At 73.0% G+C, this 109,039-nt stretch carries 81 protein-coding genes and 2 pseudogenes; 46 read left to right on the forward strand and 37 right to left on the reverse strand.

The genetic code is table 11. The features are described from left to right. Nucleotides 1–205: 205 nt before the first annotated feature. From AB0M11_RS14575 to AB0M11_RS14585, 3 genes are all read right to left on the reverse strand, one after another. A complete protein-coding gene (locus tag AB0M11_RS14575) occupies nt 206–982 on the reverse strand; it encodes a GNAT family N-acetyltransferase (protein ID WP_365705098.1) in 777 nt (258 codons plus the stop codon). Nucleotides 983–1,055: 73 nt separating this feature from the next. After that, nucleotides 1,056–1,913 carry a GNAT family N-acetyltransferase gene (locus AB0M11_RS14580; protein WP_365705100.1) on the reverse strand — a complete coding sequence of 286 codons (858 nt, stop codon included), beginning with the start codon at nt 1,911–1,913 and terminating at the stop codon, nt 1,056–1,058. A gap of 248 nt (nt 1,914–2,161) precedes the next feature. Further along, nucleotides 2,162–2,848, reverse strand: a complete 687-nt coding sequence (locus AB0M11_RS14585; protein ID WP_365705102.1) for a chaplin — start codon at nt 2,846–2,848, stop codon at nt 2,162–2,164. A 332-nt stretch (nt 2,849–3,180) separates the two neighbouring features. On the opposite strand from AB0M11_RS14585, the gene AB0M11_RS14590 reads away from it, so the two are divergent. Further along, nucleotides 3,181–4,791 carry an alpha/beta hydrolase gene (locus AB0M11_RS14590; protein WP_365705104.1) on the forward strand — a complete coding sequence of 537 codons (1,611 nt, stop codon included), beginning with the start codon at nt 3,181–3,183 and terminating at the stop codon, nt 4,789–4,791. A 3-nt stretch (nt 4,792–4,794) separates the two neighbouring features. Here the strand turns inward: AB0M11_RS14590 and asnB are convergent, their stop codons facing one another. Continuing rightward, on the reverse strand, nt 4,795–6,633 hold the full coding sequence (asnB, locus tag AB0M11_RS14595) for an asparagine synthase (glutamine-hydrolyzing) (RefSeq protein WP_365705106.1): 1,839 nt from the start codon (nt 6,631–6,633) through the stop codon (nt 4,795–4,797). Between the two features lie 322 nt (nt 6,634–6,955). Next, the gene (locus AB0M11_RS14600; protein WP_365705108.1) at nt 6,956–7,735 is read right to left on the reverse strand and encodes an alpha/beta fold hydrolase; all 780 of its coding nucleotides are present in this window, start codon (nt 7,733–7,735) and stop codon (nt 6,956–6,958) included. Between the two features lie 167 nt (nt 7,736–7,902). Between AB0M11_RS14600 and AB0M11_RS14605 the strand changes: the two genes are divergently transcribed. Both AB0M11_RS14605 and AB0M11_RS14610 read left to right on the forward strand, forming a co-directional pair. Then, nucleotides 7,903–8,997, forward strand: coding sequence for a chemotaxis protein (locus tag AB0M11_RS14605; RefSeq protein ID WP_365705110.1), 1,095 nt, complete (start codon nt 7,903–7,905; stop codon nt 8,995–8,997). Nucleotides 8,998–9,066: 69 nt separating this feature from the next. After that, the gene (locus AB0M11_RS14610) at nt 9,067–10,092 is read left to right on the forward strand and encodes a Gfo/Idh/MocA family oxidoreductase (RefSeq protein ID WP_365705112.1); all 1,026 of its coding nucleotides are present in this window, start codon (nt 9,067–9,069) and stop codon (nt 10,090–10,092) included. Between the two features lie 547 nt (nt 10,093–10,639). Here AB0M11_RS14610 and AB0M11_RS14615 read toward each other — a convergent pair. After that, on the reverse strand, nt 10,640–11,053 hold the full coding sequence (locus AB0M11_RS14615; RefSeq protein ID WP_365705114.1) for an SsgA family sporulation/cell division regulator: 414 nt from the start codon (nt 11,051–11,053) through the stop codon (nt 10,640–10,642). Nucleotides 11,054–11,400: 347 nt separating this feature from the next. Here AB0M11_RS14615 and AB0M11_RS14620 point away from each other — a divergent pair, with 347 nt between their 5' ends. After that, the gene (locus AB0M11_RS14620) at nt 11,401–12,828 is read left to right on the forward strand and encodes a SpoIIE family protein phosphatase (protein ID WP_365705116.1); all 1,428 of its coding nucleotides are present in this window, start codon (nt 11,401–11,403) and stop codon (nt 12,826–12,828) included. Nucleotides 12,829–12,887: 59 nt separating this feature from the next. Here AB0M11_RS14620 and AB0M11_RS14625 read toward each other — a convergent pair whose 3' ends face one another. Further along, a complete protein-coding gene (locus AB0M11_RS14625; RefSeq protein ID WP_365705118.1) occupies nt 12,888–14,384 on the reverse strand; it encodes a hypothetical protein in 1,497 nt (498 codons plus the stop codon). A gap of 266 nt (nt 14,385–14,650) precedes the next feature. Here AB0M11_RS14625 and AB0M11_RS14630 point away from each other — a divergent pair, with 266 nt between their 5' ends. Together AB0M11_RS14630 and AB0M11_RS14635 are read left to right on the forward strand one after the other, a co-directional pair. After that, nucleotides 14,651–15,790, forward strand: a complete 1,140-nt coding sequence (locus tag AB0M11_RS14630) for an aminoglycoside phosphotransferase family protein (RefSeq protein WP_365705120.1) — start codon at nt 14,651–14,653, stop codon at nt 15,788–15,790. 265 nt (nt 15,791–16,055) lie between these two features. Beyond that, complete coding sequence (locus AB0M11_RS14635) at nt 16,056–18,068, forward strand: N-acetylmuramoyl-L-alanine amidase (protein ID WP_365705122.1); 2,013 nt, start codon at nt 16,056–16,058, stop codon at nt 18,066–18,068. Between the two features lie 19 nt (nt 18,069–18,087). Here the strand turns inward: AB0M11_RS14635 and AB0M11_RS14640 are convergent, their stop codons facing one another. The 8 genes from AB0M11_RS14640 to AB0M11_RS14675 form a co-directional block, all read right to left on the reverse strand. Beyond that, the gene (locus AB0M11_RS14640; RefSeq protein ID WP_365705124.1) at nt 18,088–18,585 is read right to left on the reverse strand and encodes a hypothetical protein; all 498 of its coding nucleotides are present in this window, start codon (nt 18,583–18,585) and stop codon (nt 18,088–18,090) included. 391 nt (nt 18,586–18,976) lie between these two features. Beyond that, nucleotides 18,977–21,640, reverse strand: a complete 2,664-nt coding sequence (locus AB0M11_RS14645; protein WP_365705126.1) for an AAA family ATPase — start codon at nt 21,638–21,640, stop codon at nt 18,977–18,979. Nucleotides 21,641–21,769: 129 nt separating this feature from the next. Continuing rightward, nucleotides 21,770–22,672, reverse strand: coding sequence for a universal stress protein (locus AB0M11_RS14650; protein WP_365705128.1), 903 nt, complete (start codon nt 22,670–22,672; stop codon nt 21,770–21,772). A 186-nt stretch (nt 22,673–22,858) separates the two neighbouring features. After that, entirely contained in the window at nt 22,859–23,101 is a 243-nt protein-coding gene (locus AB0M11_RS14655; protein WP_093507816.1) for a DUF397 domain-containing protein, read from the reverse strand. Nucleotides 23,102–23,184: 83 nt separating this feature from the next. Next, a complete protein-coding gene (locus tag AB0M11_RS14660; protein WP_365705131.1) occupies nt 23,185–24,351 on the reverse strand; it encodes a thiolase domain-containing protein in 1,167 nt (388 codons plus the stop codon). After that, nucleotides 24,348–25,394 carry a thiolase domain-containing protein gene (locus AB0M11_RS14665; RefSeq protein WP_365705133.1) on the reverse strand — a complete coding sequence of 349 codons (1,047 nt, stop codon included), beginning with the start codon at nt 25,392–25,394 and terminating at the stop codon, nt 24,348–24,350. The genes AB0M11_RS14660 and AB0M11_RS14665 overlap by 4 nt, the downstream gene beginning before the upstream one ends. Further along, nucleotides 25,394–26,335: an OB-fold domain-containing protein gene (locus AB0M11_RS14670; RefSeq protein WP_365705135.1), complete on the reverse strand. Its 942-nt coding sequence runs from the start codon at nt 26,333–26,335 to the stop codon at nt 25,394–25,396. The genes AB0M11_RS14665 and AB0M11_RS14670 overlap by 1 nt, the downstream gene beginning before the upstream one ends. Before the next feature lie 114 nt (nt 26,336–26,449). Further along, on the reverse strand, nt 26,450–27,250 hold the full coding sequence (locus tag AB0M11_RS14675; protein WP_365705137.1) for a crotonase/enoyl-CoA hydratase family protein: 801 nt from the start codon (nt 27,248–27,250) through the stop codon (nt 26,450–26,452). Nucleotides 27,251–27,457: 207 nt separating this feature from the next. Between AB0M11_RS14675 and AB0M11_RS14680 the strand changes: the two genes are divergently transcribed. Continuing rightward, nucleotides 27,458–29,071: an acyl-CoA synthetase gene (locus AB0M11_RS14680; protein ID WP_365705139.1), complete on the forward strand. Its 1,614-nt coding sequence runs from the start codon at nt 27,458–27,460 to the stop codon at nt 29,069–29,071. Nucleotides 29,072–29,236: 165 nt separating this feature from the next. Next, complete coding sequence (locus AB0M11_RS14685; protein WP_365705141.1) at nt 29,237–31,444, forward strand: sulfatase; 2,208 nt, start codon at nt 29,237–29,239, stop codon at nt 31,442–31,444. On the opposite strand, the gene AB0M11_RS14690 is transcribed toward AB0M11_RS14685, so the two are convergent. The 4 genes from AB0M11_RS14690 to AB0M11_RS14705 form a co-directional block, all read right to left on the reverse strand. Then, entirely contained in the window at nt 31,381–32,217 is an 837-nt protein-coding gene (locus AB0M11_RS14690) for an alpha/beta hydrolase (RefSeq protein ID WP_365705143.1), read from the reverse strand. The two genes, AB0M11_RS14685 and AB0M11_RS14690, sit on opposite strands and share 64 nt — an antisense overlap. A gap of 59 nt (nt 32,218–32,276) precedes the next feature. Beyond that, complete coding sequence (locus AB0M11_RS14695) at nt 32,277–32,993, reverse strand: class I SAM-dependent methyltransferase (RefSeq protein ID WP_365705145.1); 717 nt, start codon at nt 32,991–32,993, stop codon at nt 32,277–32,279. A gap of 9 nt (nt 32,994–33,002) precedes the next feature. Continuing rightward, nucleotides 33,003–33,470 carry a hypothetical protein gene (locus AB0M11_RS14700; RefSeq protein ID WP_365705147.1) on the reverse strand — a complete coding sequence of 156 codons (468 nt, stop codon included), beginning with the start codon at nt 33,468–33,470 and terminating at the stop codon, nt 33,003–33,005. 401 nt (nt 33,471–33,871) lie between these two features. After that, the gene (locus AB0M11_RS14705) at nt 33,872–35,374 is read right to left on the reverse strand and encodes an acyl-CoA synthetase (protein WP_365705148.1); all 1,503 of its coding nucleotides are present in this window, start codon (nt 35,372–35,374) and stop codon (nt 33,872–33,874) included. A 255-nt stretch (nt 35,375–35,629) separates the two neighbouring features. Between AB0M11_RS14705 and AB0M11_RS14710 the strand changes: the two genes are divergently transcribed. From AB0M11_RS14710 to AB0M11_RS14720, 3 genes are all read left to right on the forward strand, one after another. Beyond that, entirely contained in the window at nt 35,630–37,099 is a 1,470-nt protein-coding gene (locus AB0M11_RS14710; RefSeq protein WP_365705150.1) for a cytochrome P450, read from the forward strand. Further along, nucleotides 37,074–38,090 carry a (-)-alpha-amorphene synthase gene (locus tag AB0M11_RS14715; RefSeq protein ID WP_365705152.1) on the forward strand — a complete coding sequence of 339 codons (1,017 nt, stop codon included), beginning with the start codon at nt 37,074–37,076 and terminating at the stop codon, nt 38,088–38,090. Before AB0M11_RS14710 ends, AB0M11_RS14715 begins: the two co-directional genes overlap by 26 nt. A gap of 202 nt (nt 38,091–38,292) precedes the next feature. After that, nucleotides 38,293–41,205, forward strand: a complete 2,913-nt coding sequence (locus tag AB0M11_RS14720) for an AAA family ATPase (protein ID WP_365705155.1) — start codon at nt 38,293–38,295, stop codon at nt 41,203–41,205. 15 nt (nt 41,206–41,220) lie between these two features. Here AB0M11_RS14720 and AB0M11_RS14725 read toward each other — a convergent pair whose 3' ends face one another. The 8 genes from AB0M11_RS14725 to AB0M11_RS14760 form a co-directional block, all read right to left on the reverse strand. Then, on the reverse strand, nt 41,221–42,774 hold the full coding sequence (locus tag AB0M11_RS14725; RefSeq protein WP_365705157.1) for an acyl-CoA synthetase: 1,554 nt from the start codon (nt 42,772–42,774) through the stop codon (nt 41,221–41,223). Beyond that, complete coding sequence (locus AB0M11_RS14730; protein WP_365705159.1) at nt 42,771–43,880, reverse strand: nitronate monooxygenase family protein; 1,110 nt, start codon at nt 43,878–43,880, stop codon at nt 42,771–42,773. Before AB0M11_RS14730 ends, AB0M11_RS14725 begins: the two co-directional genes overlap by 4 nt. 128 nt (nt 43,881–44,008) lie before the next feature. Next, nucleotides 44,009–45,574, reverse strand: coding sequence for an NAD(P)/FAD-dependent oxidoreductase (locus tag AB0M11_RS14735; RefSeq protein ID WP_365705161.1), 1,566 nt, complete (start codon nt 45,572–45,574; stop codon nt 44,009–44,011). 157 nt (nt 45,575–45,731) lie between these two features. After that, nucleotides 45,732–47,966: a serine/threonine-protein kinase gene (locus tag AB0M11_RS14740; RefSeq protein ID WP_365705163.1), complete on the reverse strand. Its 2,235-nt coding sequence runs from the start codon at nt 47,964–47,966 to the stop codon at nt 45,732–45,734. A gap of 104 nt (nt 47,967–48,070) precedes the next feature. Further along, nucleotides 48,071–48,916, reverse strand: a complete 846-nt coding sequence (locus tag AB0M11_RS14745) for an oxygenase MpaB family protein (RefSeq protein ID WP_365705165.1) — start codon at nt 48,914–48,916, stop codon at nt 48,071–48,073. 9 nt (nt 48,917–48,925) lie between these two features. Next, nucleotides 48,926–50,104 (reverse strand): acyl-CoA dehydrogenase family protein, encoded by a 1,179-nt coding sequence (locus tag AB0M11_RS14750; protein ID WP_365705167.1) that lies wholly within the window; start codon nt 50,102–50,104, stop codon nt 48,926–48,928. Between the two features lie 248 nt (nt 50,105–50,352). After that, nucleotides 50,353–50,727: a ferredoxin gene (locus AB0M11_RS14755; RefSeq protein ID WP_365705169.1), complete on the reverse strand. Its 375-nt coding sequence runs from the start codon at nt 50,725–50,727 to the stop codon at nt 50,353–50,355. A 60-nt stretch (nt 50,728–50,787) separates the two neighbouring features. After that, nucleotides 50,788–51,231 carry a universal stress protein gene (locus AB0M11_RS14760; protein ID WP_365705171.1) on the reverse strand — a complete coding sequence of 148 codons (444 nt, stop codon included), beginning with the start codon at nt 51,229–51,231 and terminating at the stop codon, nt 50,788–50,790. A gap of 316 nt (nt 51,232–51,547) precedes the next feature. Between AB0M11_RS14760 and AB0M11_RS14765 the strand changes: the two genes are divergently transcribed. Together AB0M11_RS14765 and AB0M11_RS14770 are read left to right on the forward strand one after the other, a co-directional pair. After that, entirely contained in the window at nt 51,548–52,162 is a 615-nt protein-coding gene (locus AB0M11_RS14765) for a CBS domain-containing protein (RefSeq protein ID WP_365705173.1), read from the forward strand. 77 nt (nt 52,163–52,239) lie between these two features. Further along, entirely contained in the window at nt 52,240–52,605 is a 366-nt protein-coding gene (locus AB0M11_RS14770; RefSeq protein ID WP_365705175.1) for a DUF6479 family protein, read from the forward strand. 33 nt (nt 52,606–52,638) lie between these two features. Here the strand turns inward: AB0M11_RS14770 and AB0M11_RS14775 are convergent, their stop codons facing one another. Then, the gene (locus AB0M11_RS14775) at nt 52,639–53,094 is read right to left on the reverse strand and encodes an RpiB/LacA/LacB family sugar-phosphate isomerase (protein WP_365705177.1); all 456 of its coding nucleotides are present in this window, start codon (nt 53,092–53,094) and stop codon (nt 52,639–52,641) included. Between the two features lie 10 nt (nt 53,095–53,104). Then, nucleotides 53,105–54,028 carry an NAD(P)-dependent oxidoreductase gene (locus tag AB0M11_RS14780; RefSeq protein WP_365705179.1) on the reverse strand — a complete coding sequence of 308 codons (924 nt, stop codon included), beginning with the start codon at nt 54,026–54,028 and terminating at the stop codon, nt 53,105–53,107. Nucleotides 54,029–54,369: 341 nt separating this feature from the next. On the opposite strand from AB0M11_RS14780, the gene AB0M11_RS14785 reads away from it, so the two are divergent. Next, the gene (locus tag AB0M11_RS14785) at nt 54,370–55,191 is read left to right on the forward strand and encodes a methyltransferase domain-containing protein (protein ID WP_365705181.1); all 822 of its coding nucleotides are present in this window, start codon (nt 54,370–54,372) and stop codon (nt 55,189–55,191) included. A gap of 15 nt (nt 55,192–55,206) precedes the next feature. Here the strand turns inward: AB0M11_RS14785 and AB0M11_RS14790 are convergent, their stop codons facing one another. Beyond that, nucleotides 55,207–56,625 (reverse strand): cell filamentation protein Fic, encoded by a 1,419-nt coding sequence (locus AB0M11_RS14790; protein ID WP_365705183.1) that lies wholly within the window; start codon nt 56,623–56,625, stop codon nt 55,207–55,209. 254 nt (nt 56,626–56,879) lie between these two features. Between AB0M11_RS14790 and AB0M11_RS14795 the strand changes: the two genes are divergently transcribed. The 3 genes from AB0M11_RS14795 (at nt 56,880) to AB0M11_RS14805 (ending at nt 61,406) form a co-directional block, all read left to right on the forward strand. Beyond that, the gene (locus tag AB0M11_RS14795; protein WP_365705185.1) at nt 56,880–58,031 is read left to right on the forward strand and encodes a LacI family DNA-binding transcriptional regulator; all 1,152 of its coding nucleotides are present in this window, start codon (nt 56,880–56,882) and stop codon (nt 58,029–58,031) included. A 198-nt stretch (nt 58,032–58,229) separates the two neighbouring features. Further along, nucleotides 58,230–60,368: a beta-galactosidase gene (locus AB0M11_RS14800; protein ID WP_365705187.1), complete on the forward strand. Its 2,139-nt coding sequence runs from the start codon at nt 58,230–58,232 to the stop codon at nt 60,366–60,368. A gap of 234 nt (nt 60,369–60,602) precedes the next feature. Continuing rightward, the gene (locus AB0M11_RS14805) at nt 60,603–61,406 is read left to right on the forward strand and encodes a hypothetical protein (RefSeq protein WP_365705189.1); all 804 of its coding nucleotides are present in this window, start codon (nt 60,603–60,605) and stop codon (nt 61,404–61,406) included. Nucleotides 61,407–61,775: 369 nt separating this feature from the next. Here AB0M11_RS14805 and AB0M11_RS14810 read toward each other — a convergent pair whose 3' ends face one another. Then, nucleotides 61,776–62,483, reverse strand: coding sequence for an SDR family oxidoreductase (locus AB0M11_RS14810; protein ID WP_365705191.1), 708 nt, complete (start codon nt 62,481–62,483; stop codon nt 61,776–61,778). A 101-nt stretch (nt 62,484–62,584) separates the two neighbouring features. On the opposite strand from AB0M11_RS14810, the gene AB0M11_RS14815 reads away from it, so the two are divergent. Further along, nucleotides 62,585–63,430: a helix-turn-helix transcriptional regulator gene (locus tag AB0M11_RS14815; protein WP_365705193.1), complete on the forward strand. Its 846-nt coding sequence runs from the start codon at nt 62,585–62,587 to the stop codon at nt 63,428–63,430. Between the two features lie 256 nt (nt 63,431–63,686). Beyond that, entirely contained in the window at nt 63,687–63,890 is a 204-nt protein-coding gene (locus AB0M11_RS14820) for a cold-shock protein (RefSeq protein ID WP_294009986.1), read from the forward strand. An 84-nt stretch (nt 63,891–63,974) separates the two neighbouring features. On the opposite strand, the gene AB0M11_RS14825 is transcribed toward AB0M11_RS14820, so the two are convergent. Next, nucleotides 63,975–64,283: a hypothetical protein gene (locus AB0M11_RS14825; protein ID WP_365705196.1), complete on the reverse strand. Its 309-nt coding sequence runs from the start codon at nt 64,281–64,283 to the stop codon at nt 63,975–63,977. A 50-nt stretch (nt 64,284–64,333) separates the two neighbouring features. Continuing rightward, entirely contained in the window at nt 64,334–64,702 is a 369-nt protein-coding gene (locus AB0M11_RS14830; RefSeq protein ID WP_365705198.1) for a TetR family transcriptional regulator, read from the reverse strand. 589 nt (nt 64,703–65,291) lie between these two features. Between AB0M11_RS14830 and AB0M11_RS14835 the strand changes: the two genes are divergently transcribed. The 7 genes from AB0M11_RS14835 to AB0M11_RS14865 all read left to right on the forward strand — a co-directional run bounded on the left by AB0M11_RS14835 (nt 65,292) and on the right by AB0M11_RS14865 (nt 85,743). Further along, nucleotides 65,292–69,380, forward strand: coding sequence for an amino acid adenylation domain-containing protein (locus AB0M11_RS14835; RefSeq protein ID WP_365705200.1), 4,089 nt, complete (start codon nt 65,292–65,294; stop codon nt 69,378–69,380). Next, the gene (locus tag AB0M11_RS14840; protein WP_365705202.1) at nt 69,377–79,069 is read left to right on the forward strand and encodes an amino acid adenylation domain-containing protein; all 9,693 of its coding nucleotides are present in this window, start codon (nt 69,377–69,379) and stop codon (nt 79,067–79,069) included. The genes AB0M11_RS14835 and AB0M11_RS14840 overlap by 4 nt, the downstream gene beginning before the upstream one ends. An 11-nt stretch (nt 79,070–79,080) precedes the next feature. Then, the gene (locus AB0M11_RS14845; RefSeq protein WP_365705204.1) at nt 79,081–80,157 is read left to right on the forward strand and encodes a GSCFA domain-containing protein; all 1,077 of its coding nucleotides are present in this window, start codon (nt 79,081–79,083) and stop codon (nt 80,155–80,157) included. Continuing rightward, nucleotides 80,096–80,797, forward strand: a complete 702-nt coding sequence (locus AB0M11_RS14850) for a hypothetical protein (protein ID WP_365705206.1) — start codon at nt 80,096–80,098, stop codon at nt 80,795–80,797. The genes AB0M11_RS14845 and AB0M11_RS14850 overlap by 62 nt, the downstream gene beginning before the upstream one ends. 63 nt (nt 80,798–80,860) lie before the next feature. Further along, nucleotides 80,861–81,739, forward strand: coding sequence for a TauD/TfdA family dioxygenase (locus tag AB0M11_RS14855; protein WP_365705208.1), 879 nt, complete (start codon nt 80,861–80,863; stop codon nt 81,737–81,739). Nucleotides 81,740–81,760: 21 nt separating this feature from the next. After that, the gene (locus tag AB0M11_RS14860) at nt 81,761–82,465 is read left to right on the forward strand and encodes a hypothetical protein (RefSeq protein WP_365705210.1); all 705 of its coding nucleotides are present in this window, start codon (nt 81,761–81,763) and stop codon (nt 82,463–82,465) included. A gap of 350 nt (nt 82,466–82,815) precedes the next feature. Continuing rightward, nucleotides 82,816–85,743, forward strand: a complete 2,928-nt coding sequence (locus AB0M11_RS14865; protein WP_365705213.1) for a BTAD domain-containing putative transcriptional regulator — start codon at nt 82,816–82,818, stop codon at nt 85,741–85,743. Nucleotides 85,744–85,856: 113 nt separating this feature from the next. On the opposite strand, the gene AB0M11_RS14870 is transcribed toward AB0M11_RS14865, so the two are convergent. Next, entirely contained in the window at nt 85,857–86,426 is a 570-nt protein-coding gene (locus AB0M11_RS14870) for a TetR family transcriptional regulator (RefSeq protein WP_365705215.1), read from the reverse strand. 284 nt (nt 86,427–86,710) lie between these two features. On the opposite strand from AB0M11_RS14870, the gene AB0M11_RS14875 reads away from it, so the two are divergent. The 9 genes and pseudogenes from AB0M11_RS14875 (at nt 86,711) to AB0M11_RS14915 (ending at nt 96,351) form a co-directional block, all read left to right on the forward strand. After that, complete coding sequence (locus AB0M11_RS14875; RefSeq protein WP_365705217.1) at nt 86,711–88,090, forward strand: carboxypeptidase regulatory-like domain-containing protein; 1,380 nt, start codon at nt 86,711–86,713, stop codon at nt 88,088–88,090. 104 nt (nt 88,091–88,194) lie between these two features. Next, nucleotides 88,195–89,229, forward strand: coding sequence for an NAD(P)H-binding protein (locus tag AB0M11_RS14880; protein ID WP_365705219.1), 1,035 nt, complete (start codon nt 88,195–88,197; stop codon nt 89,227–89,229). A 374-nt stretch (nt 89,230–89,603) separates the two neighbouring features. Then, nucleotides 89,604–89,797 (forward strand): annotated as a pseudogene (locus AB0M11_RS14885) (3-oxoadipyl-CoA thiolase); the annotation flags it as partial. A gap of 101 nt (nt 89,798–89,898) precedes the next feature. Beyond that, nucleotides 89,899–92,076: a SpoIIE family protein phosphatase gene (locus AB0M11_RS14890; protein ID WP_365705221.1), complete on the forward strand. Its 2,178-nt coding sequence runs from the start codon at nt 89,899–89,901 to the stop codon at nt 92,074–92,076. Between the two features lie 139 nt (nt 92,077–92,215). Further along, complete coding sequence (locus AB0M11_RS14895) at nt 92,216–92,842, forward strand: TetR/AcrR family transcriptional regulator (protein ID WP_365705223.1); 627 nt, start codon at nt 92,216–92,218, stop codon at nt 92,840–92,842. Beyond that, the gene (locus AB0M11_RS14900) at nt 92,839–93,594 is read left to right on the forward strand and encodes an SDR family oxidoreductase (RefSeq protein WP_365705225.1); all 756 of its coding nucleotides are present in this window, start codon (nt 92,839–92,841) and stop codon (nt 93,592–93,594) included. Before AB0M11_RS14895 ends, AB0M11_RS14900 begins: the two co-directional genes overlap by 4 nt. A gap of 57 nt (nt 93,595–93,651) precedes the next feature. Next, the gene (locus AB0M11_RS14905; protein ID WP_365705227.1) at nt 93,652–94,569 is read left to right on the forward strand and encodes an ABC transporter substrate-binding protein; all 918 of its coding nucleotides are present in this window, start codon (nt 93,652–93,654) and stop codon (nt 94,567–94,569) included. 164 nt (nt 94,570–94,733) lie between these two features. Next, a complete protein-coding gene (locus AB0M11_RS14910; RefSeq protein ID WP_365705229.1) occupies nt 94,734–95,036 on the forward strand; it encodes a muconolactone Delta-isomerase family protein in 303 nt (100 codons plus the stop codon). A gap of 196 nt (nt 95,037–95,232) precedes the next feature. Then, complete coding sequence (locus tag AB0M11_RS14915) at nt 95,233–96,351, forward strand: YbfB/YjiJ family MFS transporter (protein ID WP_365705259.1); 1,119 nt, start codon at nt 95,233–95,235, stop codon at nt 96,349–96,351. A 385-nt stretch (nt 96,352–96,736) separates the two neighbouring features. On the opposite strand, the gene AB0M11_RS14920 is transcribed toward AB0M11_RS14915, so the two are convergent. Continuing rightward, entirely contained in the window at nt 96,737–97,150 is a 414-nt protein-coding gene (locus AB0M11_RS14920) for a MarR family winged helix-turn-helix transcriptional regulator (protein ID WP_365705231.1), read from the reverse strand. Nucleotides 97,151–97,779: 629 nt separating this feature from the next. Here AB0M11_RS14920 and AB0M11_RS14925 point away from each other — a divergent pair. From AB0M11_RS14925 to AB0M11_RS14965, 9 genes and pseudogenes are all read left to right on the forward strand, one after another. Further along, a complete protein-coding gene (locus AB0M11_RS14925; RefSeq protein WP_365705233.1) occupies nt 97,780–98,778 on the forward strand; it encodes a GlxA family transcriptional regulator in 999 nt (332 codons plus the stop codon). Nucleotides 98,779–99,920: 1,142 nt separating this feature from the next. Further along, entirely contained in the window at nt 99,921–101,312 is a 1,392-nt protein-coding gene (locus tag AB0M11_RS14930) for an MFS transporter (protein WP_365705235.1), read from the forward strand. Nucleotides 101,313–101,661: 349 nt separating this feature from the next. Continuing rightward, nucleotides 101,662–102,117: a DUF6884 domain-containing protein gene (locus AB0M11_RS14935; RefSeq protein WP_365705237.1), complete on the forward strand. Its 456-nt coding sequence runs from the start codon at nt 101,662–101,664 to the stop codon at nt 102,115–102,117. Between the two features lie 271 nt (nt 102,118–102,388). Further along, nucleotides 102,389–102,622, forward strand: a pseudogene (locus tag AB0M11_RS14940) (alpha/beta hydrolase); the annotation flags it as partial. 151 nt (nt 102,623–102,773) lie between these two features. After that, nucleotides 102,774–103,190: an ester cyclase gene (locus AB0M11_RS14945; RefSeq protein WP_365705239.1), complete on the forward strand. Its 417-nt coding sequence runs from the start codon at nt 102,774–102,776 to the stop codon at nt 103,188–103,190. Between the two features lie 67 nt (nt 103,191–103,257). Continuing rightward, nucleotides 103,258–103,413: a hypothetical protein gene (locus tag AB0M11_RS14950; protein ID WP_365705241.1), complete on the forward strand. Its 156-nt coding sequence runs from the start codon at nt 103,258–103,260 to the stop codon at nt 103,411–103,413. 384 nt (nt 103,414–103,797) lie between these two features. Next, complete coding sequence (gene dhaK / locus AB0M11_RS14955; RefSeq protein ID WP_365705243.1) at nt 103,798–104,790, forward strand: dihydroxyacetone kinase subunit DhaK; 993 nt, start codon at nt 103,798–103,800, stop codon at nt 104,788–104,790. Between the two features lie 59 nt (nt 104,791–104,849). After that, on the forward strand, nt 104,850–105,449 hold the full coding sequence (dhaL, locus tag AB0M11_RS14960; protein ID WP_365705245.1) for a dihydroxyacetone kinase subunit DhaL: 600 nt from the start codon (nt 104,850–104,852) through the stop codon (nt 105,447–105,449). After that, a complete protein-coding gene (locus AB0M11_RS14965) occupies nt 105,442–105,852 on the forward strand; it encodes a PTS fructose transporter subunit IIA (protein ID WP_365705247.1) in 411 nt (136 codons plus the stop codon). The genes dhaL and AB0M11_RS14965 overlap by 8 nt, the downstream gene beginning before the upstream one ends. Before the next feature lie 77 nt (nt 105,853–105,929). Here the strand turns inward: AB0M11_RS14965 and AB0M11_RS14970 are convergent, their stop codons facing one another. Next, nucleotides 105,930–106,565, reverse strand: coding sequence for a TetR family transcriptional regulator (locus AB0M11_RS14970; RefSeq protein WP_365705249.1), 636 nt, complete (start codon nt 106,563–106,565; stop codon nt 105,930–105,932). A gap of 162 nt (nt 106,566–106,727) precedes the next feature. On the opposite strand from AB0M11_RS14970, the gene AB0M11_RS14975 reads away from it, so the two are divergent. Next, entirely contained in the window at nt 106,728–107,489 is a 762-nt protein-coding gene (locus AB0M11_RS14975) for an SDR family NAD(P)-dependent oxidoreductase (RefSeq protein WP_365705251.1), read from the forward strand. Between the two features lie 31 nt (nt 107,490–107,520). Here AB0M11_RS14975 and AB0M11_RS14980 read toward each other — a convergent pair whose 3' ends face one another. Continuing rightward, a complete protein-coding gene (locus tag AB0M11_RS14980) occupies nt 107,521–108,207 on the reverse strand; it encodes a glycoside hydrolase family 75 protein (protein ID WP_365705254.1) in 687 nt (228 codons plus the stop codon). A gap of 395 nt (nt 108,208–108,602) precedes the next feature. Here AB0M11_RS14980 and AB0M11_RS14985 point away from each other — a divergent pair. Continuing rightward, nucleotides 108,603–109,039, forward strand: a 437-nt coding sequence (locus AB0M11_RS14985; protein WP_365705257.1) for a fibronectin type III domain-containing protein, incomplete at its 3' end; no start/stop codon positions are given.

The raw sequence follows: 109,039 nt of genomic DNA on the forward strand, positions 1-109,039 counted from the left end.
GGGGGCCCCCCGCCCTGCCCCCCCGCCGGCCCGGCGGGTGCCGGGCGCGCCCCCCCCCCGCGGGGGCCCCCCCCCGCGGGGGGCGCCCCCGCCGCACGCGCACGCCATGCGGCGCTCGGGCCGCCGACCACCGGCCCGCGCCATCGGCCGACGCGGCCGGCCGGCCCCCGGCAGACCTCACTGATCGCCGCTCCCGGCTCGCCGCTCACCGGGGAGAGAGGTACGGCGTGGTCGTGGTCAGGGCGTGGAAGCCCAGGCGCTCCAGGATCGGCCTGCTCATCGGCGACGCGTCCACCTGGAGGTACCGGCAGCCGTGGGCGGCGGCTATCCGGGCCCGGTGGGCGACGAGGGCCCGGTACACCCCCCGCCCGCGCCACCCTTCCACCGTGCCGCCGCCCCACAGTCCGGCGAACGGGGCCCCGGGCACCAGCTCGATCCGGGCGGCGCTGACCGGTTCGTCCCCGGCGAGCGCGACCATCGTGACCACGCCGGCCGACTGTTCGGCAAGCCCTGCCAGCAGCCGGTGCCGCAGCTGCGAACCGTCCGTACCGAAAGCCTTCTCGTGCACGTCGACGACGAGTTCGACGCCCGCCCGGTCGGTGGCGGACACCACGCGCACGCCGTCCGGCAGCCCTGCGTCGAGGCTCAGCCGGGCCACCTCCCCGACCATCAGCGTCTCCTCCGGCTCCGGCTCGAACCCGGCCGCGACGAGCCGGTCACCGAGGTCCGACGGCAGGTCGTGACCGTAGAGCTTCCACTCGAACTCCCGCCCGCGCGCGGCGAAGAAGTCGACCTGCGCGGCGATCGCGCGGTCCGCGCTCGTCTCGTCCAGCCCCGACCAGAGGACACCGTTCCATCCCGCGCCGTCCGCCACCTGGCGCACCACCGCGCCCACGCGTTCGATCCGGGTGCCGGGCCCGTCGGGGCGGGCGCCCTCGCGCATGTCCCGGTCGTACCGGGCGAGCACTTCCTGAAGATCCATCCGAGCAGTCCAGCAGCCGCCTGCGACGGCGGCAACACCGTTTTCGGTGGCCGGCCGGGACCAGGCCCTGAGGTCAGCCCAGTTCGAGCGTCGTGACCCCGAAGACCCGTTCCTGGGCGTGGGCGCGCACCGGGCCCGTGTACATGCGGGCGGTCTCGAACGACGGGGAGAAACCGGCCGCCTCGACCAGGGCGACGCCCGCCGTGCTGGTCTCGGGCACGTCGATGGCGACCCGCTCGCCCGCCGCCCCGGCGGTGAGTCCGGTGAACAGGGCACGGGCGTCGTCGGCGGTGTCGGCGAAGAGGGGGCCGATGCGCAGGCCGTCGCGGGCGGGGCGGATCACGCCGTACCCGGTGAGGCGGTCGCCGTCGTGGCGCACCAGCGTCCGGTGGCCGGCCTCGCTCAGCCACGCGGCCACGAAGTCCGGCCGGTCGGCCGGGCAGCAGGCGCCGTCGTAGGCCGTGATCGCCGCGAGGTCGCCGGCGCGGGCGGCCCGGACCCCGGCCGGAAGCTCGGCGGCAGCGGGAGCCTCGCCGCCGAACCGGGCGGTCCGGTAGGCGAGTTCGAAGCCGGACTGGCGGTAGTTGTCCTGCTGGGCCACGACGCCGTCGAGGCCGACGGTGCGGTCGCCGGCGTGCGCGAGCGCGGTCTTCCAGGTGGTGAGGCCGTGCCCCCGGCCGCGCAGGTCGGGGCGGACCAGATACCAGCCCAGGAAGGCGTAGTCGGCGCCGTAGGTGACGACGGAGACGGCCGACACCGGTTCGCCGTCGATCCGGCCGACGAAGAACCCCTCGGAATCCTGGGCGAAGAAGGCGGTGATGTCCGACAGGCCGGGATTCCAGCCCTCGTCCGCCGCCCAGTCGACGATCACGGGCCAGTCGTCCGGCATGGCCCGGGTGACGACGAGGTCCTGGGGGGCCGGAGAGGTCATCGATGTGCTCCGTTCCGTGGCGGGGTCCGACCGCGCGACGACCGGCGCCGCGCGCCCGCAGCATCCTTCCCGATCGGCCGGTGCCGCGCCACGACCGGATCAAGCCGTCGATGTGCGCCACCGGGGCCGCGGGCCACCGGCGGCCGGTCCGGCCGCCGCCGTGCGCACGGCGCAGGCCCCACCGGTCGGGTCCGGTGGGGCCTGCCGATGCGCGGTGCGTCAGCCCGCCCTGGTATCACGCCGGCCGGTCAGCGCGTCCGGCCCGGACGGAAGCGCCGGTGCAGGGCGGTCCCGGTGAGCAGCAGCGCCGCGCTGCCCGCCACGGCGGCGCCGGTGAGGTCGGTGCCGGTGTGCGCGAGGCTGGCCCCGGCCGGCGGCTCGGCGGGCTGGTGCGCCTTGGGCACGATGTGCGTCTTCGGCGGGGCGGACGGCTGGGGAGCGGTCGGCGGCTTGGTCGGCGGCTCGACGGTGCGGGGCGGCGGCGTGGGGGTCGTCGGCGGGCTCGGGTGGTCGCCGGAGGCGTTGACCGAGGTGTTGCCGAAGGCCGGATTGAGGACGCCGACCGCGTTCACGCTGTTGCCGCTGACGTTCACCGGGAGGTCGACCGGCAGCTGGACGCCGTTGCCGGAGATCACCCCGGGCGAGCCCACCTCGGCACCCCGCGCGGACGCGCCACCGGAGGCGGCCGAGCCGCCGGGAGCGTCGTGCCCGGTGCCGCCGCCCTGGTTCACGCAGGTGTTGCCGGCCGCCGGGTTCAAGAGCCCCACCACGTTCACGGTGTTCCCGCACACGCTCACCGGGACGTGCACCGGCAACTGGATGCCGTTGCCGGAGATCACCCCGGGCGAACCGGCCGCGATACCGTCCGCGCCCGAGTCGGCCCAGGCCGGGACCGCCACGGCCATCGCACCCGAGGCGGCGGCGACGGCGATCATTCCGTTTCGGGTAACCCGTTTCATAGGTTCCCTGCCTTCCAGACATGATTGCGGGCGCTCGCCCGCAACGGTTAAAACGCAGACGAACCATCCGAGTTATGGCTAATACCCCTTTCACCCCATCGAGTGACACTCGACTCGAACCGGCAGTAAAACCGTGCAAGGCCCCCGGAGCCGTGTGACCAAGGCCCTCGCAACCCGCGTGAGCGGGCGGCCGGTACGGGCCGCCGGGCCGCCCCGCTCGCCGGGAGGCGGCCGTCAGGGAGCCCGCTTATCGTGAGCGTGAGCCCCTTCGTACCCGGTCCGCCACGGAGCGTCCCTGGAGGCCCCAGATGCCCGCCGTGCCCCGTACCCGGACCACCCTGCGGCGCTGCGCGGGCGTCGGAGCCGTCGCGCTGGCGCTGCTCGGCGCCGGACTGCCCGCGACCGCCGCGCGGACCGGCGGCGAGCAGCCCGACCTGACCCGGTTCTACCGGCAGAAGGTCAGGTGGGCGGCGTGCGCGGAGGCGGAGCTGCCCAAGGACATGCAGTGTGCCAGCGTCACCGTCCCCCTCGACTACGCGCGTCCGGCCGCGGGCACCCTCGATCTGGCGCTGTCCCGCTACCGGGCGACCGGCAGCTCGCGGGGCTCGGTGCTGCTGGACTTCGGCGGTCCGGGCGGCTCGGGTGTCAGCGGGCTCGCACAGCAGGGCAAGGACTTCATGGGCCTGACCAACGGCTACGACGTGGTGGGCTTCGACCCACGGGGTGTCGGCCGCTCCTCCCCCGTCAGCTGCGGTGACGGTGCCCAGGGAACCTCGGACGGCGCGAGTGCGGAGGAGCCGCCCGACGTCGGGCATCCGCTGGCCCTGATGAAGGCGCTGAAGCAGCTGACGCAGCGCTGCACCAGGAACTCCGGGCCCGTGCTGTCCCACATAGGCACCGTGAACGCCTCCCGGGACCTGGACGTCATCCGCCAGGCGCTCGGCGACAGGAAGCTGAACTACCTGGGCTTCTCCTACGGCACCCGGCTCGGCGCGGTGTACGCGGCGCAGTTCCCGCACAACGTGGGCCGGATGGTGCTGGACGGCGTGGACACGCTGACCGAGTCGCTGGCCGAGCAGGGGGTGGCCGGTGCCCGGGGGCAGCAGACGGCGCTGGACGACTTCCTGGACTGGTGCGTCACCGACCCCGGGTGCCCGTTCGGGCAGGACCGGCGCAAGGCCGGCGAGGCGGTCGTGAAGCTGGTGCGCTCCCTCGACCAGGACCCGGTCCCCTCCGACTTCGGCGGCCCGTTCTCCGGACAGGACCTGGTGGCCGCCATCGGGCAGGGACTGTACGGCAGGGAGCTGTGGCCGCGGCTGGAGCGGGCGCTGGCCTCGCTGACCGAGGACGGGGACACCCGCGGGGCGCAGAACCTGATGTCCGGCGGCTACGCGCTGCCGAAGGGGCACGGGCGGGGCGGCGGGCTCGTGGACGGCCCGGAGATCCCCGGGGACAACCTGTCGGCCGCGCTGATGGCGATCGACTGCGCCGACGATCCGGACCGGCCGAGCGCCGAGCGGCTCACCCGGGACATCGCCCGGCTGGAGCCGGAGTACCAGCGTGCGTCCCCGGTCTTCGGCCGGTTCCGGCTCACCCAGATCCTGCTGTGCTACGGGCGTCCGCGTGGCACGGACTTCATCCGTGACCAGGTGAAGGACGTGCCCTCCGCGCGGATGCTCCTGGTGGGCACCCGCGGCGACCCGGCGACGCCGTACAGCTGGACGGTCGAGACGGCGAAGCGGCTCGGCCCGTCGGCCGTGGTGCTGGACAACCGGGCCGACGGCCACACCGGTTACACGTCCTCCACGTGTGTGCACGGCAAGGTCGACGACTTCCTGCTGTACGGCATGCTGCCGGCCGACGGCAGTTCCTGCCCGGCGGACGGTGACGGGAGCGCCGTCACGGGCTCGTCGGACTGAGGCTCAGGAGAGGACGAGCTCCGGGTCGTAGAGGTCGATCCAGTGGGCCAGGTCGAGGGTGCGTTCCAGGCCGCGCCGGTCGGCCTGGGTGGCCAGTTCGGTCCGGCGGGCCGCGCGGTCGGCCTTCTCCCGGTCGACGAGGTCGAAGACCCGGTGGCCGGGGCGGGTCAGCAGGTCCTTGACCTGGTCCTGGAGGGCGCGGCCGTACTCCGGGTCCTGGGTGGACGGGTAGGGGCTCTTGACCCGGTCGTACACGGACTGCGGGAGGACGTCCCGGGTGGCCTCGCGGAGCAGTGTCTTCTCGCGGCCGTCGAAGGACTTCAGGGCCCAGGGCGCGTTGTAGACGTACTCGACGAGCCGGTGGTCGCAGAACGGGACCCGGACCTCCAGGCCGACGGCCATGCTCAGCCGGTCCTTGCGGTCGAGCAGGGCGCGCACGAAGCGGGTGAGGTGCAGGTGGCTCATGCGGCGCATCCGGTACTCGAAGTCGCTCTCGCCGTCCAGGCGCTGGATGCCGGTGACGGCCGAGTGGTAGGCGTCGGCGACGTAGCTCTCCAGGTCGAGGGACTTGGCGAGGTCCGTGCGCAGGACGTCGGAGTCGTCACCGAAGTGCCGGGTGAACTGCAGGAGCCAGGGGAAGGTGTCGGCGGTGCGGGCTTCCTCGTCGAAGAACTGCCGGTAGCCGCCGAAGACCTCGTCGGCGGACTCCCCGGACAGGGCGACGGTGGACTGGTCGCGGACCGCCCGGAACAGCAGCAGGAGCGAGGTGTCCATGTCGCCGAACCCGGCCGGCAGGTCCCGGGCCCGGATCACCCGCTCGCGGACGGCGGGGTCGGCGAGGCTGGCCACGTCGAGGACGATGTCCTGGTGGTCGGTGCGGGCCAGGCGGGCCACGTCGTGGACGAAGGGCGTGTCGGGCGTGGAGCGCAGTTCGTCCGCGACGAAGTTGTCGGTCCGGCCGACGAAGTCGACGGCGAAGCTGCGGACCTTCTCGCCGTGCACGGCGAGCTGCCGGGCGGCGAGGGCGGTCATGGCGGAGGAGTCGAGGCCGCCCGAGAGCAGCGTGCAGCGGGGCACGTCGGCGACCAACTGGCGGCGCACGATGTCGTCGAGGAGTTCGCGGACGGTGGCGACGGTGGTGGCCCGGTCGTCGGGGTGCGGGCGGGTCTCCAGGCGCCAGTAGACCCGGGTGCGCAGGCCGCCGCGGTCGACGGTGACGACGGTGCCGGGTTCCACCTCGCGCATGCCCTCCCACACGGCGTGCCCGGGGGTCTTGACCATGGTGAACAGCTCGCGGAGCCCCTCCAGGCCGACCCGTGGGCGGACCAGCGGGTTGGCCAGGATCGCCTTGGGTTCGGAGCCGAACAGGACGCCGTCCGACGTCGGAAAGAAGTAGAAGGGCTTGATGCCCATGCGGTCGCGGATCATCACGAGCTTGTCGTGGCGGCCGTCCCAGACGGCGAAGGCGTACATGCCGTTCAGCCGCTCGGCGACGGCATCGCCCCACTCGACATAGCCGCGGAGCACGACCTCGGTGTCGGAGTCGGTGGTGAACCGGTGGCCGCGGGCGGCGAGTTCGCGGCGCAGCTCGGTGAAGTTGTAGGCCTCGCCGGAGTAGACCATCGCGACCGTCCCGTCGGGGGTGCGGACGGTCATCGGCTGGCGGCCTCCGGGCAGGTCGATGATCGCGAGCCGGCGGTGCCCCAGGGCGGCGGGGCCCTCGCTCCAGGTGCCCCGGTCGTCCGGGCCGCGGCAGGCCATGGTCTCCGTCATTGCATCCAATGCGCGCTGCTCGGTGGTGAGGTCACGGTCGAAGGAGACCCAGCCGGTGATGCCACACATGCGTTACCTCCTGCTGCCGGTCAGCCGGGCCACGCGCGCCACCTGCGGTTCCGTGACGCAGGCGATTGCCCGAGCGAACCACTTGTATTCAGCACCTATACGACGAGCCTGCGCCCGCGACCTGGGTCGGTCAACCTGGCCGTAACACGGACGGAGTACCCCACCGCCTCTTTCGGACGCGTTTTGCCCGGACGAGGCGAGCCGGCCCGCAGCGGGCCGGGCCCGACCCGCCCGGAACCGGCCAAGCGCAAAAAGTTCGCCAAACAGACCGGCGCCGCGGCTTTCGCCGGGCGCCGGTCACCTGGGGAACGGCCGGGGGCCGCTACGCGGCGGGCGTCAGGAACCGGTCCAGGACCGCGGTCAGTTCGGCCGGCCGCTCCAGCGGGAGCTCATGGCCGGCGTCGATGATCCGGACCTCCGCGTCCGGGTAGGCCTTGGCCATGCGCAGCATCTGCCGCACCGGCAACTGGATGTCGTGGTAGCCGTGCACCATCAGGGTGGGCGCGGTGATCTCGCCGACCCGGTCCAGGACGTCGAAGGCCCGCATGGCGCCGTACAGCGTCATGACCACCTCGCGCGGGGTGCCGGCGGACGCGCGGACGTGCTCCCGGATCTGCTCGCGCGGGTAGCCGGGGGCGAAGGCGCGCTGGATGTTGGCGGCGACGAACACCTTGAACGGCACCAGGGTCGAGGCCGCCATCAGCAGCCCCCGGCCGCGGCTGTACGTCATCCGGCCGATGGAGCAGACCAGGACCATCCGCTCCACCCGCTCCGGATGGGCCAGCGCGAGGGTCTGGGAGATCATGCCGCCCATCGAGTGACCGACAGGGATGAAACGGTCAACCTCCAGGTGGTCGAGGAGGGCCGTGACGTCCTGCGCCAGCTCGGCGACGGTCCGCACCCCGGCCCCGGTGCTCTCGCCGTGGCCGCGCAGGTCGAGCCGGATCACCCGGCGATCCCTGGCGAAGTGCGCCATCTGGTGGTCCCAGCGGTGCCGGTTCGCGGTCCAGCCGTGGATGAACACCAGGGGCGAAGCGCCGCCGTCCCGGGGACCCTCGTCGTCGTACGTCAGCGCCGCTCCGTCGACGTCGAACTGCGGCATGGCGGCCTCCTGGGGCGTGATCCGGTTACTGCCGGGTACGGTAACCGGCCGCCCCGCCCGTCGTCACCGGGCCGCCGGCCTCAACACGGTCACGGCACGCACCCGGTCCGGGGCGACGGGGAATTACCCCAAATGCCGTAGTCGCGAATCGGCCCTATGGTGCTGGTATGGAGCACGCACTCAGTTCTTCGACCCTTGCCGAACTGCGCCGCCCGCGCCCCTATCCCGCCGTCTCGGTGCTGACGCCGACGCATCGCCGCGAGCCGGACAACGCCCAGGACTCCGTCCGGCTGCGCAATGTCGTGGCCGAGGCGAAGAAGCAGCTGGAGGCCGATCCCGCGGTCACCCGGGACCGGCGCTCCGACGTCGTCAGGCAGCTCGACCAGGCGCTCGCCGAGGTCGACCTGACGTACACCGAGGACGGCCTGGTGATCTTCGCCGCCCCGGGAGAGCACCAGGTGTGGTCGCTGGCCCGCAGCGTGCCCGAGCGTGTGGTGCTCTCGGACACCTTCCTGACCCGCAACCTGGTGTCGGCGCACGCGGCCGAACGGCCGTTCTGGGTGCTGACCCTCTCGGCCGACCGCATCGCGCTCTGGGACGGCGGTGTCGACCGGGTCACCGAGCGCCGGTCCGGCGGATTCCCGCTCCACCGCAGCCAGGAGAACTTCGACGCCGAACGGCTGCAACGCGTCGGCGACCAGCCCAGCACCTTCCGGGACGAGGACACCAAGCACTTCCTGCGGGACGCCAACACCGCGATGGCCGCGCTGCTGCGCGACGACCCGCGGCCGCTCTACGTGACGGGCGAGCAGGCCGCCCTCTCGCTGTGGGAGGAACTGGGCAACGTCGCCCGGCACAGCATCCCCGTGCAGCACGGCGGTCTCGCGCACGCCGGACCGGAGGCCGTGTGGCAGGCGATCAGTCCGCTTCTCCAGGCGGAGTCCCGGCGCAGCATCGCGTCGGTGACCCGGGAGCTCGAATCCGCGCGCGGCCACAGGACGTTCGCGGCCGGTGTCGACGAGGTCTGGCAGAACGCCCGGGAGGGCCGGGTCCGGCTGCTCGCCGTCGAGGAGAACTACCGCACCACGGTCCGCGACGACGGCGACCATCTGGTCCCGGCCGTGAGCGGTGACCTCGACGCCCGCGACGACATCGTGGACGAGATCGTCGAGCAGTGCCTGGAGACGGGTGCCGAGGTGCGCTTCGTCCCGGACGGCACCCTGGGCGACGAGAACGGCATCGCCGGCGTGCTGCGCTACTGACACGAGGCCCTGTCTGCGGCCGACGTAGGGTCATGACCGTGGTCGTCGGCCGAGAGGGAGGGTGTGGGCGTGGCTGAGCTGCTGGGCGTCGCAGTACTGGGTGCCGGACACATGGGGGCCGACCACATACGACGGCTGGACCAGGTGGTGAGCGGCGCGAGGGTGGCCGCGGTCGCCGACCCCGACCCGGACCGCGCCAAGGAGGCGACGGCGGGGCTCGACGGCGTCACCGTCCACGCGGACCCGCTGGCCGCGCTGGCCGCACCGGGTGTGGACGCGGTACTGATCGCCTCCCCCGGCCCGGCGCACGAGGAGCCGCTGCTCGCGAGCCTCGCACGGGGTCTCCCGGTGCTGTGCGAGAAGCCCATGGTGCCGGACTCCACCGGTGCGCTGCGGGTGGTGGAGGCCGAAGCGGGGCTGGGGCACCGGCTGGCGCAGATCGGGTTCATGCGCCGTTACGACACCGAGTACCGGCGGCTGAAGTCGCTGCTCGACGGCGGCGGTCTGGGCCGGCCGCTGATGCTGCACTGCGTCCACCGCAACGTCTCCTCGCCGCCCGGCTTCACCAGCGCCATGCTGATCAACAGCTCGGTGTCGCACGAGATCGACGCGGCCCGCTGGCTGCTCGGCCAGGAGCTGACCGCGGTCACCGTGCTCCGGCCGCGGCCCTCCTCCCACGCCCCCGCGGGACTGCTCGACCCGCAGCTGGTCCTCTTCGAGACCGACGGGGGCGCCCTGGTCGATGTCGAGGTGTTCGTCAACTGCGGGTTCGGCTACCAGGTGCGCTGCGAGGCCGTGTGCGAGAAGGGCAGCGCCCGGATCGGCGAGGACCGCACCATGCTCGTCACCTCGGCCGGCGGCGCCCGCGAGGACGTGGCCCAGGACTATCTGGTGCGGTTCGCCGACGCCTACGACCGTGAGGTGCAGGCCTGGGTGGACGCCGCCCGGCAGGGCCGGGTCACCGGACCGAGCGCCTGGGACGGCTACGCCTCCGCCGTGGTCGCCGAGGCCGGGGTCCGGGCGCTGGAGACCGGCGGCCGCTCGGCCGTCCGGCTCGCCCCGCGCCCGGACCTGTACGCGGACCCCAGCCGCTGACGCTCGACGCGCCCGTCTCCAGGTGACCGGGGAACCGGCACGACCAGGTCGCGTCGGAGTCGACCGTGAGCGTGAAGTCCGTGAGCGTGAAGTCGTACCAGCCGCCCCGGTTCGCGACGGCGTCGGCGGGTGCCGGGCTCCTGGGCGGGCAGGGCGTTGGTGGTGGGCAGCGAGTCGGGCAGCGGGCCCGGCGGGCTTGCCGAGGGCAGCCAGGCGAGGCCGGACTGGTCGCCGCCGTCGTGGCCGGCGGAGTCGACCTTGCCGCTCCTCGGACGGGTGCGGTCCGGGCCGGTCGCGCCGAGGGTGGAGCAGAAGCAGGCGTCGCAGATCGTGCAGGTGTCGGTGAGCGCGTGACGTCCGAGATCGTGCCGGTCGCCCTGGTCCCGGCCGCGCTCGGGGTCGCGTCCGCGGTCACCCTCGTCGTCACCGGTGCGCCCGTGCGGCACACGGCGCGCAAGGGTGCGCCGGGCGGCCGGCAGGCTCCGGCCCGGAACGGTGGGGTGGGAGTGAACAGAAGTCACAATACGGGCCGGTAGCCCCGGACGCCTCACACGCCCCCGAACAGCGTGCTCAGACCCCGCTCCACGACCGCGTCGAGATCCTCCTGCCCGGGGGCGACCACCTCGTGGGTGCGCTGCACGAACCGGAACAGCGCCTGGGTCTCGAACTGGAGCAGGGCCAGGCCGTGCGGCGAGTGGAACTCCACAGCGGTACGCCCCGGCCCGCAGGGCCAGATGTGGACGTCCCCGCGCCCGGCCGGCGAGCTGAGCCCCTGGTCGAGGAGCGAGCGGGCGAACGTCCATGTGACCTCCTCGCCGCCGAGGGTGACCTCGGCCGGGAAGTCGACAAAGACGGCGAGCGGGTCACCGGAGGTGTAGCGGAGCGTGGCGGGCACCGGGACCTCTTCGTCCTCGGCGGTGATCAGCCGGGCGCGGGCGGGTTGCTCGAAAGTGATGTCCATGCCTGTAGGACTCCGGGAAGGCCCCTTGCATGACGCGAAATCCGGTCAGAGTTGCCGTGCGTGGCCGAGACCCCGACACTGTGAACACAGAGGCGTCGAACAACCGCCCGAGCGCGACACCAGGGCCCTGAGAAGTCGGCCGAGTCGCGTAGTCCGCCTACGACTTGGACACCCGGTCGCGTACAGCTTTCAGGGCGGTCGACCAGCCCTTGAAGACTCTGGCATATGTCAGAAGCACCACCGTATCGTGTGTTGCCAAATCCCTTACAGGGCGTCGCAGGCTGTGCAACAGTCGTAACCGGTCCCACCGTCCACCGTGGCCGTACAGTCCCGCATCGGAGTGCGTCATGCCGTCCCATGTCTCCGCGGACCGCCCCGCGGCCCAGCCGCCCGGGCGCGGCTCGGTCGAGGCGTTGATATCGCAGACGCGGCGGCTCAAGGGTGACGTGGACGCGGTACGGCGGGACACCCAGAGCTCCGGTTCCGAGCCAGAGGAACGCTGGCAGCGAGCCCTGTACGACCTGGCACTGCATCAGCTCAACGACCTGGACGCGCACTTGGCGCAACTGCGGGACGGCCCCGCGCGGCTGTCGGCCGGGCGGGAGACCGCGTCCGGCCGCCTCCCCGCGCCCGCTCCCGCGTCGGGCTCGCTGCTCAGCCGGGTCGGCAGCGCCGAGTGGAACCTCCTCACGGACGAGGTGAGTTGGTCCGGTGAGCTGTACCGGATCCTCGGCCGCGACCCGGCCGCGCCCGCGCTCACCCTGGACGAACTGCCCTCCCTCGTGCTGGACGAGGACCGGCCCCGGCTGACCGCGATGGTCACCGCCTGCCTGGTCGACGCCAGGCCGATCGACGGTGAGTTCCGCGTCCTGCGGCCCGACGGGAACGTGCGGACCGTCCACATGATGGGCGAGCCCGTGCTCGACGGCGACGGCGGCACCGCCTCGATGTGGGCCGTGCTGCGTGACGTCAGCGAACTGCGGCGCAGCCAGCGGGCGGTGCGCGAGACCCAGGACACGCTGCAGCGGCACCACCGGCGGGCCGAGACCGAACAACGGCTCGCCGTCGAGTTCCAGGAGGCCGTGCTGCCGCCGGGGCGCGGTGCCCTGCGGCTGCCGCGCCAGGGTCCGGGCGCGCTCGACGTCGCCGCCCGCTGCCTGCCCTCCGGGGCCGGCGGCCTGCTGGGCGGCGACTGGTACGACGCGCTGGAGCTCACCGACGGCGACACCCTGCTGAGCGTCGGCGACCTGACCGGTCACGGCGTCACGGTGGCCTCGGGCATGACGATGCTGCTGGGCGCCGTACGCGGCATGGCGATGGCGGGCACCCAGCCGGGCCCGCTCCTGTCGCTGCTCAACCAGTTACTCGACGCCACCGTGCAACCCGCCCTGGGCAGCGCCGTCTGCTGCCGCTACCACCCCGCCACCCGCACCCTGACCTGGGCACAGGCAGGACACCCCGCCCCGCTGCTGTTCCGCGGCGGGACGGGGTGCGCGCTCAGCGCGCCCGAGGGCGTGCTGCTCGGTGTCACCTCGGGAGCCGGTTACGGGCAGGCCGAAGTGGCCCTGGAACCGGGCGATCTGCTGCTGCTGCACACTGACGGGGTGGTTCCCGGGCACAGCGGAGCGGACTCTCTGGGCGCTCTCCTCGGCCTGGCCACCCGGTTCGGGGCGGCGCGCACCGCCCAGGACTGTGTCCGGGCCGTGGTCGAGGAGTTCGGCGAGAGCGAGCGCGAGGACGAGGCCTGTGTGCTCGTCGCCAAGGTGGGTGAGTAGCGGGGCCGGGGTGGGCGTGCAGCAGCAAGCCGGCCGGCTCGTGCGGAGCGCTCCGGCGCCTATGCCTGTGCGCTGTTGTTGCTCCCCTTGCCCCTGGGCTTGGGCAGGGCCAGCTTGATCTCCTCCCGCAGCTCCTGGATCCTCGGGTAACTGGAGTACTCGGCGGTGAGCCGGTACATCTGGCGCAACCGGTCCCAGGTGCGGTGGGAGGAGTTCGACCCCATCGACACCAGGGCCAGCCGGGCGTAGCGGTCCGCCTGCTCGGGGTCGTCCGCGATGAAGCAGGCGGAGGCCATGGACAGGAAGTCGAAGATCTTCGACCGCTGACGGCCGTCGACCCTCAGGGCCAGAGCCTTCTCCGCGTAGTACTGGGCGTGCACGGCCGCGGCCGGGTCGTGCTCGGCCAGCGTGCGGTAGGCGAGCGCCTGCATGCCGTACAGATCCTCTTCCTTGAACATCTGCATCCAGCTCGGCGGCGGCACGTCGCCCCGGTCGGAGACGAACAGGTCCTCCGCCTGGCCGAGCGTGCGGCGCATCGCCTGGCCCTTGCCCATCGACGCCTGCGCCCAGGCCTCGATGGTGTGGAGCATCGCCCGGGTGCGCGGCAGCACCTCGTCACCCGAGCCGGACTTGGCGAGCTTCATCAGGTCGAGCGCGTCGTCGGGCCGGCCCAGGTGCACCATCTGGCGAGCCGCTCTGGAGAGCGCCTCCCCGGCACGCGGCCGGTCGCCGCCCTCACGGGCTGCATGGGCGGCGATGACGAAGTACTTCTGGGCCGTGGGCTCCAGGCCGACGTCGTGCGACATCCAGCCCGCGAGGACGGCGAGGTTGGCGGCGACGCCCCACAGGCGCCGCTGCAGATGCTCGGGGTGGCGGTAGGCGAGCATGCCGCCCACCTCGTTGAGCTGTCCCACCACGGCCTTGCGCTGCAGCCCGCCGCCGCGGGCCGCGTCCCAGGCGCGGAAGACCTCGACGGAGCGCTCCAGTTCCTCGATCTCCTCGGATCCGATGGGGGCGGCCTCGTAGCGGTCGAACCCAGCGGGGTCGGCGTGCAGAGGATCGTCGAGGACGGGAGCGTCCGCCTTGAGTGTGGGGTCGGTGTGGAGCCACTCGTACATGGCGCTGCTGAGTACGGATCCCGCGGTGAGCGCGGCACCCGCGCCCACCAAGCCGCGTCGGTTGAGCATGAGGTCCATTCCCGTGAATTCGGTGAGGACCGCGGCGGTTCGTTCGGGCGCCCACGGCATGCCGTCGGGATGTTCCGCACTCCCGCCGTCCGGCCGTTTTCCCGTACGCCCGTGCCGTACCAGACCGAGGTCCTCCATGGTCACGACACGGCCGAGACGCTCGGTGAACAGAGCCGCCAGCACCCGCGGCACGGGATCGCGCGGGATCTCTCCCATGTCGATCCACCGCCGCACCCGGGAGGTGTCGGTCGCCAGCTGGGGGTGGCCCATGGCCGCCGCCTGCCGGTTGACCAGCCTCGCGAGTTCGCCCTTGGACCAGCCGGCCAGGCCGAACAGGTCCGAGAGACGGGTGTTGGGTTCTCCGGTCACGTCAAGCCCCCAGGTTCTCGGCTGAGTTGACAGTAGCCCCGTGCCGGTTGCCGGGCGACTATTCGCCACGGTTCGCCAGGGTGCGCCAGATGGTGTGCCACTGGGCGACGGGTGTCAGGTAGGAACGCGCCACCCCGACCCGGTCGCCACTGGACGGGCACACTCCCCAGGGTGTGTCCGGGCGGCCGGGACGGGTTGGGCGCGAGAAACCCTCACAGGACTTCTCAGGCAGGCACCGCAGGTACACGAAGGGATCTGTATCGCCCATGTACGCAGCATCGTCCTCCGTGTCCGCTCCGCCCCGGTCGCTGCGTCCCCGTCCGGCGGGGAGCGGACCCTACCTCGACCCGGCGCGTCCAGGGGCCGCCGTACCGGTGGTGGGCCGGCAACGGCGCGCCGCGGGTCCCGGCACCCAGCCCCTCAGCGGGAGACTCGACCTCTCCGGCCCGCAGGGTGCGCAGCTGCGCACCGCCATCGCGTCGGTGCACCGGATCTGCCCGGAGTTCGCTCCGGTCCAGGTGCTGCGCCGCTCCGGGCGGTCGGTGATCCTCGTCGGGACGACGGGGCGCAGCACCGCCGTGGCGAAGTGTCTACTGGACCACTCCCCCGCCTGGGCGGAGCGGGCCCGCCACGAGATAGCCGCATACCGCTCGTTCGTCCGGCACCGGCCACCGATCCGGGTGCCGAGGCTGATCGCGGCGGATCCGGACAACTGCACCCTGGTGATCGAGCGGATGCCCGGCCGGGTGGCGGCGGTCCAGCGCCACCCGGCGGAGGCTCCGCCCCGGGCGGACATCCGGGCGGCGCTGGGCGCGATCTGCCGGCTGAACGCGTGGCGGCCCCCGGCGGGCACCTTCGACGCCCCGGTGGACTACCCGGCCCGTATCGCCCGCTACCACGAGCTGGGGCTGCTCACCGACCGGGACATGGGTGACCTGCAGAAGCTGCTGCACGGCATCGCGGTCGCGGCGGGCCGCCAGGGAATGGGCCAGTTCTGCCACGGTGACGCCCTGCTCTCGAACATCCTGCTGTCCCCGGCCGGTCCAGTGCTGGTGGACTGGGAGCACGCGGGCTGGTATCTGCCGGGGTACGACCTGGCCACACTCTGGTCGGTCCTCGGCGACGCCCCGGTGGCGCGCCGTCAGATCAGCCAGATCGCCCAGTCGGGGGGGCCCGCGTCCCGGGACGCCTTCCTGGTGAACCTGATGCTGGTCCTCACCCGGGAGATCCGGACGTACGAGACCGCCGTGCAGCGTTCGATGCACGACGCGACCCCGACGGCACCGGGTACGGCGCACCCGGGCGCCGCACCGACCGGCGAGGAACAGCGTCTGCTGCTCCGGCGGCTGCACGACGACTGCCAGCTGGCCCGCCGAGCCGTACGCGCGGCGGTCGGCACTCGCTGACGGGGACGAGGATCCGCGGTGTGCTCAGGGGACTGCACACACCGCGGATCCTCGCATGTCCGGGGGTGTGGCGGACGCCCACTGGTGTACGCCACTGACGCCGCGCAGGCCGGTGGGCCACCACCGCGAAACTCCCACGATCTTCGTATGACATGGGAATTCTGGTGTCTCTGGGCATGATTGACGGATCGTCGGCAAGCCGGTACCACTGAGCCACGCTCAGCCCCGCACGCCCCGTCGCGCCCCATCGCCCCAGGAGGCAGCATTGCGAGGATCCGTCACCGAGCCCGCACCCCAGCACAGCGGCAGACGTACGCGCAGGACGGCCGGCGGCATCGCCGCCGCGGCTCTGCTGCTGCCGCTGCTGGGCGCGGCCCCGCCCCCCGACACCGGTGAGTCGTCATCGGGACTGCTCCAGCGGGCGTTCGCGTCCGCCGCCACCGAGTACCACGTCCCGCAGAGCGTGCTGCTGGCCGTCTCCTACCTCCAGTCCCGCTGGGACACGCACGGCGGCGCGCCCAGCGTGACCGGCGGCTACGGACCGATGCACCTCACCGACGCGCGCACGGCGCTGGCGACCGCCGCCGAGCACTTCGCCGACGGCACCGAGGACGCCCGCGGCGACAGCGCCCGTCCCGCCCTGCACCCCAGCGTGCGGGTCCCGCGGAACTCCGCGCTGCCGGCCCGCCTGAGGACGCTGCCGAAGGCCGCCGCGCTGACCGGGATCCCGGCCGAGGACCTGCGCACCGACGCGGCGGCCAACGTGGCCGGCGGCGCCGCCCTGCTCGTGGCCGCCCAGCGGGACCTGCACCAGCCGCTCAGCGCCGACCCGGCGCGCTGGTACGGCGCGATCGCCCGGTTCTCCGGCGCCGACGACACGGCGACGGCGGCGGCCTACGCCAACGACGTGTTCGACGTCCTCCACACGGGCGAGCAGCGCACCACCGACGCGGGGCAGATCGTCGCCCTCGCCGCCCAGCCGGGTCTGCGGGCCGACACCGCGCAACTGAAGCTCACCGGGCTGCGCACCGAGGTGACCGACGGCGACACGGAATGCCCGACAACGGTGTCATGCGAGTGGATCCCCGCCCCGTACGCGCAGTTCGGGGACAACGACTACGGCAACCACGACCTCGGCGACCGGCCGGCCTCCCAGAGCATCAAGTACATCGTCGTCCACGACACGGAGGGCTCCTGGGACACCACCATCAACCTGGTCCAGGACCCGACCTATGTGTCCTGGAACTACACCATCCGCTCCACCGACGGACTGATCGCCCAGCACGTCAAGGCGAAGGACGTGGCCTGGCACGCCGGCAACTGGTACATCAACGCCAAGTCGATCGGCATCGAGCACGAGGGGTTCCTCGCCTCGCCGGACGCCTGGTACACGGAGGCCATGTACCGTGCCTCGGCCCGGCTGGTGACGTACCTCTCCGAGCGGTACGGCATCCCGCTGGACCGGCAGCACATCCTCGGCCACGACACCGTGCCCGGCCCGACCACGTCCACGATCCCCGGGATGCACACCGACCCGGGCCCCTACTGGGACTGGCGGCACTACTTCGAACTGCTGGACCACCCCTTCAAGCACAGGGCGGCCAGGAAGCACCGGGTGGCGGCGGGCGACGTGGTCACGATCCTGCCGGACTACGCCACGAACCAGCCTGCGTACACCGGCTGCGTCACCAAGGGCCAGCCCTGCGCCGCGCACGGCTCCAGCGAGGTACGGCTGTACTCCGACCACGACGAGAGCGCGGCCCTGATCAAGGACATCGGCCTGGGCACGACACCGACGACCGATGTGAACGACCTCTCCTCCCGGGCCTCCACCGGTCAGCAGTACGTGGTGGCGGACACCTGGGGGGACTGGACGGCGATCTGGTACCTCGGCCAGAAGGCCTGGTTCAGGAACCCGGCTTCGGCGCCGGCGGCGGTCGGTACGCGGGGGCTGGTGATCACACCGAAGCCCGGGGTGACCGGTGTCCCGGTGTACGGCCGCGCCTATCCGGAGGCCTCCGCGTACCCGTCCGGGGTGCCGGCCCAGCCGGTCTCCCCGCTGCCGTACACGATTCCGGCGGGCCAGCGGTACGTGGCCGGTGACGAGGTGCCGGGCGAGTACTACTACGCGGTCACCTTCAGCACCGACGCGCACAAGGTCGTGGTCGGCAAGGACCTGTACTACGAGATCCAGTACGGCCACCGGGTCGAGTTCGTCCGTGCGGCCGACGTCGACGTGGTGCCGGCCGCGAAGGGCGGACGGCACCACGGGAAGTAGCCGAGGGAGGCGACCGGCCTCAGCCCTGCTGGAAAAGCTCCGCCGGGAGCGGCTTCAGCAGGGCGTACAGGTCGTCGGTGATCGGCCGGTCCCAGGCGGCGATCGTCACCAGGACACCGTCGCTGCGGTCGAACTGGACGCAGGAGATCCGGCTCTCGGACAGCTTCAGCCGGCGCACGATCAGCAGGTTGTCCCCCTGCAGGACCGGCATGTCCTCGGTGCCGACGACGCTGACGTCCTCGTCGTTCTCCAGGGCGAGGAGGAGCTGGCCGACCTCGAAGGGGACCTCGCCCTCCGCCACCTCGCGGGCCGGGGAGCCCTCGGGGAGGTTGCCGATGATCATCGCGGGGCCGCGGCCGCCGAAGAGGTCGTAGCGCAGGAAGACGCCCTGGCAGGTGCCGTCGGGGGCGGGCAGCAGCCCGGCACCGAGGTTGCCGGGCCAGTCGCCCGGGTCCATGGCCAGTACGTCGAAGTCGGGACCGGCGGGAGTGGCGCTGCGGCGACGGAGGAACGACATGCGGTCCATGGTACGGGGCCCGAGCAGCGAGATGCGGCCCTCTGCGGGGTGCGGGTCGGCCGACGCGACTCCGGCGCCCTCGCTGCACCGCCGCGCCGGCTCCCCCGTCGCCGCAGCGCCACTCCTGACCCGCCGGCGCCATCGATCCGCGGGCACTCTTGGGAACTCCTGGGCTGTCGTCACCCTGTGTCCGCCGCAGCGGTGATCAGCCACGACGGTGGTGTTCGGCGGTGCCGGGCCGGGCGGGGTCTTCGCCGTGGCGGGTGGCGGTCCTTCGCCGGGTGCGGCGCCGTCGTGGCTGGTCGCGCAGTTCCCCGCGCCCCCGGCAGGTGTCGTCGGCGCCCGCCACAAGCCGGCCTCTGCCCGAGTCCAGGGGCTGTCCGCAAAGCCGCTACAGCGTTGCCCCCTCTGTGGCGGCCAGCTCGGCGCGCGCCGCGGATGCCAGGCCGTCGGCCCCGCACCGGTGGGCGGTTTCGAGGCCTCGGCGCAGGTGGGCGGGGTCTTTGAGTTCCGTGCCCAGGGCGACCAGTGCGCAGGCCAGCTCGTAGCTCGCCGGGGAGCGGTCCAGGTGGGAGACCGACTCGCGCAGGTAGGCCAGGCGGGCCTCGCCGGACGAGACCTCCGCCGCCGTGCGCAGGGCCTGGCCGATCGCGGACGGGGCGCCGAAGCGGCGGGCACGGGTGAGCGCGTCCAGAGCCGTGGCGAGGGCGCGGTCGGGGGCGTCCTGGGCTTCGGCACGGGCCAGGTGGAGCTGCCAGGGGCACCAGGAGGGGTTGCGGATGCCGCGCGGTTCCAGGCGCCGGCCGGCCGCGGACAGCTGGGCCGCCGCGTCCTTGGTCAGGCCGCGGGCGAGGAGCAGTTCGCCGTAAACCGTCTGGGCGTCGGGGAAGACCACGGCTGCCGGGAAGGGCTCCCGGAAGGCGTGGTCGTCGGCGAGGCGGGTGGCCTCGTCGGTACGGCCGCGGGCCAGCAGGGTCTGGATCAGGGTGCCGAGGGCGTACCAGTGGGCGGGGGTGCCGGGGCCGACGCGTTCGGCGAGCCGCAGGCCGGAGCGGGCCAGGTCCTCGGCCTCGACGAGCCGGCCGCGCCGGTAGCGGACGTATCCGAGGAGGGTGTAGGCGAAGGAGAGGTGGCCGCCGCGCCAGCCCTGGCGTTCGTAGTCGGCGATCCCGGCGGCGAAGAGTTCCTCCGTGCGGTCGGGCCGGTCGGCGTACAGGAAGGCGAGGGCGACCAGGACGGGGACCTCGAAGCCGCGGTCGGCCTCGGCCCAGCCGAGTCCGCCGGCCAGGGCGCGCTCGGCGTGGTGGAGGGCGACCTCGGCGGGTTCGCCGCGCTGGATCGCGTCCCAGGTGCGCAGTCCGATGATGTACCGCTCGGTGAGGTCGCGGCCCTGCAGGCGGTCGGCGAGCCGGGCCAGCCGGCGGGACCGGGAGGGGTGGTCGGGTTCGTCGGCGCGGAAGGCGTCCCACATGAACTGTTCGGAGAGCATCCGCAGCCGTACCCTGGCGTCGCCGGTCACGCGGATCTCGCGGGCGAGGGTCTCGGAGGCCTCGGCGAGGCGGTCGCTGTGGGCGAGGACCTGGGAGAGGCGGTAGACGATGTGCTGGCGCAGGGCGGGCTCGGCGATGGGTTCCTGGAGGGCCGCGCGCAGGTGGTTGACGGTGGTGGCGGGCTCGGTGAGCAGGGAGGCGCTGCCCAGTTCGTAGAGGACGGCGGCGCGCTCCTTGGCGGGCGGGGGTTCGCGCAGGGCGCGGGCGAGGTAGCCGCGGGCCGTGTCGGGGGCGCCGGCCCGCAGGGTCTCCCCGGCGGCGGCGCGCAGTTGCCGGACGACCCAGGTGTCGCCCTCGGGGTGGGTCTCCAGGAGGTGGCGGGCGGCCGCGGTGGCGCCCTGGCCGTCATCGGTGACGCACCAGGCGGCCTGGCCGTGCAGGGCGACCCGGGTGGCGGGCGGGATGGCCCGGTAGACGGCGGTGGCGATCAGCGGGTGGACGAACTCCAGGGTCTCGGCGCCGGTGAGGACACGGGCGCCGCGCAGGGCGTCCGCGGCGTCGGCGGCCTCCTCGTGGCCGAGACCGGCGACCGCGGCGGCGAGCGCCGGGTGGATCTCGGTGCCCAGCACGGCGCAGGCCCAGGCGAACCGGACGGCGGAGGGGCCCAGGCGTTCGATGCGGGCGATCAGGCCGCTGCCCTTGACGGCGGCGGCGAGGTCGCGCAGCAGGGGCGCGCCGGCCTCGGTGGGTTCGAGGCCCCGGTCGTGGACCTTGGCGGTCAGCTCGACGGCCTCGAAGGGGTTGCCGGCGGTGACGGCCCAGCACTCGTGACAGAAGGCGTCGTCGGCGTGGTCGCCCAGGGTCTCGCGGACCAGGACGGCGACGGCGTCGGGGCTGAGCGGTTCGAGGCCGTGCGGGCGACCGCCGGCCCGTCCGGGCAGGTTGCGGAACGCGTCGGCGTGCTCGGGGAGTTCGTCGGGCCGGTAGGCGACGACGACGAGCAGCGGGAGTTGCTCGGCGCGGGGTGCGAACGCGGCGAGCCAGCCGAGGGATTCGGGGTCGGCCCAGTGGGCGTCGTCGAGGACGAGGACCATCGGGGCCTGGCGCACGGCGAGGTGGGTGAGCACCCAGTCCAGGCCGTCGCGCAGGCCCTGCTGGTCCGGCGGGGCGCCCTCGGTCGGGGCGCACAGGCCGAGGGCAGGGCCGACGATGTCGTACCAACTGCCCAGCGAGGCACGGAGTTCGGCTTCCGGGGCACCGGCGAGCCGGGGCTGCAGGAGCTGCCGGGCGACGTGGAAGGCGACGCGCTGTTCCTGGTCGCCGCCGCGGGCGGAGAGCACGGTGCACCCCTGGGCGGCGGCCCGGCGGCGGACCTCGGCGAGCAGGGTCGTCTTGCCGATGCCGGCTCGCCCGGCGAAGGCGAGCAGTGCGCCGAGCGACCTCTCGCCCGGTGCCGCGCCGTCCGCGCCCAGGCCGGTGAGTTCGGCCAACGCCTCGTCGACGGCGGCGAGTTCGCTGTCACGCTCGTAGAGCGTGCGCCGGTTGCGCAGGACCCGCTGTCCCATGACCACCCCCTGCCACGGTGGTACGCGAGCGCGGGGGGCGGGCGGCACCGTGGCTTGCAGGCAGCTCAGCGTACGCTGCACGGCGGTGATCCGCTCCCTACTGACGGTAACTGACCGAAGGGCTTGACATCACTCCCGCGGTGGCGCGGGCGGGACCACCGCGACGGGGGCGGCGGCGTGCAGCAGCACGGCGTGCGTGACGGAGCCCAGCATCCGGGCGGGCGCGAGCAGGCGGCGGCGGTGGCGGCCGACGACGACCAGGGCGGCGTCCTTGGAGGCGGATACCAGCAGGCCGGCCGCGTCGCCGGGCGGCGCGAGGACCTCGGTTCCCACGTTCGGGTGATCCTTGAGGTGCCGGGCCAGGAAGCCCTCGGCGAGGGTGCGGGTCTCCTGCTCGATCTCGTGCCGGTCGACGGCGGGCGGGACGAATGCCCCGGCAGCGGCCCAGCTGTGCACCGGCCACGGGTAGGCGGCGATCACCTGCAGCCGGGCGCCGAGCCGGGCGGCCTCCGCGAAGGCGAAGGCGAGGGTGGCGTCGTCGGGGCTGTCGACGTCCAGGCCGACCACGACCCGGGGGCCGGGTCCGGTGGGCAGCTCCTCCTGCACCTCTCTCCCCGGCCGGGGTACGACGACCACCGGGCACGCGGCGTCCCGGGCGGCGGCCATGCCGTTGGAACCCAGCAGCAGGCCGGCGAAGCCGCCGCGGCCGCGGGAGCCCAGCACCAGCAGCTGGGCGTCGGCGCCCAGTTCGGGCAGCAGCGCGCTCGGGGCGCCCTCCAGCGCGACGTACTCGACGGTCGGCCCGGCGGCACCGGCGGACAGCCGGTCGCGGATCTCGTCGAGCACGGGGTCACCCCCTTCGTCGGGTTCCCCGGCGACCAGGATGTCGGGCTGCCCCCAGGCGGCGTACTGGCGCACGTGCACCACCCGCAGCGGCGCGTCCCGTTGCCGGGCCGCCGCCACGGCCCAGTCCAGGGCGCGCAGGCTGTCTTCGGAACCGTCCGCCGCGGCGATGACCGGCGCAGTGCTCATCGTTCCTCACCTCCGGAATGCGACCTTCCCTTTCCGGGGCCAGCCTGCCGAAGGCGGCGGCCCCGGGAGGGCGCTGCCGGTCACGTGTCCGGAAATCCTCACGCAACACCCCCGGGGTCACCTCTCTGCCGCAGCGGGCGGGACCGGGGCGAGGTGCCCGCAGCGGGCGGGACCGGGGCGAGCTGCTCAGGTCAGGTCGAACTCGCCCTCGCGGGCCCCCGACACGAAGGCACCCCATTCGGCGGGGGTGAAGATCAGGGAAGGGCTCTCCGGGCGGCCGCTGTTGCGCATCGCGATGAATCCCTCGACAAAGGCGATCTGGACATCCCCCAGGCCTCGGCTGCTGGACTGCCAGTCGGCCCCGCTGAGGTCCAGCTCCGGCTTGTCCCAGCCCACTGCCCGCTGCTGCTGGATGGTGCTCTCGGCCACGTCCGTGCTCCTCCCGAATTCGTCGTCCGCGGCCAGCCTAGCTTTCGGTTCCGGCCCTCAACAGGCCACGTGGACGGGTCCTTTCAGTTGTCGGGGGCCGAGGCGCCGACCAGCCACATGGAGAAGAACTGGGAGCCGCCGCCGTAGGCGTGGCCGAGCACCTTCCGGGCGCCGTCCACCTGGTGTTCTCCGGCCTGGCCGCGCACCTGGAGGGCGGCCTCGGCGAACCGGATCATCCCGGAGGCGCCGATCGGATTGGTGGACAGGACGCCGCCCGACATGTTGACGGGGAGGTCGCCGTCGAGTTCGGTGACGCCCGACTCGGTGAGTTTCCAGCCCTCGCCCTCCTCGGCGAAGCCGAGGTTCTCCAGCCACATGGGCTCGTACCAGGAGAACGGCACGTACATCTCGACGGCGTCGATGTCCCGGCGCGGGTCGGCGATCCCCGCCTGCCGGTAGACGTCGGCGGCGCAGTCCTTCCCGGCCTGCGGCGACACCGCGTCCTTGCCGGCGAACAGGGTGGGCTCGCTGCGCATGGCGCCGCCCAGCATCCAGGCCGGCGGCCTGGCCGAGCGGGCGGCTCCGGCGCGGTCGGTGAGGACCATGGCGCAGGCGCCGTCGGAGGAGGGGCAGGTCTCCGAGTAGCGGATGGGGTCCCACAACATGGGGGACGCCTGGACCTTCTCCAGGGTGATGTCGTGCTCGTGGAGGTGGGCGTAGGGGTTCTTGAGCGCGTTGCGGCGGTCCTTGTAGGCGACCAGCGAGCCGACGGTGTCCGGGGCGCCGCTGCGTCGCATGTAGGCGCGCACATGGGGCGCGAAGAAGCCGCCCGCGCCCGCCAGCAGCGGTTGCTGGAAGGGGATGGGCAGGGACAGCCCCCACATGGCGTTGGACTCGGACTGTTTCTCGAAGGCCAGGGTCAGCACGGTGGCGTGGACCCGGGCGGCGACGAGGTTGGCGGCGACGAGCGCGGTGGAGCCGCCGACCGAGCCCGCCGTGTGGACTCGCAACATGGGTTTGCCGACCGCCCCCAGCGCGTCCGCCAGGTACAGCTCGGGCATCATCACGCCCTCGAAGAAGTCGGGCGCCTTGCCGATGACGACGGCGTCGATGTCGGCCCAGCCCAGCTCGGCGTCGTCGAGCGCGCGACGCGCGGCCTCGCGCACGAGCCCGGCGATCGACACGTCCCGCCGGGCCGCCACGTGCTTGGTCTGGCCGATGCCTACGACGGCCACGGGCTCCTTGCTCATCGCGGATCCCCTTCGAGTACGGCGACCAGGTTCTGTTGCAGGCAGGGCCCGGAGGTGGCGTGGGCGAGGGCGCGGTCGGACTCGCCGCGGTGGATGCGGGCGGCGGCCTCGCCGATGCGGATCAGCCCGGCGGCCATCATCGGGTTGGCCGCGAGGGCCCCGCCGGACGGGTTCACGCGTACGTCGTCGCCGAGCCGCAGCGCCTTGCGGAGCACGACCTCCTGCGAGCTGAACGGCGCGTGCAGTTCGGCGGTGTCCACGGGGCGTTCGAAGGCACCGGCGCGCTCGGCGGCGAGCCGGGCGGAGGGCGAGTCGGTCAGGTCGCGCACCCCCAGGCCGTGTGCCTCGATGCGGTGGTCGATGCCCCGGATCCAGGCGGGCCGGGCACACAGCTCCCGGGCCCGCTCCCCGGCCGCGAGGATCACGGCGGCGGCGCCGTCGCCGATCGGCGGGCAGTCGCCAATGCGCAGGGGCCGTACGACGTACTCCCCCTGCGGGACCGAACCCCTGAGCTGGGCGTGGGAGTTGGTGTCCGCGTCCGCCCTGCTCCGGGCGCCGACGGCGGCCAGCGCGGGTTCGTCGGTCTCCCCCGCGTCGACGAGGGCCTGGGCCTGGAGGGCGGCGAGGGCGACGGAGTCCGGCCAGAGGGGGGCCACGTAGTAGGGGTCGAGCTGGCGGGTCAGCACGTCGCGCACGGAGCCGGGCGAGGACTTGCCGTACGAGTAGACGAGTGCGGTGTCCGCGTCCCCGGTGAGCAGTTTGGTCCAGGCCTCGTACAGGGCCCAGGCGCCGTCCATCTCGACGTGCGACTCGGAGATGGGCGGCCAGGCGCCGACGCCGTCGAGGGCGAGGGTGAAGGAGAAGGCGCGCCCGGCCAGGTAGTCGCTGGAGCCGGAGCAGGTGAAGCCGATGTCGGCGGTCTTCAGGCCGGTCTGCCCGAGCACGTCGTGCAGCACCGGCATGAGCATCTCGACCTCGGAGAGCTCGTCGCTGCTGCGGCGGTGGTCGGTCTGCGCGAAGGCGACCAGTGCTATGTCACGCATCACAGCAGCTCCTTGTACGTCTCGTAGTCCGCGTCGGGTTCGCCGGTCGGCCGGTAGTGGTCGGGGTAGCGGGCTCCCTCGGTCCACACCGGCACGACCCTGAGGCCCATCCGCACCTGGTCGTAGGGGATCCCGCCGATCCGGCCGTGCAGGGCGAGGCCGGCGCCGTCGAGAGCGATGTGGGCGTAGACGTACGGCACCTCGATGTCGAGGTTCTTCGCCTTGATGTTGACGATGCAGAAGGTGGTGACCGTGCCGCCGGGACCTACCTCGACCTGTTCCGATGTGGCCACCCCACAGGTGGGGCACGCACCCCTCGGCGGGACGTACACCTTCCGGCAGGAGGGGCAGCGCTCACCGAAGGTCCGCCGGGACGACAGCGCGTTGATGTAGGCGGACTGGGCGCGGCCGGGCGAGTAGGTGTAGTCGAGGCGGGCGTGGGCGACGATGCCGTGGACGGGGTCCTCGAACTCGCCGCTGTGGCCGCCGGGTTCGGCCCCCCCGCCGTCGTACGGCTCGAAGCAGGCGATGTCGGTGATGGCGCCGGAGCGCTCCTCGGCCCAGCGGACGCGGACCCGCATGCCGGTGTGCACGGCCTCCGGCCCCGGTGCGTCGAGGGCGTGCAGCAGGGCGGTGTCGGCGCCGTCGAGCCGGACCAGGACCCAGGCGAAGGGGGTGCCGAGGGGCTGGCCGCGGCGGGGTTCGTGGTTCCAGGCCCAGGTGGTGACGGTGCCGGTGGGGGAGACCTCGACGAGGTCGCGGATCTCCTCGGCGGTCACGGGGTCGTACTCGACGGGCGGCACGAGGACGCGACCGTCGCCGGTCTTCACCCCGAGGACGACGCGTTCCCGCAGGCCGGTGAGAAAGGCGCTCTGGACGGGGCCGAGGGACCGGGTGAAGGGGAACTCGACGACGAGGGGGGCTTTGAGGACTTCAGGCATCGGGGCCTTGCCTCCTTGAGAAGGTCGGTGAGCGCGCCGGTCAGGGGCGCTGGGAACTGCGCGACAAGCCCGCACCGGCCCGCGGCTTGCGGACCGGCCCCGGCCGGCGCAGCGCTAAGCACGCTTGTAGTCAGGGGCCCGTTTCTCCGCGAACGCGCGCGCCCCTTCCTTCGCATCCGCCGTGTCGAAGATCGGCCATCCGCGCTCCAGCTCGGCGGCCAGCCCGTCGGTCTCCGTCATCTCCGCGGTCTCGTACACCGACGCCTTGACCGCCTCGACCGCCAACGGTCCGCACGCGTTGATCTGTTCGGCTATCTCCAGCGCCTTGTCCAGCGCGGTGCCGTCCGGGACGACATGGCCGACGAGCCCGATGCCGGCCGCCTCGCGGGCGCTGTACGGCCGTCCGGTCAGCAGCATCTCCAGGGCGTGCGTCCGCGGGATCTGCCGCTGCAGCCGCACCGTGGAACCACCGATGGGGAACAGCCCCCGCCGGACCTCGAAGAGACCGAACGTCGCCGACTCGCCCGCCACCCGGATGTCGGTCCCCTGGAGCATCTCGGTGCCCCCGGCGACGCAGTATCCCTCGACGGCGGCGATCACCGGTTTGCGCGGGCGATGATGGCGGAGCATCGCCTTCCAGTGCAGGTCCGGGTCGGCCTTCAGCCGGTCGCGCAGGTGCTCCCCCGCCATGCCCTGCCCGGCCAGTGCCTTGAGGTCCATCCCGGCGCAGAAGGAACCCCCGGCCCCGGTGAGCACGATCGAGCGGACGTCGTCGTCCTCGTCGGCCTCGATCCAGCCGTCGTACAGGCCGACGAGCATGGAGATCGAGAGCGCGTTCCTCGCCTCGGGCCTGTTGAGCGTGAGCACGAGGGTGCCGCCCTCGCGCCGCACCGTGAGGTGTTCCGTCCCGCCCATGGACCGTCTCCCCTCCGGAGGGATCGTCCTCCCTCCACCAGAACGAGAACAGGTTGCAGTAGCCGGGGAGCCACTTCAAGGGTTTTCTGACAGACAGTCAGATTTCTTCGCGCGAACCCTTCACACTTGCCGCGCCCTTTGCTCTGATGACCGGCGAACGGACAGGTGCGCCTTTCTTCGTCACGGTCGCCGGGGTCAGGAGGAGCGGTGGAGTACAACCTTGCCGATCTGTTCGAGTCGGTCGTCGACGTGGCCGCGGACCGCGAGGCTCTCGTCTACATCGACCACCCCGGCACGGGTGCGGAACGCAGGCTGAACTACGCGGAGCTGGACGCCGCCGCCAACCGCATCGGCCATCACCTGATCGACAGCGGGATCAAGCCCGGCGAGCATCTCGGCCTGCACCTCTACAACGGGGTGGAGTACCTCCAGACCGTGCTCGGCTGCCTGAAGGCACGGGTCGTGCCGGTCAACGTGAACTACCGGTACGTCGAAGAGGAGTTGGTGTACCTCTACCGGGACGCGGATCTCGTCGCGCTGGTCTTCGACGCGGAGTTCGACGACCGGGTGGCCGCGGCGCTGCCCCGGGCGCCGAAGCTGCGGCACCTGGTGCGGGTGGGCGAGCCGGTGGACGCGGACCTCAAGGCCCTCGCCTTCCCGGAGGCCGAGGCGGCCGGGTCGCCGGAGCGGGGTTTCCCCGCGCGCTCGGCGGACGACCAGTTCATCATCTACACCGGCGGGACGACCGGCATGCCCAAGGGCGTGATGTGGCGTCAGGAGGACCTGTTCTTCGCCGGGCTGGGCGGCGGAGCGCCGACCGGTGAGCCGGTGAAGCGGCCGGAGGAGCTGGCCGAGCGGGTCGCGGCGGGCGGCAGCGGGATCACCTTCTTCCCCACTCCCCCGCTGATGCACGGCACCTCCACGCTCACCTCGTTCATCGGCTTCAACTTCGGGCAGCGGGTGGTGATCCACCGCAAGTTCGTGCCCGAGGAGGTGCTGCGGACCGTCGAGAAGGAGAAGGTCACCAGCATGTCGCTGGTCGGCGACGCGATGCTGCGCCCGCTGATCGACGCCCTGCGCGGGCCCATGAAGGGGACGGACTGCTCCTCGATGTTCAGCGTCTCCTCGTCGGGTGCGGTCCTCTCCGAGACCGTGCGCCGCCAGTTCACCGAACTCGTCCCGAACACCATGCTGCTGAACAACTTCGGATCCTCCGAGTCCGGCTTCAACGGCACGGCGACGAACGACTCCGGGGCGGGCAGCGAGTTCCGGGTCCGCGTGAACTCCCATACCCAGGTGGTCGATCCGGCCACCCACGAGCCGGTCGCGGTGGGCCAGATCGGACGGGTCGCGCAGAGCGGCCACGTGCCGCTCGGCTACTACAACGACCCGCGGAAAACCGCCGAGACGTTCTTCCAGAAGGACGGCCGGCGCTGGGTGCTGCTCGGTGACATGGGAACGGTCGACGAGGAGGGCGTCGTCACCGTCCTCGGCCGGGGTTCGCAGTGCATCAACACGGGGGGCGAGAAGGTCTACCCGGAGGAGGTCGAACAGGCCCTCAAGTCGCATCCGGACGTCTACGACGCGTTGGTGGCCGGGGTGCCGGACGCGAAGTGGGGCAGCCATGTGGCAGCCGTGGTGCAGCTGCGCGAGGGGGCGCCGCGACTCTCCCTGGAGGACGTCCAGTCGTACTGCCGCAGCCGTCTCGCCGGGTACAAGATCCCGCGCCAGCTGGTGATCGCGGAGGCGATACAGCGCTCGCCGAGCGGAAAGGCGGACTACCGGTGGGCGCGGGAGGTGGCGGCCGCGGCGGACCGCTGACGACCCCCGTGCGGGCGGGTGCGCGGGCCGGGCGTACTCTTTGCGCGCGGTTGACCCGGGCGGTTGAACGTGGGGTTACACGGAGCCGTACGCGAGGTTGGCGGTCGTGACCTGCGGGTCCGGTCCGCCGTGCCATCACGGGGCTTCGCACGGAAGGACGTACGGGTGTCGCACCTCACGCCCCCTCGCCGGCAACTGGACAGGGACGCGGACGCGCCTGTCCCGGACCAGCCGGAGGAGGCATCACCCACACCGGCGGCGACCGGCCCCGAGCCGGCCGCCGAGACGGACACCCGTCCGACTGACGACACACCAGGGCCCGACCCCGCGTCCCCGGTGGAACCGGAGCCCGAGCCCGAGCACCAGACCGAGCCGGATGCCGAACCCGAACCCCGGCCCGAGGCAGAGGCCGATCCGGGACCTCAGGCCGAACCGGAGGCCGACCCCGAACCCCGGGCTAAGGCAGAGCCTGGTGCCGCCTCGGCCGAGGACGGGACCGAGACCGAGACCGAGACCGAGACCGCCGACCCTGGCGCCGCGAGCGCCACGGACGCCCCGGATAACCCTCACCCCCTGGCCGATCCGGCTGACCCCGGCGCCCCGGAGGACGCGGCCGCTCCGGCGGCCGCGGCCGCCGGGGCCGTCCGTGCCGGGTGGTTCCGGGGGCGGCGGCTGCCTCCCCGGGCCGCGGCCTTCGTGCGGGTGGGCACCAGTGTCCTGGCCGCGGTGTTCGTGCTCGTGGCGATCCTCGTGCCCGACCGCCTGGACCGGCTCGCGCTGGAGAACTTCCTGCGCCTGCCCGTCGAGGCACTCTTCCTGGCGATCGTCCTGCTCGCACTGCCACCGAGGGGCCGGCGGATCGCGGCCGTCGTCTCCGGGGCGCTGATCGGCCTGTCCACCGTCCTGAAGTGTCTCGACATGGGCTTCTACCAGACGCTGGCCCGGCCGTTCGACCTGGTCTTCGACTGGGTCCTGCTGACCGACGCGGCGGACTGGGTGAAGGACTCGTTCGGTCACACGGGCGAGGTCCTCGCGGTGATCGGCGTGATCGTCCTGGTCGTCGCCGTGCTCGCGCTCAGCGCGCTCGCGATGGTGCGGCTGGCGAACGTGATGGCCCGCCACCGTGCCGTGGCGGTACGCACCACACTCGTCCTGGGCGTCGCGTGGATCACCTGCTTCACACTGAGCGTGCAGGTCGCCGGAGTCCCCCTGGCCACCAGGGGCTACAGCCAGTTCCTGGTCAACCGCGTGAAGTACGTCCGCGAGGGGCTGGGCGACGCCGACGTCTTCAGGAAGCAGCTTGCCGTCGACGCCTACGCCGACACGCCGTCCGACCAGCTGCTGACCGGACTCCGGGGCAAGGACGTGCTGTTCACCTTCATCGAGAGCTACGGCCGGGTGGCGATCGACGATCCCAAGATGGCACCGGAGATGGACGCGACGCTGCAGGAGGGGAACGCCCGGCTCAAGGCGGCCGGGTTCGCGGCGCAGAGCGGCTGGCTCAGGTCACCCGTCACCGGCGCCGGCAGCTGGCTCGCCCACTCGACCTTCCTGTCCGGTCTGTGGGTCAAGAACCAGCAGCGGTACCGGACCCTGACGACCAGTGACCGCGCGACGCTCACCAGCTACTTCCAGAAGACGGGCGCCTGGCGCACGGTGGGCATCGTCCCCGGCGTGCGCAAGGCCTGGCCCGAGGGCAAGTACTTCGGCCTGGACCACATCTACGACTCCACGCACCTGGGCTACCAGGGCCCGTACTTCAGCTGGACGCCGGTACCGGACCAGTTCAGCCTGGAGGCCTTCCAGAAGCTGGAGCACGGGAAGAAGAACCGCGACCCGATCATGGCGGAGATCATCCTGGCCTCCAGCCACAACCCGTGGTCCCCCATCGCTCACATCATCGACTGGAAGGACCTGGGGAACGGCAAGATCTTCTACAAGATCAAGAAGGAGGGCACCAACCCCACGGAGGTGTGGAAGAGCGCGCAGCGCGTGCGGACCGAGTACCGCAAGGCGATCCAGTACTCCGTGGACAGCCTGACCCAGTGGGTCCAGCGCTACGGCGACGACAACACCGTCCTGGTCTTCCTCGGCGACCACCAGCCCGTCCCGACGGTCACCGGCGGCGGCAACACCAGCAGGGACGTACCGATCACCATCGTCGCCCGCGACCCCAAGGTCCTCCAACGGGTCTCCGGGTGGGGCTGGACGGACGGGTTGAAGCCGGCGGACAACGCACCGGAGTGGGCGATGAACCAGTTCCGGGACCGCTTCCTGAAGGCGTTCGGGCCGCAGGAGGCGAGTCAGGCTCAGGCGTCCAGGAAGGCGACGGTGCGGCGGACGAACCACTCGGGGTCGTCCAGCCAGGGATAGTGACCGGCGCCGGGCTGCACGGCGACCTCGGCGTGCGGGAAGGCCGCCGCGGCCCGCCGGGCCAGGGCGGGACTGGGGCCGCCGTCGAGTTCTCCGGCGTACACCAGGACGGGCGCGGCGAGGGAGTGCAGGGCGGCCCGGGTGGTCTCCGGGGTGAAGGCGCCGTCGGCGAAGTAGCGGTCGCCCGCCTCGTCGTTGGTCTGTTCCTCGGCGGCCGCGTCGTGCGCCCGGGCGGCGGCGTCCCAACGCCCGTAGAAGAAGGGCAGGAAGACCTCGTCGAAGTCCCCCCTGCCGGTCAGCCAGGCCTCCAGGGCGGGGAAGGCCCGCTCGAACCAGGGCTCGGACGCCCGCAGCCGGGCCGCCGCCAGCCGCTCCTCGGGGGTGGCGCGCAGGCCCAGGGCGGAGGGGTTGCCGGTGATCAGCGCGAGCCGCCGCACCCGCTCGGGATACGCCGCCGCGTACAGGATCGCCAGGCTGGCGCCCGCCGAGTGGGCCAGTACGTCCATGTGGTCGAGCCCCATGTGGGTCCGCAACATCTCCACGTCGTCGACCAGCCGGTCGCAGCGGTACGACGCCGGGTCGGCGGGCGTCGCGGAGTCGCCGGTGCCGCGCAGGTCGAGCAGGATCAGCCGGCGACGGGCGGTCAGACCGCCTAGGTCGCCGAGGTAGGCGGAGGCCCGCATGGGACCGCCTGGCAGGACGACGAGCGGTTCGCCCTCGCCTCTGACGTGGCAGGCGAGACGGGTGCCGTCCGCCGCGGTGAAGGTGGGCATGGCGCCGATCTTGGGGGACGGGGCGCGGTGCCGCAACGGATTTCGCCGGGCGGCCCCGGTCAATGGCGGTCCTGCGGCTTGCTCACGCGGAAGGCGAACTGCCCGCAGAAGGTGAGCTTGCGCAGGTTCACCAGGGCGGTCTCCCGCTTGGTCCGGCGGGCCCAGGCGTCGATCTCGGTGTTGAGCGGCGACTCCCTGCGCCAGAACCGGCCGTACTCCTCCCGTCGTGAACCGTGGTAGGTGCGCATGATCAGGGTCACGCCGTCGAGGGAGGGCCGGATCTCCTCCAGGGCGAGTCCGGCCTCCTCGACCAGCCTCCGGAATCCGTAGGGCGTGTAGTTCCAGAGGCTGAAGGAGTGGTAGGGCTCGAACTGGGAGGTGCTGCCGATGAACAGGCCGCCGGGACGCAGCACTCTGCCCACCTCCGCGAGCAGTTCCCTGGGCCGGGCGACGTGTTCGAAGACCTGGTGCGAGTAGACGAGCGGCACGGCGTCGGAGCGGAACGGCAGGTTGACGCCGTCGTAGAGGACCATGCTGCCGCCGCGCCCGCGCTGGGCGGCCTCCGGTGAGTCACGGATGTCGACTCCCACCCACCGGACGCCGGAGTGGTGCCTGCGGAAGAGGCCGGCCGAGGTGCCGCGCCCGCAGCCTAGGTCGACCACTCGGTCCGGTCGCCGCGGCGAGCTCATGGCCTCGTCGAGGTAGTAGCGGGAGGTGACCTGGCGGGCGTGGTCGTCAGGGATGCAGTCGCGCATGAGTTCCCACAGGGTCGACATGTCCCCACGCTACGCAGAGGTCCTTCTCCCGCCCACATCCGGACGGGTGTCCGTGGCGGCCGTCATCCCTTGGGGCGAACGGGACCGTGCCGACGGCCGGACCAGCGGGCCGATGCCGGACAGGTCGCGGGCGGCCACGCTGTTGCGGTCGGCGACCGTACAGCCGAGCGCGTGGTACGGCCACAGTCCCCCGGCCTGCCGGCGGCTGCGCTCGTTCCACTCCAGGGCCTCGACGGCGCGTGCCCGGAAGAAGGTGAGCGCGTAGCCGCCGCTGTGGATCCGCAGCAGGAAGAACCCGCCGGGGTACTCCTTGGCCGCGCCGACCTCCTGCAGGGTCACCTGCGGGGCGAGGCCCGCCTGAGTGCGCTTGTTGCGGTGGGTGTGGCCCACATGGTGGAGGAACACACCCGGGGCGGCGGCGTAGGCCCGCAGGATCGCACCGGCCTGGCGGCGGCCGAGGCGCTGGGCGGGGCTCACCGGGAAGAGGGCGTCCCGGACGGTCAGCGGGCAGCATGGCGCCGGTGCCGTCGTCGGTACCGGGCAGGGCGGTGTGCCAGGTGATGACGGCGCGGTCCTCGGTGAGGGTGACCAGTTCCAGGTGGACGGCGGCCGGTGAGCGGGGGTGGCGGCGGGAAACGGTCGCGGAGCGGAGCAGCGCGGGTGCGAGCAGGGAGCCGGAGCGGAGCAGCTCGCGGGGGCCGGGGGTGCCCGCGAGAGCGCCGAGGGGGACGGAGAGGCAGCAGTTCATGTCTGCTGTCTGCACGCCACCGGTGAACGGCGGACGTGGTGCCGGAAGCCGCACAGGGTATGGATCGGCACGTCTTGGGTCCGCGTGAGCGGCCCGGCCCGGCAGCCGGCGGGATCCGCGTCCGTGCTGTTCACGAGGGGGCGCCGAACCGTTCGCGCAGTTCCCGCTTGAGGATCTTCCCGCTCGCGTTGCGGGGCAGCGCGTCCACGAAGACGACGCGCTTGGGTGCCTTGAACGCGGGGAGCTTCTCCTTCACATGGGCGATCAGCGCGGCCTCGTCGATCTCGCCGCGCGGTACGACGACCGCCGTGACCGCCTCGATCCACCGCTCGTCAGGCAGGCCGACGACGGCGGCCTCGGCGACCTCCTCGTGGGTGTAGAGGGCGTCCTCCACCTGCCGTGAAGCGACCAGGACCCCACCGGAGTTGATGACGTCCTTCACCCGGTCGACGATCGTGTAGTAGCCGTCGGCGTCGCGCACGGCGAGGTCGCCGGAGTGGAACCAGCCGTCCCGGAAGGCCTCTTCGGTCTCCTCCGGCTTGTCCCAGTACCCCTCGCACAGCTGGGGTGAGCGGTAGACGATCTCGCCGGGAGTGCCGTCGGGTACGTCCGTGCCGTCCTCGTCGACCACGCGTGCCTCCACGAACAGGACGGTGCGGCCGCAGGAGTCCAGCCGGCCCTTGTGCTCCTCGGGGGCGAGCACGGTGGCGAGGGGGCCGATCTCGCTCTGCCCGAAGCAGTTGAACAGGGCGAGTCCCGGCAGCCGTTCGCGCAGTCGCTCCAGGACCGGCACCGGCATGATCGACGCCCCGTAGTAGGCCTTGCGCAGGCCGCCGAGGTCGCGGGTGGCGAAGTCGGGCCGGTTGGCGAGCCCGATCCACACGGTGGGCGGCGCGAACAGGCTGTCCACCTCCCCGGCCTCGATCAGGTCGAAGAGGGTGTCGCCGTCCGGCCCGTCGAGGATGATGTTGGTGGCGCCCACCGCCAGGTAGGGCAGCAGGAACACGTGCAGCTGGGCGGAGTGGTAGAGCGGCAGCGCGTGCGCGGGCCGGTCCCCGGCGCTCAGGTCGAGGGCGGCGATCGCGCTCAGGTACTCGTGCACCAGCGCCCGGTGAGTCATCATCGCGCCCTTGGGCAGCGCCGTGGTCCCGGAGGTGTACAGGAGCTGCACCAGGTCCTCGGTGCGCGGTTCGGGCCCGTCGTACGGTGCCGCGTCCGCGAGCCGGGCGAGCAGCGAGCCGTCGGCGTCGCGCAGCGGCAGCGCCGGTACGCCGTCGGGGAGCCGGCCGGCGAGGTCCGGGTCGGCGAGGACCAGCGAACTGCCCGACTGGGTGACGATGTAGGCGAGGTCGTCGCCGGTCAGGTTGTGGTTCACCGGGACGTGGACCAGGCCGGCGCGGGCGCAGGCGAGGAAGGCGATCAGGTAGGCGTCGGAGTTGTGGCCGTAGGTGCCGACCCGGTCACCTCGGTGGAGGCCCTGGCCGAGCAGTGCGCTCGCCGCGCGCGAGACGGCGTCGTCGAGTTCCTGGTATGTCCATCGCCGCTCGCCGTAGCGCACCGCCACCCGCGCGGGAGTGCGGCGGGCGCTGCGCCGCAGCACCCCGTCCACCGTGCTGCCCTGTCCCTGCGTCATGACTCATGATCCTCGGCCCGCTGCCGGGGCAGGTCAAGCGACCGCGGGGACGAACACCGGAAACCACAGTGAATGCATCGCACAACACGAGACGTTCACGGCCCGCGCTCTTTGCTTCCGCGTGCCCCCGTGCGCCCCTTTAAAGAAGGGATTCCGGAAACCCGGTCCTGGTTCGACTGGGCAGGACTTGTCTCGGGATCTCAGACCCGAAGCAGGGTCGCTCTTTTCACGTCTCGCGCTGTGCAGGAGGCTTCGATGAACGGTGCTGTGCCTGAACAAAAACGAACGTGGACAACAGGTACTGCTCCCGGCATATTCCCACTCCTCGGTAACGGTATCGCCTTATACCGCCGACCGCTGGCGTTTCTGAATTCTTTGCCCGCGCACGGCGATCTGGTCGAGATACGGCTGGGCCCCCGGCGCGCCTGGATGGTGTGCCATCCGGAGCTGGCCCACGAGATGCTCACGGACCCGCACACCTTCGACAAGGGGGGCCCGCTCTACGACAGGCTGGGCAAGCTGATGGGGGACGGACTGGTCACCTGCCGTCAGCCCGCGCACCGGGACAGACGCAGGCTGCTGCAGCCCGCCTTCCGTCCGTCCCACGCCGCCGCCTACACCGAACTCGTCGCCGGGGAGGCCGAGTCGGTGTGCGAGGAGTGGCAGCCGGGCCGGGCGGTGCCCGTCAGTGAGGCGATGACGACCCTCACCACCCGCGTGATCAGCCGGGTGCTGCTCTCCGACTCGCTGGACGACGCGACCTCGGCCGAGGTGCGGGACTGTCTCGCCGACGTCGTCCGGGGCCTCTTCGTGCGCACGGTCGTCCCCGTCGACGCGCTGTTCCGGCTCCCGACCCCCGCCAACCGCCGCTACCGGCGGGCGCTCGCCCGTCTGCACGCCGTCATCGACACGACCATCGCCGAGCGCCGCCGGGGCACCCCCCGTGACGACATCCTGGGCACCCTGTTGACGCCCGCCCCCGGTGACGGCGGCGCCCGCGCCCTCACCGACCAGGAGGTCCACGACCACCTGATCACCCTGCTGCTCACCGGCGCCGAGACCTCGGCCCTGTCCCTGGCCGCGGCCTTCAGCCTGCTGGCCCGCGACCCGGAGGCCGAACAGCGCCTGCACGCCGAGCTCGACACCGTGCTGCCCGGCGGCCGCCGGCCCGGCCCCGCCGATCTGCCCCACCTGGTGCGGACCCGCTGCGTCGTGACGGAGACACTGCGCCATTCCTCCCCGGGCTGGCTCTTCACCCGGGTCACCACCCGGGAGACGGAGTTCGCCGGGTGCCGGCTGCCCGCGGGGGCCACCGTGCTCTACAGCCCCTACCTCCTGCACCACGACCCGTCGTCGTTCCCCGACCCGGAGCGCTTCGACCCCGACCGCTGGCTGCCGGGACGGCCCACCGCCGAACAGCGGCGCGCCACCATGCCGTTCTCCGCGGGCAACCGCAAATGCCTCGGCGACGAGTTCGCCATGGTGGAGCTCACCGTGGCACTCGCGACCATCGCGGGGCGGGTGCGCCTGCGCCACCTCCCCGGGCACACCACCCGGCCCCCGCGCCCCGCGATCACGCTGGGTCCGCGGTCCCTGGTCATGACCTGCGAGGCGCGGTCGCGCGGGCCGGCCGGGTCCGCGCCCGCCGGTCACCGGCCTGCCGCGGCCGGTCACTGCTCACCGGACTCCCGAACGGCAGGTGATCACGTTGTCGACAGCGCATGAGGAACTCACTCTCGGCGTGCCGGAGGGAACGTCGGTCCCCACCCTGAGGGACCTGATCGACGCCCACCTCCGGATGCCCTTCCCGTTGCGGCGCAACCCCCACGAAGCCGAAGCCGCGGCCGGCGTCGACGCATGGCTGCGCGCGTGGGGACTGTCGGAGGAACCAGGTGTGGCGACGATGATCGCCCGCACCCGCCCGGCCGAACTCGCCTCCTGCATCAGCGCCGACGTGGATCCCGGTCTCCTGCAGATCACGGCCAACCAGATCGCCTATCAGTTCGTCTTCGACGACCGGGCCGAGGACGCCGGCCGGCACTCTCCCGGCCCGCTGCTGCCGATGCTGTTCGAAAGCATCGCGATTCTGCGGGACGGCCGGCCACCGGGCACTCTTCTCGGAGCGGCCCTCGCCGATCTCCACCGGCAGGTCCGGGAACGGTGCACTCCCGCGCAGGCGGCGCGGTGGGCCTGGAAGAGCCGGGAATACGTGCACGGCCTGCTGTACGAAGCGGTGGCCCAGGCCCAGCCCGACCTCGTGCGGGCCGCGGACTGCACCTCCATACGGTCACTGATCGCGGGAGTCGAGCCGTTCTACCCGCTGTGCGAGGCCGCCCAGCGGGAGGAGTTGTCCCCCGCCGAACTCCACCACCCCGTCGTACAGCGGCTGTGCCGGCTGTCGGCCGACGCTGCGGTGTGGATACCCGACCTCTTCTCCGCGGTGAAGGAGCAGCGGGCCGGCGGAATGATCAACCTGGCCCTGGCCCGGCAGCGCGAGAACGGATGCTCCCTGCAGGCCGCCGTCGTCCTCGCCATCCGGCAGATCAACGGCACGATCGACGAGTTCCAGCAACTCCAGGCCGAGGTCGGGCCGGAGTTGACCCCCGCGGGGATCGGCTATCTGGAGGGCATGGCCGGCTGGATCAGCGGGTGTTACCACTGGTCCCGCACCGTGCCCCGGTACGCGGACGTGGCGACGGTGCCCGCCGTGTCGTAAGAGCATCCGACGCAGTCCTCCGGCCGCTTCTCCGGGAAATGGGAAACAAGCCCTCTTACCCGGCAGGCGGACATTATCCCTTCTGCAGTTCATGATTCACCCGATAGTACTCAGTCCGGCCTGCCCGCACCGCGACAAGGCGTACGCTCGGCTCTCACCGGGCCGAACGAAAGAAGCCGAACGAAAGAAAGCGGTACGGCTTATGGCAGTGCAGCCGCGGCAACCGGTCACGGTCCACCAGACCTTGATCGAGCGCCGACGGGAACTCGAGGCCCTCGACGCCGCGTTCCGGGAGCTGCGGCGCACCACGGACGGCGTGCCCCGAGCACGGCGCACAGGCCTCCTCGCCTTCACCGGGTCGGCCGGACTGGGCAAGACAGCTCTGATGGCCGAAGCGCGCGCGAAAGCCGCCGCGGACGGGTTCACCGTGCTGTCGGGCCGGGGCGGCGAGGCGGAACAGGGTTCGGCGTTCCGTGTCGTACGCCAGCTGATGCAACCTCCGCTGGCGCGCATGGACGAAGCGGAACTCCGGGCCTTCCTGGGCAGCTGGTACGACACCGTCGCCGCCGTGCTCGGCCTCGAAGCGAAGGGGTCCGGGTCCGCTCCGGACCCCACCGGGGTGCGCGAGGGCCTCGACTGGGTCATGACGCGGCTCACGGTGAAGAAGGCGCCCGTGGTCCTGCTCCTGGACGACCTGCACTGGGCGGACCCGGAGTCCCTGAAGTGGCTCACCTCCTTCGTGCCGCGGGTCGACGACCTGCCGCTGCTGCTGGTGATCGCCTACCGGCCTGACGACCTGCCTCCGGAGGGGGGCGAACTGCGCACCCTGGTGGCGCACCACGGGGACCGTCCCCACGAGCTGGCGCTGCTCACCCCCGAAGGTGTGGCACGGATCGTCAGAGCCGAAGTCGGGGTGTCGGCCCAGGACCGGTTCTGCAGGGAATGCTGCCTTGCCACCGGCGGAAGCCCGTTCGAGACCGTGGAACTCGCCATCAGGCTCGCCGAGCGGAAGGTGACCGGTACCGAGGACGACCTGCCCGCGATGCGTGAACTCGCCGAGGCGATCAAGGGCCCGGGGCTGATCGAGCGTCTCGACCGGCTCGGCACGGCGACCGTCCGCTTCGCCCAGGCCGCCGCCGTACTGGGCTCGCCTTTCTCACCCCAGCTCGCCGCCACCATCGCGGTGCTCGGCGAGGAGGCCGCGTCCGAGGCCGTCCAGAAGCTGCGCGCGGCCCGGATCGTCTCGCTCACCCACGACGCCGACGGCGCGCTGGAGTTCGTCCACCCGCTCATCGCCACGACGATCTACCGGTCCATCCGCCCGCAGGCCATCCGGGTCGGTATGCACAATGCCGCCGCGGACGCCGTCCTGGCCGCGGGACACGGCCCCACCGCCGCCGCCCGGCATCTGCTGGAGGTGCCCTGCGACGGCAGTCCGGAAGCGGTGGCGTGCTTCCGTGCGGCGGCCCGCGTGTACCTGCGCTCCGGGGCCACCGAGGCCGCCCGCCGTCTGCTGAGCCGTGCGCTGCGGGAGCCGCCCCTGCCCGAGGACCGTGCCGCGGTCCTGCACGAACTGGCCTGTTCCACCTTCCTGATCGAACCCACGGCCACGGTGCGGTACCTGCGCCAGGCGCTGGCGGAGTCCCATGTCGACCCGGACCTGCGCGCCTCGATCGTGTTCCGGCTGACGCAGGCCCTGGCCCACACCGATCAGCTGGCCGAGGCCGTGAGCGTGGCCACCGAGGAGGCGCACAACGCCACCAACCCGCGCGTGAAGCTGCGCATGCAGGCCGACCAGTTCGTCTGGGGCATGTTCCGGGCCGACGACCACGACTCACCCGCGCGCTCGCGGACACTGGCCCGGCTGGCCGAGAAGCTGCCCGGCCGCCGCCTCGAGGAGCGCTACATCCTCGGGCTGCGGGCCTGGGACGCCGTCCTGCGCGGCGAACCGCGGCAGAGCGTCCTCGCCCATGCCGAGAGAGCCCTGGACGGGGGCATGAGCTGGACCGACGAGAACCGGGGTTTCGAGGTCCCCGCCTCGGTCGCGCTGGTCTTCATGTACGCCGACCAGCCGCGCCGGGCCGAGGAGCTGTTCGGCAAGGGGATCTCCGAGTGCGTGGCCATGGGCTGGCGCGGCTCCCATCTGGCCCTCGGCCAGACCCTCGCCGGTTACATCCGCTACCGGCGCGGCTGCCTGGCCGAGGCGGAGGAGCTGGTACGCGGCGGTCTGCTGATCGCCGACAAGGTGGAGGGAGCCGTTCCGGCCCAGTGGTTCGCCCTCGGCATCCTGATCCAGACGCTGCTGGCCCGTGGACGCGTCAGCGAGGCGCGGGCGCTCGCCGACGACCACCACTTCGGTGCGGGGGCTCCGAACGCCGTCATCTACCCCGATCCCCGCACCGTCTACGCCGAACTGCTCCTCGACGAGGGCCGGCACGCCGAGGCGGTGCGGGTGCTGGTCTCCGTCGGGGAGTGGCTGGACGCGCGTGGGTGGCGGAACCCGGCCTGGTGCCCCTGGCAGTTGCGGCTGGCGGTCGCGCTGGCCCCCGTGAACCCCGAGGAGGCCGTCGCCCAGGCCGAGGAAGCCGTGTGCCGGGCGCGGGAGTTCGGGGCGGCGTCGGCCGTCGGGCAGGCGGTGCACACGCTCGCCGAGGTGACCGGCGGCCCGGCGGCGGTCGACCTGTACGCGCAGGCCGTCGAACACCTGGAGCAGTCGCCCGCCGCCTACGAACTCGCCCGCGCCCAGATCGGCCACGGCGCCGCGCTGTCCCGGAACGGCCGGCTCCAGGAGGCCGCCGACCGGCTCTACCAGGGGCTGGAAGGTGCCGTCCACTGCGGGGCCGAGTCGCTCGCCGCGCGGGCCCGGGAGGAGCTCTCGGCGGCGGGGCTGCGGCCGCTGCCGTTGCGGTACGCGCAGGCGGACACGCTGACCGCGCGGGAGCTGCGTACCGCCGAACTGACCGTGCGGGGGCATCCGGCGGCCGTGGTCGCCAAGGAGCTGGGCCTCACCGAGCAGGGGGTGCGGCAGGTGCTGTCCCGCGTCTACCGCAAGCTGGGCACGGACGCGGCGGGCCTCTGCGGGGTCCTGGAGTCCCTGCATCGCCCGCACCCCTGAGACGTCGGGCGCGGATCACACCGGCCGGGTGCGTCCCTCCCAGTACGGGTCCCGCAGCCGCCGCTTGTAGAGCTTGCCGTTGGGGTCGCGGGGCATCTCGGCGATGAAGTCGACGGTCTTGGGGCACTTGTAGCCCGCGAGCTGCTCGGCGCAGTGGGCGAGGAGCGCGGCGGCGAGGCCGGGCCCGGGTTCGTGTCCGGGGGCGGGTTCGACGACGGCCTTGACCTCCTCCCCCCAGTCGTCGTGCGGGATGCCGAAGGCGGCGGCGTCGGCGACGGCGGGGTGGGAGAGGAGCACGGACTCGATCTCGGCGGGGTAGATGTTGACGCCGCCCGAGATGATCATGTCGATCTTCCGGTCGCGGAGGAACAGGTAGCCGTCCTCGTCGAGGTAGCCGAGGTCGCCGACGGTGAAGAAATCGCCGATGCGGTTCTTCCGCGTCTTGGCCTCGTCCTTGTGGTAGGCGAAGCCGCCGGTGTTCATCTTCATGTAGACGGTGCCGAGCCGGCCGGACGGCAGCCGGTTGCCGTCGTCGTCGAAGATCGCGAGCTCGCTGATGGGCCAGGCCTTGCCGACCGTCCCGGGCTTCTTCAGCCAGTCCTCGGCGGTGGCGAAGGCGCCGCCGCCCTCGCTGGCCGCGTAGTACTCCTCCACGCAGGGGCCCCACCAGTCGAGCATGGCCCGCTTGACGTGGTCCGGACACGGTGCGGCGCCGTGGATGGCATGCCGCATCGAGGAGACGTCATGGCGTGCGCGCACCTCCGCGGGCAGGGCGAGCAGGCGGTGGAACTGGGTCGGGACCATATGGGTGTGGGTGCACTTGTATGCGTCGATCAGGCGGAGCATCTCCTCGGGGATCCACTTGTCCATGAGCACGAGCCGGTGGCCTATGTGCAGGGACGCGCCGGCGAACTGGAGGACGGCCGTGTGGTAGAGCGGCGAGCAGACCAGGTGGACGTTGTCGTCGAAGGGACGGATGCCGAAGATGCCGAGGAAGCCGCCGAGGTAGGCCTCCTCGGGAAGCTTGCCGGGCAGCGGGCGGCGGATGCCGCGGGGGCGGCCCGTCGTCCCCGAGGTGTAGTTCATGACCCAGCCGAGTTCGCGGTCGGCGGGCGCCGATTCGGGCTGCCCGTCGAGGAGTTCGGCGTACGGCCGGAAGCCCTCGACCGTGCCGACCGCGTACCGGTGGGTGGCCGGGAGGCCGGCCTCGTCGGCGGCCTGGCGAGCCGGGCCGGCGAACCGTTCGTGGGCGAGGAGCACCTTGGCGCCGGAGTCGGCGACGATCCAGGCGACCTCCGGGCCGACGAAGTGGTGGTTGACCGGGACGAGGTAGAGGCCGGCCTGGGTGGCGGCCAGGTAGGCGGTGAGGAACTCGGGGCCGTTGGGCAGGACGACGGCGAAGGCGTCGCCGCGCTCCAGGCCGGCGGCCCGGAGCCCGTGGACGAGCTGGTTGACGGCCGCGTGCAGCCGGCCGGCGGTCCATTCCGCGCCGTCGGGTGCGACGAGGACCGTGCGGTCGGGGTCCCGGGTGGCCTGGGCCCAGAATCCGGCGGGAGGCGTGCTGGTCACGTGCCGCTCCTTCCGGCGATGCGGTTGATGCGGTCGACGGCCTGTTCGAAGCCCCGGGTGAGGTCGTCGAAGACGGCCTGGACGCTGCGTTCGCTGGTCATGCGGCCGACGATCTGGCCGACGGGGGTGCCGAGCAGGGGCTCGGTCTCGTACTTCTGGATGCGGGTGAGGGCCTCGGCGACGAGCAGGCCCTGCAGCGGCATGGGCAGGGCGCCGGGACCGCTCGGGTCGTCCCAGGCGTCGGTCCACTCGGTGCGCAGCTGGCGGGCCGGTTTGCCGGTCAGCGCCCGGGAGCGGACCGTGTCGCCGGAGCCGGCGGCGAGGAGTTTGCGGGTCACGGCGGGTGAGGAGAGGTCGGCCTCTGTGGTGGTCAGCCACAGGGAGCCGAGCCACACTCCTTGGGCGCCGAGGCTGAGCGCGGCGGCCACCTGCTGCCCGCTGCCGATGCCGCCGGCCGCCAGCACGGGCAGCGGGGCCACGGCGTCGACCACCTCGGGGGTGAGCACCATGGTGGCGATCTCACCGGTGTGGCCGCCGGCCTCGTAGCCCTGGGCCACCACGATGTCGATGCCCGCGTCCCGGTGCTTGACGGCGTGCCGGGCACTGCCGGCGAGTGCGGCGACCAGGACGTCCTGGTCGTGGGCGCGGTCGACGACGTCGGCGGGCGGGGAGCCGAGGGCGTTGGCGAGCAGCCGGATCGGATAGTCGAAGGCGACGTCGAGCTGGGTCCGGGCCACCTGCTCCATCCAGCCGGTGATGCGCCACCCGGAGGCCTCGCCGTCGGCGAGCTCGGGCACGCCGTACTTGGCGAGGGTGTCCCGCACGAACTGCCGGTGCCCTTCCGGGATCATGGCCTCGACCTCGGCCTCGCTGACGCCCTCCACCTTCTTGGCGGGCATCACGACATCGAGCCCGTACGGCTTGCCGTCGACATGCGCCTCGATCCAGTCGAGGTCGCGTTTGAGGTCGTCGGGGGCGGTGTAGCGGACCGCGCCGAGCACTCCGAAACCACCGGCCCGGCTGATGGCCGCGGCCACGGCGGGGAACGGCGTGAAGCCGAAGACGGCGTGCTCGACTCCCAGGGTCTTGCTCAGCTCCGTCTGCATGGGCGCAGGATGCCGCAGTCGCGCGGCCGACGGAAGGCTTTTTCTGATGCTCCGTCAGATTCCTTCTGCCGCGCCGTCGGACTCCCTCGGTCGACGGGGTGCCGCAGGGGTGCCGAGCGAGCCGCGCGTCAAGCCTGTTCCAGGACCGCCATCGCCGCGTTGTGGCCCGGCACCCCGCTCACCCCTCCCCCGCGCACCGCGCCCGCCCCGCACAGCAGGACGTTGGCGTGCCGGGTCTCCACGCCCCAGCGGCCGGTGCCGTCCTGGGCGTAGGGCCAGGACAGGTCGCGGTGGAAGATGTTGCCTCCGGGCAGGCGGAGGTCGCGTTCGAGGTCCAGGGGGGTCTTCGCCTCGATGCAGGGGCGGCCGTCGGCATCCAGGGCCAGGCAGTCGGCGATCGGCTCGGCGAGGTGGGCGTCGAGCTGGGCGAGGGTGGAGGTGAGGAGTTCGTCGCGGACGGCGTCGTTGTCGGCGCCGAAGAGCCGGGCCGGGGTGTGCAGGCCGAAGAGGGTCAGCGTCTGGTAGCCGCGTTCCGCCAGGTCACGGCCGAGGATGGTGCGGTCGGTCAGGGAGTGGCAGTAGATCTCCGAGGGCGGGGCGGAGGGCAGCCGGCCGGCCGCCGCCTGGGCGTGGGCGGTGGCCAGCTGTTCGTACCCCTCGGCGATGTGGAAGGTGCCGGAGAACGCCTCGCGCGGGTCGACGGCGGTGTCGCGCAGCCTCGGCAGCCGCCTGAGCAGCATGTTCACCTTCAGTTGGGCACCCTCGGCGGGCTCGGGTGCCGGGTCGCCGGTGAGGGTGGCGAGTTCCTGCGGGGAGGCGCCCACCAGGACGTGTCGGGCGGCGGCGACACCCTCCGTGTCGGCTGTGCGGTAGGCGACCTCGGCGGCGCGGCCGTCCGTCTCGACGCGCACCGCCTCGTGCCCGGTGGCGAGGACCGCGCCCGCCGAGCGCGCGGCGGCGGCCAGCGCGTCGGTGAGCGCGCCCATGCCGCCGACCGGCACGTCCCAGGCCCCGGTGCCGCCGCCGATGACGTGGTAGAGGAAGCAGCGGTTCTGCCGCAACGAGGCGTCGTGGGCGTCGGCGAAGGTGCCGATCAGCGCGTCCGTGAGGACGACGCCGCGCACCAGGTCGTCCGTGAAGTTCTCCTCGATCGCCACCCCGATCGGCTCCTCGAACAGCATCCGCCAGACCGTCTCGTCGTCGACCCTGCGGCGGAGTTCCTCGCGCGTGGGCAGCGGTTCGGTGAGCGTCGGGAAGACGCGCTCGGCGACCCGGCCGGTCATGCCGTAGAACCGCTGCCACGCCCGGTACTCCGTCTTGCCCCCGGTCAGCCGTTCGAAGGCTTCGCGGATCCGCCGCTCGCCGCCGCCGACGAGCAGCCCGGTCGGCCGGCCGTCGCGCTCCACGGGCGTGTACGAGGAGATGGTGCGGCCGCGGACGCGGAAGTCCAGGCCCAGGTCGCGGACGATCTTCCTCGGCAGCAGGCTGACCAGGTAGGAGTAGCGGGACAGCCGCGCGTCGACACCGGCGAAGGGGCGGGTGGAGACGGCGGCGCCACCGGTGCGGGCCAGCCGTTCCAGCACCAGCACGGAGCGGCCGGCGCGGGCCAGGTAGGCGGCCGCGACGAGGCCGTTGTGGCCGCCGCCGACGATGATGGCGTCGTAGGTGCGCGAAATCTCGGTGACAGCGGGCATGGCTCTTCGTAACACATGATGATCTAGGGAGGTAAGAGGCGTGCCGGAGCGCTCCGTGGAGAGGGCCGGTTCGCGTGGGCGGCCCGGTGGGGGCCGATCGCGCCGATGCGGCGGAGCCGCACCTGTGTCACTGCCCCGGGCCTCTTCGGGGCGCGTCTCAGAGCCGTCCGCCGGATGCCCGCTGCTGGCGCAGTACCGCAACCCTCCGGTACAGCTCCACCGCCTCGGCGCCCCGCCCCAGTTGCTCCAGGCAGTGCGCCTCGTCGTTGCGACTGGCGAGGGTGTCCGGGTGGTCGAAGCCGAGGACGCGTTCCCGGGCGGCGGCGACGCGCCGGTACTCGGTCAGGGCGTCCGGCCAGCGGCCCAGCCAGCCGAGGCTCACCGCGACCTCGCGGCGGCTGACCAGGGTGTCGAGGTGGTCGGGGCCCAGGATCCGTTCGCGGATCGCGCAGACGTCGCGTGACTCCGCCAGGGCCTCCTCCCAGCGGCCGAGGCGGCCGAGGTTGACGCCGAGGCCGTGGCGGGCGCGCAGGGTCTCGGGGTGGGCGGGGCCCTGGACGCGGGTGCGGTCGTCGATCAGGGCGCGGTAGAGGGCGAGCGCCTCGGCGCTGCGGCCCAGGCGGCCCAGGCTGATGCCGGCCTCGTAGCGGGCGGCGAGTGTGTCGGGGTGGTCGGCGCCGAGGGCGCGGGCACGTGCCTCGGCGACCTCGCGGTAGGTCCGCAGGGCCTCCTCCCAGTGGCCCAACTGACCGAGTGCGTAGGCGACTTCGTAACGGGTGACCAGGGTGTCGGGGTGCAGCGGGCCGAGCACCCGGGCGCGGGCCGCGGCCACGTCGTGGGCCATCCGGTACGAGTCGTCGAGGCGGCCCAGCCTGCTGAGGTTGAAGGCGAGGTTGTGGCGGCAGCGCAGGGTGTCCGGATGGTCGGGGCCCGCCAGCCGCTGCCGGGCGGCGAGGACGGCCGTGTACACCTGATGGGCCTCGAAGTGGCGGCCCAACTGGCCCAGTACGTAGGCCGTCTCCTGCCGGGCGGCGAGCGTGTCCGGGTGGTCGGGGCCCAGCGCGCGCTCCCGGGCGGCGGCGACCTCGGTGTACTCGCGCAGCGCGTCGGCGGCGCTGCCGGTGCGGCTGAGGGCGAAGGCGATCTCGTAGCGGCTGGCCAGGGTGTCGGGGTGGTCGGGGCCGAGGAGGCGGGTGCGTTCCGCGGCGACGGCGCGGTGCACCTCGCCGGCCTCGGCCCACCGGCCGAGCCGTCCCAGGCTGAGCCCGGTGTGGTGCCGGCCGGCGAGGGCGGCGAGAGCCTCCGCCGAGGGGGCGGGCGCGGCCGGCCACGGTTGCTCGGCGCCGGGGGCCGGCCGGGTGGTCCACTCGCCGGTGAGTCCGGCCGCGGGGTCGGGTGGGGTGGTGCGCAGGGCGGCGCCGGCCGCCTTGTGGCCGGTGGTGATTCCCCTGGTCCAGGACGGCATGGCCGGCTCGCGCCCGGCGGGTTCCGGGGGCCGCGGTCCCGGCCGCGCGGTGACGACGGTGGGCACGTAGGCGGGCGTCGTCCGCCCGGAGGTGATGCGGCGGCCCAGCTCCCGGGCGTCGTACGGTCGTTGCTCCGGCCGTTTGGCCAGCAGGTCGAGGACGACCTGCTCTAACCAGGCGGGCAGCTCGGGGCGGTGACTGCGCGGCGGGGCGGGCGGGGTGTCGCGGTGACCGACGAGGATCGCCCAGGCGTCGCCGAGGTCGAACGGCGGTGCCCCGGTGGCGATCTCGTAGAGCACGCAGCCCAGGGAGTACAGGTCGCTGCGCTGGTCGACCTCGGTGCCGCCGATCTGTTCCGGGGACATGTAGTGCGGGGTGCCCATGGCGATGCCCGTGCCGGTCAGCCGGGAGGTGAGGCCGATGTCGTGGCCGAGGCGGGCGATGCCGAAGTCGCAGATCTTCACCGTGCCGTCGGTGAGCCGCACGATGTTCGCCGGTTTCAGGTCCCGGTGCACGATGCCCTGCTGGTGGGTGTAGGCGAGGGCGGCGGCGACCTGCTCGGCGATGTCGACGACGTCGCCGACGGGCAACGGGTGGTGTTTCCCGTCCTCCAGGAGCTGGCTGAGGTTACGGCCGTCCAGCAGCTCCATCACCAGGTAGAGGATGCCGTCGTGCTCACCGAAGTCGTGGACGACGGTGACCCCGCGGTGGGAGAGCGCGGCGGCCACTCTCGCCTCGCGCCGGAACCGCTCCCGCAGGACGCGGGTGAACGCCTGGTCGTGGTGCGGGCCCAGCGATCTGAGGCACTTGACGGCGACCTGCCGCCCGAGGGACTCGTCGCGGGCCCGCCACACCTCGCCCATCCCGCCCCGCCCGATCAGGTCGAGCAGCCGGTACCGCCCCTGGAGCAGCCTGCCGTCCGCCATCGCGCGCCGTCGCCCCCCGTCGCCTCCAGCTCCGCCCACCCCGGGAGGCGCCGTCCTGGCCCGGCCGCGCCGTGACGCACCCCCAACTCGTCCAGTATGGCGGCCTATCGCCCGACTTTGTACGGTGCGGGGCGCGCGTCCGGGCCGAGCCTCGCCATGGCCCGCAGGATGTGTTTGGGCGGGAGTTGCCAGCGCAGACGTGCGGGAACACAGCGCAGCAGGGTGCCGGTGGCGCGCAGCCGGCGGGTGACGACGGCTGGTTCCGGCGCCGGCCTGCCGTACAACGCGTGGGCGTACGGCGGCAGGGCGGCGTACGCGAGGTCGGCCACGCGCCGCCACAGCACCTCGCGCGCCGGTACCAGAAGGGGGTGCGTGGGCGGGCGGAGCAGGAAGTCGTCCACCACGCGCGCGTCGGCCCCGGCGGCGAGCAGCGGCCGTACCTGCTCGAAGTAGGCGGCCAGCTCCGCGCGGTCGCCCGGCACCTCGGCGGGGTCGAGGCCCACCAGGCGGGCGCTGACCCGGTGTTCGGCGAGGTAGCGGTCGGCCTGGGCGTCGGTGAGCGGGAAACCTGAGCGGCGGACGACGTGCAGATACGAGTCGATCTCGGCGCAGTGCACCCACAGCAGCAGGTCGGGCTCGTCCACGCCGTAGCGTTCGCCGGTGTCCGGGTCCGTCGCGCCGAGCATGCTGTGGATCTTGCGGATCCGGGCCCCGGCCCGCTCGGCGGCCTCGCTGGTGCCGTAGGTCGTGGTGCCGACGAAGTGGGCGGTGCGCATCAGCCGGCCCCAGGCGTCGCGCCGGAAGTCGGAGTTCTCCAGCACGCCGCGGACCGCGCGCGGGTGCAGCGCCTGCAGGTAGAGCGCGCGGATGCCGGCGACCCACATCATCGGGTCGCCGTGCATCTGCCAGGTCACGGAGTCGGGGGTGAAGAGCCCGGCGTCACCGTCCATACCGGCAGGCTAACGCCGCACCCGTGGCATCCCCAGCCCGATCCAGGAGATGATCTCGCGCTGGATCTCGTTGTTGCCGCCGCCGAAGGTGAAGATGACCGCCGAGCGGTAGCCGCGTTCCAGGTCGCCGTGGAGGACCGCGCCCGCCGAGCCCTCCTTCAGCGGTCCGGCCGCGCCGGCCACCTCCATCAGCCAGGCGTAGGCGTCGCGGCGGGCCTCGGAGCCGTAGACCTTGACGGCGGAGGCGTCCTGCGGAGTGAGGGTGCCCTCCTGGACGGCGGTCACCATCTGCCAGTTGAGGAGTTTCATGGCGTCCAGACGGGTGTGGGTGCGGGCGAGGTTGCGCCGCACCCAGGGCAGGTCGATGACGCGGCGGCCGTCGGAGAGCTTGGTCTCCATGGCCCAGCGCTGCACGTCGTGCAGGGCGCGGATGGCCATGGTGCCGTGGGCGGCGAGGGTGACCCGCTCGTGGTTGAGCTGGTTGGTGATCAGCCGCCAGCCGCGGTTCTCCTCGCCGACCCGGCGGGAGACGGGGACGCGGATGTTCTCGTAGTAGCTGGCCGTGGTGTCGTGCGAGGCGAGGGTGTTGATGACGGTGCAGGAGTAGCCGGGGTCGGTGGTCGGCACCAGGAGCATGGTGATGCCCTTGTGGGGCGGGGCCTCCGGATCGGTGCGGGTGGCGAGCCAGACCCAGTCGGCGGTGTCCCCGTTGGTCGTCCAGATCTTCTGTCCGTTGACGACGTACTCGTCGCCGTCCCGCACGGCCCGGGTCTTGAGGGCGGCGAGGTCGGTGCCGGCGTCGGGCTCGCTGTAGCCGATGGCGAAGTCGATCTCGCCGGAGAGGATGCGGGGCAGGAAGTAGGACTTCTGCTCGTCGGTGCCGTACTGCATGATCGTCGGACCGACGGTGTTCAGCGCCATCAGCGGGAGCGGTACGCCGGCCTGGGCGGCCTCGTCGAAGAAGATGAACTGTTCCATCGCGGTCAGGCCGCGGCCGCCGTACTCCTTGGGCCACCCGACGCCGAGCCAGCCGTCGGCGCCCAGCCGGCGGACGGTCTCGCGGTAGAAGCGTTTCTGCGCGGCCGGGTCGGCATACCGGGCGTAGGCGTTGTCCGGCACCAGGCCGGCGAAGTAGGCGCGCAGTTCGGTGCGCAGCCGCTGCTGCTCGGGCGTGTGGTCGAGGTGCACGGCGCCTCCAGGCTCCCCAAGGGCGGTCCTGACGGCGCACACCGTAGAACGTGTTTCAGAAATTGGGAATGGCGGCGGCCCGTCGGGACCGCCGTCAGGACCGGCCGGGGTCCGGTGGGTCGGCGGCACGCGGTCCGGCGGGAACTCTCGGAGCGGAATCCAGAGGCGTCCACCTCCTCGTGCCCGGTGACGAACCGGCGACGGTGCCGCCGGTTCCAGCGGTTTTCCGGGGCTGGAGCCCCGGCGGGTCAGCCGAGTGCCGCCATGAAGTCCGTGCAGGCCACGGCGCACGCCCGGCAGGCGGCCGCGCTCGGCTCGGCGCCCGGTCGGGCGTCGAAGGCGTGGGCGCAGTCGAGGCACACGGCACGGCACCACTCCAGCTGGACGCGCAGAGCGGCCGCGTCCTGGCCGGTCTCCTCGGTCAGGGCCCGGCAGGTGGCGTCGCAGACCTCCGCACACATGATGCCCGTGCGGCGCAGCCGATCCGCCTCGGCGCCTCCGCCCGGATCCAGCGCTCCGGCACGGATCGCGCACATCCGGGCGCAGTCCGTGCACGCCTGCGCGCATGTGAACCGGTCCTCCAGGAACCGGTAACGGTCCTGCAGAGAAGACGTCCCAGTCATGCGGCCCGGGTAACCGGTAGGCGGCGCGGGCAAACGGCCGCGGCCCGGAGCGGGCGGGGGTCAGGCCTGTTCGGCGCGGACGATCACCACCGGGCATGTGGCGTGCTGGGCCACCTGATGGCTGACGGAACCGAGCAGGGCGCGGGCGAACCCGCCCCGGCCTCGGCTGCCGACGACCAGCGCCTCGGCACCCGCCGCGGCCCGCAACAGCACGTCGGTGGTGTTGCCGTGCACCAGGTGGGAACGGACCGAGTCCGCCGCGTCCGCGCCGAGCACGTCGGTCAGCTCCTGCCGCATCCGGTCCCGGGCCTCCTCGGCGTCGAGGTCCATGTCCACGGCGGGGCCCGACCATCCGTACAGCCCCGGCAGCTCCCACACGGCGACCGCCTCCACGACCGCGCCGACCAGGCGGGCGTACCGCAGGGCCCAGCGCAGGGCCGCGTACGAGGACGGTGACCCGTCGACGCCGACCACGACCCGGCGCTCGGTGACGTCCGTGTCCATGCGTTCCACCTCTCCTCGGGCGTTCGGCCGGCCCTCTTCTCCACGCTGCGCGACGGGCGGCCGCACCGCCAGAGAAGGGCGGCCGGCGGCATGACCCGGCCCGCCGGCCGCCCGCGCGTGGCGGGCACCGCGAAGTGCGGGCCGGTCGGCCCTGGTGGCACGGGCGTTCCCGTGGTGTGCTGGAGGTGACGGGAAGGACCCGCAGTGACGCGGAGAAGCGGCCGGGCGGCGGTCGCGCACCGCGCAATCAGGATCCGCGAGAAGCGGATGCCGTCCTTCCCGCCCTCTCGCGATCGGCGGATCCGAGGAGGCGACGATGCACGACAGCCCGCACACCGTCGGCGACGTGATGACCCGCGCCCCCGTCGCCGTCGGCCGCGACGCGCCGTTCAAGGACGTCGTCGCGCTGATGGACCGGTGGAAGGTCAGCGCCCTGCCCGTGCTGGAGCGCGAGGAGGGGGCGGAAGGCGGAGGCAGGGTGATCGGCTTCGTGTCCGAGGCCGACCTCACCAGGCCCGGCGGGTTGACCGCCGGGGAGCTGATGAACGCGCCCGCGGTGACCGTGCGCGCCGACGCCACCGTGGCGGAGGCGGCGCGGCTCATGGCCCGGCGCGGTGTCAGACGGCTCCCCGTCGTGGACGACCGGGGCGTGCTCCAGGGCATCGTCAGCCGGGCGGACCTGCTCAAGGTGTTCCTGCGCGCGGACGAGGAGCTGACCGAGAAGGTGCGCCGGGAGGTCGTCGACCGCCTGTTCCCGCTCTCCGCCGACCACATCCGGGTCGACGTCGCCGAGGGGGTCGTCACCCTGAGCGGCTGGATCGACAGCCCGGCTCCGGCGCCGGTCGCCGAACGGCTGACCCGCGCCGTGGAGGGCGTGGTCGACGTCCACTGCCACCTCTGCCCGGTCTCGGTGCGCGACACCCCGCACTGACTCCTGTCACCGGCTGCGCACGACAGGCCACCCATTGCATCCGATTTGCACCGTTACGAGAAGGGTATCCCTTGGCTATGAGTACGGAACCGATGCAGCTGGCCGCTCCCAGCGGCGTACTGAGTCTCGCGCTCTTCCTGGTGGCCGTGGCCGTGCTGGCGTTGCTCGCCGGGGGCTTCTGGCTGGGCAACCGGGTCAAGTACCGCGAGTCGCCCCGGCCGCGCCCCGACGAGCAGCCGAAGCTGCCACCGGAGGGTCCTGTGCGCGAGATCCGGGAGAACCGCGAGTCCGAGGAGATCCCGCTGATGCCCAAGGGCGGCCGTCCGCTCACCCCGTACGAACTCAGCAACCAGCAGACCAGGCCGAGCACGTCGAAGGACCGGCCGCGCTGGAGCAGGGGCTCCAGCGGCTCGTTCGGCGGCGGCGGGCTCGGCGCCCACTGAGCCTGGCACGAGCCTGGTCACTCCTGAACGCTCCTAGGGCGTCCGGTGGCCCGCGTCGAGGCGACCGACGTGGGCCACGTTCCCGAGGTCCTCGGCGTCCTGGCTCGGCACGGCCGTGAACCAGGCGTCGAGGATCTCCTTGAGCACCGGCTGCGAGGTCAGGCGCAGGCTGAGCGCGAGGACGTTCGCGTCGTTCCAGCGGCGGGCGCCGTCGGCGGTGTAGGCGTCGGCGCACAGGGCGGCGCGCACGCCGGGCACCTTGTTGGCGGCGATCGAGGCGCCGGTGCCGGTCCAGCAGCACACCACGGCCTGGTCGGCGGCGCCGGTGGCGACATCACGGGCGGCCGCCTCCGAGCAGACGGCCCACTGGGGGTCGGCCCCGGGTTGCAGCGCGCCGTACGTCCGCACGTCGTGGCCGCGGCTGCGCAGCTCCTCGACGAGGAGACGGGCGACGGGTTCGTCCATGTCGGAGGAGACGGAGATCCGCATGCCCGCGAGCCTAGCCGCTGACCGGCGGCGCCGCGGCGTCCGTGCGGGCCTCGATCGCGGTGAGCACCGAGGACATGTCGAGGCGGGCGTTGCCCAGCCGTACGCTCTCGCCGTAGAGCTCGCTGCTGAGGTCGAGCAGGGGGGTGGCGATGCCGGCCGCGCGGGCCGCGTCGGCGATCAGCCGGGTGTTGGCGTAGGCGTCGGCGGTGGCGGCCTGCACCGTGAAGTCGTGGGCCGCGAGCATCGGGACCTTGACCCTGGTGATGCCGCTGCCCAGCTGGCCGGAGTCGACGACGGTGCGGAAGACCTCCAGGTCCAGGCCCTGCCGCTGGGCGAAGTGCACGGACTCGGCCAGTGCCGCGAGCGTCGTGTCCAGGTACAGGTTGACGGCCAGTTTCATGAGGACGCCCGACCCGGCCGGACCGCAGTAGACGGTCTCCCGGCACAGGGGGGCGAGCAGCGGCCGCACCTCCGCCACCGCGTCCGGGTCGCCGCCGAGCATCGCGACCAGTTCGCCCGCCTCGGCCGGCCTGCGCGAACCGGAGACCGGCGCCTCGACGAAACGGCCGGCGGCGGCCTCGATGTCGGCGGCGAGCCGCCGCGCGTACTCCGGTGCCGTGGAGCCCGTCGACACGAGGAGCCGGCCGGCGACCAGCTTCGCGAACTCCGGGCCGCCCCGGCCGAGGACGGTGTCCGTCACCGTCTCGTCGAGGAGCATGACGAACACGACACGGGCGCGGGCGAAGACCTCCTCGACGCTCGCCGCCACCCGCGCCCCGGCCGCCCGCAGCGCCTCCGCCCGCTCGGGCGTCCGGTTCCACACGACGAGCGGCGTGCCGGCCCGGGCGAGGTTGAGCGCCATGGGCTGCCCCATCACGCCGAGCCCGACGAAGCCGTACATCGGATCACCGGCGCCGCGGGTGGCTTGCGTCATCGTCGCCCTCCTGGTGGTCGTGCGGTGGATGCGGATCACCGGCACTGTACGGCGCACGGTGAGCGGCGCGGTCAGCGGCCGCGCGCCGCCGGAGTCCGGTGGAGGGGCATGGTGGAGGCGCATGGTGGAGGGGCCCGGCCTTCGGCCGATCGGCCGTTCGCGCGGCGCGCCTCGGGGGAACGGGCGGGCGTCGGCGGAGGATCAGAGGGACGGACGGCCCCTGGACGGGCCGCCCGACAGACCTCACCCTCTGCGAAGGCCCCCGCGATGCACCTCCTCGACGCCCCGCTGTTCCGGCTGTCCGAGCGCGACGGCAGTCCCCGCGTTCCCCGGGCGGCGGTGTGACCGCCGCGCCGGGCGGCGGCCGCTACGGCGAGGCCGTCTTCCGTCCCGGACAGGCCGGTGAGGGCCGGCGCATCGACGTCGGCGCCCTCGTCTACGACGACATCACCGTGGCGCGGCTGCGGGCGCTGGGCGCCGGGCCGGGGTGGCGCTGCCTCGACGTCGGGGCCGGTACCGGCACGGTCGCGGGCCGGCTGCTGGACGAGGCCGGGGTGGAGAGCGTGCTCGCCGTGGACCGTGACGTACGGTTCCTCCGCGAGCGGCCCGGACTGGACGTGCGGGAGGCCGACATCACCGCCGGACTCGCCGCCCCGGACCTGGTCCCCGGCCGGTTCCGGCTCGTCCACGCGCGCTTCGTGCTGATGCACCTGCCCGAGCACGAACGTCTGATCGCCACGCTGGCCGAGCTCGTCGCGCCCGGCGGTGTCCTGGTGCTCGGCGACGCGGTGGACCTGACGAGCGACCGGACGCCCGACACTCCGTACACGACGGTGATGCGGGCCATGTGGCGGGGGCTGCGGGCGGCCATCGGCACGGACGTCTCCTGGGTGCCGTCGTATCCGCAGTTGCTGCGCGGTGCGGGACTCGGGTCCGTGGCCGCCGAGATCCATGTGCCGCCGCTGCTGCCGGGCAGTCCCGCCAGCCGTTTCTGGGCGGACACCTGGGAGCGGAGCCGGGCGGCGATGCTCGCCACCGGCCTGGTCGACGACGCGGCCGTGGACGCGGGGATCCGGTACCTGGAATCCGAGGAGTGCGCCGCGCTGTCGGCCGGCATGCTCACCGCCTGGGGCTGGAAGGCCGACGACGGCTCCGCCCCCTGAGCGGAGGGAACCCGGTCAGCGGGCCGGGGCGGCGGCTCGGCGTCGGGTCTCCGCGAGGTGGAGGTCGAGGTAGTTGGTGAGTGACAGGGCGTCCTGGGCGCTGTCAGCGCGGAGGGTGACGCGGCGGAGCAGGCCGACGCCGTCGAGCGTGACACCTTCCCGGGCGAGGACGAAGACCAGGGCGAGGAACGCGGAGCGGGCGTTCCCGTCGTCGAAGGGGTGGAAGAAGCACACGTCGAGGTAGGCGCGGGCGGCACGGGCGGTCAGTGCGAGCGGCGCTCCCCCGTCCTCGGCGCTGCCGACGCCCCCGGCGCTCCGGGCGCTCCCGGCGCTCCGGGCGCTCCCGGCGAGGCAGGCGTCGAGGCGGGCCCGGGTGTCCGGGGCGATGCCGTAGTGCTCCCGGCCGCGCTTGGCGAAGGCCGGCAGGGTGCGGAACGCGGGCGGCGTTGCGGTGCCCAGGACGTGCTGCTGCCAGCTCCGCAGCAGTTCGAAGTCGAGCGGCGCGCCGTGCGCCGCGTCGGCCCGGAGCCGTTCGAGCGCGGCCAGCAGCCCCTCGGCCCGCGCGGAGTCCAGGGCGCGGTCGAAGACGCGGATGTCCTCGGCCGCGCCGTCGCGCGTCGGTGTCACCGGCCCTTCCCCGCCTCGGTTGGCGGCCTCCTGCCAGGCCACGGTCTCCCGTACGGCGAGCCACCGTGCCAGGTGGTCGACGGCCGGCCCCGCGGGCGACCGGGGTCCGCGGGACGGCGGCAGCGCCTGCGCGAGGCGCTCCGCGATGTCGTCGACCAGCACGTTGTCCGGGGTGGTCCAGCTGCGGAACCGCCCGCCGACCGCCTCGTCGACCAGATCGCGCGCGTTGTCCGGGGCGAATCCCCACCGGTCGAGGAACCAGCGGAGCACCTGCTCGCAGTGCCCGTGCCAGCCGCTGCCGCAACCGGTACGGTCGACGACCTGCAGGATCAGGTTCCGTGCGGCCCGTTCCCACAGGATCCGCTGGTCTTCGATGTCCGCCGGATCCAGCGGGTACGCCTCGAACCGCCCGGCGAGGCTCTCCAGCCATGACCGCCACTCGCGCAGCGCCGCGACGACCCGGTCCAGCGTCTCCTCGGGGGTCGTGATCGAGTCCCGCGGGCAGCACCAGCTGCCGACGGGACCGCCGTCGAGGTCCCCTTCGTCGTGCGCCCAGCGCCAGCCCACGGCCCAGCGGCCGTAACGCTCCATCAGCGCGTACGACACGGCGGTCGCCCAGAGAGCGCCCTCGCCATGGCTCCAGGAACTCATCGCCGGATCGGCGCGCGACACGTCCGGGGGGCGCGGAACGCATCGGGCCGGACCGAGCGAGCGCACCACCCGCGCCGCCGCGGCGTGGTCGAACGGATGGCGGGCGGGGTCCGCCTCGTCCCAGGACAGGTCGAACGGCCACAGCACAGACTTCACGGCGCAAGCCTCCACGGCCGCCCCGCGACCGGGCAACCGCATTAAGTGTCCGGCGAGCTGCGGCGTACCGCGGTCAGCAGGGCCTACGCGGTCGCAGCAGCCTCGCGGCTCCGCGCGGTCGATGCGTGCGGGACTCTTGACGTCACTCCTATGACTGCGTAGACATGACTACGCAGACATGACAGCGCAGTCAGCCGACCGCACATGACGTGACGGGGCCCGATCCAGTGGTCGGGCGGTCACCGGGAGATGCCATGGCACAAGGGACGGGACGCGGCAGGAGCACTGCCGCGCCGCGCAGTGTGGACGTGGCACGGCTGGCCGGTGTCTCGCAGAAGACCGTCTCGCGGGTCCTCAACGACGAGCCGTACGTCTCCGAGGACGTGCGCCGGCGGGTGCTCGACGCCGCCGAACGGCTCGGCTACCGACGCAACGACGCGGCCCGCGCGCTGGCCTCCGGACGCACCCGCTCGATCGGCGTGGTGACGCTGGGCACGGCCCTGTACGGACCCGCCTCGCTGCTCATGGGCGTCGAGCGGGTCGTCCGGGACACGGGCTACGCCCTGCGCGTGGTCAACACGGTGGAGGGCGACCCGGCGGGCCTCTCCGGTGCCGTGGACTCGCTCCTCGACCAGGGCGTGGACGGCATCGTCATCTCCGAACCCATCGACGAGCAGGGGGACGTGTCCCTGCGCGTCGACGTGCCGGTCCTCGTCATGGGCGCCCCGCCCCCGGTCACCGCACCGACCGTGCTGACCGCCGGGAACGGCGCCGACCTGATGGCCCGCATCGCCACCGGACACCTGCTGGGAATCGGGCATGTGACGGTCCATCACCTCGCCGGACCGCAACGCTGGTACGCCGCCCGGGACCGGCTGGAGGGCTGGCGGGCCGCCCTGACCGCGGAGGGCCGGGAGGTGCCGCCTGTCGCCGGGGGTGACTGGTCGGCCGCCTCCGGGTACGCGGCGGGGCGCGAACTCGCCGCCGACGACCGGGTGACCGCGGTCTTCTCCGCCAACGACGACATGGCGATCGGCCTGGTCCGCGCGCTGTCGGAGGCAGGCCGGCGGGTGCCGGAGGACGTCAGCGTGGTCGGTTTCGACGACATCCCGGTCGCCGCCTATGTGACTCCCCCGCTCACCACGGTGCGCCAGCCCTTCGACGCCGTGGCGCAGGAGGGTCTCAAACGCCTGGTGCACGCCATCGAGAATCCGGCGGCCGATCCGCTGCCGGCGAGCGGGCCGCCGGTCGACCTCATCGTCCGCGCCTCGACCGCGCCACCGCCCGGCCGCAGCACATCGGCCCACGGCCGGCGCAGCCCGGCAGCAGGTGCCGCGTCCGGTCCGGCAACCACTCCGGCAACCGGTCCGGCCTCGGCGAACGGGGGTGTGACCGCGCCCAACTGACCTGCCGTCCGGCCACCCCGCCCCCCATTCGCCGAGTTGCGCTCCGCGGCGACCGGTCGGCCTTCCCCCCGGTGCTCGGCGCGGTCATGGTCCCGACCACGGCGGCCTTCCTGCTGCTCCAGCGGTACCGGCAGAACGGCCTGGCGGCCGGCGGCGTCAAGCCGTGACCACCCCCACTCTCCTTCGGAGGTCTCCTTCATGGCGGCTCTGCCTGCCCGTGTCCTGTTCGGTGCCGCGTACTACCACGAGTACCAGCCGTACGAGCGTCCCGCCGAACGCCTCAAGACCGACCTCGACCTGATGGCCGACGCGCATGTCACCGTGATCCGGGTCGGCGAGTCGGTCTGGTCGACCTGGGAGCCGGACAACGGCCGCTTCGACCTGGACTGGCTGCAGCCGGTCCTCGACGGCGCCCACGAGCGCGGCATCTCCGTCGTCCTGGGGACACCGACGTACGCCGTCCCGCCGTGGCTGGCCCGGCAGTACCCGGAGATCACCGGCGAGCGGCGCACCGGTGAACGGATCGGCTGGGGTGCCCGGCAGGAGGTGGACTTCACCCACCCGGCGTTCCGGTTCCACGCCGAGCGGGTGATCCGCCGCATCGTCGCCCGGTACGCCGGCCACCCGGCGGTGATCGGCTTCCAGGTCGACAACGAACCGGGCAACGAACTCCTGCACAACCACGGCGTCTTCCAGCGCTTCGTCGACCACCTCCGCGAGAAGTACGGCGACGTGGAGACCCTCAACCGGGAGTGGGGCCTGGTCTACTGGTCGCACCGGCTGTCCACCTGGGCCGACCTGTGGACGCCGGACGGCAACGCCCAGCCGCAGTACGACGTCGCGTGGCGGGAGTTCCAGGCCCGTCAGGTCACCGAGTTCATCGGCTGGCAGGCGGACATCGTCCGTGAGTACGCCCACCCGGAACAGTTCGTCACCACCTGCGTCTCCTACACCCGGCCCGCGGTCGAGGACGACGAGCTGACCGACCGCCTCGACGTCGCCGCCGGCAACCCGTACTACGACATGCAGGACGGGCTGCTGCTGCCCGACCCCGCGCCCGACGGCCACGAGCAGCAGTGGAAGACCACCGGCGTGTGGTCGCTGTACCGGACCGCCGACTGGATGTTCTCCTCCCGGCAGGCGCCGTTCCTGGTCACCGAGACCAACGCCGGCTCGATCGGCTTCCCCTGGGACAACCGGCCCGCCTACGACGGCCAGTGGCGGCAGGCCGCCTGGGCGCTCGTCGGACGCGGCGCCCGCATGATCGAGTACTGGCACTGGCACACGCTGCACTTCGGCGCGGAGACCTACTGGGGCGGCATCCTGCCCCACACCGGCCGGCCCGGCCGCACCTACGCCGAACTCGCCCGCCTGGGCGCGGAGTTCGAGACCGCGGGCGCACTCGTCGCCGGTCTGGAGCCGGACGCCGACCTCACGCTGGTGTACTCGACGCCGAGCAAGTGGCTGATGCAGAAGTACCCGCCGCTCGCCAGGCCCGACGGCGAACCCGACCCGGCCGCCTACCACCGCCTCTTCGACCCCTTCTACCGGGGCGCGTTCGAGGCGGGCCGCCAGGTACGCATCGTGCACGCCCGGCAGCTGCACGATCCGTCCGGGGAACGGGAGGGCCTGTCCCCCGAGGAGGCGGTGCGCCGGCATCCGGTCCTGGTCGCGCCGGGGCTGTACCTCGCCGCCGACGCGACCCTCGACTGGCTCGCGGCCTACGCCCGGGCCGGCGGCCATCTGGTCCTCGGCCCGCGCACCGGCTACGCCGACCAGGAGGCCCGGGCCCGCACCGAACCGGCCCCGGGCCGCCTCACGGACGCGGCGGGGGTGTCGTACGACGAGTTCAGCAACCTGTTGGCAGAGGTGCCGGTGCGGTCGGCGCCCGGCGGTCCGCTCCGGCTGCCCGAGGGCGCCACGGCGACCCGCTGGGCGGAGTGCCTGACCGTCACCGACGCCGAGGTCCTCGTCACCTACGACCACCCGCACTTCGGCCGCTGGCCCGCCGTCACCACCCGCCGGCACGGTGCGGGCCGGATCACCTGCGTCGGCACGGTGCCCGGCCGGGACCTCGCCCGGACGCTGGCCGCGTGGCTCGCCCCGGCCCCCGGCCACGGGTGGCGGGACCTGCCCGCGCCGGTCACCGCGACGACCGGTACCTCGGCCGACGGGCGCCGCGTCCACATCGTCCACAACTGGAGCTGGCAGACCACCGGCGTCGCGGCCCCGACGCACCTCACCGACGTCCTCGCCGGTACGTCCCTCGCCGCGGGCGCCACCCTGACCCTCGGCCCGTGGGACGTCCGTGTCCTCGTCTCCGCCGACCTCGGCTGACCGCCCGAGAGGCCGTCCGGAGAAGAAGAGCCGCACGCGCACGGCGGGCCGTTCCTCGACCAGCCGCGCCCGCCCTCGGGCGGGCGCGGACCGCATCTGCGCAGAAGCGACACACAGGCTGCACACTGCCTGGCCAAAGGCTCGCTACCGTTCTGGCCGTTCGATACCACGTACGAACGAGTTCAGGCCAGGGCTCATGAGGCCGCTGGCGCAGTCGAGTCAGGAAGACCGCGGATGGACTACTGCGCATCGTGCCGTCGGCACCTCAACGGCGCCCTGGCGTGCCCCGGATGCGGCACCTACGCCCCGGACCTCGCGGTACGCGCCGCCGCCGCTCCGGCGGTGACCGGCGCCGCGTCCTGGCAGACCCCGGCCGACACCACGTGGCTCGACACGGACGCCCGTCCCGAAGGAGCGGCCGAGGGCGACGGCCCGGACGTCGCCCCCGTGGCCGCACCGGCGGGCCGGGCGGCTCGGCGCCGTCAGCGGGCCCGGTGGAAGAAGAACCAGCGGCGGGCCGTGGTGGCCACCGCGGTCGCACTGGTCGGCGGCGGGCTGACCGTCGCCTCCCTGGACCGGCAGGGCGCCGACCGGGCACAGGCGGCCACGGCCCCGGACAACCGACCCATGGGCCTCGCCGACGAGCCGGTCAAGGACACCGGCCCGGCCGCGTCGGCGCCGACCGGCCGCCACCGCGCCCCGGACCGGACGACCTCCGCCCGCGCGGTGACGGCGAACGCCCCGCACGCGCAGAGCACCGGCGTGCCGCAGGCCACGTCGGTGCCCGGCCAGGACAGCGCCACCTCGCCGACGCGCACGACGGTCTCCGCCGCCCGGCCCCGGTCCGCCGCCCCGGGGTCCGGCACCGCCGTCGGCACGGCGACGTCGACGACCGCCACGCCCACGCCCGCCCCCAGCGCCACCACGTCGGCCTCCGCCGCAGGCTCGTCGGCGTCGCCGGCGAGCCCCGCTCCGACCACGACCACGGCCGCGACCTCACCCTCGCAGCTCTGCCTGCTGGTCGTCTGCATCGGCTGACTCCGGTCGTCTGCATCGGCTGACTCCCGTCCGCGGTGCCGCCGCGCCCCGCCCCGTCCGCTCGTCGCCTTCCAGGGGTGCGGCACCGGCTCGCGGAGACACTGGTGGCCGTGGAGGGCGCCGAGGCCGCCCACTCGGCGGCCGGGGACGCCTGAGGTCGCTGCCGGCCAAGGCGGCGGCCCGGACAGGCCGCGCCGACCGCGGCCCGGCACTGCCAAGTGCTCGGCGGGACGGGGTCCACCGCCGTGCACCCGCTGCACCGGCACGTCCTCCGGGCCCTCGCACTGGACGGACTCCTCGGCAGCGCACGGGAGTTGACGCGCGAGGCCAGGGCGCGGGCGCGGACGAAGGGCACCGCGCCCCGGCGACTCACCAGGGCAGCCGGCCGTTGACGTCGAAGTAGCCGCCGGTCGGTCCGTCCGGGCCGATCTGCGCCATCCTCACAATGATCTCTGCGCCCTGCTCGACGGTCTGCGTGCCCGTGTTGCCGTTCAGGTCGGTCTTGGTGAAGCCGGGCTCGACGGAGTTGATCCGCATGGCAGGGAACGCCTTCGCGAACTGCACGGTGAGCATGTTGACCGCCGTCTTGGATGTCGGGTACGCGATGCCCGGGTAGAAGTGGGCGGGATGGGCGGGGTCGGAGAGGGCCGTCAGTGAGGCCAGGCCGCTGCTGACGTTGACCACGACCGGCGCGGCGGAGCGCTGCAGCAGGGGCAGGAAGGCGTGCAGGACGCGCACGACTCCGAAGACGTTGGTCTCGAAGGTGGTGCGCATCTGGTCGGCGGTGACGGACTCGGCCGTGGGCACCCTGTTGTCCGGCGTCCTGGTCTCGATCCCGGCGTTGTTGATCAGGACGTCGAGCCCGCCGTCGGCCGCGACGGTCCTGGCCGCGGCTTCCACGGAGGCGTCGTCGGTGACGTCGAGCAGGACGAACCGGGCGCCCAGCTCCTGCGCGGCCCGGCGCCCACGCTCGGCGTCCCGGGCCCCGATGTACACGGTGTGACCTGCGGCGATGAGCTGGCGGGCGGTCTCGTAGCCGATGCCCTTGTTGGCTCCGGTGATGAGTGTTGTCGTCATGTCTCCACCCTGCGTCCCGGCCGCCGGATCAGCCAGCAGTCCCTTCTTCCTGGGACTGCCGGTACCAGGCACGGTGACGGGCGACGGTGTTGACTGGGGGCATGACGGCGACGGAACTGGGCCAGGCGCTGCGGCGTTGGCGGGACCGCGTTCCCCCGGACGCGGCCGGGCTGGCGGCGGGCGGCCGTCGCCGGACGGCGGGGCTGCGGCGCGAGGAACTGGCGCTGCTGGCCGGTGTCTCGGTCGACTACGTGACCCGCCTCGAACAGGGCCGGGCGGCCCACCCTTCCGTGCAGGTCGTCGAGGCGCTGGCCCGGGCGCTGCGGCTGTCCGCCGACGAGCGGACGTATCTCTTCGGGCTGGCGGGGCTGGTGCCGCCGGGTCCGGACATGGTGCCCGGGTACATCACACCCAGCGTGCAGCGGCTGCTGGACCGGCTGGCCGGCACGCCGGTGGCGGTCTCCGACGCGGCCATGACCCTGCTGGTGGCCAACCCGATGTACGCGGCGCTGATGGGCGACCCGTCCCAGCTGCGAGGCTTCCAGCGCAACGGCGTGTGGCGGAACTTCCTGGGCTGGCCGACCCGGGTGCGGCACACCCCGGAGGAACGGCGCGCCTTCGAGGCCGTCCTGGTAGCCGAGTTGCGCTCCACGGCCGCCCGTTATCCCGGCGACCGACAGCTGCGGCGGCTGATCGCCGAGGTGCGTGCGGGGAGCGAGCGGTTCGCGGAGCTGTGGGACGCCGGGGTCGTCGGCCGGCTCGAGGCCTCACGCAAGACGATCGAGCATCCGCAGGTGGGGCTGCTCACGCTGGACTGCGACCAGCTCCGGATCGAGGACCAGGACCTGCACATCCTCGTGTACTCGGCTGAGCCCGGCACCGAGGACGCCGAGAAACTGGCGCTGATCTCGGTGCTCGGCACGCAGAGCCTGGCCGAGTGGCGCTAGCGCGGCTTCTCCTTCGTCTCGTCCGGCTTCGCCCGAATCGGATGGCCGCTGACGCTCAGCGCGTTGCCGTGTCCGGTCCGGTGGGCGTCGAAGACGGACTGGAACGCGCATCGCGGCGATGCGTTCGGCGAGTGCCCGCAGGCCTCCCACCATCCGGGTGGTTGTGGCGCACAAGGGTTTCCCGTCTCCCCCTGAGGGCAGGGATGTCGCGGTCCGCGACGATTCGGGTCGTGGCAATGAGACAAGGGAAACAAGCATGGCTCAGGGCAGCGTCAAGTGGTTCAACGCGGAGAAGGGGTTCGGGTTCATCGAGCAGGACGGCGGCGGCCCTGACGTGTTCGTGCACTACTCGGAGGTCCAGGGCAGCGGCTACCGCAGCCTGGACGAGGGCCAGCGCGTCGAGTTCGACATCGGCCAGGGCACGAAGGGCCCGCAGGCGCAGCAGGTCAGGGCGCTCTAGTGCGGTGACCGCGCAGGCCCGTCGGGCGGGTTCCCGGCGCCCACCCGACGGCCGCGCACCCGACGGCCGCCCGTGCGGCGGCCGTCACCCCTCGGCGGCGGCCCTGCGGATCTGCGGCTCGAACTCCCGCCGTACGTAGACATCGAACGGCTCGGACAGCGCGCCGTCGATGACGTGCCGTACCCGGTGTTCCGCCGCGAACGCCTTGATCGCCGCGCGCGAGTCGGGTCCCACGCCCCCGCCGATGACCAGTACGCCGAACTCCTCGGTCGCCAGGAGTTTCAGGGCCTCCTCGTCGGTGCTCACCCCCTCCGCGTCGAAGCCGTCCGCGTGCAGCGTGGCGAGTACAGCGGTCACCCTGGCGGGCGTCCTTCCGAGCACCAGTGTCCTCATGGTCGTTTCCTCTCCGGCGGGTCGGTAGCGGCACGGTCCAACGTAGTAACTCAACCGGACTTGAGGTCAAGCTCGGCGCCCGCTCCGCGCACACGGTGGCGATGTGCAGCCCCTGGCGCTTTCCGCCGGCCGGGGCCGAAGAAGGTGCGCCGGCCGATCCCTGCCGCGGCGGCGATGTCATCGAGGGTCGTGTCGCCGAGGCCACGCCGGGCGAGGAGTTCGAAGCCCAGCTGTTCGAGCGCGGCCCGTGACGTGACCCGCGGCCGTCCCGTGCGGGCCTGCCCCACTCCCTCGCAGACCGCCGCGTTGCCCCGAGGCGGCTCCCTCCGCGATCCCTCCGTCCGGCCCGTGCGCCGCCCGCGAGGAGCGGCCCGGCGGCCCGTGCGCCGCCCACCTCGTCCTCGCGTCGCACGGACCACGCGCGGAACCTGACCGCCGCCTGGCCCGGGGTGCGCGTCCCCGAGACGTACCAACCCCTCACCGGCACGGTGCGCGAGCGGGTGGTCACCGCCGTGCGGGATCCCGGCACCCGCACCGACGCGCGCTGGACGGTCACCCCCTGGTTCTACGGCACGCTGCTCGGCCTCGCCCTGCCGCTGCGGCCGGTGGGCCTGGTCGCCGACGGCCTGTGGTGCGGGCTGCTGCGCCGTGAGGCGGGGCTCTTAGGTCAACTCCCTTGGCGAAGTCAAGTGTTGACATGTCCGGAGCGCGTGACTGATGATCACAGCTACGTCACGGAGCCCCTTCGGAAACTCCCCACAGCTGACGCCTCAGCGTGCGCGTCCGCACCACGCGTCTCCCCCCTCCCATCGGTCCTCCCTCACCCGCCGATATCCACGCGTCCCCCACTTCACCCCTCACTCCCCCTGCCCTTCGCCCTCCTCCTTCTCGTTGCGCGGGCACTGGAGCGCCGCCTTCGTTCGCCGCGCCCCGCCACGTCCATGCCTCTTTGTTCCGTTTGTTCCGTCCCCGGTCCCGTCCCCTCGACAGGAAGGCCAGGCCTTGCCGGTGCCGAACACTCCCCGCCCCGTCCCCACGGCCCCGGCTCCCCGGGTCCGGCCCGCGTCCTTCGCCCAGCAGCGGCTGTGGTTCCTCGCCCAACTGCCGGGCGGGAACACCGCGTACAACGAGACCCTCGCCTTCCTTCTCACCGGACCGCTCGACCAGGACATCCTGGCCGCCGCCTTCGACGCCCTGACCGACCGGCACGAGTCACTGCGGACCCGGCTGGTGGCCGAGGCGGGCGGGGTGTGTCAGCACATCGACCCGGCGGGCTCGGGCAGCGCCCTCGACGTCGAGGATCTCAGCGCCGCCGCCGACCCGGAGGCCTGGGTCGCGTGGTGCCAGCGGGAGGAGGCGGAGCGGGAGTTCGACCTGGCGGCCGGTCCACTCTGGCACGGTCGGCTGCTCGTCCTCGACGGCGAGCGGCACGTGCTGCTGCTGACGTTCCATCACAGCATCTACGACGGCGCGTCGATGAACGTGATGATGCGGGAACTCGGGCTCGTGTACCGCGCGTTGGCGGCAGGAATCCCGGCCGCGCTGCCGGAGTTGCGGCTGCAGTACGCGGACCACGCCCAGGCGCAGCGCGAGTCCGTGCTCGGCGGCGCTCTGGCGGCCCAGGAGGCCTACTGGAAGGGCGCGTTGGCCGACGCCCCGGCGATGCTGGAACTGCCGTTGTCGAGGCCGCGCCCGGCGGAGCAGCGCTACGACGGCGGCCGGGTCGGGTTCGAGCTCGACGCGGACGTCACGGCCGACCTGCGCGCCCTGGCCCGGCAGCAGGGAGCGACCTTGTTCGTCGCGGTGCTGACGGGCTGGGCCGTCCTGTTGTCCCGGCTGTCCGGGCAACAGGACATCGTTGTCGGCAGTCCGGTCGCGGGCCGCCGGGGGCCGGGGGCCGCCGGGCTCATCGGCTTCCTCGTCAACTCGCTCCCGCTGCGCGTGGACCTGTCCGGTTCGCCGACCGCGGCCGAGGCCCTGGCCCGGACCCGGTCGGTGGTCCGCGACGCCCTGGCCCACCAGGACCTGCCGTTCGAGCGGATCGTCGAGGTGGTGAACCCGCCCCGCAGCGCCGCGCACACCCCGCTGTTCCAGACCATGCTGGCCTGGGTCCCGGACCGGCACGGGCTGCTGGAGCTGCCCGGCGTCGAGACCATACCCCTGCCGATCGCGCACGCCCCGGCCAAGTTCGACCTCGCCCTGTCGGCGACCGAGTCGCAGGGCCGCGTCACCGGGCACCTCGATCACGCGACCGCGCTGCTGGACACCGCGACCGCCGAACGCTGGGCCGGACACCTCCGGCATCTGCTCACCGACATGGCCCGGCACCCGCACCGCACCGTCGACACGCTGGAGTTGATGGACCCGCGCGAGCGCCGGGCGTTGATCGCGGCAGGCGACGCCACGGCGGCACGGGACGACACCGACGACGCCGGGGCGGCCCGACACGACACCGACGACACCGACGACATCACGGCGGCACGGAGCGAGACCGGCGCCCCGTCCGACGCGACCGCGACCGCGTTGCGCACGGCCTCCGGTCTCGCCGCACTCTTCGAGGAGCGGGTCCGCGCGCACCCCACCGCCACCGCCGTCACCGACCGCGAGCACGCGCTGGACTACGCGACGCTGGACCGGCGCGCCAACCGGCTCGCGCACGCCCTCGTCGCCCGTGCCGTCCGGCCGGGTGACGTCGTCGGACTGCACCTGCGTCGCACCGTCGACCTGGCCGTCGGCATCCTCGGCGTCCTCAAGGCGGGTGCCGCCTGGCTGCCGCTCGACCCCGGGCAGCCCGGGGAGCGTCTCGCCGGCATGGTCGAGGACGCCGTGTGCCCCGTGGTCCTCACCGACCACCGCGGTACGGACCGCCCGCGGGACTGGCTCGACCTGCGCACGGTCGAGGCCGAGGCCGGGCCCGGCGGAGACTCCGAGGCCGACGGGACGGCCTGGGAGCGGCCGCCGGCCGGGATCACCCGGGCCCCGGACCAGCTTGCGTACGTGATCTTCACGTCCGGTTCCACGGGGCGGCCCAAGGGCGTCGCCGTCGAGCATCGCAGCGTCCTCAACCTCTTCTCGGCCTGGCACGACCGGATGGGCACCGCGCCCGGTGAGGCGGGCTCGGCCTGGTCCAGCATCGGCTTCGACGCCTCGGTCCACGAACTCCTGCTTCCCCTCACCACCGGCGGTACGGTGCACATCGTCCCCGAGGAGGTGCGCGGCGACCCTGAGGCCTTGTTCGCCTGGCTGCGCGAGCACGAGATCGTCCAGGCGTTCCTGCCGCCCGCCTACGTCAAATGGGTCGACGAGGACCCGGACGCACGGCTGCGCGGCCTGCGCCTGCGCACGCTGCTGACCGGGGTGGAGCCGCTGACGGAGGCCGCGCTGCACCGGATGACGGAGCGGCTGCCCGGCCTGCGGATCTGCTTCGGCTACGGCCCCACCGAGGCGACCCTCTACAGCACCGCGCACCACGACCCCCGTCCGCTGGACCGCCCGTGCCCCATCGGCCGCCCGCTGCCCGGTACCCGCTGCTACGTCCTGGACGCCCGGATGCAGCCGGTCCCGCCCGGCGTCGTCGGGGAGATCCATCTCGGCGGGGCGGCCCTCGCCCGCGGCTATCTGGGGCGCCCGGACCTCACCGAGGAACGCTTCCTGCCGGATCCGTTCGTGCCCGGCGCCCGCGTCTACCGCACCGGCGACCTCGCCCGCTGGGGTGACGACGGGCTGCTCCACTACGTGGGGCGCGCGGACGACCAGGTGAAGCTCCGCGGGTTCCGCATCGAACCGGCCGAGATCGAAGCGGCGCTGACGCGGCAGCCGGGTGTCCGCGAGGCCGTCGTCCTCGCCGATCGGGGCCCGGCGGGCCGGCCCCGGCTGGTGGCCGCCGTCGGCCGGGGCGCCGCCGCGGCGCGCACCAGCGCCGACTGGCGTGCCGCCCTCGCCCGCGTCCTGCCGGACTACATGGTCCCCGCCGTCGTCCTCGACCTGGCGGCCCTGCCGCTGACCCGCGGCGGGAAACTCGACCGTGCCGCCGTGCTGCGCCAGGTCCACGAGGAGACGTCCGACCAGGTCAACACCGCGAGCCCGCGTGATCACGTCGAGCACGCCCTGTACCGCATATGGCAGCGCGTCCTGCTCCACCCCTCGATCGGCGTGGGCGACAACTTCTTCGACATCGGGGGCACGTCGCTGTCCGCCATCAAGATGGCCCACGAGGTCACCGAGGTTTTCGGTCGCCGGCTGCCGGTCGCCGAGGTCATGGTGCGGCCGACGATCGAGGCGCTGGCCGCGCTGCTGCGCGAGGACGGCGCGCATCGCGCACCGGGCAGCCTGATCGAGTTCCGCCGGGGCAGCGGCCCACGGGTGGTCTGCGTGCACCCGGCGGGCGGCACCGCCTTCTGCTATCTCCCCCTCGCCGCCCATCTGCCCGCGCACGCCGGCCTGTACGGCATCCAGTCACCCGGCGTGAACCCGGGAGAGGACATGCTGCCCAGCGTGACGGCCATGGCCGAGGCGTACCTGCGCCTGATCGAACCGCTCGGGGCGGGGCCGCTCGTGCTGACCGGGCTCTCCTACGGCGGGCTGGTCGCACACGAGATGGGGCGCCTGCTCGGCCGGGCCGGGCGCGACGACGTGAGCGTGGTCCTCCTCGACACGCAGGCGACCGACGACAGCGCGGGCCGTGCGGCGATCACCGCCGTCGACGCGGCCGAGTTCCGCGACAAACTCGTGCGGTTCAACGGAATGTACCCGGGCATCGACGACGCCCAGGTGGACCGCTACTTCCGGATCTACAACCACAACCGGCTCACCGCCCGCGAGCACGTCCCGGCGCCCTCCCCGGCGCGGCTGGTCCTCGCCGAGGCCGTGCCGGGCGGCGTCGACACCCCCTTCCACGCCGAGGTCCGCGCCTTCTGGCGGCGGCGCGCGCAGGGCGAGTTCCGCGTGGAGACGATGGCCTGCGACCACTGGGAGATCCTGGAGGGCGCCGAGACCGCCCGGGTCGCCGCGCTGCTCGCCGCCGAACTCGCCCATCACGAGCTGCAGTCGAGGCGCGCGGTGCACTCCGTCGCCGTACCGGCGGGAGAAGCGCGATGACCGACCGCACCGCACCCCCCGTACCGGCGGCAGCCGGGTCGCCCGAGACGGAAGCACCCGCACAGGAACTGCCCGCGTGCGAAACACCCGAGACCGAAGTGCCCAAGTCCGAAGTGCGTGGGACCAAAGTGCTCAAGACCGAACTGCCCGAGACCGACGTGCCCGCGACCGACGTGCCCGAGACGGAACTGCCCGAGGTCGGGCTCGCCGCGGCCGTCCTGGACCAGGCGCGCCGCACTCCCTCCGCCGTCGCCGTCGAGGACGGAGACCGGCTGCTCGACTACGCCGAACTCGACCTGCTCAGCGCCCGGGTGGCCGCGAGGCTGCGCGAACGGGGCGTGGGCGCCGGGCAGTCCGTCGCGGTCTGCCTGCCCCGCTCCTGGCAGCTGGTGTGCGTCATGCTCGGCATCCGCCGCGCCGGTGCCACCGTCGTCCCCCTGGACCGGCTCAGCCCGCCCGACCGGCAGCGCCACATCCTCGACGACTCCGGTGCCGTCGCGGTCGTCCACGACGGCACGGCCGAGCACGCCCACGGGATCGACGCCGGCCTGCTCCTCGGCCCCACCGCGGCACCGCTGGACGTCAGGGCGGCCGCGCTGACCGGTGACGGCGACGGGACCGGCTTCCTCTTCTACACCTCCGGCAGCACCGGCCGCCCCAAGGGCGTGGAGGTCACCGACGCGGGTGTGCTGCGGCTCGCCCGGCCAGGCTGGCTCGACCCGCGGCCCGGCGCCCGCTTCGCCTGCCTGTCCAACCCGGCCTTCGACGCGCTGAGTTTCGAGGTCTGGGTCCCCCTGCTCACCGGCGGCGTCTGCGTCGTCCTGGACGACTCCGAGGTGCACAGCCCGCACCGGCTGGCCGCCGCGCTGCGTGAACGCCGCGTCGACACCGTGTTCATCACGGTGGCCCTCTTCAACACGGTCGTCGAGAAGGTCCCCGGCTGCTTCGCCGACGCGGGCCAGGTCCTCGTCGGCGGCGAACGGCTCGACGCGCGCGCGATCCGTTCCTGGTACGACGCCAATCCAGACGCCGGCACCGTCCTGCACAACGTGTACGGGCCGACGGAGGCCACGACGTTCGCCCTGTGCCACCCGATCCCCCGCGACGTCGACGGCGACTCGTCGATCCCGGTCGGCACCGCCCTGCCGGGGACCGGCCTGCTGCTGCGCACCCCGGACGGGCGTGTCGCCGAGGACGGCGAGGTGGCCGAACTCCTTCTCTCCGGACCGGCGTTGGCGCGCGGCTACCGCAACCTGCCGGAGCTCACCGAGCGTTGTTTCGTCCACCTCGCGGACGGGGACGGCACCCCGCGTCGCTGGTACCGGACCGGTGACCTGGTGCGCCGGGACGCCGAGGGGCGCGTGCACTTCGTGGGACGCGCCGACCGGCAGGTCAAGGTGCGCGGCTTCCGTGTCGAGCCGGGCGAGGTGGAACAGCGGATCCTGGCCCTGCCCGCCGTGCGCCACGCCCATGTCTGCACCCGGCGCGACTCCGCGGACCGGCACGAACTGCTGGCGTTCCTCGTCCTCGGCGACGACGGCCTCTCCTTCGCCGACTACGAACGCCACCTCACCACCGCCCTGCCGCCGTACATGCGCCCCCACCGCACCCACCTCGTCCCGGAACTCCCGCTGACCGCCAACGGCAAGGTCGACCAGGCCGCGCTGGTGCGCGAGGCGGCCGCACCGTGGCGCGGGACCCGCGCGGACGCGGTGGCCGTCAGCGCGGCACAGCGCCCTGTCCTGGAGATCGCCGAGGACATCCTCGGGATGGGCGGTCTGCGTCCCGACGACCGCTGGATCCCCAGCGGGGGCGACTCCCTGAAGGCGCTGCGCCTCCGCTTCGAGATCCAGGAGCGGTACGGCGTCGACATCCCCCAGGACCTGGTGCTGCGGGCGGACTTCGCCGCTCTGGCGGACGCCGTGCGCACCGCTCCGGCCGACGACCGGCCGCCCGTGCCCACCGCCTCGGACAGCGCGGACGGCGCGGACGGAACAGACAGCGGGGACGGCGCGGACGCCCCCGCCACCAGTGAGCAGGAACGCCTCTGGCTCCTGCACCGGCGCGACCCCGACGACCGCTCCTACGAGGTGCCGCTCGCCTTCCGTGTCCAGGGAACCGTGGACCCGCGGGCGCTGCGCCGCGCGCTGCGCACGCTGGTGGAGCGGCACCCCGCCCTGCGGACCCGGCTGGTCCCGGCCCCGGACGGCCTGCGGCAGCGCACCGAGGCGCCCTACGACCCCTGGACGCCGCTCGCCGCCCGCGAGGGAGAGCCCTGGCAGGAGACCGCCGGCCGCTTCTTCGCCCACCGCTTCGACCTCACCGAGCCCCACATGCTGCGGGCCGCCTGGGCGGACCACGCCGACGGCGGGCTGCTGCTTCTGCATCTGCACCACGTGGCCGTGGACGGCTGGTCGCTCAACCTCCTCTTCCGCGACCTCACCGCCGCCTACGCGGACGGCCCGGGACCCCAAGCCCCGGGATCGGCCCAGGCACCGGCACCGGCACCGAGCCCGGTCGACCTCGCCCGCTGGCAGCGGGACTGGCGGGCGACCGCCGGCTACGAGCGCCTGCGCACCCGGCTGCGCGACCACTACGCGCACGCGCCGGAGCCGTCACCGGCGCTGCCCGCTCCCCCTCCCGGATCAGGATCCCGGGCGGGGCTGCTGCGCACCTCACTCGACCCGGCCCGCCGTGCCGCACTGGACCGGCGCGCCGCGGAACTGGGACTGACCAGGTTCCAGCTGCTCGTGTCGGCGTTCGCCGCGTCCGTGTACGGCGTGACCGGGCAGGCCCGGCCGCTGGTCGCCGCTCCGGTGGCGAACCGGCCGCGCCCTGAGTTCGCCGAGAGCGTCGGCATGTTCGCGAACACCGTCCTCCTGGACCTCGCCCTCTCGCCCGACGACTCCCTGCGCACCCACCTCGGCGCGCACGCCGACACCGTGCGCCGGGTGCTGGAAGGGCAGGAGGTCCTCCTCGCCGACGTGCTGACCGAGCCGGCGTTCCGCGAGCGCTCACCGCTCTTCGACTACCTGTTCGTCCTGGAGAACACGGAGTTCTCGGCGCTGCGGCCGGCGGGCTGTGCGGTCGAGCCGCTGTGGCCCGAGCCCGCGGGTGCCAAGTGCGCGCTGACGTTGTCGGTGGTGGAGGAGGAGTCGGGGCTCGGCTGCCTGTGGGAGTACCGGGACGACTTCGGCGCCGTACGCGCGCAGACCGCGGCCCTGCTGTTCCGGCGGGCCCTGGAGCGGCTGACCGGCGGCGATGACACGACCCTGCGGGAACTGCTCGCCCCGCACCGCTCGTCGGGGACCGCCCACGGCCGCCCCGTGGCACCGGACTTCACGACGGTCGCTGAGGGCTTCGCCCGCCAGGTGGCCCGCACTCCGGACGCCCCGGCCGTGACCCTCGGCCGCACCACCCTCACGTACGCCGAACTCGACGCCCAGGCGAACGAGTTGGCGTCACTACTCAGTGTGCCGGAGGATCCCGCCGCCCCGGCGTCCGTGGCTCTCTACCTGCAGCCGTCCGTCGAGCACGTCGTCGCCCTCCTCGCGGCGGCCCGCCGGAATCTGACCGTCGTCCCGCTCGACCCCGCCTACCCGGCGGCCCTGCTGCGCCATGTGCTGGCCCAGGCGGCCCCGTTGTGCGTACTGACCGGCGCACAGGACCTCGACGTCCTGGCCACGATCACCCCGCCGGATCTGCCGCGGCACGTCGTCACCCTCACCCGCACGCCCACCGCGCCGCCGGTGCCGTACCGGCACCAAGGGCTGCGGCCCCTCTACACGCTGTTCACCTCGGGCTCCACCGGCACCCCCAAGGGCGTCAAGGTTCCCGACCGGACGCTGTGCTCGCTGCTCACCTGGCAGCGGTCCACCGGAGGACTCGAACGGCCCGCCGTCACCCAGCAGTTCTCCATGCTGTCGTTCGACGTCTCCTTCCAGGAGATCCTCACCACGCTCTGCTCCGGCGGCGAGCTGCGTCTGGTGCGGCCGGCCTGGCGGCAGGACATGCCCACGCTGCTCGACGAGTTGGAGACCGGCGGGGCGGAACGGATCTTCCTGCCGTACGTGGCCCTGCAACTGCTCGCCGAACACGGCGTGCGCGCCGGGGTGTTCCCGTCCCGGCTGCGGGATGTCGTCACCGCGGGCGAGCAGTTGGTGTGCACGGACGCGATCAGGCGCTGGTTCGCGGGACTCCCGGAGGGCGCCCGCCTGTTCAACCACTACGGGCCGACCGAGACCCATGTGGTGAGCGCCCTGTGCCTGGACGGCGACCCGGCCGCCTGGCCGGCGCGCCCCGCCGTCGGCCGCCCGGTGGCGGGGGCCGTGCTGCGGGTGGTCGACGACGGCGGTCTGCCCGTCCCGACGGGGGTCACGGGCGACCTCCTCATCGGCGGGCCCATGGTGACCCGCTGCTACCTCGGCGACCCGGCCGCCCACCGCGACCGGTTCGTCGACGACCCCGAGCTGGGCACCCTCTACCGCAGCGGGGACCGCGCCCGCTTCGACGAGGACGGCCTGCTGCACTACGCGGGCCGCGACGACGGGCAGGTCAAGCTCGGCGGCCACCGCCTGGAGCTGGGCCAGGTCGAGGCCGCGCTGCTGGACTGTCCCGGGGTGGTCAACGCGGTCGCGGGCGTGCTGGACGCCCGGCTGGTCGCCGTCCTGCAGTGCCGGGGCGCGGACCCCGACCCGGCGGACCTGACCCGGCGGCTGGCACGGCTGCTGCCCGCCTATGTCCGGGTCGCCGCCTTCCGCAGGGTGACGGAGCTGCCGCGCACGCCCAGCGGCAAACTGGACCGGCGGGCGGCGCTCACCGCTGCGGGCCGTGAACTCCGGCCGGGCGAGGACACTTCCATGGGCACGGACGCGGACGCCGGGCTGTCGCCGCTGGAGCTGCGGCTGACCGAGCTGTTCCGGGCGGCGACCGGGCGGACGGTAGGCGTGGACGAGCGGTTCCTGGACGCCGGGGCCACCAGCCTGGACCTGATGCGCTTCCAGCTCAGATGCGCCGGGGAGGGCGATCTCCCCTTCTCCGTGCCGGACTTGTTCGAGCACGTCACCCTGCGCGCGCTGGCCCGGCTGGTGTCGGACGACGGCGCCGGCCGCGGCACGCCGGCGCGGCGGCCGGAGACGTCCGGCGGCGCCCGGCGGACGGCGGACGAGCCCGTCGCCGTCGTCGGCATGGCCGTCCGGCTGCCGGGCGCGCCCGACCTGGCCGCGTTCTGGGACCTGGTCGTCTCCGGACGGCGGGGCATCGAGCACTTCGCCGCGGACGACGGCCGGGTCGGCGCCCGCAGCCAGCTGGCGGGACCGCTCGGGTTCGACCCGGGCCGGTTCAGGATCAGCCCGCACGAGGCCCGCCTGATGGACCCCCAGCAACGCCAGCTGCTGATGAACTGCGCCGAGGCCCTGGCGCACGCCGGAATCGGCGACCCGGCGCGGCTGCGGGTCGGGCTGGTCGCCTCCTGCGGCGAGAACACCTACTTCCAGCGCATGCTCCGCGACGGCGACCCGGCCCTGCTGCCGGACTCCTTCCGGCTCGCCCTGCACCACGAGAAGGACTTCCTCGCCACCAAGGCCGCCTACCATCTCGGGCTCACCGGACCGGCGTTCACCCTCCAGTCCGCCTGCTCCAGCTCGCTCGCCGGGGTGCACGTCGCCGCCGGGATGCTGCGGCAGGGCGACGCCGACGTGATGCTCGTCGGCGGGGTCCTCGTCGACACCGGGCTGACTGACGGCTACACCTACCGGCCGCAGCACATCTTCTCCCCCGACGGGCACTGCCGGCCCTTCAGCGCGGACGCCGAGGGCACCGTCGGGGCGAGCGGCACCGGCGTGGTCGTCCTCAAGCCGCTGGCCGCGGCGCGCCGGGACGGCGACCCGGTGTATGCGGTCGTCACCGGTTCGGGCCTCAACAACGACGGCTCGGGCAAGCTCGGTTACAGCGCCCCGTCACTGCCCGGGCAGCGGGCCGCGATCCGCGCGGCACTGGCCCGCAGCGGCCGCGCCGGCGGCGACGTCGGGTACGTGGAGGCGCACGGCACCGGTACCCGGCTCGGCGACCCGGTCGAGGCGGCCGCGCTGCGGCAGGCGTACGGGCTGGCGGCGGACGCGCGGACGGCGCTGTCCTCCGTCAAGAGCCAGATCGGGCATCTGGGCGCGGCGGCCGGCGTGGTAGGTCTGGTCCGGGCGGTGCTCGCCGTGCACCACGGGGTCGTGCCGCCGACGGCCGACTTCGACCGGCTCAACCCGGAGATCGCCGACGGCCCGTTCCGGATCCCGGTCGCCGCCGAGCCCTGGCCGGCGGGCCGGCGCAGGGTGGCCGGGGTGAGCAGTTTCGGCATCGGCGGTACCAACGCCCATGTGCTGCTGGAACAGCCGGATCCGGAGCCCGACCCGGACCCGGGCCCGGCCCCGGCGGAGCCGCTGCCGTGCCTGGTGCTGTCCGGTGCCTCGCAGGCCGCGGTCCGCGCGGACGGGCGCCGTATCGCCGACTACCTCGCGGCGCGGCCCGACGCGTACCCGCAGGTGCTGCGGCACCTCCAGGCCGGGCGGCCCGCCCTGGCCCACCGCGCCGCGGCCGTCTGCCCGGACGCCGCCTCGGCCGTGGCCTGGCTGCGGTCCCTGCCGACGGTCACCGCGCCCCCGCCCCGGGACGCGCGACCGGTCGAGGAACTCGACCCGCACGCCGTCGCCGAGGCGTGGACGGCCGGCCGCACCGTGGCCTGGCCGGCGGGCCCGGCCGCCGCGCCCTGGGACTTCCCGCCGCCCGCCTTCGACACGGCCGAGTACGACTACCCACGCGCCGCCGCACCCCGTCCCGCCGAGAACGGCTCCCCCCGCGCCCTGGGGACCCCGTCTCCGGCCGAGTCCGACGCGTCGAACGCCCCCGCGCACCACTCACCCGGCACCACCGACAACGACTCACCACACATCCTGGCGACTCCAAGCCCGGCCGAGTCCGACGCGTCGAACGCCCCCGCGCACGACTCGCCACGCACGACCGAGAACGACTTGCCACATGCCCTGCGTACTCCACGCCCGGCCGAGTCCGGTTCACCACGCGTCTCCACGCACACCTCACCCAGCCCCGCCGACGACCGGTCCGGGACATCCCGGCTGCCTGCCGCGCAGTGGCTGCACCAGTCGCTGTGGACGCGCGCCCGGCGGGCCCGCACCGGAGCCCCTGCGTCCGGCCGTACCGCCGTCGTGGTGATCGGCCCCGGCCGGGACGGCGAGAGCTGGCGGTTCCTGGAACGCCACTACGGCCGCGTGGTGACCGTACGGGCCGGGCAGGGGCTGACCCGGCTCGGCGACGACCGCTACGAGGCCGACGTCACCGACGCCGTGCAGCTCGCCGCCCTGCTCGACCGCCTCACCGGCGCGGACGAACCGGCCGTCGACTGGCTGCACGCACTGCCGCTCGCCCTCGACGGCAGCCCGACCGCGTCGGCGCTGGAGACGGCCGAGTGGGCCTGTCTCGACACAGTCGCCGCCCTCGCCCTGGCCCTCGCCGGCCGCCCGGAGCCACGGCGGCCGCGGGTCTGGCTGCTGTCCCAGCGCGCCCAGCCGGTCACCGGAAGCGTGCACACCCCCGCGGCGGCACTGCTCGCCGCGGCCCTCGAAGTCCCCCGGCAGGAACTGGGCGTCACCCTGCGCTGGACGGACCTGCCGGGCCCGCACCCGGCCGACTGGGCCGCCCACCTGCCCGACCTGCTCCTCGACGGCACCGTCACCGACCCGGCGACGGCCCTGCGGGACGGCTTCTGGTGGCGTCGCACCAGCGTGCCGGTACCCGTCGGCGAGGCGCCCCGGCGCGCCGCGGCACCGGGCACCCATCTGGTCCTCGGCGGTACCGGCGGCATCGGCATCACGCTGGCCGCGAGCCTCCTCGGGCACCCCGGCAACCGGGTCGTCCTGGTCGGCCGAAGCGCCGAAGTACCTGCCGGACTGCGGGCGTTCGGCGACCGGGTCACGCTGGTGACGGCCGATCTCGCGGCCGAGGACCCCGCGGCCGTGGCGGACCGGCTGAGCCCGCTGCTCGACGGCCTGGCCGGCATCGTGCACGCGGCCGGTGCCGCCGCGGGCGGGCTCCTGGCCCGGCGCGAGCCGGCCGCCGCCCGCCAGGTCACGGCGGCCAAGCTCCGCGGCGCCCTGCTGGTCGAACTGCTCGTCGCCGAGCACGCCCCCGACCACGTCCTGTACTGCTCCTCGATGGCGGCCCGGTTCGGCGGAGTCGGCCAGTTCGACTACGCGGCCGCCAACGCCTGCCTCGACGCCTACGCCCATCACAGCGCGCCCGGCGGCGACGCCACCGTCCGCACCAGTGTCGGCTGGGACGCGTGGCGGGACGTCGGCATGGCACAGCGGCACGCCGACCGGGCGGACGCCCGGCACCGGGACCACCTGGCCGTGGCGCTGACCCCGCAGGAGGGTACGGCCGTCTTCGAGCGGGCCCTCCACCTCCAGCTGCCGTACCTCATGGTGAGCACCACGGACCTGACGGCCGCGCGGGCCTTCTACGAGCCGGCCGCCGCCACCGGAGGCGCCGTCGCACCGCTCCTTGCACCGGCCCGCGCACCGGCGCACGCCGAGCCGGAGCAGGGGCCCCCGCCCGTGCCGGGTGACCCCGGTGGGGAGGTCACCGGAATCCTCCTGGCCCTCCTCGGCCTGGACACCGTCGACCCGCAGGCGGCCCTGTACGACCTGGGCGCCGACTCGCTGACCCTGCTGGAACTCCTCGACGAGATCAAGCGCAGGCACGGCACCGACATCGAACTGTCCCGGCTCAGCCACCGGGTGAGCCTCGCGGAGATCCTCGGCCACCTCGGCGGCGCGGCGCGCCCGTCCGGCTCGGTGGAGGTCGAGGTGTGGCAGCGCGGCCCGGGGCCGGACGTGCTGTGCCTCGTGCATCCGGTGGGCGGTGACGTCCAGGCCTACCGGCCGCTGGTGTCCGCTCTCCCCGACGACCTCACCGTCTGTCTGATCGCCGACCCCGCCCTGCACGACCCCGGGCTGCCGGACCGCTCCATCGAGGAGCGTGCCGCGCACTATCTTGCCGCCCTGCGGCGGGAGTTCCCGGCGGCCGGGCACCGACTGACCCTTGCCGGGTGGTCGTTCGGGGCGTGGACCGCGTTGTCGATGGCCGCGCTCGCCGAGGCCGAGGGCCGGCCGGTGACCGCCCTGCGGCTGCTGGACCCGCCGCCGCCCGGGGCCGGACAGCGCCTCGCCGGCTACGACGAGGAACGGATCCAGGCGGTGTTCGCACGGGAGTTGAGCGGAAACGGAGCCGGGCGGCCGGCGGATCGGGGGCACGGCGCCACAGGTCCCGGCGCGGACCCGGGCGACGGTCTCTCGGAGTCCGGCCGCGGCTACGCCGAGCGGCTCGCACGCTGCTGCCGCGCCAACCTGGCGGCCATGGCCGGGCACCGGCTGCCGCGGCTGCGCCGGACGCCGACCACCGTGTGGCTGGCGGCCCGCGCCGTGGCCGAGGCCACGCTCGCGCCCGAACCGACCGCCCCCGGCGCCTGGGACGCCCATCTGCCGGCGTCGTACCGGCTGCACCAGGTAGCCGCCGACCACTACCAGATCGTCGCCGAGCCGCAGGTCCGGGAGATCGCCGCCGCCCTCACCGAGCCTGTGTCCCCGACCGACGCCCGGCCGCAGCCCGCCGGACGGAGCTGAGGAGTTCATCCGTGGAGCATCCGTACACCCGCCTGCCCGCGCGTTCGTTCTGGCGGACCGCGGTCGCCGAGCCCGACGCCGCGGACATCGACGGCCTGTGGACGCCGAAGTTCGCGATCGGCCAGGACGACCCCGTCGTCACCGCCGGGTCCTGCTTCGCCGCGCACATCGGCCGGGCCCTCCTCGCGGAGGGCATGCACTGGTACGACGCCGAACTGCCGCCCCCGGGCCTGACGCCCGCCGAGCAGGCGGCGCGCGGATACCGCCGGTTCTCCTTCCGGACCGGCAACGTCTACACGGCCGCCGCGCTGCGCCAGTGGATGGCCTGGGCGCTGGAGGAGGAGAAGCCGCCGGAGGAGGTGTGGGAGGAGGGCGGGGCCTTTCACGACCCCTACCGGCCGACCGTGGAACCGGACGGCCACCACTCGCCGGAGGACGTGCTGCGGGCCCGCGCGGTCACCCTGGCCGCGATCCGCACCGCCCTCGCCGCGGCCGACGTCCTGGTGTTCACCCTCGGCCTGACCGAGGCCTGGCACGACACCCGTACCGGCACCGTCCTGCCGGTGTGCCCCGGCACCGTGCGCGGCAGCTACGACCCCGGCCGGCACGTCCTGCACAACCACACGGTGGACCGGGTGCACCGCGACCTCACGGAGGTGCTGGCCCTGGCGCGCGGCGTCAACTCCCGGCTGCGCACGGTCCTCACGGTCTCCCCGGTCCCCCTGACGGCGACCGCCACCGGCCGGCACGCGCTGGTCGCCACCACCCACTCCAAGTCGGTGCTGCGCGCGGCGGCCGGCCAGCTCGCCGACGCGCGGGACGACGTCGACTACTTCCCGTCGTACGAGATCGTCACCGGCTTCCCGTACCGGGCGGCGTTCTACGGCCCGAACCTGCGCACGGTCACCCCCGACGGAGTGGCCTTCGTGATGCGGCACTTCTTCCGCGCCCTGCGGCCCGGGGCCGACGCGGCTCCGCCCGCGCCCGCGCCTTCCACCCCCGTCACCGGCGGAGAGGACCACTGGTGTGACGACGCCGTACTCGACTACCACGCCCCCCGTTCCGGCCCGGTTCCTCCTGCTCGGTGACTCCCACGCCGGCTGCGTCGGACGCGCCGCGCAGCAGGCGGGGCTGCCCTTCGTGGGCGGGCCGGTCGGCTCGGGGCGGGACTTCCTCGGACCGTTCCTCGCCGAGGGCGACGCCGACCTGGCCTTCCAGGACGCTCAAGTGGCGCGGCTGGTGCGGGAGTTCCTGGACGCGCTAGGCGTGACCGGGTTCGCGGGGCTCGGGGTGCCGCTGGTCTGCACGTTCGGGCTGAGCGCGCACACGGTGGCCACCCGGCAGAACTGGGACGTCCACCGCGACCGGGACGGCACCGTGCCCGAACGGTTCCTGCGCAGCGGCCTGTTCGGCGACCTGGTCCGGGCGAGCGTGCGCGGCGCGCTCGCCTTCTACGACCGTACGGCCGCCCTCGGAGTGCGGGTGCTGGCCCTCCTGCCCCCGCAGCGGGTCCCCGGCATGTCCGATCCCGGCGTCTTCTTCGCCGCCCAGGACGTCATCGCCGCCGAACTCACCCAACGGGGTGTGGAGTTGCTCGACCTGCGGGCCCGCGTCAGCGACGGTGCGGGACACCAGCGGCCGGTCTTCTGCCAGGCCGACGACACGATCCACGGCAACCTCGCCTTCGGCCGGCTGGTGGTCGCCGAACTCCTCGACCGCGGGCTCTGAGTCCGCTCCCCTCCCGCGTACCCCCGTCCCCTTTCCCGTCCGCCCTGTCCCAAGGAGGTCCTCATGGAGGACTACGCACTGCGCGCCGTAGCCGAGCTCAGCACCCGCCCCACCGAGCCCTACGAGACCCTCTCCGTCGCCCCGATCACCCCGGTGCTGGGCGCGGAGGTCACCGGCATCGACCTGTCCCGGGAGCTGACACCGCGGCAGGAGAAGGAGCTGAAGCACGCCTTCCACACCCATCACGTGCTGGTCTTCCGCGACCAGGACCTGACCCCCGAGGACCACAAGCGGTTCGCGGGCGTCTTCGGCGAGCTGCACCCCGTCGCCCTCGCCGCCGAGGGATCCGACCCGTACATCCTGGAGATCAAGGCGGACAAGGACTCGACGGCCGTCGCCGGCAACGGCTGGCACTCCGACGGCACCGCGGACGCCGAGCCCTCCCTCGGCTCCATGCTGTACATCACCACGGTCCCGGAGGGCGGCAGCGGCGGCGACACGCTGTTCGCCAACATGCACCTCGCCTACGAGCTGCTCTCCCCCGCCCTGCGCGGCTTCCTCGACGGTCTGACCGCCCTGCACGACGGCGCCAAGCCCTGGACGGACGCCGGGCTGACCCCGCCGCCCGAGTACGACGTGCCGCGCACCGAGCAGCCGGTCGTCGTCCGCCACCCGGAGACCGGCCGCAGGCTGCTGTTCGTCAACGCCCCCTACACCTCGCACATCACCCAGCTGTCCCGCGCCGAGAGCGACGCCCTGCTGGCGATGCTGTACGCGCACGTCGCCCGCACCCCGCTGCTGCACTGCCGGGTCCGCTGGCAGGAGCGCACGCTGGTGTTCTGGGACAACCGCAGCGTGCAGCACCACGCGGTGTGGGACTACTTCCCGCACACCAGGGAAGGCCGCCGCGTGGCGATCGACGGCACAGCTCTGCACGGCTGACCGGCCGGAGGGGAAGCGCACATGGCCACGACCACGGCCGCCCCGGCGGCCTTCCTCGCCGCGCTGCGGACCCGGGCCGCCGAGCCGCCGGTGGCCGGCGTGCCCGCCTGGCTGTGGCGGCTCGTCACCGCCGTCCACGGGGAACTGCCGCCGCCCGCCGTGGACGCCTGGGCGGCCCGGCTGCACGCCCTGCTCGGCACGGCGCCGCTGCCGGCCGGGCTGCGGAGCGTGCACGTCTGGCAGGCGGAGACCGTGCTGCCGCTGCTGGCGGGGACGGCGGACACGGCGGCGGCGGCCGCCCTGCACCGCGCGGCGGCCCGGGGCACGCCGGCCGGCCGGGACACCTGGCGGTCGGCGCTCGGTCCGCTCCTGCTGCGGCTGTACGACGCCGCCTACGACCGGGCCGGCGCCTACGCGGAAGGCCACGCGGGTGCCCGCGACTACGCCTTGGCCAACGGGTACTCCGCGGCCGAGGCGGACGCGTACGGCCACGAGTACGCGCGGCTGAGCACCGAGGCGAACGCGCGTGCGTGCGCCGAGGCCCACGCACAGGCCCTGGGCGGGGCCCTCGCGGCGGCGTACGCGGCCGACGATCCGCTCGCCTACGCCGCCACCTTCCCCGAGGCACAGCTGAGGGCCGCCCTGCGCGCCACGGCCGCGGCGGCGGGTGAGGCCGACGGGTGCCGGCTGCTGGCCGACGGCCTGCTGAGGGCGCTCACGGCTTGAGGGGACGGCTCGCCCACGGCCACGCTGCCGCCCGGGTCGGCGCCGCCGTCCCGCCCGCCGGCGGCGCCCTGTCCGTGCTCCGGGCCCTCGCCTCTCCGCACGGGTGCTCGGCGGCCGTGGTCCTCGCTTTCCTCGCGGGCGCCGTCGGGGTGGCGGCGCCCGCCAGGCGGCGGACCGGGGCGGGTGCGTGCGGTGCGCCGCCGTGCGTGGGTCCGGCACGCCCCAGCAGACTGAAGGGGGCGCCTTCCCCACGACGTCGACAGTGGCTGAGAACGTTGTCGAGAGGTTGTCGCCCAGCGCGAGAATGTGTGCGTCGGGTGAAGACCGGATGTGCGGGGAGTGTGGATGTCGTGGTGGAATTGCGCCTTCTCGGCCCCGTGGAGCTCTCCTTACCAGGCCGGACCGTCGAGGTCGGGCCGCCGCAGCGGCGGACCGTGCTGGCCGCGCTCGCGGTGGACACGGGCCGGCCCGTCCCGGTCGACGCGCTGATCAGACGGGTGTGGGGCGCCGATCCGCCGGACGGTGCCCGGCGAGCGCTGCACGCCCATGTCGCCCGGCTGCGCAGGCTGTGCGAGCAGACCGGGGACCCGGGCCGGCCACGCCTGCGTCTGGTGCGCCGCTCCGGCGGATACCTTCTCGACGCCGGGCCCGATCAGGTGGACATCCACCGGTTCCGGCGACTGGCGGGCCAGGCGCGGGAGCCGAGCCTGCCGGACGGGGCACGGGCGGCGCTGCTGCGCGAGGCGCTCGGGACGTGGCACGGGGAACCGCTGGCCGGGCTCGCCGGACAGTGGGCGGCCCGGGTCCGTGAGGCCTGGCGACGGCAGCACGTGGACGCCGCGGTCGCCTGGGCCCAGGTGGAGTCGCGCGTCAGCGATCCCGGCGCCGTGATCGGCCCGCTGACCGAACTCCTCGACGCCTACCCGCTGGTGGAACCGCTGACCGGGGCGCTGATGCGGGCGCTGCACGCGGCCGGCCGCAGCGCGGAGGCGCTGGACTGCTACACCGCCGTCCGCAAGCGGCTCGCCGAGGAACTGGGCACCGACCCCGGGGCGGACCTGCGGACGGTCCACGAGGCGATCCTGCGCGGAAGCCTGGACGGCCCCGTCGAGCGGCCGGTGTCCCGGCCCCCGGACCGGGCCGCTCCCCGGGCCCGGCCGCCGGTCGCGCCGGCTCTCTGGCCGGGGGTGCGTCCCACCGAACCGCCCATGGCGGTACCGAGCCAACTGCCCATGGGCGTGCGAGGGTTCATCGGGCGCGGCAAGGAGCTCGCCCGGCTGGAGGACATCCTGGCCTCAGCGGCGGACCAGCCGTCGGCGGTGGTGATCACGGCGGTGTCGGGCACGGCCGGAGTGGGCAAGACCGCCTTGGCCGTGCACTGGGCACGACGAGCTCAAGCCGCCTTCCCCGACGGCCAGTTGTACGTGAATCTGCGCGGCTTCGCGCCCGGCGGCTCGGCGATGAGCCCCGCCGAGGCGGTACGGGGGTTCCTGGACGCCCTGGGCGTGCCGCCGGCGCGGATCCCGGCGGGCCCTCAGGCGCAGGTCGGCCTGTACCGCAGTCTTCTGGCCGGGCGCCGGGTACTGGTGGTGCTGGACAACGCCCGCGACGCCGAGCAGGTCCGGCCGCTGCTGCCCGGGGCCCCCGGGTGTCTGGCGCTGGTCACCAGCCGCAGGTCGCTGACCGGTCTCGCGGCCGCCGAGGGGGCACAGCTGCTGACCGTGGGCCTGCTCGCCGCCGGGGAGGCCAGGGAGCTGCTGGTCCGCCGGCTCGGCGCGGAGCGGGTGACGGCCGATCCCGATGCCGTCCGCGAGATCGTCGCCCGGTGCGCGGGGCTGCCGCTCGCCCTGGCGATCGTCGCCGCGCGGGCCGCCGCGCAGCCCGACCTTCCGCTGGCCGCCCTCGCCGCGGAACTGCGCGCGGCCGACCGACGGCTGGACGCCCTGGACGGCGGGGAGACGAGCAGCGAGGTGCGGGCGGTGTTCTCCTGGTCGTACCGGGCGCTCGACCCGCAGGCCGCCCGGATCTTCCGATTACTGGGCCTGCATCCGGGCCCGGACGCCGGGCTCCCGGCCGTCGCCGCGCTGGCGGGCGTGCCGGCCGCCCGCGCCCGGGTGCTGCTGGCCGAACTGGTCCGCGGGCACCTGCTCACCGAACAGCCCGGCGGCCGGTACGCCTTTCATGACCTGCTGCGCGCCTACGCCGCCGAGCTGGTCGCCACGCACGACAGCGACGACAGCCGGTACGCCGCGGCGCACCGGCTGTTCGACCACTACCTGCACACCGCGCACCGGGCGGACGCGCTGCTGACCCCCCGGCCCAGCCCCGCTCCACTTCCGCCCGCCCAACCGGGTTCCGCCGCCGAGGAGTTGTCCGCCCACCGGCAGGCGCAGGCCTGGTTCACCGCCGAACATCCGGTCCTGCTCGCCGCGGTGGAGCGGGCCGCCGCGGCCGGCCTGCCGGGCCACACCTGGCGGCTCGCCTCGGCGCTGACCACCTTCCTCGACCGGCACGGCAACCGGCGGGCGCTGATCGCCGCGCACCGCGCGGCGCTGGACGCGGCCCGCCGCCAGGGCGACGCCGGGGGGCAGGCGGAGGCCCACCGGGGACTCGGGCTCGCCGAGGACCGGCTGGAGCGTCCGGACGCGGCCCGCGCGCACTACCTGCGCGCGCTGGAGCTGTTCGGCGAGGCCGGCGACCGCGCCGGGCAGGCCCGCATCCATCAGCACCTGTCCCGGATGTCCGAGGCCCAGGGCCGGCATGGGGAGGCGCTCGACCACGCCCACGACAGCCTCGCGCTGCACCGTGCCGTCGCCGACCGGGCCGGGCAGTCCGCCGCGCTGAACCACATCGGCTGGATACTCGCCCAACTCGGCGACCACCAGCAGGCGCTGACGTACTGTCGGCAGGCACTGGAGCTTGCACGGGAGACCGGGGACCTCAACGGGCAGGCGCACATCCAGGACAGTCTCGGCTACATCCGCCACCGGCTCGGCGAGCACGCCGAGGCCGTGGGCCACTACCAGCAGGCGGTCGGCCTGTTCCGGCTGACGGGCGACCGGCACGGCGAGGCCGCCGCCCTCGTCTGTCTCGGCGACGTCCACGCCGCCACCGGCCGCCCGGGTCCCGCCCGCACCGCGTGGACACAGGCGCTGACCGTCACCACGTCGCTCGGCCTCCCGGACGGCGATCCCCTGCGCGCCGCACTCCGCGAACGGCTCGACCCCGCACCGGCCGGCACCGGCCCCACCGCACAGCCACGCCCGGCACTGGGCTGAGCCCCGACCACCCCCGCAGTCTCAGCCTAGGGTCTGTCGCGGGACGGTGAGCGATCAGACGCTCCTACGCCCTGGCCTTGATCGGCTGTACCGCCAGGCGGGGGGGCACAAGCTCAGTCGGCCGCCGTGACCGCATCCCTGATGAGGCGGCGGGCGGCCGCGTCGGTCCGGGCGACGTCATGGGTCACCAAGCGGTCCTGGCACAAACCGCGCAGGCCGGAGACGAGGAGCGTGGCCGCCGTCCGCGCCTGCTGTGGCGGGTGCCCCAGCCGGACGCAGGCCGCTGCGATGGGGCCGATCATGGCTTCGACCGTCTCGGCCGCGGTGCTGCCGTACTGCTCGGGATCGGTGGTGGCCAGACTGAGCAACTGCAGCAGCATCCGGATCGGCCCTGCCTGCTCCCCCACGGTCATCGCTTCCCAGAGGGTGTGGGCCGCCTTGCGCAGCCCCTCGGTGTCGCGGACCTCGTCGAACATCGCGTGGGCGTCGGGACGGCTGAAGGCCAGCGCCTGGGCCAAAAGGTTCTCGCGGCTGCCGAAGTAGTACAGAAGCATGCGCTTGGTGGTGCCGATCGACTCGGCCAGCGGACTCAGCGACATCTGCGCGACGCCGTGGCGCTGGAGGTGGTGGACCACTTGCCGCAGCAGCTCGGCGCGCTTCTCGGCATTGACGGGACGCGGCACACTTTGACTGTACCGATCGGTACGCGTAAGGTCCAGCAGACGTAGATGTGCCGATCGGTACATTAATCGAGTGGCGCCCTGGCGGGGGTCGGGCGCGGCACAGCCGAGAGAGGCGCCGTGAAACTGTTTGAACCGCGCACAGTGGGGGGCCACCAGCATCGGAGAGGCTGCCCTGGGATTGCGGGGTATCCGGTCGGCCGTGTACCCGGCGGGCTCTGCGGCACGGCACAATGCGGCGGCCCAGGGGGGGCTCTGTGAAACACCGGATCGAGCGGCCCCACGACATGTCCGTGGCCAGAATCCTCGTCGAGACCCTCACCATCCCGGCAGTGCTCTTCCTCGGCCTGCTGTTCAGCTTCCCCATGGCCTTTCACCAGCCCCAGCCCCACCACGCCAAGCTCGTGATCGCCGGTCCCGCGGTGGAACGCACCGTCGACACCGCCCTGCAGGGGCAGCGTCCCGGCGGGTTCGACGTCACCGCCGTCCCAGACGCCCGAGCAGCCCGCCGGGCGGTGCTGGACCGGGACGCCGTGGCAGGCTTCGCCGCCAAGGGCAGACATGCCGTGCTGTACGTGGCCAAGGCCAACGGCGCGGCCCTGGAGCAGGCGCTGACCAAGGGCTTCACCCAGCTCGGGGCGCACAACCACCAGACGCTCACCATCACGGACCTGGCCCCCACGGTCAGCAAGGACGGGTCCGGTACGACCCTGGTCTACTTCGGGATCGCCTGGAACGTCCCCGGCTACATACTCGCCACGACCCTGCTGCGGGCGGTGACCTTCAACCGGCGCAAGAAGCTGATCACGATCGCGGGCGGCGCCGGCCTCTTCAGCGCCGTGGGTTTCCTCGTCGGCGCGGGACTGGACTTCTTCCCCGACGATCCCAGGGCCCTGGCGATCGCCTTCCTGCTCACCACGGCCGTGGCCACGTTCTCCCTCGGCATGGCGCCCTTCGTCAAACACTTCTTCCCACTGGCGGGTCTGGGCCTGTTCGTCGTGCTGAGCGTTCCCTCCAGCGGCCTGGTCCCCGTCCAGCTGCTGCCGGGGTTCTTCCAGGCCGTGCACGCCGTCATGCCGCTGGGCAACGCGGTCGACGCCCTGAGAGGAGTGCTGTACTTCGACGGCGCCGGGGTGCTGAAGCAGGTCCTCGTCCTGTGCGGGTGGATCGCCGCGGGTACGGCGCTGCTGGGCCTCGACGCCTGGCATCACCACCGCACGGCCGTACGACGGGGAGCGCAGGACGAGACGCAGGACACTCCCGAACCGCCGGTGGAGGACCCCTCCCTGGAGACACCCGCACCCACCGCGCTACCGGTCCACCCCCACCGCTTCGGCGAGCCGTTGCCGATGCTGGAGGGCACCGTCCACGACGGCGAACAGCAGCCCGTCCGCCATGCCGCGGTGACCGTCATGGACACCGGCGGCCGGCAGTTGGTGCGGACCACGACGAACGCGCGCGGCGAATACGCCGTGACCGGACTGCCCGAGGGATACATCAGCGTGGTCGTCTCGCACCCCGGCCGAGACCCCCTGGTCCACCAGAAGCTGCTGCAGTCCGGTGTGGCCGTCCGGGCCGACTTCACCCTGCGCGACCGGCGCAACGGCACGGCAGTCCGCACGGACGCGCACCTTCTCGACATCGGACCCGCGAGACACGGATCCTGAGACCACACGGACGGCGCCGGCCGGGGCCGACGAGGTCGATGCGCCCTGCTCGACTCACACCGCGACGATCTTGGTTTCCCGGGAAGCCGCCGCACCGTGTGGCGGTGGCCCCCGGTGCCATCGCACGGCTGGAGGATGCGGCCGAAACCATCGCTCTCTTTGCTGGACTCAAGCGGAAAGCAAGAACGCCGGGATCGGCAGCGGCCCGGGCTGAAGGGAGACACATGCCCGACAGGAATCACGCCACGGTGGCTGTCACCGGGGTGACCGGTGCGCTCGGCAGCCGGATCGCGGCCCGACTCGCCGGCCACGGCGTCCCGCAACTCCTCGTCGGACGCAGTCCCGACAGGACGCCCGAACTGCCGGGCGCCCAGCGACGCGGTCCGGCCGCCTACGCCGATGCCGCAGACATGCGCAGGGCGCTCGAGGGGGCGTCGACCCTCATCCTGGTCTCCGGACACCGTACGGGTCGCCGGCTGGAAGAACACGCCAGCGCGGTCGAGGCCGCGATCGCGGTCGGCGTGGGGCGGGTCCTGTATGTGTCCCTCGTCAGCGCGGCGCCCACCGCCACCTACCTCAACGCCCGCGACCAGTGGCTGACCGAACAGTTCCTGGCAGGGACCGGGATCCGCCACACAGTGCTCCGGGCGGGCTTCTACGCGGCGACGCCTGCCGCCCTTGCCGACAAGGAACTTGTCGTGAGCGGCCCTGCGCCGACGGGCCGGGCCGCCTTCGTCACCCACGAGGACATCGCCGATGTGATCACGGCCGTCGCCATCGAGGACGGTCCCCGCTCCGAGCACGACGGCCTGACCCTGGAGATCACCGGGCCCGAGGCCCTGACTCTCGACGAAGCTGTCACCGGGATCGCCGCAGCCACCGGTCGGCCCTACCGCTACGAACCCGAGACCCTCGAGGAAGCCTTCGCACGGCGATGGCGACTGGGCATGAGCGGGGAACAGATCGAGACCTGGATCTCGTGGTATCAGGCGATCGAGAGGGGCGAGGTTTCCGTGGTCACCGACGTGGTTCCTCGGCTCACCGGCACAGCGGCCACTCCGATCTCGAACGCAGCCTGGTGGCCCGCGCCGAACACCGCCCGCGGTACCGCTGAGTCGAGGCCGAAGCGAAGCTACTGACCGTGGATCGTCAGGGCACCGTCGAGAGTGCTCGATCGGTTCCGGGCTGCGTTTGATGTGCGCCCATATCCAGTCGCCCGGGTGAGGTCAGTCGATTAGGCCGCCCAAACACTCGATCGTGCGATGCTTCTCGCCCATTTCCGATCCTGGTCCGCTTGACCAGGTGTGCACAGGACGAGCACCCGACGGCATCCGAGGCCATCGGCCTCTTCAGGGATTCGGCTGCGCGTGCCGCTGCCGAAGACCACCCTGGTGGTCTGTGCCTGGTGCACGAATGTCTTCACCAGAATTCCCCGGATCCGCCGTCTGCTTGGAACCAAGACCTTCGATGCCGGAATGGCGAGGGTCAACGTAATCCGCGGGGGACAACGGGCGCCCGATGGCCGGAGTTCGCCCCGGCGATCCTCGCCCCGCAGGGCGCCGACGTCGCGCTCGGCCACCCCCTCGGCGCCTCCGGCGCCCGCCTCGCAGGCGCCGTCGCCCGCCGGCTCGCCCGCCGGGGCTCCGGCACGGGCGCCGCCTCTGCGTCGGCGTGGGCGAGGGCCTCGCCCCCGTCGTCGAACGCTGACACGAACGGGGCGAGCAGACCGTCGTGGGGCACAGCGTCCGAGACGGGAATCGGCAGCGGCCTCCGCGCGGGGTCGGCGGGTGCGGACGTACGGTACTGCTATGTGCGCCATGCGGGAAGGCGGCGCGGCGCAGCCCCACGGGCCCCGCTCCCCTTCACCCACCGCCGGGTCACTGCGCCGGGCCGAGCTGGACCGGCTGCTGGAGCTCGCCGTGCGCGACACCGGCGTGCACGCGGGAGCGGTCTTCCTGCTGGCGTCCGACGGCCAGACCCTGCGGCTGGAGGTGGCCGCAGGCATGCCGGCGGAGTATCTCGCTCCCTGGTTCGGGGTCCCGCTGTCGAGCCGCTTTCCCGTGACCGATGCGGTGCGCGAGCGGCGGCTCGTCTGGCTCGGCGGCCCGGAGGACCTCGCCCGTCGCTATCCCCGCACGGCGATCGCCCTGCCCTACCACCATGCGGTGGTCGCGGCACCGCTCCTCACCGGAACCACGGTCTGGGGCGCACTGCTGCTGTTCTGGCCCGGCGCCCGCGCCACCAGTACCGACGGCCCGAGCCCGGAACGGGTCCGTGCCGCCGGTCGGCGTCTGGCCCGGTTCCTGCGCGACGCCGCCGGCACCGGCCACGCCATCAGCCCGGGGCCCGCACCCCGCACCCTGATGCAGCCGCCCGCCGGCAAGCGGGGGCCGGCCGAGGCACTCGCCGCGGCCGACCTCGTCGAGCGACTGCCCTGGGGCAGTTGTTCCCTCGACCTCCAGGGCAGGTTCACCTACGTCAGCGCCACCGCCGCCGGCCTACTGGGCGCGAGCAGCCCCGACGATCTGATCGGCACGCGTCCCTGGCAGTCCTTGCCCTGGTACACCGACCCGGCCTTCGAGGACCACTTCCGCGCCACCGTGGTCAGCCGGAAGCCCGGCTACTACACCGCCATGCACCCGCCGGACCAGTGGCTCGCGTTCGAGTTCTATCCCGACGGCTCGGGGGTGAGCGTCCGCATATCGCCGACCGGTCCGGGCGGCGACTCGCAACCGGGGCCCACCAGGACGGAGACGTTCCGGGGCGAGCCGATCCCCTTGGGCGAGGTCTACCGGGTGCTGCACCTGGCAGCCGCCCTGTCGGAAGCCGTGGGCGTCTCAGACGTGGTCGATCTGGTCACCGAGGAGATGCTGCCGGCGTTCGGAGCCCGGACCGTCGCCCTGCTCGCGGCCGAGGACGGCAGAATGCGAGTCATCGGCCGCAGCGGCTACAACCCCTGGTTGCTCGAACACTTCGACGGCGTGCCGCTGACCCACCCGGCACCCGCGGTCCGGGTCCTCGCCACCGGCGTGCCCAGCTTCTTCGCCTCCTTCGACGAGCTGTCCCGGGCCTACCCGCCCGCCCCGCACCAGAAGGGTCTGCATGCCTGGGCGTTTCTGCCGCTGATCGCCTCCGGGCGTCCGGTGGGCTCGTGCGTGTTCGCCTTCGACCGGCCCCACCCCTTTCCCGACCAGCAGCGCGTCGTCTTCATCGCGCTCGCGGGACTGATCGCACAGGCGCTGGAACGGGCCCGCCTGTACGACACCAGCAACGAACTCGCCAAGACCTTGCAGGCGGCCCTGCTCCCCGACTTGCTGCCCGACCTTCCCGGACTGGATGTGGCGGCCCGCTATCTGCCCAGCGTCCGCGGCATGGACATCGGCGGCGACTTCTACGACCTGGTCCGGGTCGACGACACCACCGCCGCCGCGGTCATAGGAGACGTCCAGGGCCACAACGTCACCGCCGCCGCGCTCATGGGACGGGTCCGCCCCGCCATGCGCTCCCACGCCGCCTCGGGGGCCACGCCGTCCCAAGCCCTCGCGCAGGCCAACCGCCAGCTGGTCGCCATGGCCCCGGGCCGCTTCGTCAGCTGCCTCTACGCCCACCTCGACCTCGCACACCACCGAGCGGTACTCGCCACCGCCGGCCATCCCCCGCCCGTTCTGCGTCAGCCGGACGGCCACGCCGAGGTCCTTCCGCTCCGACCCGGCGTGCTGCTCGGCATCGACCCCGACGCGGACTATCCCCCCACCGAGATCCCCCTGCCCCCCGGCACCGTCCTCGCCCTGTACACCGACGGTCTCGTCGAGACTCCCGGGGTCGACATGGACGACGCCATGTCCGGGCTCGCCACCCAACTCGCCCGCGCCTCGACCCAGCCCATGGACCGGCTCGCCACGACCCTGATCGACCACGCACGGCAGACCGCGCCGCGGACGGACGACATCGCCCTGCTGCTCATCGGGCTCGCCACCGCCGGGTAGCGACCCCGGCCAGACCTCACCGGCAGGCACTTGGGACGTACGGCACACCTTGACAGCGAAGAGACCGAGGGCAACGCTGGAAACCATGGAAACTAATCCGGTTTCTCAAGTTTCCGCCCGTGACGAGCGGCGTGCGGACGTGATCGTGGAGGCGGCCGGCCGGCTCTTCTTCGGGTCCGGTTTCGCGCGGGTGAACATGGACGATCTCGCTCGTGAGCTCGGGATGAGCAAGAAGACGATCTACCGCCATTTCCCGGACAAGCGCAACTTGCTGGCCGCGGTGCTGGACCGCCAGTTCGCCGCGGTGGAGCGCACGCTGGCGGCGGCGACCGAGGACGCGGAAGGGCAACCGTTCGGTGTGCGGGTGCAGCGGTTCCTGATCGCGGCGGGCAGCGAGCTCGGGCGGATCGGCGCGCCTCAGCTCGCGACCGGGCGGGGCGACACGATGCTGCGCCGGTACGTGGAGCAGCGTGTCGACGCGGTGGTCTACCAGCGGCTGGACGACCTGTTCCAGGAGGGACACCAGCAGGGCTTGCTGCCGGCGCCGCCCGAACTGCTGAGCGAGATCACCCGCGGCGCGTTGGAGCGGCTGCTCGTGTCGGAGTTGCCGCGCGATCTGGACTGGACCGCGGCCGATCTGCTGCGGGCGGCCGTCGACACCGTGCTGTACGGGGCGATCCGCCCGACCGGCCAGGGCAACGACGACGAACCACCCCGGGCGGTCATCCCGACGGCCCGCGACGACGAGCAGGAGGTTGGCCCATGACCGGGACGACCGGCAGGGTGGCATTGGTGACGGGGGCCAGCAGCGGAATCGGGGCGGCCACGGCGCGACTTCTGGCCGAGCGAGGAATGCGCGTGGCGGCCAACTACCTCCGCAACACCAAGGCGGCCGAGGAGGTCGTGACCGACATCGAGGCCGCGGGCGGGCAGGCCATGGCCGTGCAGGCCGACGTGCGCGAGGAAGCGGCCGTCGTGAGCATGGTCGGGCAGGTCCAGGCAGCTTGGGGCGGCATCGACGTGCTCGTGCACAACGCGCTCATCCCGTATGCGGTCAAGCCGTTCCAGGACATGACGTGGGAAGAGCTGGGCGGCAAGATCGACGCCGAGATGCACGCGGCGTTCGCGGTCACCAAAGCCGTACTGCCCACGATGACAGAACGAGGGTGGGGACGCCTCATCTACATCGGCACCGGACTCAGCCGCCTGCCTCGGGCGGGCATGATCGCCCTGGGCGTTTCCAAGGCCGCGCTCGAGCAGTTCGCCCGGTACCTCGCCCAGGAACTCGGCCCGCAGGAGATCACGGTCAACGTCGTCTCGCCCGGCCCGGTGGAGTCCCGCACCGCCGACGCCGTGCTCGACGAGGCGGCGAGGAAGCGGCAGGTGGCCGCCACCCCCCTGGGCCGTCTGGCCCAGCCGGCCGATGTGGCCCAGGCGGTCGCCTTCTACGCCGCCGAGGACAACTCCTTCATGACCGGTACCACGGCCGCTGTCAACGGCGGCATGGCCATGTACTGACGCCCCGCCGACCTCCGCACACACGGCCGAACCCTTAAACGATCAAGGAAAGACTCCATGTACACGATCGACCTGGCCTACGTCGGACGAGGCCTGCACGAGGAACTGGCCGCCTACATCGCCGACCAGCAGGACTACTACGCCGAGGAGGGGGTCCACGTCGCGCTGCGCGACGGCTGCAACTGGGACGTGGCACGGCTGCGCCGCTGCGCCACCATCGGGCTCGGCCGGGCACTGCTGTCACGACTGACCGACGGCACCCCGTGGGTCGCCCTCAGCGTCAACACCCACCGCCCGCTGTTCTGGTTCCTGGGCCGCCCCGGCCTGGCCTCCCTGGCCGACCTGGCCGGGCGACGGCTGGCGGTCCACGGCCCGCACACCCCGCCCGGCGCGTTCGCCCGCATCGTGCTGCGAAGGGCCGGCCTTGACCCGGACCGTGACGTGAAGACCATCGTCCGCTCGCCCGGCGACTACGGCATGGATCTGCGCCGGCTCAACGACGGCAGCATCGATGCCGCCTACGTCGGCAGCACCATGGCACCGGAGGCGGTGGCCGCCGAGCACGGCTGGCAGGTGCTGGCCTGGGTGGGCGACCACTTCCAGATCCCCACCGTGGGCGTGGCCGTCGACCCCACCTACATCTCACCGGACGATCCTGCGGTCCAGGCCGTCGTACGAGCCCACCGGCGCGCCCTTCAGGTGATCCACGACGACCCCGACACCACGGTGCGCCACATGCAGACGTTCCTCGGCGGACAGACCGCGGAAGAGGCCCGAGCCCACTACGACACGTTCATCGCGCCGTATTTCACCACGGACGGCCAGGCCGACCTCGCTGTCGGCGAGAAGGCGATCACCGCGGTCGCCGCCGAACTCGGCGTCCCTGCCACCGTCACCGCGGCCGAGTTCTGCCGCACCGCGGCCACAGCCCAGGCATCAGCGGCCACAGCCCAGGCATCAGGAGTCGAGTCGTAGCTACCCGCGCTGGGAGGTGGCACCTATCAGCCAGGAGGGAGCCGGTCGTGGCAACGTCCCTGGTGGCAGGGCCAGGATGGAGGCAGGAAGGCGAGGACGGGGCACCGAACGGCCCTACGGCGCGGATCCAGTGACTCCGGCGTGGATCCGAGAGGAGCGAGGAGATGCCAGAGTTCCTGGTGCAGATCACCACCACCGTCCTCGAGGGCGTCGGTGCGGACGAGGTCGGGCGCCGCCGAGCCGCCGAGGCCGTCCGCGCGGCGGAACTGGCCGCTTCCGGTCATCTGTACCGGCTGTGGCGTCCGGTCGGCGAGCTGCGCAGCATCGGCATCCGGCGGGCCGCCGACGAAGCCGAGCTGCACGAGAAGATACTCGGCACACTGCCGCTCCGGTCCTGGATGACCTTCACCGTCACCGCACTGGTGCCCCACCCCAACGACCCGGGCACGGTCGGCGCGGCGCAGTGACCGGCACCTGTGCAGGGGCCGTCACCGTCACCCCTGGCTGCGGCACCGAGGCCTTCATCAACCAAGATCTGCACCGCGTCAGAGGGATATCGACATGAGTTCGCCGGTCCCGGGCCTGTCGTCCGTTCGTCCGCACCGCACGCTGCAATCGCCGCGCTGCCACGCGGCCCGGGCCGCCGCGGCACTGGCGGCAGGCATGGGCGTCGGCCGCTTCGTCTACACGCCGATCCTGCCGCTGATGCACGCGCAGGCAGGGCTGTCCGCGAGTGCCGGTGCGAACCTGGCCACCGCCAACTATGTCGGCTATCTGATGGGCGCGCTGGCGGGCATCCTCGTCCCGGCACTGGTCCGCTCCCGCCTGCTCCTTCGCGTCTCCCTGGTGGTACTGACCGCCACTCTGGCGGGGATGCCCACCGTCCACAGCACCGGCGCGTGGCTTGCGCTCCGGCTGCTCGCCGGGATCACCAGCGCCCTGATCTTCGTCATCGCGGTCAGCTCCCTCCTCGGCCACCTCAGGCAGCACCCCGCCCACCTGACCGGTTGGGCTTTCGGAGGCGTCGGCGCCGGGATCGCGCTGTCCGGTCTGGTCGTCCTCTTCCTGCGCGCGTTCGGCGACTGGCGCGCCGCCTGGTGGGCCTCGGCCGCGCTCTGCGCGCTCATGACCGTCGCCTGCTGGACCTTGCGTCCGGAGGACACGCCCGCACCCTCCGGCGGCGGGGCGGGCTCGCATCCCAGGACACAGGTACACCGCTGGTTCAGTGCTCTGTTCGTCAGCTACACGCTGGAGGGCATCGGGTACATCGTCGCCGGCACCTTCCTCGTCGCCGCGATCGGACAAGGCTCCCCGGGCTGGGTCGGGAGTGGCGCCTGGGTGCTGGCCGGACTGGCCGCCGTGCCGTCCTCGGCGCTGTGGGCATGGTTCGGGCATCGCTGGTCCCGCCCCGGCCTGCTGCTCACCGCGCTGGTCATCCAGGCCGTCGGCATCGCCCTGCCCGCCGTCGTCGGCGGGGTGCCGGCCGCGCTGGTCGCCGCGATCCTGTTCGGCGCGACGTTCATCGGCATCAGCACCCTCACCCTTGCCGCGGGCGCTGATCTGCGGTTCCCGCGGTCGGTCGCGCTGCTGACCGCCGGCTACTCGGTCGGCCAGGTCCTCGGCCCGCTGGCCGTCACCCCCTTGCTCCACCACGGCTACCACCAGGCTCTGATCCTGGCCTCGGCGGTGGTCGCGGCCGGCGCGGTCGCCGCCGCCGTGCTCCGCGTCGGCTTCCCCCACGCGATGCCGGTCGTCTGCCCGGTGCCGGACGACGACGCCTGAGGCGACCGGTTGGCCGCCGCACCGCCCGGAGCAGTCGCGCGGGCGAAGATCGGGCCTCAGACGCCGGCCACGGCCTTCTGAGTCGGCCGCCCGCCGAGGAGGGCCAGCCAGTTGGGCCGCAGGGGGCTGAGCCGGTCCGTGTTGTGGTACAGCTGGCGAACATCAGCTGGGCGGTGTCAGGTGCGATCGCGTCCGAGGGGTACGGAGGTCGTGATGTACGGGAGCCATGCGACGTCCTGCTGATCCCGGGGCCCGGAATGGGAAACGCTGATCAAGGACGTCGCAGTCGATCTCGCCCTCTGTAGGCCACGGGCTGGAGTCGCCGCAGAAGCCGCGCCCAGGCGGGGTCCGCCGACCACAGCCGTTGGCGTGGAAAACGAGCAGATCAAGTGACGTCACACGATCGGCCGGACGGCTCCTGGGTGTCCAGTCCCGGACCGAGGTGCTGGCGTATCAGCGCCTGTGCGGTCGTCTCGGCGGCGGCGAACCTGGAGCGTCCTGCGTCGGTCAGGGTGGCCTCGACCGTCCTGCGGTCTCCGGCACGACGACGGCGATCGATCAGTCCGGCCGCCTGCAGACCCCGGAGGAGGTAAGACATCCGGTCCCCGGATTCCTGGAGGAACGCCGCCAGCTCGGCAACGGGCAAAGATCCGCTCGCGGCCTGGGCGAGCGCGCCGAGAATGAGGTAGTCATGGAGCGACAGTCCGTGCCGCACCCGCAACGCACCGTGCACAAGACCCAAGGTTCGCAGGACCCCTGGAAACTGCCACCGCGCGTCCGGCACATCATAGTCGGTCATATTCCTTCCCAGGGATCGGTTCTCCGGCCGCAAGCCCGTGGCCACTGCATCACAACCAGGTTCCGTACGACGCCGATCCCGGGCCGGACGGACACGAAGCCCTCGGATCAGGACAGCGTCACCCGCCCGCACTCCGAACACGCGGCAGCGGCAGGCAGCAGGCCTTCACCCGTCCGTCCTGATCTGAGACCGTCGTGGCGCGCGCCCGGCCATCCGTCTCCGCACTCCCGGCGTCACTGGTGTCGTCAGTGCGACGCGGTCGAACGGGTCGGTCTCCGCAAGGTCGCGAAGTCCTCGACACCTGACACACGGGCGGACGACCGCCGTAGCCGCGTCCGCCATCCCAAGGCTTCGCAGAGGAAAGAATTGCAGGCCCGTTGCCGGGTGCTGGTCCGATGCCCCGATGTCCTTGTCCGAGCGTGTTGTGGCCATACCTGTGGCCATGACAAGACGGCGAGCGACCGCTGAACACGGGCGAGGCGTCGAAACCCGAGGCCTCGTTCCACATCACGGAAGGCAGTGGCATGCCGCAGGGACGCGGACGACGATCGGCACGGGAGCGGCAGAGCATCGCCGGGCGGATGATGGTGTCCTCCGGTGGGGGCCCCAGTCCGTCCGGGAGGCGCACGATGAAGGACAGGAAGCCGCTCCTGGTGACCGTGCTCGTCTTCCCCGGCGTACGGCTGCTCGACGTCACCGGACCGATCGAGGTGTTCACGACAGCCAACGAATTCGGCGGCCGTTACCGCGTACGCACGGTCTCCCCGGACGGCGCCGACGTGGTCACCGCAGCCGGCACCGGACTGCGCGTCGACCTCGCTGCCGCGCAGGTACAGGCGCCCAGCGATGTGGTCGTCATCCCCGGCGGCCCGGAGTGGCCCTCCCTCATCAAGGACGACGCACTGCTGGACGCCATGAGAGAACTCGACGCACGCGGCTGCCGCACGGCGTCCATCTGCACCGGCGCCTTCCTCCTCGCCGCGGCCGGACTGCTCGACGGACGCAAGGCGACAACGCACTGGCGCTTCGCCGACCAACTCGCCCTGCGCTACCCGAAGGTGACCGTGGAAGCGGACGCCCTCTTCGTACGCGACGGCCACATCATGACCTCCGCAGGCGTCACCTCGGGCATCGATCTCTCGCTCGCCCTGGTCGAGGAGCACCTCGGCGCCGACGTCGCCCGCGCGGTGGCCAAGGACATGGTCGTGTTCATGCAGCGGCCGGGCGGCCAGTCCCAGTTCAGCGTCCGCACCCACACCCCGCGCGCGAGACAGGAGATGCTGCGCCGGGTCCTGGACGCGGTCGCCGAGGACCCGTCCGCCCCGCACACCCTTGCCGCCATGGCGCGCCGGGCAGGTGTGAGCACCCGCCACATGACACGCCTGTTCCACGACGAGATGCACACAACCCCGGCCCGCTACGTCGAACAGGTCCGCATGGAGGCCGCCCAGGCGATGCTGGAAGACAGCGACGACCCCATGGCCACCGTGGCCCGGCGCACCGGCTTCGGGTCACCGGAGTCCCTGCGTCGGGCCTTCACCCGCAACCTCGGCATCACGCCGGGAGCCTACCGGGCACGCTTCCGCACCACGCACACCGGAGTCGACGGCAGGGCGCCTGAGCCCTGATGATCCGGCGAGCACGGACAATCGCCGAAATCCGACAGGCCGGCCGTGCCGGACGAGGCCGGTCCGGCCTCCTCCACAGTCTGTCCGCGGCACCGGCTCGGCGAGCGCGGCCCGCAACGCCGTCGCGCCGAAAGGAACGGCGAAGCACTGCCACGTCTCGTGTACAGCCTGCTGGTCGGCGAATTCCATGACGCTCGCCGAGTACGAAGGCGCGCATCGTCTTAGCTGGTCACACATTCGCTCACCCATACACGCGCGTGGCCGGTGACGCGCAAGAGGGTGAAACGCCGGTCGGCCGGATGCCCGCCGCGTTGTCTCGCGATCGAGGTGGCTCCCGAACTCCTCGGGGCTCTCGCGGTCTCGCCTCGCAGTGCGGCGTGACGGCGGTGCCGCATCAACGAGGTGGAGGCGTACGAGGTCGCCCGGACGAACGCGGTGCATCGGTGCCTGAGCGCCGTCTGGAAGGAGCAGACGTCGCGCAAGAACGCCGGGGGCCTGGGGTACGGGCGCGCGTGATCTGGCGCGCGGCCTGGCCGACCTCGTGCGAGCGTCGGACGTCGCCGATCTGCATCATGACGGGCAGTCAGCATGCGACGCGGCGGCGGAGTTGTTCCTCGCGGAACCCGTCGGGGGCGTCTCCTCCGCGCGGGTCGGCCGAGGGCCGCGGGCGGGGGCCGGCGGTTCTGCTGCTTTGTACCCCCGGCGCTTCTGGACGCTGGACGAGTCGAGCGTCAGCGTGTACCGGGCGCACCCGGGGTCCCGCCGACGGAGGCGGGCGAAGGGCGACCCTCCCACCGGGCTGGAACATCACGAGTGCCGGCGCCGCTCCCCGCAGGCAGCGGCACCCGGAGGTGTTTTCAGCCTCGCTCAGGTACCGGTGCCGGGGTCTGCGACGAACCCAGGGCGAAGACCGGATGTGCGCCTTCGCTGTCCTGATCCGCGGCCACGCACACCTGGCACCTGCGAGTTGAACACCTCAGGAAATGTCCGTTGGGCCGCCCGCTCGCTGCCTCTCCTCCTGAGACGGCGGTCGCGGGGACGGCGGCGGCCGACCGTATGGAAGGCGATCAGTGATGACTCCGATCAGTCCCACTCCCGAACCGGATCCGCGCAGGTGGCGCGCGCTCGGGATCATCTGCCTCGTGCAGGTGATGCTGCTCCTCGATGTGACCGTGGTCAATGTCGCGCTTCCCCCCGTCCAGCACGATCTCGGCTTCACCACCACGGGCCTGGCATGGGTCGTCAACGGCTACACCGTCACCTACGGTGGGCTGCTGATGCTTGGCGGACGCCTGGGTGATCTGCTCGGCCGCAGACGCCTCTTCCTGACCGGCTTGGCGATCTTCGCGCTGGCGTCGGTGGGCGCCGGACTGGCTCAACAAGCCGGTGTACTGATCGCCGGCCGTTTCGTACAGGGCGTCGGGGCGGCACTCGTCAGCCCGGCAGCCCTGTCCCTGGTGACGCTGCTGTTCGCACAACGGCAGGAAAGGGCACGGGCCATGGCCATCTGGAGCGGCCTGGCCGGAGTCGGGGTAGCCCTGGGAGTCGTGCTCTCGGGCATCCTGACCACCATTGCATCCTGGCGTTGGATATTCTTCATCAATCTGCCCATCGCCGCGTTCGCGTTTTTCGCCACTTTCAGGCTCGTCTCCGAAAGCCGGGCCACCAAGCGCGGTCGGCCTGACGTCCTCGGCGCAGTCACAGTCACCCTAGGTCTGCTCCTGGTCGTGTTCGGCCTTCTGGAGAAGGACAGTCACGTATGGTTCTCGTTCCCCGTCCTGGGTTGCGTCGGGATCGGTGTGCTCTGCCTGATCGGCTTCGTGCTGGTGGAGGCTCACGTGGCCCAGCCCCTGGTACCCCTCGCATTCCTGCGCTCACGCAACCGGGCCATCGCCAACATCGTGCGCATCTGCTACTACGTCGGGTTCGCCACCCTTTTCTTCTCACTGAGCCTGTATGTCCAGCGCATACTGCACTTTTCCGCGCTGGCGACCGGATTCGCCTTTGTACCGTTCGGGTTGGTCATTCTCTTCAGCGCCACCGTGATGGCACCACGCCTCCTTCCCCGGTTCGGTCTGCGGGCCCTGAACGGAGGCGGGCTTGCGGTCACCACGGTCGGCTACGTCCTCCTTGCCGGCCTGGGCAGCCACGGCACCTATGTGGCCGACGTACTGCCCGGACTGATCCTCGTGCCGCTGGGAGGCGGCCTCGTCCTCGTCGGATCCACAGTCGCCGGGGTGGACGGCGCCACCGGTGAGGACGCGGGCATCGCCACCAGCATGAACAATGCGTCCATGCAGATCGGCAGCGCCATCGGTCTGGCTGCCCTGGTCTCACTGGGCACCGGCCACGCCGCCGTGCTGCGGCGTGCGGGCGCCGACCAGCTGACCGCCGCCGCGCACGGTTACGCCTTCAGCTTCACCATCGCCGCCGGCATGACGGCCTTCGGTGCGTTTCTCGGCTTCGCCGGAATCCACCCGACACCAGCCGAGACTCCGACCGTGAGGACCAACGCCAAGGAGCGTGTGGTCTGACGTGCCGTCGGCGGCGAAGGACGAGAGCCCGCGGCCGCGGCGGGCCTGACGGAACGGTGCTGCCACTGCGCGTCAGGGGACGTAGTGGGCCTGCTCGAAGAGGCCGAGTGTGCACCAGCTGTTCGTGCGACGGCGGCATTGCCGGGTCTGAGCTTCCACCGGCCGCCTCCCCTGCCCCTCGCGTGGACGTCCCAGGCCGGTCTTCCGGCATGACCGTGTTCTTCCCGAACTCCGCTGCGCCACAGCCGTCCCCCGGCTCGACCGCCCGGCAGGCGGGTCTCCACCAGAACACGCCGGGCGCGCACACGACCAGTACTGCTCACCTCACAGCACAGGCAGGACCCCGGACATGACCACAAACGACCATCTCGACTACTTCAAGCCGCGACTCGTCGTCATCCCGTGCGGCAGCCGCAAACTGGGCTCGCCCGCGCGCTCCGCGGACATGTACGTAGGCTCCTACCACCGGGCATGCCGCAAGGCCGCCGACGCACTCCAACCTGACCTGCTGCTCATTCTCTCCGCACGCCACGGGCTCCTCGACCTCGACGACGTCGTCGAGCCGTACGACACACCTCATGGCGCGGCCGAGGCGGTGACGAGCCAGGTCCTTCTGGAACAGGCAACCGTGCGGGACATCGTGGGCCTTGACCCGGTGGTGGCCCTCGGCGGTGCACGGCACATCAGCCTCGTGCGCTCGGTCTGGCCGCACGTTCACACGCCGTTGGCCGGAGCCCGCGGTATGGGTGAGCAAATGGCCCGGCTTGCAGCATTGCGCGAGGGACGGGGAATGCCTCTGACATGAGCTGTGGGGTACTGGGTCGAGTGGCATGAGGCCGGCGTCTGGCAACGCCTCCATGTGGCCCTCCCAGCCAAGCCTTCCGCGGCCGATATCCTGGGGGTGATGACGCGTTCTGGCTCGTCAAGCCGAATCACGGTGTCGGCCCTGTCCCACAGCAGGTCGCGGACTTCCCGACAACCGAGAGAGCCGATGATCCGGCGGTCGTCCTGGCGTGCTGATGTGGGGCGCCCCGAGTAGCGTGAGGAAAAGACTGTACGAAACGGCTGCCCTCACACAGCTGAAGCTGATGGCGGACAACGGTTTCCGGGCCGTGGCCCACGACCGACGTGGAGGCGGACGGTCCGACCAGCCGTGGATGGGCAACGACCTGGACACGCATGCCGACGACCTGAAATCGGTCCTGGAGAAGCTTGACCTCCAGGACGCCGTCCTGGTCAGTCACTCGACGGGCGGCGGAGAAGTGACGTGCAACATCGGCCGGCACGGCTCGGGGCGTGTGGCCAAAGCACGGGAAGGCGTGCCGGCGGACCGGTCCCAGCATGTCGCAGGGGACCCGCTCTCTCGTACGCGGCTGACCGACCAGGTGTCGTTTACCGGTCTTCCCGCGTTCACGCGGCCGACGCCAGACCACTGGCAGGCGCGAGCCCGGAGGAATGCCCATGTCCCAGCAAACGAACATCGCCGCACAGACCGCTTTCGCGGAGGCGGTCATCACCGGCGACCTCGCGGCCCTCGACGAGATCGTCGCACCCGACTCGATCGACCATGATCCAGCACCAGGGCAGCTGCCGGGGCCCGGAGGGTACAAGGCCATGTTCGCCGATCTCCGGGCAGCCTTTCCCGACCTGCACGTCGCGGTGGAGCATCTGGTGGCCACCGACGACGAGCTGGCCTTTGCCTACACGATCACCGGAACGCATCTGGGGCCGCTGATGGGACGGCCCGCCAGCGGCAGGAAGGCCAGCTACCGGGGCATGCAGATCAGCCGCTTCGACAGCGACGGAAAGCTCGTCGAACGCTGGGGCAGCAGCGACGAACTCGGCATGCTGCGCCAACTCGGCCTCACCGAGTTGTGACCCCGGGAGCGGGATCTCCGACGGTCCCGGGAACAACCAGCTCGCACGCGATCGGCCGCCGTTCCGGATGGCAAACGGTCAGGTGCGCGGTCCGCCGGGTCACCTGGTGATGATGGCGTTCCACGCATCCGTGCTGGACGGGGTCGCCCGCAATCCGTCGCGGCCGACACGGCTGCTCCTGCGCCTGCTCGCCTTCGACGGGAGCGGTGACCGTCCGCCCTGAGCCACCCGGCACCTCCCTCACCGTGAGCACCGACCGGGCCCTCACAGCAAACCATCCGCCTCAAGATCACTCGCAGTGCCGACCCCGAGCTGCGACCGGCCGACGGCCTCAGAAGTTCATTCGCGGGCCATCCGCTCCACTCGGCGTGACCTTCGCCGCTGCAAGGTCGATACTGCCCACAGCAGGATTTTGACCGCGCCGCCACCGATCATCAACGGACACCTGACATCCCCTCAGAAAAGGCAGCATCGAGTCAGCATCAGGGCCGCCAAGACCCGCTTCCAGCCGCCATGAACCGCCAAGATCGTAAGTCGGCTTTACGCGTCCTGACCAGCAAGGACTCATGTCAGAGGCCCATCCGCTAGCATTGCCAGGAGGAAACCCGTGAAGATGCTCATCAACGTTCCGGAGACCGTGGTGGCGGATGCGCTGCGGGGTATGGCGGCGGCTCATCCCGATCTCACCGTGGACGTGGAGAACCGGGTGATCGTCCGGCGTGACGCCCCCGTCGCCGGGCAGGTCGCGCTGATCTCCGGCGGCGGTTCCGGGCATGAGCCGCTGCACGGCGGTTTCGTGGGTCCGGGGATGCTGTCGGCCGCCTGTCCGGGCGAGGTTTTCACGTCCCCCGTCCCGGACCAGATGGCGCGGGCCGCGGCGGCCGTGGACAGCGGGGCCGGAGTGCTGTTCGTCGTGAAGAACTACACCGGGGACGTGCTCAACTTCGACATGGCCGCCGAACTCGCCGAGGACGAGGGCATCCAGGTCGCGAAGGTCCTCGTCAACGACGACGTGGCCGTCACCGACAGCCTCTACACCGCGGGCCGGCGCGGCACCGGCGCCACCCTGTTCGTCGAGAAGATCGCCGGGGCGGCCGCCGCCGAGGGCCAGCCGCTGGAGCGGGTGGAGGCCGTCGGGCGCCGGGTGAACGCGAACTCCCGCAGCTTCGGTGTCGCGCTGAGCGCCTGCACCACCCCGGCCAAGGGCACCCCGACCTTCGATCTGCCGCCCGGGGAGCTTGAGTTGGGCATCGGCATCCACGGCGAGCCGGGCCGGGAGCGGCGGGCCATGATGACCTCCGGCGAGATCGCCGACTTCGCCGTCAACGCCGTCCTGGAGGACATGCCGCCGCGCAACCCGGTCCTCGTCCTGGTCAACGGCATGGGCGCGACCCCCCTCCTCGAGCTGTACGGGTTCAACGCCGAGGTCCAGCGGGTGCTCGCCGAGCGCGGTGTGAGCGTGGCCCGCACACTGGTCGGCAACTACGTGACCTCCCTGGACATGGCCGGTGCCTCGGTCACGCTCTGCCAGATCGACGAGGAGCTGCTGCGGCTGTGGGACGCACCGGTGAAGACACCGGCGCTGCGCTGGGGCATGTGAGCGAGAGACAGCACCGACCCGCGTCCGCACCGCACCGCACCGCAACGCAAGGAGATCCAGTGCTCGACGCCGACTTCTTCCGCCGCTGGATGGCGGTGGCCGCCGCCTCCGTCGACCGTGAGGCGGAGCGGCTCACCGCCCTCGACTCCCCCATCGGGGACGCCGACCACGGCAGCAACCTCCAGCGCGGGTTCAAGGCCGTGGTGGCCGCGCTGGAGAAGGACGCGCCCGCGACTCCGGGTGCCGTGCTGACGCTCGCCGGGCGCCAGCTGATCTCCACGGTCGGCGGCGCCTCCGGACCGCTGTACGGCACGCTGCTGCGCAGCACGGGCAAGGCGCTCGGTGACGCGGCCGAGGTGGGTGAGGCCCAGCTCGCCGAGGCGCTGCGGGCCGGGGTGGACAAGGTCATGGCGCTCGGCGGGGCCGCGCCCGGGGACAAGACGATGATCGACGCCCTGGTGCCGGCCGTCGACGCGCTCGGCGACGGTTTCGGCGCGGCACGGACCGCCGCCGAGCAGGGCGCCGAGGCGACGATCCCGTTGCAGGCCCGCAAGGGCCGGGCGAGCTATCTCGGCGAGCGCAGCATCGGCCACCAGGACCCGGGCGCCACCTCGTCGGCGCTGCTCGTCGCGGCGCTCGCGGAGGCGGCCGGTGAGTGAGAACAAGCTGGTCGGGATCGTGCTGGTGTCGCACAGCGCGCAGGTCGCGGAGTCCGTCGCGGAGCTGGCCAAGGGGCTGGCGGGCGGTGCCACGACGGTGCCGGTCGCCCCGGCGGGCGGCACCGAGGGCGGCGGGCTCGGCACCAGCGCCGAGCTGATCGCCGCCGCCGCCGCGTCCGTGGACCGGGGCGCGGGGGTCGCCGTCCTCACCGACCTGGGCAGCGCGGTGCTCACCGTGAAGGCGCTGCTCGCCGAGGGCGACGAGCTCCCGGACGGCACCCGGCTGGTGGACGCCCCGTTCGTCGAGGGCGCGGTGGCCGCGGTCGTCACGGCCGTCACCGGGGCCGACCTGGACGCGGTGGAGGCGGCCGCCGCCGAGGCGTACACCTACCGCAAGGCCTGAGGTTTCCCCTGGGGCCACAGGTCCGGGCCCGCGAGGTCCGGGCGCCGCAAGGTCCAGGCGCCGCGAGCCCCGGTTCCCTAGGTGAGCCCCTCCGCCGCCACCGCGAGGGCCGACCGCATGGTCGCCGTGAGCTCGGCCTCCGCCGTGGCGGGGGCCGTGGCCTCGTCGGCGACCCGCCAGGCGTAGTGCTCGACGGCGGCGCGCAGGGCCGCGTTGAGCATGGCCGCCTGGATCGTGGGCCGCAGGTCGTCGGCGGGCAGCCCGCAGCGTTCGGCGAGGGCGCGGGCGAACGCCGGCTCGGCCTCGTCGTAGGACTGCAGCCACTCCGCCCGCAGGCCCGGCTCACCGCGGGTCAGCCGGACCAGGGCGCCCATGGTGACGCGGTCCGGGCCCGCCACCAGTCGGCTGTCCGTCGGCACGGCGTCCTCGAAGGCCTCCTCCAGCGGCTGGCCGGGGCGCCAGGCGCGCAGGCAGTCGGCGACGGCCTCGATGCCGGCCGCGAACAGCGGCCGTACGCAGGCCTCCTTGCTCGGGAAGTATCGCCACACCGTGCGCGCCGAGACCCCGACCGCCTGCCCGATCTGCTCGCCCGTGGTCGCGGCCACCCCCTGGGTGACGAACAGGTCCACCGCTGCGCGGGCGATCTCCAGCCTGATCTCGGCTTTGCGCTCCTCGGTCAGCGGCGGGCGTCCCGTGCGTCCCCCTGGGGTCATCTGTCCCTCCGGTGCCGGTGGCTGTCGCACCGGGATTCTCCCCGAGGAGCCGAGGTGGTGGAAAATCCGGCCCGGTTTTATGTCACTGGAAGACACTAAGTCGTAGGGTGTGACCGCAGCGGGCGCGGGAGGCGCCCGCGTACCACCTGAGGGGAGCACCACATGACCAGCGGACTCGACGGGCGGGGCGTCATCGTCACCGGCGCGGGGTCGGGGATCGGGCGCGCCGCGGCCCTCGCCTTCGCCAGGGAGGGCGCCCGGGTCCTGGTCGCCGACCTGAACGCCGAGGGCGCGGCCGCGACGGTGGAGGAGATCGAGAAGGCAGGCGGTACGGCCGTGGCCGTCACCGGCGACCTCGGCGAGCAGTCCGTGGTGGACCGGGTGACGGCGACCGCGGTGGAGCGGTTCGGCGGGGTGGACGTCCTGGTGAACAACGCCGGGATCATGGACCGGATGTCGGCGCTCGCGGACGTCAGCGACGCGGAGTGGGAGCGGGTCATACGGGTCAACCTCACCGCGCCGTTCCTGCTCACCCGGGCGGTGCTGCCGCACATGCTGGCGGCGGGCCGCGGCGCCATCGTCAACACCGCCTCCGAGGCCGGCCTGCGCGGCAGCGCGGCGGGCGCCGCCTACACGGCCTCGAAGCACGGCATCGTCGGCCTGACCAAGAACCTGGCGGTGATGTACCGCAACCAGGGCATCCGGGCCAACGCGATCGCACCCGGCGGCACCCGGACCGGCATCCAGGTCGACCTGGAGGACGGCGCGCACGGGCCGGCCGCGCTGGGCCCGTACTTCGGCAACGTCGGCCAGGTCTCCGAACCCGAGGAGCAGGCGGCCGCGATCGTGTTCCTGGCCTCGGACGCGGCGAGCAACATCAACGGCGCGATCCTGCCGGTGGACAACGGCTGGGCGGCCGTCTGACCTGCACCGAGCCGGGGCCCGGGGACCGCGGTCAGCCGTCCTCGGCGAACTGCTCCGCCAGCCGCTCCCCTTCCGCCTCCGCCTCCGCGCGGTCCTCGATGGGATCGACCACGGAGTCCTTGAAGACGATGTAGGTGACACCGGAGGGCACCCCGCCGGTCCGCGGGTCGGGGTTCATGCCCAGCGCCTTCGCGGTGGCGTAGGAGGCCTCGCCGATGATGTCGCGCGGCCCGGTGTCACCGACGACGGCGTACTGCACCCGGTCCTGGTAGATCACCGCGGCGACCGCGCCGCCCCGCACGCCGGACGCCCAGTGGTTCCAGCGGCCGCTGGGTCCGGGGACGACGACGTAGGGCAGTTCCTCGGCGTCGAGCTGGCGGCCGCCGGAGTCCTGGTACGCGGTGGCGGCGGAGAACGCCGGGTCCGCGCGGCGGTTGCAGTGGGCGGTGGGCCGGCCGTCGCAGTCGACGTCGAGGTCCGCCTTCCAGAAGACGGCCTGCGAGGTGCCGCACACGGGGACGGTGGCGGCGGCGCCGGCGTCGGAGCGGTAGCGGCCCTTGGAGACCTGGACGCAGTCCCGCACCCGGGCCAGCAGGTCGGTGGCGGTGATCCGGTGCCGGGCGCCGGTGGCCGCGTACGAGACCGCGGGGGCGGGCAGGGTGGCCGGGGCGAGCAGGGCGGCGCCGGCCGCGGCCAGCGTCAGCGACTGGACACGCACGATGAGGGACCCTTTTCGTGGGGGACATGGAGTCACCGGAACAATCTGGTGCTGGTGGGGCGGCCGGGCCAGCAGGTGAAGGCCGTACAGGGCCGTTCGGAGCAACGAAACTGACACTTCGTGAGAGGGCGCCGAGGGCCGGGGCGCTGAGCAGGTGTCAGCCCAGACTGCCCCGGCCGCCCGTGCCGGCGCGGGATCAGCGACGACAGCGTTCCGCGCCACAGGCGCGAACTGCCCTGGTCTCCGGGGAAGTTCGGCCGCAGTTCCCTCAGCATACGTAACTCCTCCCCGTCGTCTCCAACACGGCCCACTTGTTGTCCGCATCCCGGGCAGGACATAGTGGGTCCGGGTTGGTCCGGACCATTGCCGTGCTGCCGTCCCGGGGAGGCCGAACCGTGCGCCGAGTCGCCGTCGTCTGCGCCCTGCTGCTGGTGGCGGCCTGCGGCCGGGGCGGGCCCGCCGAGGGCGACAGCGGGCGGCTGCCCGGGGCGCCGACGGGCGTGACCGCGGCGGCCGGGAGCGCCACCAGCGTGCACGTCATGTGGAACGCGCTGCCGGCCGGTGCCGGGATCCGCGCCTACGAGGTGTATCGGGGCACTACGAAGGCCGAGGAAGTACCCGGCTCCCAGCACATGGTGGATGTCACCAGGCTCACGCCGTCCACGGTGTACGTGTTCACCGTGCGGGCCCGGGGCGGGGATGGCAGCCTCGGGCCGCGCAGCCGTGCGGTGCGGGCGGCCACCCCGGCGATGACCGCGGCAGACCGCTCGGCGCCGAGCCGGCCCGCCCGGCCGGCCGGGCGGGCCGGGGGGAGCCGTGCCGGGGGGCGGTC

Origin of the sequence: Streptomyces sp. NPDC051987 (assembly GCF_040680735.1) — a bacterium.
Taxonomy (GTDB): Bacteria; Actinomycetota; Actinomycetes; order Streptomycetales; family Streptomycetaceae; genus Streptomyces.

Bases quoted from the DNA above. Each gene is read 5' to 3' on its own strand.
- AB0M11_RS14575 (WP_365705098.1), bottom strand. From the start codon at position 982: ATGGATCTTCAGGAAGTGCTCGCCCGGTACGACCGGGACATGCGCGAG.
- AB0M11_RS14580 (WP_365705100.1), bottom strand. From the start codon at position 1,913: ATGACCTCTCCGGCCCCCCAGGACCTCGTCGTCACCCGGGCCATGCCG.
- AB0M11_RS14585 (WP_365705102.1), bottom strand. From the start codon at position 2,848: ATGATCGCCGTCGCCGCCGCCTCGGGTGCGATGGCCGTGGCGGTCCCG.
- AB0M11_RS14590 (WP_365705104.1), top strand. From the start codon at position 3,181: ATGCCCGCCGTGCCCCGTACCCGGACCACCCTGCGGCGCTGCGCGGGC.
- asnB (WP_365705106.1), bottom strand. From the start codon at position 6,633: ATGTGTGGCATCACCGGCTGGGTCTCCTTCGACCGTGACCTCACCACC.
- AB0M11_RS14600 (WP_365705108.1), bottom strand. From the start codon at position 7,735: ATGCCGCAGTTCGACGTCGACGGAGCGGCGCTGACGTACGACGACGAG.
- AB0M11_RS14605 (WP_365705110.1), top strand. From the start codon at position 7,903: ATGGAGCACGCACTCAGTTCTTCGACCCTTGCCGAACTGCGCCGCCCG.
- AB0M11_RS14615 (WP_365705114.1), bottom strand. From the start codon at position 11,053: ATGGACATCACTTTCGAGCAACCCGCCCGCGCCCGGCTGATCACCGCC.
- AB0M11_RS14620 (WP_365705116.1), top strand. From the start codon at position 11,401: ATGCCGTCCCATGTCTCCGCGGACCGCCCCGCGGCCCAGCCGCCCGGG.
- AB0M11_RS14630 (WP_365705120.1), top strand. From the start codon at position 14,651: ATGTACGCAGCATCGTCCTCCGTGTCCGCTCCGCCCCGGTCGCTGCGT.
- AB0M11_RS14640 (WP_365705124.1), bottom strand. From the start codon at position 18,585: ATGTCGTTCCTCCGTCGCCGCAGCGCCACTCCCGCCGGTCCCGACTTC.
- AB0M11_RS14645 (WP_365705126.1), bottom strand. From the start codon at position 21,640: ATGGGACAGCGGGTCCTGCGCAACCGGCGCACGCTCTACGAGCGTGAC.
- AB0M11_RS14650 (WP_365705128.1), bottom strand. From the start codon at position 22,672: ATGAGCACTGCGCCGGTCATCGCCGCGGCGGACGGTTCCGAAGACAGC.
- AB0M11_RS14660 (WP_365705131.1), bottom strand. From the start codon at position 24,351: ATGAGCAAGGAGCCCGTGGCCGTCGTAGGCATCGGCCAGACCAAGCAC.
- AB0M11_RS14665 (WP_365705133.1), bottom strand. From the start codon at position 25,394: ATGCGTGACATAGCACTGGTCGCCTTCGCGCAGACCGACCACCGCCGC.
- AB0M11_RS14670 (WP_365705135.1), bottom strand. From the start codon at position 26,335: ATGCCTGAAGTCCTCAAAGCCCCCCTCGTCGTCGAGTTCCCCTTCACC.
- AB0M11_RS14675 (WP_365705137.1), bottom strand. From the start codon at position 27,250: ATGGGCGGGACGGAACACCTCACGGTGCGGCGCGAGGGCGGCACCCTC.
- AB0M11_RS14690 (WP_365705143.1), bottom strand. From the start codon at position 32,217: ATGCCCACCTTCACCGCGGCGGACGGCACCCGTCTCGCCTGCCACGTC.
- AB0M11_RS14695 (WP_365705145.1), bottom strand. From the start codon at position 32,993: ATGTCGACCCTGTGGGAACTCATGCGCGACTGCATCCCTGACGACCAC.
- AB0M11_RS14705 (WP_365705148.1), bottom strand. From the start codon at position 35,374: ATGACGCAGGGACAGGGCAGCACGGTGGACGGGGTGCTGCGGCGCAGC.
- AB0M11_RS14710 (WP_365705150.1), top strand. From the start codon at position 35,630: ATGAACGGTGCTGTGCCTGAACAAAAACGAACGTGGACAACAGGTACT.
- AB0M11_RS14720 (WP_365705155.1), top strand. From the start codon at position 38,293: ATGGCAGTGCAGCCGCGGCAACCGGTCACGGTCCACCAGACCTTGATC.
- AB0M11_RS14730 (WP_365705159.1), bottom strand. From the start codon at position 43,880: ATGCAGACGGAGCTGAGCAAGACCCTGGGAGTCGAGCACGCCGTCTTC.
- AB0M11_RS14735 (WP_365705161.1), bottom strand. From the start codon at position 45,574: ATGCCCGCTGTCACCGAGATTTCGCGCACCTACGACGCCATCATCGTC.
- AB0M11_RS14740 (WP_365705163.1), bottom strand. From the start codon at position 47,966: ATGGCGGACGGCAGGCTGCTCCAGGGGCGGTACCGGCTGCTCGACCTG.
- AB0M11_RS14745 (WP_365705165.1), bottom strand. From the start codon at position 48,916: ATGGACGGTGACGCCGGGCTCTTCACCCCCGACTCCGTGACCTGGCAG.
- AB0M11_RS14755 (WP_365705169.1), bottom strand. From the start codon at position 50,727: ATGACTGGGACGTCTTCTCTGCAGGACCGTTACCGGTTCCTGGAGGAC.
- AB0M11_RS14760 (WP_365705171.1), bottom strand. From the start codon at position 51,231: ATGGACACGGACGTCACCGAGCGCCGGGTCGTGGTCGGCGTCGACGGG.
- AB0M11_RS14765 (WP_365705173.1), top strand. From the start codon at position 51,548: ATGCACGACAGCCCGCACACCGTCGGCGACGTGATGACCCGCGCCCCC.
- AB0M11_RS14770 (WP_365705175.1), top strand. From the start codon at position 52,240: ATGAGTACGGAACCGATGCAGCTGGCCGCTCCCAGCGGCGTACTGAGT.
- AB0M11_RS14775 (WP_365705177.1), bottom strand. From the start codon at position 53,094: ATGCGGATCTCCGTCTCCTCCGACATGGACGAACCCGTCGCCCGTCTC.
- AB0M11_RS14780 (WP_365705179.1), bottom strand. From the start codon at position 54,028: ATGACGCAAGCCACCCGCGGCGCCGGTGATCCGATGTACGGCTTCGTC.
- AB0M11_RS14795 (WP_365705185.1), top strand. From the start codon at position 56,880: ATGGCACAAGGGACGGGACGCGGCAGGAGCACTGCCGCGCCGCGCAGT.
- AB0M11_RS14800 (WP_365705187.1), top strand. From the start codon at position 58,230: ATGGCGGCTCTGCCTGCCCGTGTCCTGTTCGGTGCCGCGTACTACCAC.
- AB0M11_RS14805 (WP_365705189.1), top strand. From the start codon at position 60,603: ATGGACTACTGCGCATCGTGCCGTCGGCACCTCAACGGCGCCCTGGCG.
- AB0M11_RS14810 (WP_365705191.1), bottom strand. From the start codon at position 62,483: ATGACGACAACACTCATCACCGGAGCCAACAAGGGCATCGGCTACGAG.
- AB0M11_RS14815 (WP_365705193.1), top strand. From the start codon at position 62,585: ATGACGGCGACGGAACTGGGCCAGGCGCTGCGGCGTTGGCGGGACCGC.
- AB0M11_RS14820 (WP_294009986.1), top strand. From the start codon at position 63,687: ATGGCTCAGGGCAGCGTCAAGTGGTTCAACGCGGAGAAGGGGTTCGGG.
- AB0M11_RS14825 (WP_365705196.1), bottom strand. From the start codon at position 64,283: ATGAGGACACTGGTGCTCGGAAGGACGCCCGCCAGGGTGACCGCTGTA.
- AB0M11_RS14840 (WP_365705202.1), top strand. From the start codon at position 69,377: ATGACCGACCGCACCGCACCCCCCGTACCGGCGGCAGCCGGGTCGCCC.
- AB0M11_RS14855 (WP_365705208.1), top strand. From the start codon at position 80,861: ATGGAGGACTACGCACTGCGCGCCGTAGCCGAGCTCAGCACCCGCCCC.
- AB0M11_RS14860 (WP_365705210.1), top strand. From the start codon at position 81,761: ATGGCCACGACCACGGCCGCCCCGGCGGCCTTCCTCGCCGCGCTGCGG.
- AB0M11_RS14875 (WP_365705217.1), top strand. From the start codon at position 86,711: ATGTCCGTGGCCAGAATCCTCGTCGAGACCCTCACCATCCCGGCAGTG.
- AB0M11_RS14890 (WP_365705221.1), top strand. From the start codon at position 89,899: ATGTGCGCCATGCGGGAAGGCGGCGCGGCGCAGCCCCACGGGCCCCGC.
- AB0M11_RS14900 (WP_365705225.1), top strand. From the start codon at position 92,839: ATGACCGGGACGACCGGCAGGGTGGCATTGGTGACGGGGGCCAGCAGC.
- AB0M11_RS14905 (WP_365705227.1), top strand. From the start codon at position 93,652: ATGTACACGATCGACCTGGCCTACGTCGGACGAGGCCTGCACGAGGAA.
- AB0M11_RS14910 (WP_365705229.1), top strand. From the start codon at position 94,734: ATGCCAGAGTTCCTGGTGCAGATCACCACCACCGTCCTCGAGGGCGTC.
- AB0M11_RS14915 (WP_365705259.1), top strand. From the start codon at position 95,233: ATGGGCGTCGGCCGCTTCGTCTACACGCCGATCCTGCCGCTGATGCAC.
- AB0M11_RS14920 (WP_365705231.1), bottom strand. From the start codon at position 97,150: ATGACCGACTATGATGTGCCGGACGCGCGGTGGCAGTTTCCAGGGGTC.
- AB0M11_RS14925 (WP_365705233.1), top strand. From the start codon at position 97,780: ATGAAGGACAGGAAGCCGCTCCTGGTGACCGTGCTCGTCTTCCCCGGC.
- AB0M11_RS14935 (WP_365705237.1), top strand. From the start codon at position 101,662: ATGACCACAAACGACCATCTCGACTACTTCAAGCCGCGACTCGTCGTC.
- AB0M11_RS14945 (WP_365705239.1), top strand. From the start codon at position 102,774: ATGTCCCAGCAAACGAACATCGCCGCACAGACCGCTTTCGCGGAGGCG.
- AB0M11_RS14950 (WP_365705241.1), top strand. From the start codon at position 103,258: ATGGCAAACGGTCAGGTGCGCGGTCCGCCGGGTCACCTGGTGATGATG.
- AB0M11_RS14970 (WP_365705249.1), bottom strand. From the start codon at position 106,565: ATGACCCCAGGGGGACGCACGGGACGCCCGCCGCTGACCGAGGAGCGC.
- AB0M11_RS14975 (WP_365705251.1), top strand. From the start codon at position 106,728: ATGACCAGCGGACTCGACGGGCGGGGCGTCATCGTCACCGGCGCGGGG.